The 115,343-nt window shown below is 70.1% G+C and carries 101 protein-coding genes, 1 tRNA gene and 2 pseudogenes (2 of these 104 running past the window's edge); 64 read left to right on the top strand and 40 right to left on the bottom strand.

What is annotated here, in order from left to right:
- The 3 genes from OED52_RS03795 to OED52_RS03805 form a co-directional block, all read right to left on the bottom strand.
- Positions 1–11, bottom strand: partial view of a DUF2771 domain-containing protein gene (locus OED52_RS03795; protein WP_318841924.1) — the beginning only. Its footprint begins 478 nt before the window's first position; the window shows 11 of its 489 coding nt (coding positions 1–11); it begins with the start codon at positions 9–11; its stop codon lies beyond the left edge, outside the window.
- 2 nt (positions 12–13) lie between these two features.
- A complete protein-coding gene (locus OED52_RS03800) occupies positions 14–1,699 on the bottom strand; it encodes an MFS transporter (RefSeq protein WP_264153361.1) in 1,686 nt (561 codons plus the stop codon).
- A 90-nt stretch (positions 1,700–1,789) separates the two neighbouring features.
- Positions 1,790–2,605 carry a glutaminyl-peptide cyclotransferase gene (locus OED52_RS03805; protein WP_413247710.1) on the bottom strand — a complete coding sequence of 272 codons (816 nt, stop codon included), beginning with the start codon at positions 2,603–2,605 and terminating at the stop codon, positions 1,790–1,792.
- A 136-nt stretch (positions 2,606–2,741) separates the two neighbouring features.
- On the opposite strand from OED52_RS03805, the gene OED52_RS03810 reads away from it, so the two are divergent.
- The 3 genes from OED52_RS03810 to OED52_RS03820 are packed head-to-tail and all read left to right on the top strand — an operon-like array spanning position 2,742 to position 7,007.
- Entirely contained in the window at positions 2,742–3,656 is a 915-nt protein-coding gene (locus tag OED52_RS03810) for a DUF3027 domain-containing protein (protein ID WP_264153362.1), read from the top strand.
- 1 nt (position 3,657) lies between these two features.
- On the top strand, positions 3,658–6,471 hold the full coding sequence (locus OED52_RS03815; protein WP_264153363.1) for a sacsin N-terminal ATP-binding-like domain-containing protein: 2,814 nt from the start codon (positions 3,658–3,660) through the stop codon (positions 6,469–6,471).
- Entirely contained in the window at positions 6,468–7,007 is a 540-nt protein-coding gene (locus tag OED52_RS03820) for a phosphatase PAP2 family protein (protein ID WP_264153364.1), read from the top strand. The genes OED52_RS03815 and OED52_RS03820 overlap by 4 nt, the downstream gene beginning before the upstream one ends.
- A 39-nt stretch (positions 7,008–7,046) precedes the next feature.
- On the opposite strand, the gene OED52_RS03825 is transcribed toward OED52_RS03820, so the two are convergent.
- On the bottom strand, positions 7,047–7,298 hold the full coding sequence (locus OED52_RS03825; RefSeq protein WP_264153365.1) for a DUF2530 domain-containing protein: 252 nt from the start codon (positions 7,296–7,298) through the stop codon (positions 7,047–7,049).
- An 80-nt stretch (positions 7,299–7,378) separates the two neighbouring features.
- Between OED52_RS03825 and OED52_RS03830 the strand changes: the two genes are divergently transcribed.
- The 4 genes from OED52_RS03830 (at position 7,379) to OED52_RS03845 (ending at position 10,596) form a co-directional block, all read left to right on the top strand.
- The gene (locus tag OED52_RS03830; protein ID WP_264153366.1) at positions 7,379–8,848 is read left to right on the top strand and encodes an NCS2 family permease; all 1,470 of its coding nucleotides are present in this window, start codon (positions 7,379–7,381) and stop codon (positions 8,846–8,848) included.
- Between the two features lie 76 nt (positions 8,849–8,924).
- The gene (locus OED52_RS03835) at positions 8,925–9,356 is read left to right on the top strand and encodes an Rv0880 family HTH-type transcriptional regulator (protein WP_264153367.1); all 432 of its coding nucleotides are present in this window, start codon (positions 8,925–8,927) and stop codon (positions 9,354–9,356) included.
- A 164-nt stretch (positions 9,357–9,520) separates the two neighbouring features.
- Positions 9,521–10,327, top strand: a complete 807-nt coding sequence (locus OED52_RS03840; RefSeq protein WP_264153368.1) for a TrmH family RNA methyltransferase — start codon at positions 9,521–9,523, stop codon at positions 10,325–10,327.
- Positions 10,324–10,596 (top strand): DUF2537 domain-containing protein, encoded by a 273-nt coding sequence (locus tag OED52_RS03845; protein ID WP_264153369.1) that lies wholly within the window; start codon positions 10,324–10,326, stop codon positions 10,594–10,596. Before OED52_RS03840 ends, OED52_RS03845 begins: the two co-directional genes overlap by 4 nt.
- 5 nt (positions 10,597–10,601) lie before the next feature.
- Here the strand turns inward: OED52_RS03845 and OED52_RS03850 are convergent, their stop codons facing one another.
- The 4 genes from OED52_RS03850 to OED52_RS03865 form a co-directional block, all read right to left on the bottom strand.
- Positions 10,602–11,384, bottom strand: a complete 783-nt coding sequence (locus OED52_RS03850; protein ID WP_264153370.1) for a DUF6928 family protein — start codon at positions 11,382–11,384, stop codon at positions 10,602–10,604.
- Positions 11,385–11,396: 12 nt separating this feature from the next.
- A complete protein-coding gene (gene sepH, locus OED52_RS03855; protein ID WP_264154571.1) occupies positions 11,397–12,275 on the bottom strand; it encodes a septation protein SepH in 879 nt (292 codons plus the stop codon).
- A 226-nt stretch (positions 12,276–12,501) separates the two neighbouring features.
- Positions 12,502–13,623: a phosphoserine transaminase gene (gene serC / locus OED52_RS03860; protein ID WP_264153371.1), complete on the bottom strand. Its 1,122-nt coding sequence runs from the start codon at positions 13,621–13,623 to the stop codon at positions 12,502–12,504.
- A 78-nt stretch (positions 13,624–13,701) separates the two neighbouring features.
- Positions 13,702–14,829, bottom strand: a complete 1,128-nt coding sequence (locus OED52_RS03865; RefSeq protein WP_264153372.1) for a citrate synthase 2 — start codon at positions 14,827–14,829, stop codon at positions 13,702–13,704.
- Between the two features lie 233 nt (positions 14,830–15,062).
- On the opposite strand from OED52_RS03865, the gene pdxH reads away from it, so the two are divergent.
- The 7 genes and pseudogenes from pdxH (at position 15,063) to OED52_RS03905 (ending at position 22,222) form a co-directional block, all read left to right on the top strand.
- Entirely contained in the window at positions 15,063–15,749 is a 687-nt protein-coding gene (gene pdxH / locus OED52_RS03870) for a pyridoxamine 5'-phosphate oxidase (protein WP_264154572.1), read from the top strand.
- Positions 15,746–17,014 (top strand): MFS transporter, encoded by a 1,269-nt coding sequence (locus tag OED52_RS03875; RefSeq protein WP_264153373.1) that lies wholly within the window; start codon positions 15,746–15,748, stop codon positions 17,012–17,014. Before pdxH ends, OED52_RS03875 begins: the two co-directional genes overlap by 4 nt.
- Before the next feature lie 389 nt (positions 17,015–17,403).
- Positions 17,404–17,838, top strand: a complete 435-nt coding sequence (locus OED52_RS03885; protein ID WP_264153374.1) for a serine hydrolase — start codon at positions 17,404–17,406, stop codon at positions 17,836–17,838.
- 388 nt (positions 17,839–18,226) lie between these two features.
- Positions 18,227–19,525, top strand: a complete 1,299-nt coding sequence (locus OED52_RS03890) for a citrate synthase (RefSeq protein WP_264153375.1) — start codon at positions 18,227–18,229, stop codon at positions 19,523–19,525.
- A 53-nt stretch (positions 19,526–19,578) separates the two neighbouring features.
- A pseudogene (locus OED52_RS03895) lies at positions 19,579–19,926 on the top strand (FKBP-type peptidyl-prolyl cis-trans isomerase); the annotation flags it as partial.
- 9 nt (positions 19,927–19,935) lie between these two features.
- The gene (locus OED52_RS03900) at positions 19,936–20,301 is read left to right on the top strand and encodes an FKBP-type peptidyl-prolyl cis-trans isomerase (RefSeq protein ID WP_413247744.1); all 366 of its coding nucleotides are present in this window, start codon (positions 19,936–19,938) and stop codon (positions 20,299–20,301) included.
- 121 nt (positions 20,302–20,422) lie between these two features.
- A complete protein-coding gene (locus tag OED52_RS03905; RefSeq protein ID WP_264153376.1) occupies positions 20,423–22,222 on the top strand; it encodes an acyl-CoA dehydrogenase in 1,800 nt (599 codons plus the stop codon).
- Between the two features lie 34 nt (positions 22,223–22,256).
- Here OED52_RS03905 and OED52_RS03910 read toward each other — a convergent pair whose 3' ends face one another.
- From OED52_RS03910 to OED52_RS03930, 5 genes are read right to left on the bottom strand one after another with little or no spacing between them, the layout of a single operon-like run.
- Entirely contained in the window at positions 22,257–22,769 is a 513-nt protein-coding gene (locus tag OED52_RS03910) for a hypothetical protein (RefSeq protein WP_264153377.1), read from the bottom strand.
- A gap of 43 nt (positions 22,770–22,812) precedes the next feature.
- Entirely contained in the window at positions 22,813–23,391 is a 579-nt protein-coding gene (locus tag OED52_RS03915; protein WP_264153378.1) for a dihydrofolate reductase family protein, read from the bottom strand.
- A gap of 24 nt (positions 23,392–23,415) precedes the next feature.
- Positions 23,416–23,907 (bottom strand): CinA family protein, encoded by a 492-nt coding sequence (locus tag OED52_RS03920; RefSeq protein WP_264153379.1) that lies wholly within the window; start codon positions 23,905–23,907, stop codon positions 23,416–23,418.
- Positions 23,897–24,676, bottom strand: coding sequence for a pyrimidine reductase family protein (locus OED52_RS03925; RefSeq protein ID WP_264153380.1), 780 nt, complete (start codon positions 24,674–24,676; stop codon positions 23,897–23,899). The genes OED52_RS03920 and OED52_RS03925 overlap by 11 nt, the downstream gene beginning before the upstream one ends.
- Before the next feature lie 37 nt (positions 24,677–24,713).
- Complete coding sequence (locus OED52_RS03930) at positions 24,714–25,223, bottom strand: flavin reductase family protein (protein ID WP_264153381.1); 510 nt, start codon at positions 25,221–25,223, stop codon at positions 24,714–24,716.
- A 99-nt stretch (positions 25,224–25,322) separates the two neighbouring features.
- Between OED52_RS03930 and OED52_RS03935 the strand changes: the two genes are divergently transcribed.
- Positions 25,323–26,393, top strand: a complete 1,071-nt coding sequence (locus tag OED52_RS03935; RefSeq protein WP_264153382.1) for a YihY/virulence factor BrkB family protein — start codon at positions 25,323–25,325, stop codon at positions 26,391–26,393.
- Positions 26,394–26,462: 69 nt separating this feature from the next.
- Here OED52_RS03935 and OED52_RS03940 read toward each other — a convergent pair whose 3' ends face one another.
- From OED52_RS03940 to OED52_RS03985, 10 genes are all read right to left on the bottom strand, one after another.
- Positions 26,463–28,355, bottom strand: a complete 1,893-nt coding sequence (locus OED52_RS03940) for a propionyl-CoA synthetase (protein WP_264153383.1) — start codon at positions 28,353–28,355, stop codon at positions 26,463–26,465.
- Positions 28,356–28,497: 142 nt separating this feature from the next.
- Positions 28,498–30,009 (bottom strand): acetyl-CoA carboxylase carboxyltransferase subunit alpha/beta, encoded by a 1,512-nt coding sequence (locus OED52_RS03945; protein WP_264153384.1) that lies wholly within the window; start codon positions 30,007–30,009, stop codon positions 28,498–28,500.
- 169 nt (positions 30,010–30,178) lie between these two features.
- Positions 30,179–31,372 (bottom strand): ABC transporter permease, encoded by a 1,194-nt coding sequence (locus tag OED52_RS03950; protein WP_264153385.1) that lies wholly within the window; start codon positions 31,370–31,372, stop codon positions 30,179–30,181.
- Positions 31,369–32,259: an ABC transporter ATP-binding protein gene (locus OED52_RS03955; RefSeq protein WP_264153386.1), complete on the bottom strand. Its 891-nt coding sequence runs from the start codon at positions 32,257–32,259 to the stop codon at positions 31,369–31,371. Before OED52_RS03955 ends, OED52_RS03950 begins: the two co-directional genes overlap by 4 nt.
- 1 nt (position 32,260) lies before the next feature.
- Positions 32,261–32,791 carry a hypothetical protein gene (locus tag OED52_RS03960; protein WP_264153387.1) on the bottom strand — a complete coding sequence of 177 codons (531 nt, stop codon included), beginning with the start codon at positions 32,789–32,791 and terminating at the stop codon, positions 32,261–32,263.
- 1 nt (position 32,792) lies between these two features.
- Positions 32,793–33,065 carry a helix-turn-helix transcriptional regulator gene (locus OED52_RS03965; protein WP_264153388.1) on the bottom strand — a complete coding sequence of 91 codons (273 nt, stop codon included), beginning with the start codon at positions 33,063–33,065 and terminating at the stop codon, positions 32,793–32,795.
- Positions 33,066–33,134: 69 nt separating this feature from the next.
- The gene (locus OED52_RS03970; RefSeq protein WP_264153389.1) at positions 33,135–33,518 is read right to left on the bottom strand and encodes an RNA-binding S4 domain-containing protein; all 384 of its coding nucleotides are present in this window, start codon (positions 33,516–33,518) and stop codon (positions 33,135–33,137) included.
- The gene (locus tag OED52_RS03975) at positions 33,519–35,156 is read right to left on the bottom strand and encodes an ABC-F family ATP-binding cassette domain-containing protein (RefSeq protein ID WP_264153390.1); all 1,638 of its coding nucleotides are present in this window, start codon (positions 35,154–35,156) and stop codon (positions 33,519–33,521) included. It lies immediately after the preceding gene.
- A 58-nt stretch (positions 35,157–35,214) separates the two neighbouring features.
- Complete coding sequence (locus OED52_RS03980; RefSeq protein ID WP_264153391.1) at positions 35,215–36,291, bottom strand: S1C family serine protease; 1,077 nt, start codon at positions 36,289–36,291, stop codon at positions 35,215–35,217.
- Positions 36,288–37,415, bottom strand: a complete 1,128-nt coding sequence (locus OED52_RS03985; protein ID WP_264153392.1) for an NAD(P)/FAD-dependent oxidoreductase — start codon at positions 37,413–37,415, stop codon at positions 36,288–36,290. Before OED52_RS03985 ends, OED52_RS03980 begins: the two co-directional genes overlap by 4 nt.
- A gap of 97 nt (positions 37,416–37,512) precedes the next feature.
- On the opposite strand from OED52_RS03985, the gene OED52_RS03990 reads away from it, so the two are divergent.
- The 10 genes from OED52_RS03990 to OED52_RS04035 all read left to right on the top strand — a co-directional run bounded on the left by OED52_RS03990 (position 37,513) and on the right by OED52_RS04035 (position 48,496).
- Positions 37,513–38,403, top strand: coding sequence for an SPFH domain-containing protein (locus tag OED52_RS03990; protein ID WP_264153393.1), 891 nt, complete (start codon positions 37,513–37,515; stop codon positions 38,401–38,403).
- Positions 38,404–38,418: 15 nt separating this feature from the next.
- Positions 38,419–38,628: a type II toxin-antitoxin system antitoxin gene (locus OED52_RS03995; protein ID WP_264153394.1), complete on the top strand. Its 210-nt coding sequence runs from the start codon at positions 38,419–38,421 to the stop codon at positions 38,626–38,628.
- 177 nt (positions 38,629–38,805) lie between these two features.
- Positions 38,806–39,537: an enoyl-CoA hydratase gene (locus OED52_RS04000; protein ID WP_264153395.1), complete on the top strand. Its 732-nt coding sequence runs from the start codon at positions 38,806–38,808 to the stop codon at positions 39,535–39,537.
- Positions 39,534–40,652, top strand: a complete 1,119-nt coding sequence (locus tag OED52_RS04005; protein WP_264153396.1) for an MBL fold metallo-hydrolase — start codon at positions 39,534–39,536, stop codon at positions 40,650–40,652. Before OED52_RS04000 ends, OED52_RS04005 begins: the two co-directional genes overlap by 4 nt.
- Positions 40,653–40,704: 52 nt before the next feature.
- Complete coding sequence (locus OED52_RS04010) at positions 40,705–43,182, top strand: cation-translocating P-type ATPase (RefSeq protein ID WP_264153397.1); 2,478 nt, start codon at positions 40,705–40,707, stop codon at positions 43,180–43,182.
- Between the two features lie 35 nt (positions 43,183–43,217).
- Positions 43,218–43,421, top strand: a complete 204-nt coding sequence (locus OED52_RS04015) for an antitoxin (protein WP_264153398.1) — start codon at positions 43,218–43,220, stop codon at positions 43,419–43,421.
- A gap of 15 nt (positions 43,422–43,436) precedes the next feature.
- A complete protein-coding gene (locus OED52_RS04020; RefSeq protein WP_264153399.1) occupies positions 43,437–45,083 on the top strand; it encodes a Na+/H+ antiporter in 1,647 nt (548 codons plus the stop codon).
- An 11-nt stretch (positions 45,084–45,094) separates the two neighbouring features.
- Entirely contained in the window at positions 45,095–46,609 is a 1,515-nt protein-coding gene (locus OED52_RS04025; RefSeq protein WP_264153400.1) for a SulP family inorganic anion transporter, read from the top strand.
- A 49-nt stretch (positions 46,610–46,658) separates the two neighbouring features.
- Positions 46,659–47,570: a glycosyltransferase family 2 protein gene (locus OED52_RS04030; RefSeq protein ID WP_264153401.1), complete on the top strand. Its 912-nt coding sequence runs from the start codon at positions 46,659–46,661 to the stop codon at positions 47,568–47,570.
- Positions 47,570–48,496 (top strand): glycosyltransferase family 2 protein, encoded by a 927-nt coding sequence (locus tag OED52_RS04035; RefSeq protein WP_264153402.1) that lies wholly within the window; start codon positions 47,570–47,572, stop codon positions 48,494–48,496. The genes OED52_RS04030 and OED52_RS04035 overlap by 1 nt, the downstream gene beginning before the upstream one ends.
- Positions 48,497–48,505: 9 nt before the next feature.
- Here OED52_RS04035 and OED52_RS04040 read toward each other — a convergent pair whose 3' ends face one another.
- Positions 48,506–49,384, bottom strand: a complete 879-nt coding sequence (locus OED52_RS04040) for a glycosyltransferase family 2 protein (protein ID WP_264153403.1) — start codon at positions 49,382–49,384, stop codon at positions 48,506–48,508.
- A complete protein-coding gene (locus tag OED52_RS04045) occupies positions 49,381–66,648 on the bottom strand; it encodes a non-ribosomal peptide synthetase (protein ID WP_264153404.1) in 17,268 nt (5,755 codons plus the stop codon). The genes OED52_RS04040 and OED52_RS04045 overlap by 4 nt, the downstream gene beginning before the upstream one ends.
- A gap of 158 nt (positions 66,649–66,806) precedes the next feature.
- On the opposite strand from OED52_RS04045, the gene OED52_RS04050 reads away from it, so the two are divergent.
- From OED52_RS04050 to OED52_RS04060, 3 genes are read left to right on the top strand one after another with little or no spacing between them, the layout of a single operon-like run.
- Complete coding sequence (locus OED52_RS04050) at positions 66,807–67,763, top strand: ATP-binding cassette domain-containing protein (protein WP_264153405.1); 957 nt, start codon at positions 66,807–66,809, stop codon at positions 67,761–67,763.
- A complete protein-coding gene (locus tag OED52_RS04055; RefSeq protein ID WP_264153406.1) occupies positions 67,760–68,551 on the top strand; it encodes an ABC transporter permease in 792 nt (263 codons plus the stop codon). The genes OED52_RS04050 and OED52_RS04055 overlap by 4 nt, the downstream gene beginning before the upstream one ends.
- Positions 68,548–69,366 carry an ABC transporter permease gene (locus tag OED52_RS04060; protein WP_264153407.1) on the top strand — a complete coding sequence of 273 codons (819 nt, stop codon included), beginning with the start codon at positions 68,548–68,550 and terminating at the stop codon, positions 69,364–69,366. The genes OED52_RS04055 and OED52_RS04060 overlap by 4 nt, the downstream gene beginning before the upstream one ends.
- A 28-nt stretch (positions 69,367–69,394) precedes the next feature.
- Here OED52_RS04060 and OED52_RS04065 read toward each other — a convergent pair whose 3' ends face one another.
- Positions 69,395–70,315: a glycosyltransferase family 2 protein gene (locus tag OED52_RS04065; protein WP_264153408.1), complete on the bottom strand. Its 921-nt coding sequence runs from the start codon at positions 70,313–70,315 to the stop codon at positions 69,395–69,397.
- Positions 70,312–72,873, bottom strand: coding sequence for an AMP-binding protein (locus OED52_RS04070; protein ID WP_264153409.1), 2,562 nt, complete (start codon positions 72,871–72,873; stop codon positions 70,312–70,314). Before OED52_RS04070 ends, OED52_RS04065 begins: the two co-directional genes overlap by 4 nt.
- A gap of 257 nt (positions 72,874–73,130) precedes the next feature.
- Here OED52_RS04070 and OED52_RS04075 point away from each other — a divergent pair, with 257 nt between their 5' ends.
- From OED52_RS04075 to OED52_RS04110, 8 genes are all read left to right on the top strand, one after another.
- Positions 73,131–74,351 carry a sensor histidine kinase gene (locus OED52_RS04075; protein WP_264153410.1) on the top strand — a complete coding sequence of 407 codons (1,221 nt, stop codon included), beginning with the start codon at positions 73,131–73,133 and terminating at the stop codon, positions 74,349–74,351.
- A 31-nt stretch (positions 74,352–74,382) separates the two neighbouring features.
- Positions 74,383–75,165 (top strand): LytR/AlgR family response regulator transcription factor, encoded by a 783-nt coding sequence (locus OED52_RS04080; RefSeq protein WP_264153411.1) that lies wholly within the window; start codon positions 74,383–74,385, stop codon positions 75,163–75,165.
- Complete coding sequence (locus tag OED52_RS04085) at positions 75,162–75,533, top strand: hypothetical protein (RefSeq protein WP_264153412.1); 372 nt, start codon at positions 75,162–75,164, stop codon at positions 75,531–75,533. The genes OED52_RS04080 and OED52_RS04085 overlap by 4 nt, the downstream gene beginning before the upstream one ends.
- Positions 75,534–75,538: 5 nt before the next feature.
- Positions 75,539–77,332, top strand: coding sequence for a sodium/solute symporter (locus tag OED52_RS04090; RefSeq protein ID WP_264153413.1), 1,794 nt, complete (start codon positions 75,539–75,541; stop codon positions 77,330–77,332).
- Positions 77,333–77,450: 118 nt separating this feature from the next.
- The gene (locus OED52_RS04095) at positions 77,451–77,813 is read left to right on the top strand and encodes a DUF485 domain-containing protein (RefSeq protein ID WP_264153414.1); all 363 of its coding nucleotides are present in this window, start codon (positions 77,451–77,453) and stop codon (positions 77,811–77,813) included.
- Complete coding sequence (locus tag OED52_RS04100) at positions 77,810–79,444, top strand: solute symporter family protein (protein WP_264153415.1); 1,635 nt, start codon at positions 77,810–77,812, stop codon at positions 79,442–79,444. The genes OED52_RS04095 and OED52_RS04100 overlap by 4 nt, the downstream gene beginning before the upstream one ends.
- Before the next feature lie 92 nt (positions 79,445–79,536).
- Positions 79,537–79,983: a type II toxin-antitoxin system Rv0910 family toxin gene (locus OED52_RS04105; protein ID WP_264153416.1), complete on the top strand. Its 447-nt coding sequence runs from the start codon at positions 79,537–79,539 to the stop codon at positions 79,981–79,983.
- A 159-nt stretch (positions 79,984–80,142) separates the two neighbouring features.
- The gene (locus OED52_RS04110; RefSeq protein ID WP_264153417.1) at positions 80,143–80,643 is read left to right on the top strand and encodes an ANTAR domain-containing protein; all 501 of its coding nucleotides are present in this window, start codon (positions 80,143–80,145) and stop codon (positions 80,641–80,643) included.
- A 33-nt stretch (positions 80,644–80,676) separates the two neighbouring features.
- On the opposite strand, the gene istB is transcribed toward OED52_RS04110, so the two are convergent.
- Positions 80,677–81,465 carry an IS21-like element helper ATPase IstB gene (istB, locus tag OED52_RS04115; RefSeq protein ID WP_024101627.1) on the bottom strand — a complete coding sequence of 263 codons (789 nt, stop codon included), beginning with the start codon at positions 81,463–81,465 and terminating at the stop codon, positions 80,677–80,679.
- Positions 81,462–82,960 (bottom strand): annotated as a pseudogene (gene istA / locus OED52_RS04120) (IS21 family transposase). The gene istB and the pseudogene istA overlap by 4 nt, the downstream one beginning before the upstream one ends.
- Positions 82,961–83,121: 161 nt before the next feature.
- Here istA and OED52_RS04125 point away from each other — a divergent pair.
- Positions 83,122–83,328: a helix-turn-helix domain-containing protein gene (locus OED52_RS04125; RefSeq protein WP_264154574.1), complete on the top strand. Its 207-nt coding sequence runs from the start codon at positions 83,122–83,124 to the stop codon at positions 83,326–83,328.
- Positions 83,329–83,487: 159 nt separating this feature from the next.
- Here the strand turns inward: OED52_RS04125 and OED52_RS04130 are convergent, their stop codons facing one another.
- Together OED52_RS04130 and OED52_RS04135 are read right to left on the bottom strand one after the other, a co-directional pair.
- The gene (locus OED52_RS04130; protein ID WP_264153418.1) at positions 83,488–83,751 is read right to left on the bottom strand and encodes a hypothetical protein; all 264 of its coding nucleotides are present in this window, start codon (positions 83,749–83,751) and stop codon (positions 83,488–83,490) included.
- 8 nt (positions 83,752–83,759) lie between these two features.
- Positions 83,760–84,419 carry a GAF and ANTAR domain-containing protein gene (locus OED52_RS04135; RefSeq protein ID WP_264154575.1) on the bottom strand — a complete coding sequence of 220 codons (660 nt, stop codon included), beginning with the start codon at positions 84,417–84,419 and terminating at the stop codon, positions 83,760–83,762.
- Between the two features lie 215 nt (positions 84,420–84,634).
- Here OED52_RS04135 and OED52_RS04140 point away from each other — a divergent pair, with 215 nt between their 5' ends.
- From OED52_RS04140 to OED52_RS04150, 3 genes are all read left to right on the top strand, one after another.
- Positions 84,635–86,944 carry an ATP-dependent DNA ligase gene (locus tag OED52_RS04140; protein WP_264153419.1) on the top strand — a complete coding sequence of 770 codons (2,310 nt, stop codon included), beginning with the start codon at positions 84,635–84,637 and terminating at the stop codon, positions 86,942–86,944.
- Between the two features lie 56 nt (positions 86,945–87,000).
- Positions 87,001–87,678 (top strand): response regulator transcription factor, encoded by a 678-nt coding sequence (locus tag OED52_RS04145; protein ID WP_264153420.1) that lies wholly within the window; start codon positions 87,001–87,003, stop codon positions 87,676–87,678.
- Between the two features lie 67 nt (positions 87,679–87,745).
- On the top strand, positions 87,746–88,882 hold the full coding sequence (locus OED52_RS04150; RefSeq protein ID WP_264153421.1) for a sensor histidine kinase: 1,137 nt from the start codon (positions 87,746–87,748) through the stop codon (positions 88,880–88,882).
- Positions 88,883–89,411: 529 nt separating this feature from the next.
- Here the strand turns inward: OED52_RS04150 and OED52_RS04155 are convergent.
- Positions 89,412–89,558 carry a hypothetical protein gene (locus OED52_RS04155; protein WP_264153422.1) on the bottom strand — a complete coding sequence of 49 codons (147 nt, stop codon included), beginning with the start codon at positions 89,556–89,558 and terminating at the stop codon, positions 89,412–89,414.
- Here OED52_RS04155 and OED52_RS04160 point away from each other — a divergent pair.
- The 5 genes from OED52_RS04160 to OED52_RS04180 all read left to right on the top strand — a co-directional run bounded on the left by OED52_RS04160 (position 89,541) and on the right by OED52_RS04180 (position 92,948).
- Positions 89,541–89,906, top strand: coding sequence for a hypothetical protein (locus OED52_RS04160; RefSeq protein ID WP_264153423.1), 366 nt, complete (start codon positions 89,541–89,543; stop codon positions 89,904–89,906). The genes OED52_RS04155 and OED52_RS04160 overlap by 18 nt on opposite strands.
- A 183-nt stretch (positions 89,907–90,089) precedes the next feature.
- Entirely contained in the window at positions 90,090–90,347 is a 258-nt protein-coding gene (locus tag OED52_RS04165; RefSeq protein ID WP_264153424.1) for a LuxR C-terminal-related transcriptional regulator, read from the top strand.
- Complete coding sequence (locus OED52_RS04170; RefSeq protein ID WP_264153425.1) at positions 90,344–91,594, top strand: sensor histidine kinase; 1,251 nt, start codon at positions 90,344–90,346, stop codon at positions 91,592–91,594. Before OED52_RS04165 ends, OED52_RS04170 begins: the two co-directional genes overlap by 4 nt.
- Positions 91,591–92,607 (top strand): hypothetical protein, encoded by a 1,017-nt coding sequence (locus tag OED52_RS04175; protein ID WP_264153426.1) that lies wholly within the window; start codon positions 91,591–91,593, stop codon positions 92,605–92,607. The genes OED52_RS04170 and OED52_RS04175 overlap by 4 nt, the downstream gene beginning before the upstream one ends.
- Positions 92,608–92,618: 11 nt before the next feature.
- A complete protein-coding gene (locus OED52_RS04180; protein WP_264153427.1) occupies positions 92,619–92,948 on the top strand; it encodes a YnfA family protein in 330 nt (109 codons plus the stop codon).
- Positions 92,949–93,000: 52 nt separating this feature from the next.
- Here the strand turns inward: OED52_RS04180 and OED52_RS04185 are convergent, their stop codons facing one another.
- Positions 93,001–93,459 carry a hypothetical protein gene (locus OED52_RS04185; protein WP_264153428.1) on the bottom strand — a complete coding sequence of 153 codons (459 nt, stop codon included), beginning with the start codon at positions 93,457–93,459 and terminating at the stop codon, positions 93,001–93,003.
- Between the two features lie 95 nt (positions 93,460–93,554).
- Positions 93,555–94,328, bottom strand: a complete 774-nt coding sequence (locus tag OED52_RS04190) for an amidohydrolase family protein (protein ID WP_264153429.1) — start codon at positions 94,326–94,328, stop codon at positions 93,555–93,557.
- Positions 94,329–94,420: 92 nt separating this feature from the next.
- On the opposite strand from OED52_RS04190, the gene OED52_RS04195 reads away from it, so the two are divergent.
- From OED52_RS04195 to OED52_RS04260, 14 genes are all read left to right on the top strand, one after another.
- On the top strand, positions 94,421–94,927 hold the full coding sequence (locus OED52_RS04195) for a VOC family protein (RefSeq protein WP_264153430.1): 507 nt from the start codon (positions 94,421–94,423) through the stop codon (positions 94,925–94,927).
- Between the two features lie 122 nt (positions 94,928–95,049).
- Positions 95,050–96,204, top strand: coding sequence for a tyrosine-type recombinase/integrase (locus OED52_RS04200; protein ID WP_264153431.1), 1,155 nt, complete (start codon positions 95,050–95,052; stop codon positions 96,202–96,204).
- Between the two features lie 264 nt (positions 96,205–96,468).
- Complete coding sequence (locus tag OED52_RS04205) at positions 96,469–96,678, top strand: helix-turn-helix domain-containing protein (protein WP_413247711.1); 210 nt, start codon at positions 96,469–96,471, stop codon at positions 96,676–96,678.
- 534 nt (positions 96,679–97,212) lie between these two features.
- A complete protein-coding gene (locus tag OED52_RS04210; RefSeq protein ID WP_264153432.1) occupies positions 97,213–98,301 on the top strand; it encodes an AAA family ATPase in 1,089 nt (362 codons plus the stop codon).
- A gap of 253 nt (positions 98,302–98,554) precedes the next feature.
- Positions 98,555–98,887: a WhiB family transcriptional regulator gene (locus OED52_RS04215; protein ID WP_264153433.1), complete on the top strand. Its 333-nt coding sequence runs from the start codon at positions 98,555–98,557 to the stop codon at positions 98,885–98,887.
- Positions 98,884–99,042 carry a hypothetical protein gene (locus tag OED52_RS04220; protein WP_264153434.1) on the top strand — a complete coding sequence of 53 codons (159 nt, stop codon included), beginning with the start codon at positions 98,884–98,886 and terminating at the stop codon, positions 99,040–99,042. Before OED52_RS04215 ends, OED52_RS04220 begins: the two co-directional genes overlap by 4 nt.
- Positions 99,039–99,434, top strand: a complete 396-nt coding sequence (locus OED52_RS04225) for a hypothetical protein (protein WP_264153435.1) — start codon at positions 99,039–99,041, stop codon at positions 99,432–99,434. The genes OED52_RS04220 and OED52_RS04225 overlap by 4 nt, the downstream gene beginning before the upstream one ends.
- The gene (locus OED52_RS04230; RefSeq protein WP_264153436.1) at positions 99,431–99,559 is read left to right on the top strand and encodes a hypothetical protein; all 129 of its coding nucleotides are present in this window, start codon (positions 99,431–99,433) and stop codon (positions 99,557–99,559) included. Before OED52_RS04225 ends, OED52_RS04230 begins: the two co-directional genes overlap by 4 nt.
- Positions 99,556–100,179, top strand: coding sequence for a hypothetical protein (locus OED52_RS04235; protein ID WP_264153437.1), 624 nt, complete (start codon positions 99,556–99,558; stop codon positions 100,177–100,179). Before OED52_RS04230 ends, OED52_RS04235 begins: the two co-directional genes overlap by 4 nt.
- 3 nt (positions 100,180–100,182) lie before the next feature.
- Positions 100,183–100,332 (top strand): hypothetical protein, encoded by a 150-nt coding sequence (locus tag OED52_RS04240; protein ID WP_264153438.1) that lies wholly within the window; start codon positions 100,183–100,185, stop codon positions 100,330–100,332.
- 1 nt (position 100,333) lies between these two features.
- The gene (locus OED52_RS04245) at positions 100,334–100,537 is read left to right on the top strand and encodes a hypothetical protein (RefSeq protein WP_264153439.1); all 204 of its coding nucleotides are present in this window, start codon (positions 100,334–100,336) and stop codon (positions 100,535–100,537) included.
- A gap of 350 nt (positions 100,538–100,887) precedes the next feature.
- Entirely contained in the window at positions 100,888–102,516 is a 1,629-nt protein-coding gene (locus OED52_RS04250) for an IS1634 family transposase (protein ID WP_264153440.1), read from the top strand.
- A gap of 4 nt (positions 102,517–102,520) precedes the next feature.
- A complete protein-coding gene (locus OED52_RS04255) occupies positions 102,521–102,817 on the top strand; it encodes a hypothetical protein (RefSeq protein WP_264153441.1) in 297 nt (98 codons plus the stop codon).
- Between the two features lie 572 nt (positions 102,818–103,389).
- A complete protein-coding gene (locus OED52_RS04260; RefSeq protein WP_264153442.1) occupies positions 103,390–103,800 on the top strand; it encodes a hypothetical protein in 411 nt (136 codons plus the stop codon).
- A gap of 665 nt (positions 103,801–104,465) precedes the next feature.
- Here the strand turns inward: OED52_RS04260 and OED52_RS04265 are convergent.
- The 3 genes from OED52_RS04265 to OED52_RS04275 all read right to left on the bottom strand — a co-directional run bounded on the left by OED52_RS04265 (position 104,466) and on the right by OED52_RS04275 (position 105,852).
- Complete coding sequence (locus tag OED52_RS04265; protein WP_264153443.1) at positions 104,466–104,960, bottom strand: M41 family metallopeptidase; 495 nt, start codon at positions 104,958–104,960, stop codon at positions 104,466–104,468.
- Between the two features lie 8 nt (positions 104,961–104,968).
- Complete coding sequence (locus OED52_RS04270; RefSeq protein ID WP_264153444.1) at positions 104,969–105,625, bottom strand: hypothetical protein; 657 nt, start codon at positions 105,623–105,625, stop codon at positions 104,969–104,971.
- A gap of 154 nt (positions 105,626–105,779) precedes the next feature.
- Positions 105,780–105,852: transfer RNA gene (locus OED52_RS04275), tRNA-Arg, on the bottom strand.
- A 257-nt stretch (positions 105,853–106,109) separates the two neighbouring features.
- Here OED52_RS04275 and OED52_RS04280 point away from each other — a divergent pair.
- A complete protein-coding gene (locus OED52_RS04280) occupies positions 106,110–106,934 on the top strand; it encodes a M23 family metallopeptidase (RefSeq protein WP_264153445.1) in 825 nt (274 codons plus the stop codon).
- A 79-nt stretch (positions 106,935–107,013) separates the two neighbouring features.
- A complete protein-coding gene (locus OED52_RS04285) occupies positions 107,014–108,522 on the top strand; it encodes a glutamate-cysteine ligase family protein (protein ID WP_264153446.1) in 1,509 nt (502 codons plus the stop codon).
- Positions 108,523–108,526: 4 nt separating this feature from the next.
- On the opposite strand, the gene OED52_RS04290 is transcribed toward OED52_RS04285, so the two are convergent.
- From OED52_RS04290 to OED52_RS04300, 3 genes are all read right to left on the bottom strand, one after another.
- The gene (locus tag OED52_RS04290; protein WP_264153447.1) at positions 108,527–110,815 is read right to left on the bottom strand and encodes a M28 family peptidase; all 2,289 of its coding nucleotides are present in this window, start codon (positions 110,813–110,815) and stop codon (positions 108,527–108,529) included.
- Between the two features lie 68 nt (positions 110,816–110,883).
- Complete coding sequence (locus tag OED52_RS04295) at positions 110,884–112,110, bottom strand: globin domain-containing protein (protein ID WP_264153448.1); 1,227 nt, start codon at positions 112,108–112,110, stop codon at positions 110,884–110,886.
- Positions 112,111–112,163: 53 nt separating this feature from the next.
- Positions 112,164–112,607, bottom strand: a complete 444-nt coding sequence (locus OED52_RS04300; protein ID WP_264153449.1) for an RrF2 family transcriptional regulator — start codon at positions 112,605–112,607, stop codon at positions 112,164–112,166.
- Positions 112,608–112,834: 227 nt separating this feature from the next.
- On the opposite strand from OED52_RS04300, the gene OED52_RS04305 reads away from it, so the two are divergent.
- The 3 genes from OED52_RS04305 to OED52_RS04315 all read left to right on the top strand — a co-directional run.
- Positions 112,835–113,743: a universal stress protein gene (locus OED52_RS04305; protein WP_264153450.1), complete on the top strand. Its 909-nt coding sequence runs from the start codon at positions 112,835–112,837 to the stop codon at positions 113,741–113,743.
- Positions 113,744–113,813: 70 nt separating this feature from the next.
- The gene (locus OED52_RS04310; RefSeq protein ID WP_264153451.1) at positions 113,814–114,854 is read left to right on the top strand and encodes an LLM class F420-dependent oxidoreductase; all 1,041 of its coding nucleotides are present in this window, start codon (positions 113,814–113,816) and stop codon (positions 114,852–114,854) included.
- A 25-nt stretch (positions 114,855–114,879) separates the two neighbouring features.
- Positions 114,880–115,343, top strand: the 5' portion of a protein-coding gene (locus tag OED52_RS04315) for a universal stress protein (RefSeq protein WP_264153452.1). The gene runs 451 nt beyond the window's last position; the window shows 464 of its 915 coding nt (coding positions 1–464); its start codon is at positions 114,880–114,882; its stop codon lies off the right edge, out of view.

Raw genomic sequence — 115,343 nt, forward strand, 5'->3', positions numbered from 1 at the left:
CGAGCCTTCACGTTCATCGATTCCCATCTCCGTTGGTGGATCCACCGGCACCCGGACGGCGCCCGGCGGTCGCCTGGGCGGACACGTGCTCGGGACGCCGACCGCCGAATCCCGGCAGCAGTGTCCCCCCACGGTAGGACAGCGCGGTCTGGGCGAATCCCAGGACCAGCACCACGGAGACGACCGTGAACCCGAGCCACAGTTCGGTGGGCAGCAGAACCCCCATCGCCCCACCGAGCACCCAGCTGAGCTGGAGGACGGTCTCCGAACGGCCGAAGCCCGACGCGATCGACTCCTCCGGCAGATCCTGCTGCAGGGACGCGTCGAGCGAGACCTTCGCCAGCGCACTCGCGCAGGCCGCGACGAACGCGGCCAGCGCGGCGGCCAGGACGTTGCCGGTCGCGGCGACCACCGCGGCGACGATCACCACCGCGGCGGTGCAGCGCACGATGATCAGGGCGGGACGGCCCAGCGCGAGCCGCGCACCGGTGGCGTTGCCGGCGAAGTTGCCGACCGCGGCGGCCGCACCGACACCGCCGAGCATCGCCGCCTGCATCAGCGGATCCTGACCGGTGGCGTTCTTCGCCACGAACGCCATGAACAGGGTCAGGAAGCCGGTGAGCACCCGGATCGTGCCGTTGCCCCACAGGCCGGTGACGACCGCCCGGCCCAGCGGCTGGCGCCGCTTGCCGGACTTGGTGACGATCACCTCGGTCCGCGCATCGAGCACCTCGGTCCTCGCGTCGGCGTGGTACGACAGCGTCGCCGGCACCTCACCCTCGGTGACCTCCACCCAGGCGGGGATCCGCATGCTCAGATAGGCCCCGAAGGCCGTGATCGCCGCGCACAGCCACAACGCACCCGACGACCCGAACGCCCACGCCGAGGCCGCGGCGATCGCACCGGCACCGATGGTGCCGCCGACCAGACCGAAGACCGTCAGCCGGGAATTGACCCGCACGAGATCGATCTCGGGTGGCAGCACCCGGGGGGTGACCGCGGATTTGAGCACCGAGAACGATTTGCTCAGCACCATCATCCCCAGCGCCGCCGGATACAGCAGCCAGCTGTCGAAGTTGAACACCAGCACCACCGCCAGCACCGTGCGCAACGCGAACGAGGTGGCCAGCGCGACGCGGCGGCCGTGCTGCAGCCGGTCGAGCAGCGGGCCGATCAGCGGCGCGATGATCGCGAACGGCGCGATGGTGATGAGCAGGTACAGCGCGACCTTCGTCTTGTCCTCACCGGTCGCCGCCGAGAAGAACAGCGTGTTGGCGAGCGCGACGGCGATCGCCGCGTCGGACGCGAAGTTCGCCATCGTCGCGTAGGTGAGGGCCGTCAGACCCGACTTGTCGGCGCCGTCCGCGGTCGCGGCCCGACGGAAGGTCTGGATGCCCTTCGAGGTGAGCTCGCGGCTGCGCAGCGCCGCCACCCGCGTGACGGTGAGCTTGCGGGGCATGCGCGGGGCGCGCGGCGCGTCTTCGGCGGAGGAGTCGTCGGGCCGCGCCTCGCGATCCGGTCGCGCGGCCGACGCACCGGCGAAGCGACGGGTCTCGTCCACGGGATGCAGAGGCGGCAGGGGAGTGCGCCGTCCCGACACGCGGCGGGGCGGCGGATAGTTGCTGTACCCCGGATGCTGCGAACCCGGGGCACGGCGCTCCCCACCGTCGTGGGTGGGTCGCTCGTCCGGTTCCGTCACATCTTCGATTCTTCACCACGAGGCCGCGCTCGGAGCGCAAGGGCGGGACATGGGCTCGAGCACACCGCCCGTGCACGGCACGGGTGGATCTCAGGGCACGAACCGCACCTCGAAGACCGTCGGCCAGTACTTGCCGGTGACGAGGAAACGATCGGTCCCGGGGACCTGCGCGATGCCGTTGAGCACGTCCACTCCCGCATCGTCGGGCAGCGCCTCGCGTAGCGGCGACGCGTCGATGTGCGCCTCCACGTGACCGGTCTCCGGATCGATGCGCACGATCTCGTCGGTCTGCCACACGTTGGCGTACACCGAGCCGTCCTCGGCGCATTCGAGTTCGTTGAGGTTCGGCACCTTCCGGCCCTCACGATCCACCGTGACCCGGCCGATCTCGTCGAAGCCGACGGGATCACGGAAGGTCAGCTCGGCCGAGCCGTCGCTCATGACCAGGCGGTCGGGCAGTGCGCACAGCCCCCACCCCTGGCCGTCGTAGCCGACGCGGCGGATCTCGGCGAGGGTGTCGCGGTCGCGGACCAGCGCGACCTCGTCCTTCCATGTCAGCTGCCACAGTTCGTCGCCGACGACGGTGATGCCCTCCCCGAACAGGTCGCCCTCGACGGGAACCCGCACCCGCTCGTACTCCGCGAGCGTCACCTGCCCACCGTCGAGGTCGACGGGACGGGCCGCGACCCACGAACGGCCGACGCGCCCGGTGCCCTCGACGAGTTCACCGCCGTCGATCTCGAAGCCCTGCGTGAACGCCTCCGGGTCGTGGGGGTGGGTCGCCACGATCTCCACGCCGAGTTCGCGGGCGGGCGGCCCGGGATCGACGACGACGTCCTCGCCGCATCCGGAGAGGGACAGACAGATCGTCGCGAGGACCGCGGCGGAGGGGAGCAGACGGCGCACGCGCACATCGTGACATCCCCTCCGGGGCCGGTGCGGTACCGCCTTCGCGCGACCCGCGGACGCGGGAGCCGACAGGTCAGGCAGAATAGGCGGCGTGAGTGCTGCGTCTACTTCCGCTTCCCGAGGAACGAACCCCGTGGTCGATCCGGCGGTGCGCTCCGTACTCGCCGACGCGGTGGACATCGCCCGTGCCGCGCTCGACGAACTCGGGGACGGTGGAGTCGGCGCGTATCTGGGGGTGACGAGCGAGGACGACTGCGCGGCCACACACCGGTTCGCCGCCGATCTCCCCGGCTACCGCGGTTGGCAGTGGGCCGTCGTGGTCGCCGCGGCCCCCGACTCCGATCACGTGACGGTGAGCGAACTCGCGTTGCTCCCCGGCCCCGACGCTCTCGTCGCACCCGAGTGGGTGCCCTGGAACCAGCGGATCCGTCCCGGCGATCTCGGCCCCGGCGACCTGCTGGCCCCGATGCCCGACGATCCGCGGCTGGTTCCCGGCTACATGGAGTCCGGCGATCCCGCCGTCGACGAGACCGCGCTCGAGATCGGTCTCGGCCGCAAGCAGGTCATGAGCCTCGAAGGCCGCCTCGACGCCGCGCAGCGGTGGTTCGAGGGCGATCACGGCCCGAACTCGGAGATGGCGAAGGCCGCTCCGTCCTCCTGCTATCTGTGCGGCTTCTACCTGCCGCTGGCCGGTTCGCTGCGGGCCGCGTTCGGGGTGTGCGGAAACGAGTTCGCCGCCGACGGGCACGTGGTGCACGCCGAGTACGGGTGCGGAGCCCACTCCGACACGACCCTGCCGACCGGCGCCGGTTCGCCGATCTACGACGCCTACGACGACTCCGCGATCGAGATCGTCGACCTGCCCCCGGCCGGGAACACGACCGCCGCGACCGCACCGGAGACGGCCGCGCCCGCCCCCGCGGAGCAGGGCGAGGCGATTCCTGCGGAGCAGGACGAGGCTACGGCGGAGCCGACCGAGGTGATCGCGGACGAGTCGTCTGCCGAGACGGCCGCGGATGCGACCTCCGGACCGGAACAGACCGACTGACGTGCCCCACCGGGACCTCGCGGATCCGTTCGGAACCGCGGCGTTGCGTGAAGGCATCCTGTCGGCGTGGGCGTCCTCGCCCACCCGGCTGCGTGAGGATGCCGCCACCGAATCCGATTACGTCCGCGCCGGATACCGCGACCGTGTCCTGACCGAACTCGCGCAGAACGCCGCCGACGCCGCGGCTCGCGCCGAACTGCCCGGTGTGCTGCGGGTGTGGTGCGACGGCACCGGCCTCCACGTCGCCAACATCGGTGAACCGCTCGACGAACCCGGCGTCCACGCCCTCACCGCCCTGCGGTCCTCCGGCAAGACCGGCGGCGTCGGCCGGTTCGGGGTGGGTTTCACCGCGGTGCTGGCGGTCTCCGAGGAGATCGAGGTGCGCTCGCGCACCGGCTCGATCCTGTTTTCGGCCGACCGGACCCGCGCCGTGCTCGACGACCACGGCCTGACCGCCCCCGCGGCCGGGGTGCCGACGCTGCGGCTCGCCTGGCCCTCCACCACCCCGCCGGTGGAGGGCAGCGACACCGAGGTCGTGCTGCGCCTGCGCCCCGACGTCGACGCCGGCGCGCTGCTCGCCGCTTTCCGCGACGAGGCGTACGACATCCTGCTCGAACTCCCCGCGCTGCGCACCGTCGAGATCGACGGCGACGCCCTCGAACGCACCGAACACGACCTCGACAACGGGCTGCGCGAGATCGGGATCGGCGACCGCACCTGGTGGGAACACACCGGACCGTCGGCGCGCTGGCTCGTCCCCGTCGTCGACGACCGCGTCCGGCCGGTCCGCCGGGACGTCCTGCGCGCCCCCACCCGCTCCGACGAGGAACTGTCCCTGCCGGCGCTGCTCGTCGCCGATGTCGCGATGCAACCCGACCGCCGGCGGATACTCCCCGGCACCCCTCTCGACCGGGTCGCCGCCGGTTACGCTCGGCTCGTCGCGGCGCTGCCTGCCGACCAGCGGCTCGACCTCGTCCCCGAACCCGGCTTCGCCCGCAGCGAGGTCGACGGCCGCATCCGCGAGGCCGTCCTCGAGGAACTGCGCACCCACCCGTGGCTGCCCGCCGCGGACGGCGGCGCCGATCTGCTGCCCGACCGGGCGAACGCACTGCCCGGCCTCACCGACGAGCTCGCCGCGACGCTCGGTGGGGTGGTCCCGGGCCTGATCGCCCCCGAACTGTGCCGCCCGCGGCACGCACCCGCCCTCGCCGCCGTCGACGTGCACCGGCTCGGCCTCGCGCGGCTCGCCGAGATGCTCGCGGGCCACGACCGCGAACCGCAGTGGTGGAACCGCCTGTACGAGGCGTTGACGCCGCTCGTCACCGATGCCGTCGCCGCCGAGGAACTCGCGTCGCTGCCCGTCCCGCTGTCGGACGGCCGCACCGTCACCGGTCCGCGCACCACCGTGCTCTCGACGGGACTGCAGGAGATCGGGCCGCTGCGGATGCCGTGGGTCCGCCTGGTCCACCCCGACGCCGCACACCCGCTGCTCGCCCGGCTCGGCGCCGGCACCGTCACCGCCGAGGACCTGCTCGCCGACCCCGCGCTCGTCACCGCCGTCGAGGAACTCGACCCCGACGACCCGGGCTTCGGTGACCCCGGCCTCGGCGACGCGCTGTCTGCCGAAGCCCTCGCCGACGTCGTCCTGCGGCTGGTCCCGCTCGTACCGCCCTCGGCCGTGCCCCGCGAACTCGGGGCGTTGCTGCTGCCCGACACCCACGGCGACCTCGTGCCCGCCGACGAACTGCTGCTGCCCGGCGCGCCGCTCGCAGAGGTTCTCGTCGACGACGCCCCCTTCGGCACCCTCGGCCCCGCCGTCGCCGACCGCTACGGCCCCGATGCGCTCCGCGCCGTCGGTGTGGGCTGGGGCTTCACCGTCCTGCGCGCCGACCTGCCCACCGGACCCGACCACGACCTGCCCGACGAGGACCTGTGGTGGGACGGCCTCGACGACGACCCCGAGACGCTCGTCGCCGTGCGCGACCTCGATCTCGTCGACGACGGGCACTGGGCGCGGGCCCTGACATTGCTGGCCGCCGACCCGGCGACCGCCGAGACCCTCACCGATCCCGCCGGCTACACCGCCTGGTACCTGCGCACCCACGCGGTGCTCGACGGCCGTCCCCTCGGGCACTACCGCTTCGCCGACGACACCACCTTCGAGGGTCTGCTCGACCCCTGCACCCATCCCGACGCGGGCGCGTTCCGCGCCGCCCTCGCCGGCACGAGCATCGACGACCTCGACCTCGCGCAGACCCTGCTCGACCGGCTCGCCGACCCGGAGGCCTCACCCGGACCGGCCGCGATCGTCGCCGCCCACACCGCGCTGGCCGCGGCGTTCTCCTCCGGCGGGCTCGACCCGGAGTCCGTCACCCTGCCAGACGGGGTGCGCAGCTTGGCCGGCAGCGTCGTCGACGCCACCGACGCACTCGTGGCCGACCGGCCGTGGTTCGCGGGCCTGATCCCGCACGACCGGCTCGTCGTCGGAGGGCCGGGCACCGCCACGGCACTGTCGGAGGTCCTCGACATCGCGGTGGCGTCCGCGGTGATCGAGGCCGAACCGGCCGAACCGGGCCGCCGCACCGGATGGGATCGCGAACCCGCCGCGATTCTCGCCTCCACCGTCACCGGGGTGCCGCTGCCGCGCGGGAGGCTCGCGCTGCACGACCGGCTCGTCGTGCGCTGCACCGGCGCGCTCACCGGCGAGCACGAGGTCGACTGGTGGGTCGACGCCGCCGGCACCGTCCACAGCACCCCGTCGGGGCTGGCCGCGGCACTCGTGGCCCTGCGGGAAACCGGGCCGTCGGCACCGTGACCGTCGACACCGCGGTGCTCGAATGGGCGGTGTCCGTTCGCGAGCCCTGGCTGACCACCGCGATCACCGTGCTCACCCACACCGGTGGGGGAGTGGCCACCACCCTGTTCGCCGCCGCGGCGACGCTCCTGCTCGTCCGCGCCGACCGGCCGAGCGACGCACTGATCGTCGCAGGGGCCGTACTCACCGGCTGGCCGGTGATGTCGCTGCTCAAGAATCTCTTCGGGCGGGCCCGGCCACCCGAACCCGAACGGCTGCTCGTCCTGCACACCGAGTCGTTCCCCTCCGGGCACGCCATGACCAGCGCGATCCTCGCCACCGCCCTGGCCGCGGTGGTCGTGCGGACGTGGCCGCGCGGGGACCGGTGCCGGACGGTCACGCTGGCGGGACTCGCCGGTTACACCGTCGCTATCGGGCTCTCGCGGGTGTACCTGGCGGCGCACTGGCTCACCGACGTCGTCGCCGGGTGGATCTTCGGGATCGTGTGGGCACTTCTGTGGGTGTGGTTGATCACTCGGGTGCGGATCCGTCTCTGACCGCCCACGGCCGCCGTGTGGGGCGTGCGGACGGGCCGCTCAGTCCAGCCCGACCTGGGCGCCGCGGCTGCCGCGGCGCGCGGCGCGACGCTGAGTGAGGAAGAGCGCAGATCCCAGCAGCCCCACCACGATTCCCGCGATGCAGACCGGCAGCAGATCGTCGCGAACGTCGCCTCCGGTCAGCAGGACGACGAGGGTGGCGACGGTCCACACCCCGATCCCGACGGCGAGAGCGGGACGCGGGTCGGCGAGGCGCCGGATGCGGGCTGCGACGTTCTGGGCGGGTTCCACGGATTGCAGGTTAGTTCGTTTCCGCTGCAATAATCGTTCCCCGTTGCGACGCCCCGTACCCGACGAGCGGAATTCTGGACATGGCCGTAGGCACCGACTCCAACCGAACGTCCTTCCTGGACACCTATTTCAAGATCACCGAGCGCGGCTCGTCCGTGTCCCGGGAGGTGCGTGGCGGCATCGTCACGTTCTTCGCGATGTCGTACATCGTGGTGCTCAACCCGCTGATCCTCGGTAGCTTCTCTGCCGACGACGCCTCGGCCAAGGTCGACGTGCTGGGCAACATCCTGCCCGTCAACCAGGTCGCCGCGGTCACCGCTCTCGTCGCCGGCTTCATGAGCATCGTCTTCGGTGTGGTGGCCAACTATCCCTTCGCCATCGCCGCCGGCCTCGGCATCAACAGTCTGCTCGCGGTGACCATCGCGCCGCAGGTCACCTGGCCCGAGGCGATGGGCCTGGTGGTCATCGACGGCATCGTCATCGTCGTGCTGGCTCTCACCGGCTTCCGCACCGCAGTGTTCAACGCGATCCCGTCCGCGCTCAAGGCGGCCATCGCCGCCGGTATCGGTGCCTTCATCGCGATGATCGGCTTCGTCGACGCCGGCTTCGTGCGCCGCATCCCCGACGCGGCCGGCACCACCGTGCCGGTGAGCCTGGGCATCGACGGGTCGATCGCCTCCTGGCCGACCTTCGTGTTCGTCGTCGGTCTACTGCTCATGGGCGTGCTGGTCGCGCGGAAGGTGCGCGGCGGCCTGCTGATCGGCATCGTCGTCACCACGCTCCTGTCCATGCTCATCGAGGCGATCGCCGACGTCGGACCGTCGCTCGGCACCAACCCCAAGGGCTGGAACCTCACCACCCCCGAGACCCCCGACTCCTTCTTCGGCATCCCCGACCTGAGCCTCGTCGGCGACGTGAACCTCTTCGGTGCCTTCACCCGCATCGGCGTCATCGCCGCCACCCTGCTGGTGTTCACCCTCGTGCTCGCCAACTTCTTCGACGCCATGGGCACCATGACCGGCCTGGGCAAGGAAGCCGGTCTCGCCGACAAGAACGGCACCCTGCCGGGCATCGGCAAGGCCCTGGTCGTCGAGGGCACCGGCGCCATCGTCGGTGGCGCGGCGTCGTCCTCGTCGAACACGGTCTTCGTCGAATCGGCCTCCGGCATCGCCGAGGGTGCCCGCACCGGCCTGGCGAACGTCGTCACCGGCGCGCTGTTCCTCGTCGCGATGTTCCTGACCCCGCTCTACGAGGTGGTGCCCATCGAGGCGGCCTCCCCGGCGCTGGTCGTCGTCGGCGCCCTGATGATCGGGCAGGTCCGCGACATCGACTTCACGAAGTTCGAGATCGCCCTTCCGGCCTTCCTGACCATCATGGTCATGCCGTTCACCTACTCGATCGCCAACGGCATCGGCGTCGGCTTCATCACCTGGGTGGTGCTCCACGCGGCGAGCGGCAAGATCCGCTCGGTGCACCCGCTGATGTGGATCGTCGCCGTGCTGTTCGCCGCCTACTTCGCCGTCGACCCGATCACCGACCTGCTCACCTGACGCGCGGCCGTCCGCTGCGGCGACGGGATGTGGACCGTCGCCGCACAATACGGACATCTGACGTATTGTGCTCGCCATGATCTCGGATACACGCGCACTTGCCGGCGACCTCGCGCTCGCCGTCGTGCGTCTGACGCGTCATTTGAGGGGGAGACGCACCGATTCCCGAGTTTCCCTGACTCAGATCTCGGCGATGGCCACCCTGGCCCAGGAGGGGGCGATGACCCCGGGTGCGCTCGCCGCGCGCGAGCGGGTGCAACCACCGTCGATGACCAGGGTCATCGCGTCTCTCCACGAACTCGGACTCGTCGAGCGCACGCCGCATCCCACCGACGGCAGGCAGATCATCGTCTCGCTGTCGCAGGCGGGACACGACCTGCTCGCCGACGAAGCCCAGGCTCGCGAGGTGTGGCTGAGCGAAAGGCTCGAGAAACTCGACGACACGTCGCTGGCCACGCTGCGCGAGGCCGTCGGCATCCTCACCGCGCTGGTCGCGGAAGACGACTGACCGCGGGGTGGTCGGACGACGACTGACCGCGGGGCGGTCGGACGACGACTGACCGCGGGGCGGTCGGACGAGGACTGACCGCGGGGTGGTCGGACGACGACTGACCGCATCACCCCTCACGGACCCGGTGCGGGGGCACCGGAATGCGCTGGGAGAATGGTCCGGTGGTTCACGTCATCGACATCGACGATCCGTCCGACCCCCGGGTCGACGACTTCCGGGATCTCAACTCCTCGGACCGTCGCCCCGACCTGCCCGGAGGCAAGGGACTGGTGATCGCCGAGGGCGTGTTCGTCGTCCAGCGCATGCTCGACTCCCGGTTCTCGCCGACGGCCCTGCTCGGTGTCGGCCGTCGTCTGGAGGAACTCGCCGAGGACCTGCGCGACGTGGACGTGCCGTTCTACCGCATCGATGCCGACACCATGGCGAAGGTGGTGGGTTTCCACCTCAACCGCGGGGTGCTCGCGGCCGCGCACCGGCCGGAGCCCCTCGAACCCGGGGAGATCCTTGACAAGGCGACCACCGTCGCGGTGCTCGAGGGCGTCAACGACCACGAGAACATCGGGTCGATGTTCCGGAACGCGGCCGGTCTCGGGGTCGACGGCATCCTGTTCGGGAAGGGCTGCGCCGACCCGCTCTACCGGCGGGCCGTGCGGGTGTCCATGGGGCACGTGCTGCGGGTGCCGTTCGCGCACCTCGACCACTGGCCGCAGGATCTGGACATCCTGCGGAGCCGGGGTTTCCAGCTGATCTCGCTGACCCCGAATCCGTCCGCGATCCCGCTGGCGGAGGCCATGACGGGGGAGAAGGTCGCGTTGCTGCTCGGCGCCGAGGGACCGGGTCTCACCGAGGCCACGATGCAGGCCACCGATGTGCGGGCCCGCATCCCCATGGCGCCGGGCACCGATTCGCTGAACGTCGCCACCGCGGCGGCGATGGCGTTCTACGAGCGGGTGCGGCTGCCTCGATGAGACCCGCGTCCGATTCCGCTCCCACACCGTGGGCGACGGGGCTGACGCTGACAGCGTTCTCGCTCGCCGCCACCGTCGTGGCGGTCGTCGCGTTCGGTCAGGTGCTCGCCCGCATCCACCCGATCCTGGCGATCGCCGTCAACCTCGTGGCCGCCGCCGGCAGCGTCCCCACCCTGTGGGCGTGGATCCGGGTCCCGGTCCTGCGCTGGTTCGCGGCCGGGGTCGCCGCGGGGATCCCGATCGGCTGGCTCGTTCTGCTCGTGTCCTGACAGCGCTATCGGCGCACCAGGCGCCGCCACCAGGACGCGCGCGGCTCCGGCGCGGTGCCGGCTTCGGGCACGGACGTTACTTCGGACACGGTCTCCGGCTCGGTAACGGATACGGGCCGGGGCTCGACCGGGGGAGCGGGCAGCGGCGCGTCGTGGGCGCGCAATGCGAAGCGCCACACCCGGAACTCCGCCGGGTCCGGCTCGTCGTCGCGGCGTCCGACGTACCGGAAGCCCAGCCACGCCGCGTGGGCTTCCTCGACGAGCTTGCGGGGATGGAAGGGCAGCGACGCCGGTGGCGGGGTGACGTTCGGCGGCCACCGAAGCGGATGCTCACCACCCCAGTACGGGCCCTCCCAGACGAACGGCAGCCCCCGGTCCTCGAAGAACTCCACCGTGTTCGCCCCGAAGGCGCGGCGCAGGCGCCCGCGCTCCCACATCGCGAACGCCCCCCACGCCCCGGGCGGATCCGAGACCAGCAGGAGGGTCCGGTCCGCTGCGGGGGTGTGCAGCCACATCTCCGGCAGGGCGGACGGCTGCTTCAGCGCGAAACGGGGACTCGACACGACCGTCACCCCGGGATAGCTCCCGACGCAGATCCGTTCCTCGTCACCGTCGAGCGTACCGGCGGCCTCGGTGAGCGGTACGCAGTCCAGTGGATCGGCGCGGCGATCCGGGAACAGGCGCGTCAGCAGCGCCCGGGCGGCGTCACGGTCGGGTTCGAACTCGCGCAGGGTCGCGGCGGGCACGGGAGAGTCGACGTACCACAGCGTCGACACGGCCGCGGCCATCGCCGGTGGTTCTCAGGCGCGTCCGTTGCTGCGAACGCCGAGCAGGACGTCGTCCCAGGACGGCAGGGCCGGCTTGCCGCGCTTGTCCTTCGTCGGCGACTGCGTGGCGCGCGAGGCGTCGTCGTCGTGGTCGTCGGACAGGGTGGCGCCCACCGGGGTGTCCTCGACGACGGGAGCCGGTTCCGCGGCGGGTTCCTCGACGACCGGCGGCTCCAGCTGGATCGGCGCACTGCGGTCGGTGCCGTCCAGTTCGGTGGAGTCGTCCACGTCGCGGGCCGAGTAGACCGGCGTCAGATAGCGCAGGGGCCGACCGCAGTCCGGATCGATCAGGTCGGCCGCGATGTCGTCGAGCGCGGTGATGGTGCCGCCGTGGGCGTCCGGCTGGTACCGCCAGTGTGCCCGGTTGGTGGAACGGCCCGCGTTCCAGCGCAGCTGCGCGACCCAGTAACCCTCGTCGTCGCGCCAGGCGTCCCAGACGGCGTCGTCGAGGCTGTGCCCGCGGGCGCGGAAGGCCTGCGAGACGATCTCCATGAGGGTCTCGACGGTGGGGCCGTCGGGGCGGACCGGGTGCCCGTTCTTCGCCATCTCGGCGGCGCGGGAGCGTTCGAGCAGCACCGGATAGGCGAACCGCTCGACCTTCGCGACGGGGATCCCGGCGTCCTCGGCGACCTGCTCGACGGAGGCGCCGCCGCGGATGCGGGCCTGGATCTCGCGGGGGCGGAGCTGGCTGGTGGTCTCGATCTCGATCTGGCCCAGACGTGCGAGGTCGCCGCGGGCGGCGGCGCGCAGGGTGTCGTCCACGGGGATGCGGAACTTGTCCCCCGTGGTGGGATCGGCGAGCACCACATGCTTAGCATCGGGCTCGAGACCGACCACTCGAAGCTCTCGCACCATGACCTCCTCGCGCCGATCGCGATTGACCCGCCCGACTGTAACCGACTTGATCACCTTTTCGGGCCAGGACACGCCGCGCCGTCCAGCACGGAGCCGCCGGAATCCGTTTCGGCGCGCTATCGTCCAGGGTTCTCCCGAAAAGTCTCGATGTCGGGTCGAGAGTTGGGAACGGGGCCGGGTCCGTGCAGGACCCGGCCCCGTCGGGCCTCGGTGAGGCGAGCGATCAGAGCTGGGAGACGACCCAGTCGATGCACTTGGTCAGCTGCGTGACGTCCTCGGGATCGATCGCCGGGAACATGCCGATGCGCAGCTGGTTGCGGCCGAGCTTGCGGTAGGGCTCGGTGTCGACGATGCCATTGGCACGCAGGATCTTCGCGACGGCGGCCGCATCGACCGAGTCGGCGAAGTCGATGGTGCCCACGACCTGCGAACGCAGGGACGGATCGGCGACGAAGGGGGTCGCGTACTCGGAGGCCTCGGCCCACTCGTACAGGCGCGACGACGAATCCTTGGTGCGCGCGACGGCCCAGTCGAGACCACCGTTGGCGTTCAGCCACTCGATCTGGTTGGCGAACAGCAGGAGGGTGGCCAGAGCCGGGGTGTTGTAGGTCTGGTCCTTGCTGCTGTTGTCGACCGCGATGGGCAGCGACAGGAACTCGGGCGTGAAGCGGCCCGACTCCTTGATCTCGGCGACGCGCTCGAGGGCAGCCGGGCTCATCAGCGCGACCCACAGACCGCCGTCGGCGGCGAAGCACTTCTGCGGCGCGAAGTAGTAGACATCGGCGTCGGAGATGTTCACCGGCAGACCACCGGCGCCCGAGGTGGCGTCGATGGCGATCAGGGCGTTCTCCGAACCCGCCGGACGCTGCACGGGAACCGCGACACCCGTCGAGGTCTCGTTGTGCGCCCAGCCGATGAGGTCGGCGTTCGCGTCGGCGACGATCTCGGGAGCCGAACCCGGCTCCGAGCCCACGACGATCGGGTCGCCGATGAAGGGGTTCTTCTTGGCGACGGTCGCGAACTTGGAGGAGAACTCACCGTAGGTGAAGTGCTGCGACCGCTCGCGGATCAGGCCGAAGGCGGCAGCGTCCCAGAACGCCGTGGTGCCGCCGTTGCCGAGCACGACCTCGTAACCCTCGGGGAGGGAGAAGAGGTCGCGCAGGCCCGAACGGACCCGGGCGACGACATCCTTGACCGGCTTCTGACGGTGGCTGGTGCCGAACACCGAAGCGCCGACATCGACCAGCGACTGGAGCTGCTCGGGGCGAACCTTGGACGGGCCGCAGCCGAAACGGCCGTCTGCGGGCTTGAGGTCGGCAGGAATGATCGGTGAAGCGTCAGCCATCGGATGCGTGTCCTAAGAGTCGAGGGACATGGTGCACAGGTAGTCTAGACGGCCCGCTCATCCCTGCCGCCGGGTGCGTCAGCGGTGGGTGATCGAATCCCAGCCGGTGACCGAGGACGCGGGCCGCGGATCGGGGCCGGTGTAGATGGCGGCGGGACGCACCAGCCGGCCCAGTCGCTTCTGTTCGAGGATGTGCGCGCACCAGCCGGCGGTGCGTCCGCAGGTGAACATCGCGGGCATCATCGCGGCGGGGACCTCGGCGAAGTCGAGGACGACCGCGGCCCAGAACTCGACGTTGGTTTCGATGGCGCGGTCGGGGCGGCGTTCGCGCAGCTCCGTCAGGGCGGCCTGTTCGAGAGCGGCGGCGGCTTCGAAGCGCGGGGCGCCGAGGCGTTTGGCGGTGGCGCGCAGCACCCGGGCGCGGGGGTCCTCGGCGCGGTAGACGCGGTGCCCGAAGCCCATGAGCTTGTCCTTGCGGTCGAGGATGCCCTTGACCAGCGCGGCCGGATCGCCGGTGCGTTCGGTTTCCTCGATCATCGGCAGGACGCGGGCGGGGGCGCCGCCGTGCAGGGGGCCGGACATCGCGCCGACCGCGCCGGAGAGGGCGGCGGCGGCGTCGGCGCCGGTGGAGGCGATGACGCGGGCGGTGAAGGTCGAGGCGTTCATGCCGTGTTCGGCCGCGGAGACCCAGTAGGCGTCGATGGCTTCGACGTGGCGGGGGTCGGGTTCGCCCTTCCAGCGGACCATGAAGCGTTCGGTGACCGTGCGCGCTTCGTCGATGCGTTTCTGGGGGACGGCGGGCTGGTAGATGCCGCGGGCGGATTGGGCGACGTAGGACAGGGCCATGACGGCGGCGCGGGCGAGGTTGTCGCGGGCGGTGGTGTCGTCGATGTCGAGCAGGGGTTGGAAGCCCCAGATGGGGGCGAGCATGGCGAGGCCGGCTTGGACGTCGACGCGGACGTCGCCGGTGTGGATGGGCAGGGGGAACGGTTCGGCGGGGTGCAGGCCGCGGCCGAATTCGCCGTCGACGAGCAGGGCCCAGACGTCGCCGAAGGTCACGCCCTTGTCGACGAGTTCTTCGATGTCGACGCCGCGGTAGCGCAGGGCGCCGCCGTCCTTGTCGGGTTCGGCGATGTCGCTGGTGAATGCGACGACCCCTTCGAGACCAGGGGTGAAATCTTCCGGAACTGACGCGCTCGCTGCCATGACGGTGGGGCTCTCCTCGCTAGGGTGCCGCCCGGTCCGGGCCGCACTGCCGGTGGATACGGGGACGCCGTCGGGTGTGACCGGCGTCCCAATCGGGTCGTCGGAGAAAACTGTAGTCCCCCGACTACCGCGTGGACCGGCCGGTCGCCCGAGTACCGTCGTCGTCCGTGCCGTCCGATATCCTGATGCCGAACCACGAGGGCATCCCGATGCCGAATCACGAGGGCATCCCGATGCCGAATCCCGAAGGCGACGACCTCGCGCGCATGCGCGTCGACTACGGGCTCACCGGGTCGTCGGACGAGTCCCGGGACGATCTCGACCTCGATCCCGCTGCACTCGCCGACGGCTGGCTGTCGTTGCTGCGCCGGTGGTTCGCCGCCGCCGTGGCGACCGGCGTCACCGAGCCCAACGCGATGGTGCTCGCCACCGTCGACGAGCAGGGCCGGCCCGCCAGCCGCACGGTGCTGTGCAAGGGGATCGACGACGACGGTCTGACCTTCTTCACCAACTACGAGTCGGACAAGGGCCGCCACCTCGCGGCGAACCCCTACGCGTCGGCGACCTTCCTCTGGCTGCAGGCCCACCGTCAGGTGACCGTGCGCGGACCGGTCGTCCGCGTCCCCGCCGAGGAAACCGAGGCCTACTGGCGCACGCGTCCGCGCGGCTCGCGTCTCGGTGCCTGGGCGTCGCGGCAGTCGCGACCGGTGGCGGAGCGCGCCGATCTCGAACGCGCCCTCGTCGAGGCCGCCGAACGCTACGAGGTCGACGACGACATCCCCGTGCCCCCGTTCTGGGGCGGTTTCCGGATCCGGCCCGAATCGGTCGAGTTCTGGCAAGGCCGACCCAACCGGCTGCACGACCGGCTCCGCACCCGGCTGGTGGACGGCCGCTGGATCACCGAGCGTCTGCAGCCGTGAGGCGGATGCTCGCGGACACCACACCTCTCCGCAACAAGGACTACGCCCGGCTGTGGTGGGCCGGGATCGTCACCGTCATCGGCGCGCAGATGGCCGTCGTCGCCGTGCCCCAGCAGATCTACGAGATCACCCGCAACTCCGCCTATGTGGGGCTGACCGGTGTGTTCGGTCTGGTGCCGCTCGTGGTGTTCGGGCTGTGGGGCGGTGCGCTCGCCGACGCGATGGACCGCCGCAGGCTGCTGCTGATCACCTCGATCGGTCTCGGTGTCACCTCCCTTCTGCTGTGGGTGCAGGCCCTGAGCGGACTGGACAACGTGTGGGTGCTGCTCGGCCTGTTCTCGGTGCAGCAGGCGTTCTTCGCGGTCAATCAGCCCACGCGGGCCGCGATCATCCCGCGGCTGCTGCCGGTCGGGCAGATCGCCGCGGCCACCTCGCTCAACATGACGGTGGTGCAGTTCGGGGCCATCGCCGGACCGTTGTTCGCCGGTGCCCTCATCCCCGTCGTCGGCCTGCCCACCCTCTACCTGCTCGACGCGCTCTTCCTGCTCGCCACCCTGTGGGCGGTCTTCCGGCTGCCGGCCATCCCGCCGCTCGGGGAGGTCACCAGGGCCGGGTTGCGGGCCGTCTTCGACGGCTTCCGCTATCTGTCCACGCAGAAGATCCTGCTGGCCTCCTTCGTCGTCGACATCGTCGCGATGATCTTCGGGATGCCGCGCGCGCTGTTCCCGCAGATCGCCCACGAATCCTTCGGCGACCCGGTCCAGGGCGGTTTCGCGCTCGGTCTGCTCTTCGCCGCCATGTCGGTGGGCGCGGTGCTCGGCGGTGTGTTCTCGGGCTGGTTGCCGCGCGTGCAGCGGCAGGGTCTCGCGGTGATCGTGTGCATCGGCCTGTGGGGCGCCGCCATGATCGGCTTCGGCGCCGCCGTGTGGTGGGCCGAGCCCGGCGGCAGCGGCCTGCTGCTGTGGGTGGCGCTGTTCTTCCTCGCCTTCGGCGGGGCCGTCGACATGGTGTCGGCGGCCTTCCGTTCCACGATGCTGCAGACCGTCGCGACCGACGAGATGCGCGGCCGTCTGCAGGGGGTGTTCATCGTCGTGGTGGCGGGCGGCCCGCGCATCGGCGACGTGCTGCACGGCGCGGCCGCGGCTGCGGCGGGCACGGCGGTCGCCGCAGCCGGTGGTGGCGCGCTGGTGATCGTCGGCATCGTCGTGTGCGTGTTCGCCTTCCCGGCGTTCGTGCGGTACCGGGTCGTGCACAGCCTCGCCTGAGGCAGGGTCGCGGGCCGTCCCGTTCATCGGACCCGTTCCCGGATCCGAAGTCCTTGTGACAGCAGGGGTTGCGTCGTGTCGAGCATGGCGGCCGTGCGACCGGAACGGCGTTCGTCCGCGACGGTGACGAAGAACCGTAGATGGCGGATCGGATCCATACGGCGATTCGAACAGTGCCGGTCCCTCCACCGCTCCCATCGCACGATCCGCTCGGGATGTTCCGCCCCTTCCGGGGGTTCCACCAGCGGCGATAGCGTTTGCGACCCGTACACCGGACAGGTCGCTGTCGGCGCACGCCACGATCGCGGTGATCTGCTGGCGGCATGACCAGGACATTTGGAAGCGCACGAGTTCCGTTGCCACGCAGTCGCTTTCTTTCGAATCTGGTCGTGCGGCCGTCGGAGACCGGCCGCGTGTACCTGCATCGGGCCGACGAACGGTTCGCGATGGGTTCGACCATCAAGGTCTACGCCGCCACGCTTCTCCGTCTCGAGGCCGAAGGTGCGCTGCGGCTCGACGAGACCCGTCCGGACCGCTGGGAACCCGACCTCGACGAGGCCGCACGGGGCGACGAGCGCGACACCCCCACCGCTGCCGCACCGGCCCGTGACTTCGAGGAGGTCCTGCTCGGTGCGGGCCTGCCGGCCGCGCAGCAGCGCACGCTCACCGGCTGGATGCGGACGACGACGACCTCCGGCACCCGCATCCGGGCCGGGCCGCCGCCCGGCCGGACGTCGGCGGACAAGACCGGCGGGGCATGTTCGGGACGGTGGACGACGCCGGAGTGGTGTGGTCACCGGACGGTCGTCCACTGGTGCTCGTGATCCTGTCGGACCCGGCGGCCGGCGACCCGACGCACCTCTCGAGGGGGCTCCCGTCGCGGAGGCCACCGCAGCTGTCGTCGAGGTACTCACCGCGGTGCCGTGACCGTGCGGCCCCTGGGTACAGTGGCCCCCGTGGGACACCGGTACGCACCGATCCCCGCGTCACGACCTCGTCGAGACTCGGTTAGTATTGCCGCAGGTTATCGGCGTGTGCCGGCCTGGCGGCACAGTCGCGGAGGGCGCGGTCGAGCGTTCGGAACCCACATGGACGACATACCGATCGGGGACTTTCGACGGACCCTGCCTCAGCGCAGACGCCGCGCTACGGCTAGGTTCTACCTGAATGTTCGGAAGTTTCTCGTAGGTCTGAGCTTGAGAGGGATCCTTCGTGCCCGCTGAGAATGACACCCAACCCACCCTCAGCTACCCCGGTGGCGAGCACACGATGTCTATCGCCAAGGCGACGGAAGGCAATGACGGTATCGAGCTGGGCAAGCTCCTTGCGGCGACCGGGTACACCACCCTGGACCCGGGTTTCGTCAACACCGCCTCCACGAAGTCGGCGATCACGTACATCGACGGCGAGAAGGGCATCCTGCGGTATCGCGGGTACCCGATCGAGCAGCTCGCCGAGAAGTCGACGTTCATCGAGGTCAGCTACCTGCTGATCTACGGTGAGCTGCCGACTGCGGAGCAGCTCGAGACGTTCACCGACAAGATCCGCCGCCACACCCTGCTGCACGAGGATCTCAAGCGGTTCTTCGACGGCTTCCCCCGCAACGCGCACCCGATGCCGGTCGTCTCCTCGGCCGTCAACGCGCTGTCGGCGTACTACCAGGACGCTCTCGACCCCGACGATCCGGAGCAGGTCGAGCTGTCCACCATCCGCCTCATGGCGAAGCTGCCCACCATCGCGGCCTACGCCTACAAGAAGTCCGTCGGCCAGCCGTTCCTGTACCCGGACAACTCGCTGTCGCTCGTCGAGAACTTCCTGCGGATGACCTTCGGGTTCCCCGCCGAGCCGTACGAGATCGATCCCGAGATCGCTCAGGCGCTCGACATGCTGCTGATCCTGCACGCGGACCACGAGCAGAACTGCTCGACGTCGACGGTGCGCCTCGTCGGTTCCTCCGACGCCAACCTCTTCACCTCGATCTCCGGCGGCATCAACGCCCTGTGGGGCCCGCTGCACGGTGGCGCCAACCAGGCCGTGCTCGAGATGCTCGACGGCATCCAGAAGTCCGGCGGCGACGTCAAGGAGTTCGTCCGCAAGGTCAAGAACAAGGAAGACGGCGTGAAGCTCATGGGCTTCGGGCACCGCGTCTACCGCAACTACGACCCGCGCGCCGCGATCGTCAAGAAGACCGCCGACCGCATCCTGAAGAAGCTCGGTGCGGGCGACGAGCTGCTCGAGATCGCCATGAAGCTCGAGGAAGCCGCCCTCACGGACGAGTACTTCATCGAGCGCAAGCTGTACCCGAACGTCGATTTCTACACGGGCCTGATCTACCGTGCGATGGGCTTCCCGGACCGCATGTTCACCGTGCTGTTCGCGCTCGGCCGCCTGCCCGGCTGGATCGCGCACTGGCGTGAGATGCACTCCGACCCGACGCTGAAGATCGGCCGCCCGCGCCAGATCTACACCGGCTACACCGAGCGCGCGTACCAGCCCGTCGAGGAGCGCTGAACCGGTCGGACCGACCCACGCATCTCGACCGAACCCCGACGAGGAGACAACGCATGACAAAGCCGGAAATCGAATTCCAGGAGGGTCCGGCCCCCACCCAGCTGGTCATCAAGGACCTGGTGGTCGGTGAGGGCGCCGAGGCCGAGCCCGGCTCCAAGGTCGAGGTCCACTACGTCGGGGTCGAGTTCGACAGCGGTGAAGAGTTCGATTCGTCGTGGAGCCGCGGCGAGTCGATCACCTTCCCGCTGTCCGGGCTGATCGCCGGTTGGCAGGAGGGCATCCCCGGCATGAAGGTCGGCGGCCGTCGCCAGCTGACCATCCCGCCGGAGCTCGCCTACGGACCGGCCGGCTCGGGTCACCGCCTGTCGGGCAAGACGCTCGTCTTCGTCATCGACCTGCTCGACGTGCAGGTGCCGCCGGAGGCTCCCACCGTGGAGCCCGCCACCGGCCCCGCACCCACCGAGCTCGTGGTCGAGGACATCACCGTCGGTGACGGTGAGGAGGCCCAGCCCGGCGGTGTCGTCGACGTGCACTACCACGGTGTCGAGTACGAGACCAACGAGGTGTTCGACTCCTCGTTCGTCCGCGGCGACTCGGTGCGCTTCCCGCTCGGCCGGCTCATCCCCGGCTGGCAGGAGGGCATCCCCGGCATGCGTGTCGGTGGCCGCCGCAAGCTCACGGTTCCGCCGCAGCTGGCCTACGGGCCGGCCGGTTCCGGGCACCCGCTCGGCGGCAAGACCCTGGTCTTCGTGATCGACCTGCTCGGCGTCGGCTAGGCCGGACGCACAGCATTTCCGAGGCTCGCACCACCGGTGTCACCCACCGGTGTTGCGAGCCTCGTGCTCTTTCTGTGAGCGTGGGGTGCAGTGCCCGCGTGCCTCCCGAAAGGATCTGTCGATGCCCGCTCCCGTGCTGTCCCGCCGCGACCTGGACTTCCTGCTCTACGACTGGCTCGACATCGAGTCCCTCACCGATCGTGCCCGTTTCGCCGAGCACTCCCGCGAGACCTTCGACGCGGTCCTCGACCTGAGCGCCGACCTCGCCACCCGGTACTTCGCGACCCACAACAAGAAGGCCGACGCGCAGGAACCCCGCATCGGTGAGGACGGCCGCGTGGAGATCATCCCCGAGGTCAAGGAGGCGCTGGACCTGTTCTCCAAGGCCGGACTCATCGCGGGCGGTTTCGACGAGCGGCACGGCGGCATGCAGCTGCCGGTGACCGTGCTGCGCGCCTCCATGGCGTGGTTCCAGGCAGCCAATGCGGGCACCTCGGCCTATCCCTTTCTCACCGCCGCCAACGCCAACCTGCTCGTCACCCACGGCAGCGACGAGCAGATCGCGACCTTCGTCCCGCCCATGCTCGAGGGCCGCTTCTTCGGCACCATGTGCCTGTCCGAACCACAGGCCGGATCCTCGCTCGCCGACATCACCACGAAGGCCGTGCCCGCCGGCGACGGCACCTACCGGCTGACCGGCACGAAGATGTGGATCTCCGGCGGCGACCACGAACTCACCGAGAACATCGTCCACCTCGTCCTCGCGAAGATCCCGGGCAGCCCGGCGGGGGTGAAGGGCATCTCGCTGTTCGTCGTCCCCAAGTACCTCGTCGAGCCCGACGGCACGCTCGGCGACCGCAACGACGTCGCCCTCGTGGGCCTGAACCACAAGATGGGCAACCGCGGCACCACCAACACCCTGCTCAACTTCGGGGAGGGCGCGCACACCCCGGGCGGGCGGGCCGGCGCGGTCGGTTACCTGCTCGGGGAGCCGGACAAGGGCCTGTCGTACATGTTCCACATGATGAACGAGGCACGCATCGGTGTCGGGTTCCTCGCGACCTCCCTCGGCTACGCCGGCTACCTGCAGTCGCTCGACTACGCCCGCACCCGCACGCAGGGCCGCCCGCTCGGCGCCAAGGACCCGGCCTCACCGCAGGTGCCGCTCGTCGAGCACGCCGACGTGCGGCGGATGCTGCTGGCCCAGAAGTCCTACGTCGAGGGCGCACTGGCACTGGGCCTGTACTGCTCGAAGCTCGTCGACGAACAGCAGACCACCGACAGCGACGAGGCGCGGACCCGCGCCGGGCTGTTGCTGGACCTGCTCACCCCGATCGCCAAGTCGTGGCCGTCGCAGTGGTGCCTCGAGGCGAACAGCCTCGCGATCCAGGTGCTCGGCGGTTACGGCTACACCCGCGAGTTCGACGTCGAGCAGTTCTACCGCGACAACCGGCTCAACGCCATCCACGAGGGCACCCACGGCATCCAGGGACTCGACCTGCTCGGCCGCAAGGTGATCATGCAGGGCGGCGCTGCCTTGAAGCTGCTGGGCGAGACGATCGGGGAGACCATCGCCCGCGCGACCGTAGCCGGGGGCGACGCCGCGGTGTACGCGCAGCAGCTCGGGGCCGCGGTCGGCCGCGTCGCCGAGACCACCGCGACGTTGTGGTCCACCGGCGATCCCGCTGTGGCGCTGGCAAATTCGTCGATCTACCTCGAGGCCGTCGGGCACGTCGTGGTGGCGTGGATCTGGCTCGAACAGCTGCTCGCCGTCGGCGACCGCGAGGGCGACTTCTTCGACGGCAAGCGCGCCGCGGCCCGCTACTTCTACCGCTTCGAGCTGCCGCGGACGGGACCGCAGTTCGACCTGCTGTCGAGCCTCGACCGCACCACCCTGGACGTGTCACCGTCGGCTCTGTGACTTCGGGTCACCTCGTCGGCACTGTGACCTCGGGTCACCTCCGGTTCCGTGAGGGCACCTTCCAGTCCACCGTCAGCGAGCCGTCGACCGGGAGCGCGTGCCACCGGTCGGCGTGCTCGTCGAGGCGATCCACGATCCGCTCGACCAGCGGGGTGACGTCCCGGGGCGACACGTAGCCGGGCAGGCCGGGCGCCTTTCCCCGGCGGACCTCCCAGACCGGCACGGCGATCCGCGCGAGTTCCTCCGAGCGGACCATGTCGGCTTCCGCTCGCGGTGGCAGGTGGCGTTTCCCGGCCCGGCGCTGCCGGCCGGCCCGGGCGCGTTCGGCCGGGTCGGCCGGCCAGAACAGGCCGTTGTCGCCGGCGGCCAGCTGCCCGAACACGCCGAGTTCGATGCCGGCCTCCAGCTCGACCAGCAGATGGACCAGGTCGTGGGGGAGATAGGGGTGGCCGCCGGGGCCGTTGCGGGGTGCGAGCGCCGGACCGGTCTCGCGCTGCACCGCGACCTCGTACCCGATGCCGGGACCCTTCGTGAACGTCACTCGCATGCCGCCAGGGTAGGCCCCGCGACCGGCGACGCGCACCCGGTTTTCAGGCGGCCGCACCCCGCGGCACCAGCCGGTTCACCGTGACACCCCCGAAGACCCGGCTCTCGGTGAGGTCGAACCGGATCGGATCGAATCCGCTGCGGAACAACGGGATGCCGTCGCCGATCACCACGGGGGAGATCTTCAGGACGAGTTCGTCGATCTCCGGCAGTAGCGTGCCGGCGAGAGATCCACCGCCACACAACCAGATTCCCGCACCGTCCTGCTTCTTCAGGTCGCGCACGTAGGCGAGCGGGTCGCTGTCGACGAGGGTGACGGTGTCGTCGGGCGTCTCGGTCATGGTGGTGGAGAAGACGTACTGATCCAGGTGCTTGTACGCGCTCGTCACCCCGGCGTCGAGCGACGGTTCCCAGGTGCGACGCCCCATCACCACGGAATCGAATTTCTTGTTCGGAGAATCGATTCCGAGATGATCACGCACATGTGTGGGGACGGTCTCCGGGTACTCCTGCACCAGTGCGGCCGTGAGCTCGTCGGGGATCGGGAAGAAGTCGTACTCCCCGTTCGGTCCCGCGATGAAGCCGTCCATCGTGACGGCGACGTAGTAGGTCAGAGTGCGCACACGACCCCCCTGTGAGGTGCGATCTCAGGCGGATGCCCGGTCGCGGAGCAACGTTAGTGCGTGCCTCACGGTCTGGGCGAGCACTTTTTCCGGATCGCCGTCGAAGTGCTGCTCCTCGCTGCGGGTTCCGTCCGGACCGGTCGTCGCGAAGCACACCGTGCCCGGCGGGCGGCCGTCCTGCGGGTCGGGGCCACCGGCGCCGCTCACCGCGACGACGAGCTGCGCGCCAAGCAATCGGGCCGTGCTCTCGGCCATCGTGCGCGCCGCGCTCTCGCACACCACCGGTCCCTCGGGAACCTCGAGCAGCCCGTACTTGACCTCGCGCGAGTACGCGACGATGCCGCCGCGGAACCAGTCGGAGCTGCCCTTCGCGGCGCCGAGCCGGGCGGCGATGGTGCCCGCGGTCAGCGACTCCGCGCACCCGAGCGTCAGTTTCCGGTCGCAGGCGAGCTGCGCGAGCTCGTCGATCAGCTCGTCGGAGGTGTCCGTCCCCTCCACCACGTCGTCATCGGCCATCGCCATCTCCTTCCAGAGCGGTCGGGCGCACCCAGCGGGTGAGCAGGGTGCCGTCGTCGTCACACAGCAGGTGTGCGCGGCGCATGGGGGTCAGGGCGGATCCGGGGGAGCGGGCGATGCGCCCGGCGTTCCCGGCGGCGAGCACCGGCGCCCAGGTCAGGCACAGCTCGTCGACGACACCGTCCTCGACGAGACGGCCGAACAGGTTGGGGCCGCCCTCGCACAGCACCCGCCGCCAGCCCGCCTCCGCGACCGCCGTGAGCAGGGAAGGGCCGTCGATCTCCTCCTGCGCGACGACCCGCACGTCGGCGCCCGCGGCCTCCACGGCCCGCCGGGCGGCCTCGGGTGCCCGCGCCGAGGTGAACACCACGGGCGGGATCGTCGTGTCGGTGAACAGCCGCAGATCGGGATGCAGGTCGCAGGAGGCGGTGACCACCACGACCGGTGGGATCGGCGACAGACCGGCCGCCTCGCGGCGCGACCGCAGGGCCTCGCTCGTGCGGGCGCCCCCGTAGTTCTCGGCCCGCACCGTGCCGGCGCCCACGAGGATCACGTCGGCGAGTTCGCGCAGCAACCCGAAGACCTTCTTGTCGGCGGGAGAACCCAGCGCTCCGGACCGTCCCTCGACCGCTGCGGCGCCGTCGAGGGACGACACGAAGTTGATCCGCAGCCAGGGGCGGGTGAGGTTGTCCGGATAGGCGTAGAGGTTGCGCAGGGCCGCATCGTCCAGCGGGTGCGCCGCGGTGGGGTCGCCGTCGAGTCGTCGCATGTCGCCGATCAGATCATTCCTGTCTTCCGGATGCACGTCACGCGCCGTGACCCGCCTCCAGATCGCTCACCTTCGCGAAGGTGAGCAGCCCGTCCAGGTCGCCGCGCACATCCCCTCGCTCGGGGTCGAGGAGGAAGCCGCCGTGGTCGCCGATCTCGGAGTGCCCGAGAATCCGCCCGACGAACCATGCCGGTGCGTCGTCGAGGATCGGCAGCCCGTACGGGCCTTCCCGCCACGCGCACCGGCCGAACTTGTCGATGTCGTCGCCGGAGTGCTCCCCGAACAGCGATGCGAGGTCGCGGTTGGCCTCGGTGAGCACGTGCACGGCGAGGTGCTCGGAGGCGTGTGCGATGCGGTAGGTGCGGTTCTTGTTCGACAACGCCACAAAGAACCGCGCCGGGTCGATCGCGCTCTGGGTGGCGAACCCGATGAGGCAGCCGCTGCGTTCCTCGCCGTCGAAGGCGGTGAGGACGAACATGGGGTAGTCGAGGTGCGACGCGATCCTCGCGAAACCGTCGGGTGTGCCCTCGAGCGGGGTGTCGGTCATGAGCGGATCGTACGGCCGTGGCGCGCTCGCGGAGGCGGGTTCGGGGCCGTCCTCCGCGGTGGGTTTGGTGGAGGCGCGAGGGCGGGTATCCGCCGCGGTATGGATGCCGAGCACAGAGGTGACGCCTCGTCCGGGGCCACCGTGGCCCCGGACGATCCCCGTAAGCCCGATTCGCCCACGGACCTGACGAAATTGTCGTGGAAGTACGTGCTGCGACGCACGATTCGCGAGTTCGGGCACGACCAGTGCACGGATCTCGCCGCCGCGCTCACCTACTACGCGGTGCTGTCGCTGTTCCCGGCGCTGCTCGTCGTGGTCTCCCTGCTCGGGGTGTTCGGGCAGGGGCAGGCCACCGTCGACACCGTGCTCGGCATGGTCGAGGATCTCGGTCCGTCGTCGGCGGTGGACACCCTGCGCGGTCCGATCGAACAGCTGGTGGCGGCACCCACCGCCGGACTCGCCCTGCTCATCGGTGTCGTCGGTGCCCTGTGGTCGGCGTCCGGCTACGTCGGGGCGTTCGGACGGGCCATGAACCGGATCTACGAGATCGAGGAGGGCCGGCCCGTCTGGAAGCTGCGGCCGCTGATGCTGCTCGTGACGGCACTGGCGCTCGTCGCCGCGGGTGCCACCGCGCTGATGCTGGTGGTGAGCGGCCCGCTCGCCCGCACCATCGGCGACGTCATCGGACTCGGCGACACCGCCGTGACCACGTGGAACATCGTCAAATGGCCGGTCATGCTGCTGCTCGTCATCGTGATCGTCGCGGTGCTGTACTACGCGACGCCCAATGTCGCGCAGCCGAAGTTCCGGTGGGTGAGCCTCGGTTCGCTCATCGCGATCGTCGTGTGGATCCTCGCGTCGGTCGGATTCGCCTTCTACGTCTCGAACTTCGGCAGCTACAACAAGACCTACGGTTCCCTCGCCGGTGCCGTGATCTTCCTGTTGTGGCTGTGGATCACGAACCTGGCGCTGCTGTTCGGCGCCGAATTCGACGCCGAGATGGAACGCGGCCGCCAGCTGCAGGCCGGGATGTCGGCGGAGGAGACCCTGCAACTGCCCGAACGGGATTCACGGGTGATCGAGAAGAACGCCGCCAAGTACGAGGAACTCGTCGAACACGGCCGTCGCCTGCGCGAGGCGCACAGTACCGGCACCGAAGACGGCCGCTGACAACAGAAGTGGACGGTCGCACAGGCCGGATACCTGTGCGGCCGTCCACTCCGTGTGCGAAGGGGCGGATCAGCCCTGCAGCTGCTCGCGCAGCGCCTCGAGGACGGCCGGGTCCTCGATGGTCGACGGCACGGTGAACTGCTCGTGGTCGGCGATCTGCCGCATCGTCTTGCGGAGGATCTTGCCCGACCGGGTCTTCGGGAGCGCCTGCACGACCGTCACATCGCGGAAGGTCGCGACCGCGCCGATCTGCTCGCGGACCATCGCGACGAGCTCCCGACGCAGTGTCTCGTGGTCGATCTCCACACCCGACTTGAGCACCACGTATCCCGACGGGCGCTGACCCTTCAGCTCGTCGCGGATACCCACCACGGCGCACTCGGCGACGGCCGGATGCGAGGCGACCACGGCCTCCATGCTGCCGGTGGAGAGCCGGTGCCCGGCCACGTTGATGACGTCGTCGGAGCGGCCCAGGACGAAGACGTAACCGTCCTCGTCGACGAAGCCGGAGTCACCGGTGAGGTAGTACCCGGGGAAGGTGTCGAGATAGGAGCGGCGGAAGCGCTCTTCGTCCCGCCACAGACCGGCGAGCGTGCCGGGCGGAAGCGGGAGACCGATGACGATGTTGCCTTCGGTGTTCGGCTCGACCGGCTTGCCCTCGCCGTCGACGATCTCCACCCGGTAGCCCGGCACGGGGACGGTGGGGGAGCCGGCCTTGAGCGGCATCGGGTCCAGGCCGCGCAGGTTCGCAGCGATCGCCCAGCCGGTCTCGGTCTGCCACCAGTGGTCGACGACCGGGCGCTCGAGCACCTTCGTCGCCCACTCGTAGGTGTCGGGGTCGAGGCGCTCACCCGCAGCGAAGAGGGTCTCCAGCGTGTCGATCGAGTACTTCTTCAGCTCGTCGGCGTTCGGATCGGCCTTGCGCACGGCGCGGATCGCGGTGGGCGCGGTGAACAGCGCCTTGACGCCGTTCTCCGAGATGATCCGCCAGAACGCACCGGCGTCCGGGGTGCCGACGGGCTTGCCCTCGTACATCACGGTGGTCGCACCCACGAGCAGCGGGGCGTAGACGATGTAGGAGTGGCCGACGACCCAGCCGACGTCCGAGGCCGTCCACCACACGTCGCCGGGCCCGATGTCGTAGATGGCGCTCATCGACCAGGTCAGCGCCACGGCGTGACCGCCGTTGTCGCGCACGACGCCCTTCGGCTTCCCGGTGGTGCCGGAGGTGTAGAGGATGTAGAGCGGGTCGGTGGCCGCGACCGTCACCGGCTCGGCCGGAGTGGTGTCGGCAGCCAGCTCGTCCCAGTCGAACCACGCCGCGGAGGACGTCTTGTAGTCCGCTGCCGAACCGGGGATCTGCTCGCGGTTCTTGACGATCACGGTGTGCGGCGGAGTCTGCGACAACCCGATCGCCTGCTCGACCATCGGCAGGTACTCGATGATGCGGCCGGGCTCCATGCCGCCGGAGGCGGTGACGAGGACCACGGGGGTCGCGTCGTCGATGCGGGTGGCGAGCTCCTTGGCGGCGAACCCACCGAACACCACCGAGTGCACGGCGCCGATACGGGCGCACGCGAGCATCGCGATGGCGGCCTCGGGGATCATCGGCATGTAGACGACCACGCGGTCGCCGGCGGTGACGCCCTGGTCGCGCAGGACACCGGCGAAGGTCGCGACCTCGTCGAGCAGCTCCGCGTAGGTGTAGGTGCGCTTGGCCGGGACCATCGCCGAATCCCAGATCAGGGCCGGGCGGTCGCCGTGGCCGGCGCGCACGTGCCGGTCGAGGGCGTTGACGCTCGTGTTGAGGGTGCCGTCGGGGAACCAGCGGTAAGCCGGTGCCGCCGAGTCGTCGAGAGCCCGGGTCGGGGCGTTCTCCCACTCGACCGCCTGGGCGGCCTCGAGCCAGAACCCTTCCGGGTCCTCCACGCTCCGGCGGAACGCCTCCTCGTACGAGCTCATCGCTTTCCTGTCCTTCCTCGCCTACAACTGTGGCCGCGAACACCCTATGTGACCGATCACCAGGACGAGTGCGATCTGCGCCGGACGGACGGAAATACGCGACGAATGGTGGATCGTCGGGTGCCGCGGCCGTTCCTGCCGCTCATTCCCGTAGGTCCGGAACCCCGAGCCGGCGGTACCGCTCGAGGCGCCTGCGGTACCGCAGGTCGTCGGGTTCGTCGGCCAGTGCGACGAGTTCCCGCGCCACCGCCGCGCCGACCCGCTTGACGAACCCCACCGGCTCCGCTGCGGCGTCGGGCAGCTCCGGGACCACCGCGTCGACGATGCCGTCGCGCAGCAGGTCGCGGGAGCGGATGCCCTGGTCCTCGGCCATGCGCGGGGCGTGGGTGGTGTCGCGGTGCACGATTGCGCTGGCGCCCTCGGGCGGCAGGGGCGCAAGCCAGCCGTGCTGTGCGCACAGCACCCGGTCGGCGGGCAGCAGCGCCAGCGCCCCACCGCCGGTACCCTGCCCGAGCAGCACCGACACCGTCGGGGTCGGCAGGGTCACGAGGTCGGCGAGGCACCGGGCGATCTCCGGGGCGAGACCGCGTTCCTCGGCCTCCTTCGACAGGGCCGCGCCGAGGGTGTCGATGACGAGCACGAGCGGCAGCCGCAGTTCGTCGGCCAGGCGCATGGCGCGACGGGCCTCGCGCAGCGCGCCGGGCCCCATCGTCTGCTCGGGCGACTGGCCGGACCGGTCCTGCCCGAACATCACACACGACACCCCGCGGAAGCGGGCGAGGGACAGCATCACGGTGCGGTCCGACTCTCCCTGCCCCGTTCCCGACAGCGGCACCTGCGCCGACGCCGCGTGCCGCAGCAGCTGCCGGATACCCGGCCGTTCACGGCGGCGGCTGAGCATCACCGACTGCCAGGCGGGGATGTCGGGCACGTCCGCGGGATCGGTGACCGCGGGGCTCGTGCTGATGTCGGGGCGGTTCGGTTCGACGAGCACCCGCAGCAGCCGGTGCACCACCTGCCGCACGCCCTCGAGGGGGATGATCCCGTCGATCACACCGTTGCGGTAGAGGTTCTCGGCGGTCTGGACGCCCTCGGGGAACGGCTCGTTGTACAGGGCCCGGTAGACGCGCGGGCCGAGGAACCCGACGAGCGCGCCGGGTTCGGCGGCGGTGACGTGCCCGAGCGAACCCCACGACGCGAACACCCCGCCCGTCGTCGGGTTGCGCAGGTACACGAGATAACCGAGGTGTGCGGCCTTGTGGGCGGCGACCGCCGCGGCGATCTTGACCATCTGCACGAAGGCGAGCGTGCCCTCCTGCATGCGGGTGCCCCCGGAGGTGGGGGAGGCGAGCAGCGGCAGTCCCTCGGCGGTCGCGCGTTCGACGGCGGTGACGATCCGTTCGGCGGCGGCCACCCCGATCGACCCTGCGAGGAAGGAGAATTCGCACACGATCAGGGCGATGCGCCGGCCGTGCACGGTGCCGACGCCGGTGAGGACGGACTCGTCGACCCCGGACTTCTCGGCGGCCCGCTGCAGGTCGGCGCGATAGCTCTCCCCGGCGCCGACGTCGATGGGCGGGACGTCCCAGGAGACGAAGCTGCCCGGGTCGAGCACGTTGTCGATGAACTCCTGCGCCGAAATCTTCCCGGCCACGTTGCCTCCACCTGTTCTCGTCGTTCGAGGTCAACCTATACCGGCACGAAGAAGGGGGAGGATGTGTGTGCTCCGCGGCGGCAGGAGCGCACACATCCTCCCCCTCGATCGGGCCGCTCAGCGGCCGAGTTGCCGGGGGCCGCTCAGCGGCCGAGCTGCCGGGGGCCGCTCAGCGGCCGAGCGCTTCCTTCCAGGTGACCGTGCGGCCGATTCGCAGGATCGACCGCTGGTAGATGCGCGCGGCGACCACGCTGAGCACTGCGATCGCGACGAGCATGAGCACGATGGTCACGAGGATCTGCATCGGGGTCGCGACCCCGGCAGCGATGCGCAGCGGCATGAGGATCGCCGAGAACGGCGGGATCCAGCTGAGCGTCGTGCTCCAGCCCGACTCGGGATCGTCGATCGACGAGAACGCCGCGAAGAACATCACGAGGATGACCATCATGAGCGGGCCGGAGGTGGAGTTGACGTCCTCCTGGCGCGAAACCATCGATCCCGCAGCGGCGTAGAGCACCGCGAAGAACGTGAAGCCCAGGATGAACCAGCCGAGGGTGCCGGCGAGGACCCCGAGGGCGGTGCCGGTGATCGTCAGGGTGCCGGTGGCCAGCGACGCCCCGACCCCGACGACGCCGTAGGCGGCGAGCTGCACCAGGCCGACGGCACCGATGCCGAGGATCTTGCCCCACAGCAGCTGCAGTGGACGCAGGGTGGACAGCAGCAGTTCGACCACCCGCGAGGACTTCTCCTCGACGACACCCATCGCCACGTAGGTGCCGAAGAGCAGGATCTGCATGTACAGCAGGGCCACCGCGGCGATCGACAGCACCATGCGCTGACCCTGCTCCGGGTCGGGCGGGTCGACGGCTTCGACCACGACCGTGGCGGAGGAGACCTCGCCGGCGATCTCGGCCGGATCGATCCCGCGCGCGGTCAGCGCCTCGGTCTGGGCCTGCTGCACCACCGCGGCGTCGAGGAGCGCTTTCACGTCGGTGTCGATGTCGGACTCGGTGACGGCGGTGACGGTGTTCCCGGAGCCGGGGACCAGCGCGACGTCGAGTTCGCCCGCGGCGACGCGGTCGCGGCCGGTGTCGGCGTCGGGCAGTTCGGAGATCTCGAGCGGTGTGTCGACGGCCTCCCCGAGGGATTCGAGGGTGGCGCTCAGTGCCGGGGCGCCGACCACACCGATGGTGGGCCGCTCCTCGTCGCCGCCGGAGAGCACGGACGCGACCACGATACCGACGACGATCGCGATCAGCACGATCGCGTTGCTGATCAGGAAGCTCTTCTTCTGGACCTGCGTGACGAATTCGCGGCGGGCGACGAGCGCGATCGCGCGGGTATCGCTCATCGGGGCGCTCATGCGGCCACCACCTCTCGGAACAGTTCGGTCAGGGACGGTTGCCGCAGCGAGAACTCGTGCACCGGGCCGGTTTCCAGCGCGGCCTTCAGGATCTGCTGGTCGTCGGTGCCGGGAGCGAGGGTGAGCACGGTACGGTCGCCGTCGTACTCGACGTGGGTGACCCCGGGCAGACCGTGCGCCCACCCGGCGGGTGCCTGCGGGGCGTGGACGACGAGGGTCGCGTCGCCCCCGGAGCGCAGTTCGTCGACGGTGCCCACCGCCCGCATGCGGCCGGCGGAGATGATGCCGACCCGGTCGCAGAGACGTTGCACGAGATCGAGCTGGTGGCTCGAGAAGATAACCGGCACACCGTCGTTCGCCTTCTGGAGCAGAACCTCGCTCATGACGTCGACGGCGACGGGGTCGAGGCCGGAGAACGGTTCGTCGAGGACGAGGACCTTCGGGTCGTGCACGAGCGCCGCGGCCAGCTGGACGCGCTGCTGGTTGCCGAGCGAGAGGGAGTCGACGGTGTCACCGACCCGTTCGGCGATACCCAGGCGCTCCGTCCACCGTTCCACCGCGTCGTGGGCCTCGGACTTCGAAAGTCCGTGCAGTCGAGCAAGGTAGGTCAGCTGCTTGCCGACCTTCATCTTCGGGTAGAGACCGCGTTCCTCGGGCATGTACCCGATCGTGCGGCGCACGTCGAGATCGACGGGGCGACCGTCGATCCGCACCTCACCGGCATCGGCGGCGAGCACCCCGAGCACGATGCGCATCGTGGTGGTCTTCCCGGCACCGTTGCTGCCGACGAAACCGAACAGTTCGCCGGGACGGACCTCGAAGTTCACCCCGTCGAGGGCGGTCTTGTCGCCGTAGCGTTTGGACAGATTGTCGATGGTGAGGGTCAAGTCACTCCTCGGGGTCGTCGTCGGGTCGGGTCCAGGCGAGCAGAACGGCGGGCAGGCAGCCGCTGAACAGCAGTGCGGCGAGTGCGAATCCGCCCATCGAGTACGCGAGCGCGCGATGGTCGAGGGAGTCGAGCGTGGCGCCGAAGATCAGGGCGAAGACGGGGATCAGCAGCAGCGTCTGGGCCACCGACATCCCGATCGAGCGTGCGCTGTTCCGTTCGGCGATCTCGCGTTCGTCGAGGGCGTGGCGCGGGGCGTCGGACTGGCGGCCGGTGACGATCTGCAGGCACGTCCAGGTGGGCAGGAAGATCAGCGTGACCGGAAGCCAGGCGATCACCGCCCATTTCGTGAAGTACGACGCGATCGCCACGACGAACATCGCGGCGAGGAGGGTGATCACGCTGCCGGCGAGGATGCGGCGACGATGCTGTGTGCGCCAGCCGGGCAGCCAGCGGGAGGAGAGCTTCTCGTTCTCGAGGAACCGGCGGGTGCGGTAGGCCTCGTAGCGGTCGATCAACGAGGAGGTGGACACGTCAGGCCTCCTTCCGGGGTCTGTAGAGCTCGGTCGACAGCGGCGTGAACTCGGTGCGCGAGAAGACGGCCTCGACCGGCAGCCCGAACACGTCGCAGATGCGGAACGCGAGGTCCAGGCTGGGGTAGTGGTCGCCGCGTTCCAGTGCACCGACGGTCTGCGGGTTCACCCCGATGAGCTCGGCCAGCTGTGCGCGACTCATGCCGCGTTCCGTGCGGAGGACGCGGATGCGGTTGTAGATGGGAAGGGTTTCCCCACGGCGAACCGGACTCATGAACAAATTGTTGTAAAAACCCAACGATTTGTCAATGGAAGGGAACGGAGAGCCGGTTGCCGGGAACGGTCAGCTCGGATCGAAACCGCGCAGCCGATCCATCTCCCGCCGTTCCTTCTTCGTCGGACGACCCGCACCGCGGTCGCGGCGCGGCACCGCCGCGAGAACCTCCTTCGGCGGCGGGGGCGGGCTGTGGTCGACGTAGGCGGTCGCCGCGATCGGCGCACCGACCCGCTTGTTCACGAGCTGGGTGACCTCGACGATCTTCTCGATGCCGTGGGGACCGTGCGCCCGGATCCGCACCTCGGCGCCGATGGTCACCGGCGTCGACGGCTTCGCGGTCACTCCGTCGACGCGCACGTGCCCGGCGCGGCACGCACTCGCCGCCGCCGAACGGGTCTTGAACAACCGCACCGACCACGTCCAGCTGTCCACACGGACGCTTCCACCCATCTACAGCAACTCCTCACTCAGTCGCCCGTTCTCGACCGTCCACCGACGCGTACTGCGTGTGGTCTCCAGCATGCGACGGTCGTGCGTGATGAGCAGCAGCGTGCCGTCGAAGCTGTCGACGGCACGCTCGAGCTGCTCGATCGCCGGCAGATCCAGATGGTTGGTCGGCTCGTCCAGCACCAGCAGGTTCACTCCGCGCGCCTGCAGCAACGCCAGCCCGGCGCGGGTGCGCTCACCCGGGGACAGGGACGACGCCGGCCGCAGCACGTGATGACCCTTGAGCGCGAACTTCGCCAGCAGGGTCCGCACGTCCGCGTCCGGCCAGTCGGGCACGTTCCGCCCGAACGCCTCCACCAAAGGTTCGTCGCCCTCGAAGAGACCCCGGGCCTGGTCGATCTCCCCGACGAGCACCCCGGAACCCAGCGACGCCCGTCCCGAGTCCGGTGCGATCCGGCCGAGCAGCACCCGCAGCAGCGTCGTCTTCCCGGCGCCGTTCGGTCCGGTCACGACGATGCGGTCGCCCCACTCCACCTGCGTGGTGACCGGCCCGAGCGTGAATTTCCCCCGGCGCACGACCGCCTCGTCGAGCGTCGCGACGACGGTGCCGCTGCGCGGTGCGGCCGCGATCGACATCCGCAGCTCCCACTCCTTGCGGGGCTCCTCGACGACATCGAGACGTTCGATGCGCCGCTGCATCTGACGGATCTTCGCCGCCTGCTTCTCGGTGGCCTCGGCGCGGTGCTTACGCCCGATCTTGTCGTTGTCCTTGGACTTGCGCCGCGCGTTGCGGACACCGTGCTCGAGCCAGTTGCGTTGCGTGCGAGCACGTTCCTCGAGATCCGCCTTGATGTCGGCGAACTCCTCGTAGCGTTCGCGGGCGTGCCGGCGCGCCACCTCCCGCTCGACCAGATACGCCTCGTACCCGCCGTCGTACACCGAGATCTGCTGCTGCACCGGATCGAGTTCGACGATGCCGGTGACGGTGCGGGCCAGGAATTCGCGGTCGTGGCTGACGATCACCAGCGGCGTCCGCGTCTCCTCGACGAACCGCTCGAGACGTTCGAGCCCGGCGAGGTCGAGGTCGTTGGTGGGCTCGTCGAGCAGCAGCACGTCGTAGCGGGACAGCAGCAGTGCGGCGAGTCCGGCGCGGGCGGCCTGCCCACCCGACAGGGCGGTCGTCTCCGCGTCCAGTCCGGTGTCGAGGCCGAGTTCCTCGACCACCTTCTCGGCGCGCTCGGCGAGGTCGGCGCCGCCGAGCGCGAGCCACCGCTCGAGGGCAGGGGTGTAGTCGTCGACCTCCGACTCGCCGAGCCGCTCGGCGGCGGCGTTCATGGTCTGCTCGGCCTCGGCGACGCCCGTGCGCCGCGCGAGGAAACCGAGGATCGTCTCGCCGGGCACGCGCTCCGGTTCCTGGGCGAGATAGCCGATCGTCGCGTCCGGCGGGCTGAGCGTCACCGACCCGGTGACGTCGGCGTCACCGACTCCTGCCAGCGTCGTGAGCAACGTCGACTTGCCGGCTCCGTTCGCCCCCACCAGGCCGATCACGTCCCCGGCGGCGACGGTCAGGTCCAGCCCGTCGAACAGGACGCGTTCGCCCCGGGAGGCGGACAGATGGTCGATACGAAGTGTTGCGCTCACGGATCCGAGTATCCCGGTCGTGGCGGACCGGCCGTCCGCCACGGGTCGGTATCGACGCTCAGCGGGCCGGGCCGTCGTCGAGAACGACCGAGGTGGAATGCTTCTCGCCCGCCTCCGTGACCCACTCGATCGCCACGGCGTCTCCCGGCCGGTGGCGCATCAGCAGCTCCTCCAGGTCCGCGATCGAGGTGACCGGTTGCCCGTCGAAGGTCACCACCACGTCGCCGATGTCGAGTCCGGCGCGGTAGGCGGGACTGCCGTAGGACACCCACAGGATCTCTGCGCCCGGGTCGCGGCCGTTCCCGCGCGAGGTCACCACGCTCGCACCGAGCCGCGGGGTGGGGCCGACGTGTACCGACCCGCCGCTCACCCCGGACCGCACCTGCTCGACCACGGCCATCGCCTCGGTGATCGGCACCGCGTACGACTCGGGGGTGCTGTCGACCGGGGTGGCGTCCTCACGGTGGACGGCACCGGCGGTGTTGATCCCGACGACGACGCCGTACTCGTCGACCAGCGGTCCACCCGAGTCGCCCGGCCGGATCGGGGCGTCCGTCTGCACCATCCCCGTGAGACGGTGGCGGGAGCCGTCCGTGGCGTCGCGCACCACGACGTTGCGGTCGAAGGCGACGATGCTGCCCGGGGTCGCGACGACCACCCCACCGCCCTGCGAGTTGCCGAACGCGGTGACCCGCGTGCCCACCGGGGGCAGTTCGTCGGCGATCGGCGCGACCGGCAGATCGTTCGCCGCGCCGAGATGCAGAACGGCGAGGTCGCGGGTGCTGTCGTAGCCGAGGACCTCGACGTCGTGGATCAGCCCGGTCGCGACGCTGACCGCGGTGATCTCGGTGGCGCCGCTGACCACGTGATGGTTGGTCAGGACCGTGCCGTCGGAGGTGAGCACGATCCCGGTGCCGGTGACCCCGGTCCAGCCGGAGGACGCGTCGATCGTCACCACGACGGGCAGGGTGTGCGCGGCGAGTTCCTCCGCAGTCAACGGTGGGGGTGGGGGAGGTGCCTCCGGAGCGGGCGGAGGTGGGGGCAGTGCGACGTCGACCGTGGCCGGGGCGGACACGAGCAGACCGGCGGCCGCGGTCACCACGACCAGCAGAACCGATCCGGCACGTCGCCTCACCGCGTCGCACCCTCCTCGCGCAGATGGTCGAGAAGTTCGCGCGCGGCGGCACGGCCGGCACGGTTGGCGCCGATGGTGGACGACGACGGCCCGTAACCGACGAGGTGGATCCGCGGATCCTTCCCGACCTGTGTGGCGAGACGGCCGGTCATCGTGATGCCGCCCCCGGGATTACGCAGGTTCAGCGGAGCGAGATGGTCGAGGGAACTGCGAAAACCGGTGCACCACAGGATGACGTCGACATCGAGGGTGGTGCCGTCGGCCCACCGCACGCCGGTCTCGGTGATCTCCGAGAACATCGGGTGCCGGTCGAGGACGCCGCGTTCCCGGGCGGCGCGCAGGGCCGGGGTCAGGGGAAGCCCGGTGACGGACACGACCGAGCCCGGCGGCAGTCCGCGCCGCACCCGGTCCTCGACGCGGGCGACGGCGGAGTGACCCAGCTCCGCAGTGAAAGGCTCGTTGCTCCAACGTGGTTCGGACCTCGTCACCCAGGTGGTCTCGGTGACGCGGGAGATCTCGTCGAGCAGCTGCACCGCCGAGATGCCACCGCCGACGACGAGGACGTGCTGCCCGGCGAACTCGTCGGCCGTGCGGTAGTCCTTGGTGTGCAACTGCCGTCCGGTGAACCGCGCGACGCCCGGATACCACGGCACGAAGGGGCGTTCCCAGGTTCCGGTGGCGTTGATGATCCCGCGCGCGGCGTAGACCGCCGTGTCGGTCTCCACCCGCAGGTGGTCGCCGCGGTCGCACACCACCCGGACGGTCGCCGGGCGGTGCACGGGCAGCTCGAACCGTTTCTCGTAGGCGGCGTAGTACTCGGGTACCGCGGAGGCGGCGGGCACCTGCCCGGCGGAGGTGTCCACCACCTCGGCGAAGGCGAGGCCCGGCAGGTCGTGCACGCCGTTGACGGTGCTCAGCGTCAGGGAGGGCCAGCGGTGCTGCCAGGCGCCGCCGGGCCCGAACGACCGGTCGAGGACGACGAATCCGGTCTCGCGGGCGACTCCGAAGCGGGTGAGGAAATAGGCGGCGGACAGTCCGGCCTGCCCCCCGCCGATGACGACGACGTCCACGGGTGTTCCGTCGATCCGTGACACGAGCCTCCCTCTCGCTCCGATGCCTCTCATGATGCCGTGAGCCGGGTGGATGTGCCGCGGAAACGTGGTCGCGGGCCGTAAAATGTGATATCACTTTAATATCGCTTTGATTGCTGGAGGGAAGAACATGGATGCCGTGAAGTCCCCTGTCACCTCGGAACGCCCCGGGCCGTCGGCGAACGGCTGGGCCGTCCTCGTCGCCGGTCTCCTCGTCGAAGCAGCCGGGATCGGGCTGATCGCCTGGGGCGCACTGTCCGTGAACGTCCCGCTGATCGTCGCGGGGGCCGTCGCCGTCGTCCTCGCCGGCGTCGCGCTCATCGGCCTCGTGCTGGTCGAACCCAACGAGGCCCGCGTGCTGCAGCTGCTCGGCAGCTCCTACACCGGCACGCTGCGCGAACCCGGCCTGCGCTGGATGAACCCCCTCAACACCCGCCGCAAGGTCTCCACGCGCATCCGCAACCACGAGACCGGCAAGGCCAAGGTCAACGACGCCGACGGCAACCCCATCGAGATCTCCGCGGTGATCGTGTGGCAGGTCGAGGACACCGCCCGCGCGGTCTTCGACGTCGACGACTTCGAGGAGTTCGTGGAGGTCCAGGCCGAGGCCGCGGTCCGTCACATCGCCGGCGCATACCCCTACGACGGTGCCCCGGAGGTGATGTCGCTGCGGCAGAACGCCGACGAGATCACCACCAAGCTCACCGCCGAGGTCCAGGACCGCGTGCAGTCCGCCGGCATCCGTGTCATCGAGACCCGCATCAACCAGCTCGCCTACGCCCCCGAGATCGCCCAGGCGATGCTGCGCCGCCAGCAGGCCGGCGCCGTCATCGCCGCCCGCGAACAGATCGTCCAGGGCGCCGTCTCGATGGTCGGCACCGCGCTCGAACGCCTCGAGGCCGAGCACACCATCGAACTCGACGAGGAACGCAAGGCCGCGATGGTCTCCAACCTGCTCGTCGTACTCTGCGGGGACCAGAGTGCCCAGCCGGTCCTCAACACGGGATCGCTCTACCAGTAGCAGGGATCATGCGGCATGCCCGAACGTAAGAAGGTGCTGCTGCGCCTCGACCCGGCGGTCCACGATGCGCTCGCGCGGTGGGCCGCCGACGAGTTGCGCAGCACCAACGCGCAGATCGAGTTCCTGCTCCGGCGCGCCCTCACCGACGCCGGCAGGATGCCCCGCGACGCCGCGCGCATGCGGAAGCCGGGCCGGCCACCCAAGGACGCCGGCGGCGAGGAGTGAACTTCACCGTCGTGGCTCCACCGAAATCGGAACCTCGGTGTTCTCGACCCCGGATACCGAAGTCGAGAACACCGAACTTCGGAGATGGGGTCGTGCCCTTCTCCGAGCCGGTCCGCAGTGTGCACCCCCGGCCTGATGGAATGATGCGGGGGGCGGCACGAAAGGATGGGACGACACATGATCGGGTACAGCCGCGACGGACACGTGGTGACCGTGGAGCTGCAGCGCGAGGAACGCAGGAACGCGCTGAGCACACAGATGTGCGTGGGGATCCGCGAGTCCGTCGAGCAGGCCGTGGAGGACGGCGCCCGCGCCGTGGTGCTCACCGGGCGCGGCACGAGTTTCTGCGCCGGCGCGGACCTGAGCGGCGACGTCTACGCCGAAGGGTTCACCGACAGCCTCGCCGAGATGCTGCGGACCATCGAGAACGCCCCGATCCCCGTGATCGCCGCGGTCAACGGCCCCGCGATCGGCGCCGGCACCCAGCTCGCCCTCGCCTCGGACCTGCGTGTCGTCGCGCCCGGCGCCCGCTTCGGGGTTCCCGCTGCCCGCCTGGGCATCTCGGTGGACCGGTGGACGGTGCGACGGCTCGCCTCGCTCGTCGGCGGTGGCCCCGCCCGCGCGGTCTTCCTGGCCGCCGAACCGATCCACGCCGAGGAGGCGTTCGCCCGCGGGCTGGCCAACCGGATCGGTGAACTCGCCGACGCGCAGGCCTGGGCCCACGAGATCGCGCAGCTGGCACCGCTGAGTCTGCGTGCGATGAAAATGTTCCTCAACGACGACGGCACCCGCGACGAGAGCACCCCGGAACAGACCGCCGCGCTCGCCGCCGCCTGGCTCAGCGAGGACGCCCAGGAGGCCCGGCGCGCCCGCGCCGAACGCCGCGACCCGGTCTTCCAGGGACGATGAACCTCCGGTCCGCGGTGTCGACCGCGCTCGCCGGAGCGGGCGCGGTGTGGTTCGCGCGGGCCGTCCAGGGGCTACCAGGCTCCCTCGGGGCCTCGGTGTCCGACATCCGGCCCTACGCCGCCGGCTCCCCGCGCTACCGCGACGGCCGCTTCCACAACACCGATCCGGTGTCGGTGCTCGGCCCCGAGGCGGCCGGTGGCTTCGCCAAGGACCTGCTCACCCGCGGGGGTCGCGGCAGGCCGCGCACCGAGGTGCCGCTCGCGCCCTGTCTCGCGCCGGTCGAGGCGGGCACCCTCGCCGTGACGTGGTTCGGGCACTCCAGTGCCCTCGTCGAGGTCGACGGCCACCGGGTGCTGTGCGACCCGGTGTGGAGCGAGCGGGTCTCGCCGTCGCCCACGATCGGGCCGGCGCGGCTGTATCCCGTGCCGGTCGAACTGCAGGCGCTGCCCGCACTCGACGCCGTGGTGATCTCCCACGACCATTACGACCACCTCGACCGCTTCACCGTCGAGACCCTCGCGATCCTGCAGCCCACGGCCCGGTTCGTGGTGCCGCTCGGGGTGGGCGCGCACCTGCGGCGCTGGAAACTCCCCGAGGACCGGATCGTCGAACTCGACTGGGATCAGCACGTCGAGGTGAGCGGGCTGCGCATCACCTGCACCGAGGCCCGGCACTTCTCCGGCCGCGGCCTGCAGCGCAACATCACGCTGTGGTCGTCGTGGGTGCTCGCCGGACCCACGCACCGGGTGTTCTTCGGCGGCGACAGCGGCTACACCCCGCGCTTCGCCGACCTCGGCGAGAAGTACGGCCCGTTCGACCTGACGCTGCTGCCGGTCGGCGCCTACGACGCGCGGTGGCCCGACGTGCACATGAACCCCGAGGAGGCGGTGCGCACGCATCTGGACCTCGGTGGCGTCGACCGGCGCGACGCCCTGCTCGTCCCCGTGCACTGGGGCACCTTCGACCTGGCATTCCACGGCTGGTCGGAACCGATCGCCCGGCTGCTGCCCGCCGCCCAGGAATCGGAGGTCCCCACCACCGTCCCGAAGCCGGGGCAGCGGATCGACGCGTCGCGGCCCGTGACGGTCGAACCGTGGTGGCTCTCGTCGAGCTGAGGGACGTGCCGCATCGACCCCATTCCCGTTCGGTGCCCTAACCTGGTTGTTCATGGCAGCAGATGAGCCCGCAGCGTTGGCGGGGACGGGCGAGACGGATCTCGCCGAACCCGACCGCCCCACCTCCGGCCTGACCACCGAACAGGTCGCCGAGCGTGTGGCCCGGGGTCGGACCAACGACGTCCCCGATCGGGCGTCCCGTTCGGTCAAGGACATCGTCCGGGCGAACGTCTTCACCCGCATCAACGCGATCCTCGGTGTGCTGCTGATCATCGTGCTGGCCACCGGCTCGATCATCGACGGCATGTTCGGCCTGCTGATCATCGCGAACAGCGGAATCGGCATCATCCAGGAGATCCGCGCCAAGCGCACCCTGGACAAACTCGCCATCGTCAGCCAGACCAGACCGGTCGTGCGACGCGACGGGGTCGCCGCACCCGTCGCCCCCCGCGAGGTGGTGCTCGACGACATCATCGAACTCGGCCCCGGCGACCAGCTCGTCGTCGACGGGGAGGTCGTGGAGTCGCAGGGCCTCGAACTCGACGAGTCGCTGCTCACCGGTGAGTCCGACGCCATCCACAAGGATCCCGGTTCGCACGTGATGTCGGGCAGCTTCGTCGCCTCCGGCAGCGGCGCCTACCGCGCCACCAAGGTCGGTCGCGACGCCTACGCGGCGCGGCTCGCGGAGGAAGCCAGCAAGTTCACGCTCGTGAAGTCCGAGCTGAACTCCGGCATCAACCAGATCCTCCGGTTCATCACCTACCTGATGATCCCGGCGGGTCTGCTCATCATCTTCAACCAGCTCTTCTCCAGCGGCGAGTCGCTCGGCCCCGCCCTGAGCGGCATGGTCGCGGCGCTCGTGCCGATGGTGCCCGAGGGCCTGGTGCTCATGACCTCGATCGCCTTCGCGGTCGGTGTCATCCGGCTGGGCCGCCGCCAGTGCCTCGTGCAGGAACTGCCCGCCATCGAGGGTCTGGCCCGCGTCGACGTGGTGTGCGCCGACAAGACCGGCACCCTCACCGAGAACGGCATGCGCCTGTCGGACCTCGAGGCGATCGACGGTGCCGATACCGACGAGGCCCGCGCCGCCCTGGCCTCCCTCGCCTCCGACGACCCGCGGCCCAACGCGAGTGTGCTCGCGATCGCCGAGGCGTTCCCGACCGCACCCGGCTGGGGTGAGCCGACGGCGGTGGCGCCGTTCTCGTCGGCGAAGAAGTGGAGCGGCCTGTCCTACGGGTCGCACGGCAACTGGCTGCTCGGCGCCCCCGACGTGCTGCTCGACCCCGCCTCGGAAGCGGCGCGGCGCGCCGAGGAGCTCGGCTCGAGCGGCCTGCGGGTGCTGCTGCTGGCCCGCAGCGACCGGCCCGTCGACGACGCGAACGCCCCCGGTACCGTCACGCCGGTCGCGCTCGTCGTCCTCGAACAGCGGGTGCGTCCCGATGCCAAGCCGACTCTCGAGTACTTCGCCGGCCAGAAGGTCGACGTCAAGGTCATCTCCGGGGACAACGCGGTCGCGGTCGGCGCGGTCGCGTCGTCCCTCGACCTGCCCGGCAGCGACAACCCCGTCGACGCGCGGACACTGCCCGAGGAGCAGGAGGCGCTCGCCGACATCGTCGAGTCGTCGACGACCTTCGGCCGGGTGCGTCCCGACCAGAAGCGCGCGATGGTCGGCGCACTGCAGTCGCGCGGGCACACCGTGGCGATGACCGGCGACGGCGTCAACGACGTGCTCGCCCTCAAGGACTCCGATATCGGCGTCGCGATGGGGTCGGGCAGTCCCGCCACCCGCGCGGTGGCGCAGATCGTGCTGTTGGACAACAAGTTCGCGACCCTGCCGTACGTGGTGGCCGAGGGCCGCCGGGTGATCGGCAACATCGAACGCGTCTCGAACCTGTTCCTCACCAAGACGGTCTACTCGGTGCTGCTCGCCTTCCTGGTGGGCATGTCGGGTGTGCTGTCGGAGGTCTTCGACTTCGAACCGCTTCCGTATCCGTTCCTACCGCGGCACGTGACGATCGCCGCGTGGTTCACCATCGGCATCCCGGCGTTCCTGCTGTCGCTGGCCCCGAACAACGAGCGGGCCCGCAGCGGCTTCGTCTCCCGTGTGATGCGCCTGGCGATCCCGTCCGGAATCATCGTCGGTGTGGCGACCTTCGTCTGCTACGTGCTCGTCTACGGCGGCCCGGAGCAGACCGAGCAGCAGAAGATCCAGGCCGGCACCTCGGCGCTCATCACGCTGCTCATCATCGCGGTGTGGGTGCTCGCGGTGGTGGCACGTCCGTACCAGTGGTGGAAGGTGCTGCTGATCGCCGGATCGGTGCTCGGCTACGTGATCCTGTTCTCGGTGCCGTTCACCCGCGAGTTCTTCGCGCTCGACCCCTCGAACATCGCCTACACGACCATCGCGGTCACCTGCGCCGCGGTCGGTGTGTTCCTCGTCGAGGCCGGATGGTGGATCTCCGGGCGCATCCACGGTGAGCCACGCCGCTTGTTCGCCATGCCGGACGACCTGCTCCCCGGCGTACACTGACCGCCGAAATCGGTTGCGGAAGGACAGGAAAGAACATGGGCTTCATGGATTCGGTGAAGGGTCTCGTCGACAAGGGCAAGGAGTTCGCCGAGCAGAACCCCGACAAGGTCGAGCAGATCATCGAGAAGGCCGGCGACGCGGTCGACGAGAAGACCGGCGGCAAGTACGCCGATCAGGTCGACAAGGTGCAGGACGCCGCCCGTAAGCATCTCGGCGCCGACGGCAACACCGGCGCCTGATCCCGGAGGCCCGCGATGAACGGCGCAGGGATCCTGTTGGTCGTCATCGCGGGCATCGCCGTGACCGCAGTCGCGTCACGGCGCGACCTGCAGGCCCCGCTGGTGCTCGTCACCGTCGGGGCCGCGGTGTCCTTCGTGCCGGGACTGCCGCGTCTGGAACTGCACCCGGAGATCATCCTCGGCGTGGTGCTCCCGCCGCTGCTGTACTCGTCGGCGCTGCGCTTCCCGGTGCCCACCTTCAAGCGGTACCTTCCCTCGATCCTGCGGCTCGGCATCTTCACCGTGCTCGTCACCGCCTTCGCCGTGGCGTGGACGGCCTCCGCCCTGGTGCCCGCGGTGGTCTTCGGCGCGGCGCTCGCGCTCGGTGCCGTCGTCGCCCCCACCGACGCGGTCAGCGCCGTGGCCGTGGGGCAACGCCTCGGCCTGCCGAAACGGGTGATCGCGGTGCTGACCGGGGAGGGCCTGGTCAACGACGCCACCGCCCTGACCCTGTTCACCGTCGCGGTCTCGGCCGTCACCGGCGCGCACATCCTCGCCGACTCACCGGTCCTGTTCTTCCTGTACGAGGTCGCCGGGGGTCTCGCGGTCGGTCTGGTCCTCGCCTATCTCGTGCACCTGATCCGGGTCCGGATGTACGACTCGCCCCTCGAGACGGTGCTGGGGTTGGTGCTGCCCTTCACGGCCTATCTCGCCGCCGAGGAACTGCACGCCTCGGGTGTGCTCGCGGTCGTCGCCGCCGGGCTGTTCCTCGGGCACCGCGCCACCGACGTCTCGGTGGGCACCCGACTACAGGAACGGGCGGTGTGGAAGAGCATCGACGTGGCGCTCGAGACCTTCGTCTTCGCCTACATGGGCCTGCAGTTCCGGTTCGTGCTCGACGACGTCCGCGAAGCCGGCATCGACCTGCGTCGCGCACTGCTCGGCGCGCTGGTGGTGCTGCTCGTCGTCATGCTCGTCCGTCCGCTCTGGGGCCTGCTGCACTGGGGGCGGCGCGCCCTCGTCCGCCGCGCCGGACACGAACGGCTCGGCCGCGACCCGATGAGTTTCCGGGAGCACGTGGTGGTGGCCTGGGCGGGGATGCGCGGAGTCGTCACGCTCGCCGCCGCGGGAGGGGTGCCCTTCACCGTCGCGTCGGGTGACCCGTTCCCGGGCCGCGAGATGATCCAGATCTGCGCTCTGATCGTCGCCGTCGGCACCCTGCTCATCCAGGGCGCGACCATGCCCTGGCTCATCCGCCGCCTGGATGTCACCGATCCCTACGAACGCCTGCGCACGGAGGAACAGTTGGCGATCGCGCGCAGGATCTCCGCGGAGTCCAGCGAGAAGGTGCTCACCGAACTCGCCTCCGACCCACCCGGCGACGTCGACCGCGAGGTGTACGACAAGCTCCTCGCCAAGGCGCATCGGGTGTTCCGGTCACGGCAGGAGGCACAGAACGTCGAGGACGCTGCGGAGGACGCCGGCACCCGGCTGGCCGCGCTGTTCGACGACATCCGGCTCGCGGCCCTGCGCGGCCGGCGCGAAGCCCTCGTCGCGGCACGCGACCGCGGGGAACTCGACGACGAGATCCTGCGGGACGTGCTCGAAGGCCTCGACCTCGAGGAGGCGGCGGTGGAGGAGCGCATCGCCCGCCGTAACGGGGAGGACATGCCCCCTCGGTAGACTGCTCCGAAGTGAACACACCCCATGTTCGGGACTCGGCGCTGCACGATCCCGACGCGGACGTCTCCGTCACGTCCGCTCTCCGCTCGCCCCGCAAGCTGAAAACCGAGATCCTCGCCGGTCTCGTGGTCGCACTCGCACTTGTCCCCGAGGCGATCTCGTTCTCCATCATCGCCGGGGTCGACCCGCGCGTCGGCCTGTTCGCCTCCGTGACGATGGCGATCACCATCGCGTTCACCGGTGGGCGACCCGCGATGATCTCCGCGGCGACCGCCGCGGTCGCGCTGGTGGTCGCGCCGGTGGCGAAGCAGCACGGCATGGACTATCTCGTCGCCACCGTGATCCTCGCGGGTGTCTTCCAGATCCTGCTCAGCGTCCTCGGCGTCGCCAAGCTCATGCGGTTCGTGCCGCGCAGCGTCATGGTGGGCTTCGTCAACTCCCTCGCGATCCTGATCTTCGTCGCGCAGTTGCCGCACCTGATCGACGTGCCCTGGCTGGTCTACCCGATGGTCGCGATCGGTCTGCTCGTGCTCGTCTTCCTGCCGCGGTTCACCCAGGTCGTGCCCGCGCCGCTGGTGGCGATCGTGCTGCTCACCGTCGTGACGGTGGTGTTCTCGCTCGACGTGCCGAACGTGGGGGATCAGGGCGAGCTGCCCGACAGCCTGCCGTCCCTGTTCTTCCCGGACGTGCCGTTCACCGTCGACACGCTGCGGATCATCGCCCCCTACGCGCTGGCGATGGCGCTGGTCGGGCTCATGGAATCGCTCATGACCGCCAAGCTCGTCGACGACATCACCGACACCCACTCCGACAAGACCCGCGAGGGCTGGGGCCAGGGCATCGCCAACATCGTCACCGGCTTCTTCGGCGGCATGGGCGGCTGCGCCATGATCGGCCAGACCATGATCAACGTGAAGGTGTCGGGGGCGCGCACCCGCATCTCCACCTTCGCCGCCGGCGTGTTCCTGCTGATCCTCATGGTGGTGCTCGGCGACATCGTGGGTCTGATCCCGATGGCCGCGCTCGTCGCAGTGATGATCATGGTGTCGGTCGGGACCGTCGACTGGCACAGCATCGACCCGCGGACCCTGCGGCTGATGCCGCTCAGCGAGACCCTCGTCATGGTGGTCACGGTCGCAGCCACGGTGATCACCCACAACCTCGCGGTCGGTGTGGTGCTCGGCGTGCTCACCGCGATGGTCGCCTTCTCCCGCCGGGTCGCGCACATGACCACCGTCGACAAGAGCGTCGACGGGGACGGCACCTGCACCTACCGGGTGCGCGGACAGCTGTTCTGGGCGTCGAGCAACGACCTCGTCCACCAGTTCGACTACGCCGAGGACCCCGACCGTATCGTCGTCGACCTCACCGACGCCGATATCTGGGACGCCTCCACGGTGGCGACCCTCGACGCGATCCAGCACAAGTACGCCTCGAAGGGCAAGGGCGTGTCGGTCGTCGGCCTCGACGGCGCGAGCCTGGGCAGATTGCGACGTCTGTCCGGAAAGCTCGGCGCAGGGCACTGATCACCTAGAGTGTGACCGTCCGGATCGGCTCCACGAACCAGGTTTCCTCATGCCACCCAGCACAGCCACGTCCCGTCGCGCACCGTCCCTCGTGTCGGTCGTCGTCCCGGCCCGCAATGCACGCCCGGAGATCGACGAACAGCTCGAGGCCCTCGCGGTGCAGGACTACGAAGGGTCGTGGGAGGTCGTGGTCAGCGACAACGGTTCGACCGACGGACTGCGGGAGCATCTGGAGCGGCATCCGCTGAGGGAGAAGCTGTCGTTGAGGGTCGTCGACAGCGCCGATGTCCCGGGCGTCGCCCACGCCCGGAACATCGGCGTGCGCGAGGCGCACGGGGAACTCGTCGCGATCGCCGACGCGGACGATCGGGTGCATCCCGGTTGGCTGCGGGCACTGGTCACGGTGGCCGCCGCCCACGATGCCGTCGGTGGTGTGCTGGAGGTCGAGTCGATCAATCCGGCCGAGGTCGCGGACTCCCGGCCCGCACGGGACACCACACAGCAGCCGAGGATGCCCGGATTCCTGGCGATCGCGCCGGGCGGCAACATGGCGGTCTGGAAGGACGTCGTGGACACACTCGGCGGCTGGGACGAGAGCTACACCACCGGTGGGGGCGAGGACTGGGCCTTCGCCCTGCGGCTCCAGCTCGAGGGCTACACGCTCGGGTACGCGCCCGATGCGCTGATCGCGTATCGCCTGCGGGGCAGCCGCCGTGCCATGTGGCGGCAGGCCGTCGGATACGGGCGCGCAGAGGTGCGCCTGTACAAGGACTTCCGTGGGCACGGGATGCCGAGACGTTCGCTGATCGCGCTCGTGGACACGATCGCGTACATCGTCCTCCGCAATCCGCTGGTGCCGCGCGTCATCCGGCGCAACTCGACGAGCCGATGGCTCTTCCTCACAGCGAACTTCGTCGGTCGTGTGCGCGGCAGCATCGAGAACCGGGTCTTCTACGTCTGATGACACCGCACAGCCTGACACCGCACAGCCGATCGGCGGGTCGCCGAGCACCGTCCCTCGTGTCGGTCGTCGTCCCGGCCCGCAATGCGCGCCCGGAGATCGACGAACAGCTCGAGGCCCTCGCGGTGCAGGACTACGCGGGGCCGTGGGAGGTCGTGGTCAGCGACAACGGTTCGACCGACGGACTGCGGGAGCATCTGGAGCGGCATCCGCTGAGGGAGAAGCTGTCGCTGCGGGTCGTCGACAGCGCCGACGTCCCCGGGGCCGCCCACGCCCGGAACGTCGGGGCGCGCCACGCGAGAGGCGATCTCGTCGCGGTGGTGGACGCGGACGACCGCGTGCACTCCGAATGGCTGCGGGAACTGGTCGCCGTGGCGGCCGACCACGACTCCGTGGGCGGGGCACGCGAGGTCGAGTCGATCAACTCACCGGAGGTCGCGCAGTGGCGGCCGATGCCGGACCCGAGTGAACAGCCCACCCTGTTCCGGTTCCTTCCGGTCGCGGTCAGCTGCAACTTCGCGGTCTGGAAGGACGTCCTCGACGAGCTCGGCGGCTGGGACGAGAGTTACGACGTCGGCGGCGAGGATCTCGAATTCTGCCTGCGGCTCCAGCTCGCCGGGTTCACCCTGGGATACGCGCCCGATGCGGTGATCGCCTACCGCCTGCGTGACACCCTTCGTGGCCTGTGGCGTCAGTGCATCGCCTACGGGCGGGCGGACGCCCGGTTGTACAGGGACTTCCGTGAGCACGGCATGCCACGGCGGTCGTCGATCGCGCTCGCGGACACCCTCGCGTACATCGTTCTTCGTAATCCCTTGGTGCCCCGTATGATCCGGCGCAACTCGACCGGAATGTGGGTGTTCCACCTCGCGAGTCTGGTCGGCCGGATCCGAGGGAGTGTCGAGAACCGGGTCTTCTACGTCTGAGAACACCGGTCACGGATAGGGATAGCGGTGACGGATGCTGCCGCGGATCCGGCCCACCAGGTTCCCGGTCACCCAGCACCACTCACCCCGCCGAGCCCGACTCCACGCCCACGGCCACACCGGAGCCAGCCCGATGCTGACACCGAGGTGGAGGAAGAACCAGTACCACTGCCGGCCCGGTGCCCGGAACCGCTTCGCGACCCCCGCTTCCTCGATCGCGTAATCGCAGGCCTGGTCCCATGTCTCACGCAGACCGGTGCGGTACCGATAGGCGACCATCGCGTCCGGAGCGAAACCGAGCGAGTACCCGAGCGTCTGCGCCCGCCAGCAGAACTCGACATCGCTCCCGGCGTTGAGATAGCTCTCGTCCCACCCGCCCACGGCCTCGAAGGCGTCCCGCCAGATCGCGAGATTGCAGCCGAAGGTGATCGGCAGGAAGCGGGCGAGCACCGGAAGCGAATCCGGTTCGGGCAGCGCACGGAACCGGGCGACCACCGGATCGTTGAGGGTGTCGCGTTCGAGCGGTCCGCCGACCAGATCGTGCTCGGCGGCCGCCTCGGCGAGGGCGGTGAGCCAGCCGGGATGCACCCGGTCGTCCTGGTCGCAGTAGGCGACGAGCGGATGGATCGCAGCCCGCGTGCCGGCATTGCGGGCGTGCGGTGTGCCGGCGGTGCCCGACGAGTCGATCCACCGCACCGGTATCCGATCGGCGAGGGGATGGGAGGCGACGAACTCGCGCACCCTCTCGTCACCGCGATTGTCGCTCACCACGACCTCCACCGGGCCGTCGTAGTCCTGCTCGGCGAGACCGTCGAGCTGGACCCCCAGCACGGGGAGCGGGTCGTAGGCGGCGATGACCACCGAGATGCCGGGCCGTTGCGGTCTCACTGCGTCCCCTCCACCTGTCGATCCCGCCCGGCGCTCACGTCCTCGAGCACGCTCCGGAAGTTCTCCACCAGCTCCACGATCGTCGTCCGTTCGAACAGTGCCGTCGGATAGATGAGCGTGCCCGTCAACCCTTCGGGGACGCCGTTCTCGTCGACGTACTCGTTGAGCGCGATCTCCAGTTCGTGCTTGGCGATCCTGTTGTCGAACGGTTCCGGACGCGCCGACAGGCCGGGTAGCTCGACGTTCCGGGAGACCTCCGCGCGCTGGAGGATCAGTGTCGCCGGGAACAGCGGATTGCCGTCGACCGTCGGTTCGACACCGAGAGCCTCGAGCAGCACCGGGGCGGAGATGTCGGGATGCGCCATGGCCTCGTGCAACCGCCGGCGGACCTGCGCGACGACCTCCGAGAAGGGCGTGTCCGCCCCGATCCGCAGCCGCAGCACGAGGTCGTCGGCGAAGTTGCCCACCACATCGTCGAGGAGCGGATCGTCGCGGCCGGCGTTCGCGGTGGCGACCGTGACGTCGTCGGACTCCGCCCGTTCGCGCAACTGCACCGCGAAGGCGGCCTGCAGCACCATGAACAGGCTGGCTCCCAACCGCTGAGCGGCCTCCAGCAGACCTGCGTGGACGTCGGCACCGAGTTCGAACGAGACGGTGTCGCCCAGCGAGTTCCATCGCTCCGGCCGGGGACGGTCGGTCCGCAGTGCCGGACGCGGTCCGCTGCGGTCGAGCGTGGTCGTCCAGTACCCGAGTTGGCGGGCGTACTCGCTGTCCGGATCGTCCTTTTCGCCGAGCACCTCGTGCTTCCACACCGCGTAGTCGCCGTACTGCACACCCTGCGGCGGCCACTGTGGTTCCTGTCCCGCAGCGCGGAAGAGGTAGGCCGCGAGCACATCACGCGACAACGGCAGCATCGCCCGGCCGTCGGCGGCGATGTGGTGCACCACGAGCGCGAGCACGTGCTCGTCCGCGGACAACCGGAACAGGCGCATCCGCAGAGGAATGTCGACGGTGAGATCGTAGGGAGCCCACAGGAACTCGTCGAGTACAGTGGGGAGCTCGTTCTCGGTCACCGGCACCACGGCGGGGACCACGGAGACGTCCTCCACCGGCACCACCCACTGCACGGGACCGGACGAGTCGTCCCGGAACCGGGTGCGCAGCATCTCGTGCCGGGCCACCACATCGGTCGCGGCCGCACACAGGACGTCCGGGTCGATCTCACCGACGAGCCGCAACGCGACGGGAATGTTCCAGTCCCCGTTGGGGTCGGCCCGATTGGCCGCCCAGATCCGCATCTGCGCCGGAGCGAGCGGGAACTCCTGCTCGTGCGGGCGGGGACCGAGCGGAATCCGCGTCGCGGCGCCCGCGGCCGGGATGCGGGCGGCGAGTTCGGCGACGGTCGGTGCCTCGAACACCAGCCGGACGGGGATCTCGCGTCCGAGCTCCTCCCGGAGCCGCGCGGCCACCCGTACAGCCGTGAGCGAATTGCCCCCGAGCGCGAAGAAGTCGTCGGTGACACCGAGATCGGCGATACCGAGAACACCGCCGATCACCGAGGCGACGGTGGCCTCGAGATCGGTACGCGGCGCGACCCTGGCGCTCTCCGGGCGCGGTGGCTCCGGCAGACGCGCCCGATCCAGCTTGCCGTTCGCGTTGCGCGGCAACGACTCCACGACCACCACCTGTGAGGGGGTCATGTAACCGGGCAACACGGAGCGGGCGTGTGCGGTCACCGCGGCCGGATCGACCGCGGTGCCCTCGACGAAAGCGACCAGGCGGGCGGTGGCGCGCTCGGGATCGGCGACGGTGACGGCCGCGAGGTCCACCCCCGGTGCACGTCCGAGCACCGCCTCGATCTCCCCGATCTCGATGCGGTGACCGCGGAGCTTGAGCTGCAGGTCGCCGCGGCCGAGATATTCCAGCACGCCGTTGCGGCTCCGCACGAGATCGCCGGTGCGGTAGAGGCGTTCACCCGGTTCGAACGGGCTCGCGACGAACCGCGAGGCGGTCAGGTCCGGACGGGCGGTGTAGCCGCGCGCGAGCTGGATACCGGACAGATACAGCTCACCGGTCACCCCGTCCGGGACGGGATGCAGACGCTCGTCGAGGACATATGTCCCGACCCCCGTCTGGGCACGGCCGATCGGGACGCGGCGATCGGGCCGGCCGGTGACGGGATGCCGGGTGACACTGACGGCGGCCTCGGTGGGCCCGTACAGATTGTCGATGCCGGCGTCGGTGACCGCGAGAGCACGTTCGGCCAGTGCGGGCGCGAGTTCCTCGCCGATGCACAGGATCCGGCGCAGCGAACCGGGGAACACCGGCTGGTCGACGAGACCTTCGAGCATGGACGGCACCGTGGTCAGCGTGGTGACCCGCTCCCGGCCGATCAGCTCGGCGAGGGCCGCCGGGTCGGCCGGGACGTGCGCGGGTGCGAGCACGATCCGCGCACCCGTCCGCAGCGCCCACCAGTACTCCCACACCGACAGGTCGAAACCGGCGGAGGCCTTCACCAGCACCGCGTCGTCGCCGGTGAGCGCGTAGGTGCGCTGCATCCACTCGAGTTCGTGGATCACCGCGCGATGCGGTACCGCGACCCCCTTGGGGACCCCGGTGGAGCCGGACGTGAAGATGACGTACGCGGCATTGTCGTCGCGCACCGGGCCCCGCCGCTCGGCGTCGGTGAGCGGCGCGGCCGCACCGGCAGGATCCGCGGTACCCACCGGGACGACCCGGGCAGCACCGGCCACCGACCCCGGCAGCGTCCGGCCGGGATCGATCAGGACCACCGGCGGTCGCGCGGTGGCCAGGATGTGGCCGATTCGCTCGTCCGGCAGGGACGGATCGACGGGGACGTACGCACCGCCGGCCTCGACGACCGCGTACATCGCCACGACCTGCTCGATCGAGCGGCCCATCACCACCGCGACGGGCACGTCCGGTCCCACCCCGTCCGCCACGAGGGTGCGCGCGAGCGCGGTGACCCGGCCGAGCAGTTCGGTGTAGGTCAGGGTGCGGGCACCGTCCGGCCCGGGTTCGACCACCGCGACCGCGTCCGGGCACTGCCGGGCGCGCTCGACGAAGCCGGCGGTCAGCACGGTGTGCGCCAGCGGCAGGGGAACGCTCGGCGGTGCGGTGAGGGCGGGAAGGTCGGCGGCGTCGGTCAGCGGCAGGTCGCCGACCGCGACACCGGGATCGTCGACGAGCCCGCGCAGGATCCGCGTGTATCCGGCCGCGATACCGGCGACCGTGTCCTCGTCGAACAGGTCGGTGGCGTAGACGATCTGCGCCGGGAGTGGGCCCCCGCTGCCGTCGTCCACCAGCGTCAGGTGCAGGTCGAACTCGGCGAGATGCAGATCCGGATCGACCACCTCGACGTCGAGGCCGGGCAGAGCGAAGGACATCGGCCCGAGATTCTGGAACGAGAGCGCCACCTGGAACAACGGGTGGTGGGCCTGTGAGCGTGGCGGATTCAGGATCTCCACGAGCCGTTCGAAGGGCAGGTCCGCGTGACCGAACGCCGCGAGATCGCCGTCGCGCACCGCGGCGACGACACTGCGGCCGTCTGCCCCGGGTGCGATCTCGGTGCGCAGCACCAGGGTGCCGACGAACATGCCGACCACGTCGTCGAGTCGGCGGTCGCCGCGCCCCGCGATGGGGGTACCGACGACGATGTCGCGGGTGCCCGACAGGCGGGCGAGCAGGATCGCCAGCGCGGCGTGCGCCACCATGAACGGCGTCGCCCCCAGTTCGGCGGCGCGTCGGCGCATCGCCTCGTGCAGGTCGGCGTCCAGCGTGAAGTCGTGCCGCCGGCCCCGATGCGACTGCACCGCCGGGCGCGGCCGGTCGGAGGGGAGATCCAGCACGTCCGGGAGGCCGGCCAGCCGCTCGCTCCAGTAGGTGCGCTGGCGTCCGGCGATCGACTCCGGATCGGTGTCGTCGCCCAGCACGTCGCGCTGCCAGAGCGCGAAGTCGGCGTACTGCAGACCGAGCGGCGACCAGGCGGGTGGCTCACCGGTGCACCGTGCCGCGTAGGCGGTCATGGTGTCGCGGGCGAGCACCCCCATGGACACCCCGTCGGCGCAGATGTGATGCGAGACGAGGGCCAGGACGTGTTCGTCCGCGCGGTCGGAGACGCGCAGCAGCACGAGCCGGATCGGGGGTGCCGCGGTGACGTCGAAACCGGCGAGCGCGGCCTCCATCACCCGTGCCGACACCTGATCCTCGGGGACGGTGTCGACGACGAGTTCGGGCGTGGAGTCGTCCACCGGGGCGATCAGCTGGTGCGGTCCGTCCGGGGAATCGGGATAGGACATCCGCAGGATCTCGTGCCGGGCGGTGAGGTCCCCGACGGCCGCGCGCAGGGCCTGCACGTCGAGGGGGCCGCGCAGCCACAGGACGACGGGGATGTTCTCCACCGCCGAGCCCGCGTCGAAGCGGTTGAGGAACCACATGCGCTGCTGGGCGAGCGACAGCGGGATCCGGTCGGGGCGTTCGGCCACGGTGAGCGCGGCCCGGGCCGGCCCGCGGATCTCGGCACGTACGGCCAGCAACGCCGCCGTGGGGGCTTCGAACAGGTCGCGGACCTCGAGGCCGGCACCGAGCGCGTCGTTGATGCGGGCCACCGCGCGAGTCGCGGTGAGCGAGTTGCCACCGCGGTCGAAGAACGCGTCGTGCACGCCCACCCGGTCGGCGCCGAGGATCTCCGCGAACACCTCCGTGACGACCTGCTCGGTGGCCGAGCGGGGCGCGGTGTACTCGGCGGGCGCGAACTGCGGCTCCGGCAGGGCGTCGCGGTCGAGCTTGCCCGCCGGGGTGAGCGGTATCCGGTCCAGTTCGGTGATCGCCGCCGGAACCATGTGACCGGGCAGCTGCGCGCGGGCGTGGGCGAGCAGGACGTCCTGCGGCACGGTGCGTCCGTCCACGGTGCCGACGTAGGCGACGAGGACGGTGCTGTCGGGCGAACCGGGATCGACCCGGTGTCCCAGCGCGAGCGCGAACTCGACGTCCGGGTGGGCGCGCAGGGCGCGTTCCACCTCGCCGAGTTCGATGCGGAAGCCGCGCACCTTCACCTGGTTGTCGCGTCGCCCGGCGTACGACAGGGCCGAACCGTCGCGGTCCCACCGCACCAGGTCGCCGGTGCGGTAGCGGCGGCTGCCGGGCGGGCCGTCGGGGTCGGCGACGAAGGTCGTGGCGGTCAGCCCCGGACGGCCGTGATAGCCGCGGGCCAGACCCGGTCCGGCCAGGTACAATTCGCCGATGCTGCCCGGGGGGACGGCGCCGAAGGCGTCGTCGAGCACCTGCACCCGGGTGCCGGTGACGGGGACACCGATCGGCACGGCCTCGCCGTCGGGGGACAGCGGTCCGGCGACGGTCGCCATGATCGTCGACTCGGTCGGCCCGTAGGCGTTGAACATGCGGCGGCCCGGCGCCCACTCCCGCACCAGCGAGGGTGGGCATTCGTCGCCGCCCACGATCACGGTGTGTACCTCGGGCAGATCGTCCGGGTCGAGGGTGCGCAGCGCACCCGGGGTGAGGAACAGGTGCGTGACGTGTTCGTCCCGGAGCACGTCACCGAGAGTGGTGCCGCCGTAGACCCCGGTCGGGACGACGACGGTGCTCGCCCCGGCCGCGAACGCGAGGAGCAATTCCAGGATCGAGGCGTCGAAGCTCGGCGACGCGAACAGCGCCGACCGGCAGGTGCGATCCACCCGGTAGCGCCCGGTCTGCTCGGCGGCGAAGGCCGCGAGACCGCGGTGGGTCACCACCACGGCCTTCGGCAGACCGGTGGATCCGGACGTGTAGATCATGTAGGCGGGATCGTCGAGCGACAGCGCACGGGACCGCTCGGCGTCGGTCACCGGACCGCCCTCGCAGGACGCGAGTTCCGTGCGGGCTCCGGCGTCGTCGAGGGTGAGCCAGGGTCCTTCGGGGCGGATCGCCGCGAGTGCGGTGAGCCGGTCGGTCGTGGTGAGGCAGAGCCGCGCGCCGGAATCGCCGAGCATGTGGGCGATGCGTCCCGCGGGGTAGTCGGGATCGACGGGGACGAAGGTCGCGCCCGCGAGCGCGGTGGCCCACACCGCCACGACCTGGTCGACACTGCGGGGCAGGCAGATCGCGACGACGTCACCCGGATCGAGTCCGCGCCCGATCAGCAGGCGCGCCAGCCGGTTCGCGCGGTCTCCGAGCTGTCCGTAGGTGAGTTCGACGCGCACCGGTCCGGGTGCGACGAGTGCGGTGTCCTCCGCCCGGCCCGCCCCGGTGAGCAGGTCGGCGAGGCTGCGCTCGGGCACCGGTGGGCGGGTGTGCAGTCGTTCGAGGGCGGCGTTCTCCGCGGGGGTGCTCAGGTCGATGCTCCGGACGGGGAGTGTGGGATCCTCTGCGGCACTGCGCAGTACCGTCGCGAACCGGGCCAGCAGGGTGTCCGCCGTGGCGGCGTCGAACAGGTCGGTCGCGTAGATCAGGTCGATGCCGGCCGACCCGTCGGGCCGCGGGGTGAGCGTGAACTCGAGATCGAAGCGGGTCACCCCGGCGTCGAACGGCACTTCGTGCACGGTGAAACCTGCTGCTTCGACGCCCTTCTCGTCGATCGGTGCGGGATCGGCGACGGTGAGGGTGATCTGGAACAGTGGATGGTGTGCCGTCGACCGCGGCGGAGCCAGCGTCTCGACGACGGTTTCGAAGGGCACCGTGTCGTGGTCGAAGGCGGCGAGATCGCTCGCGCGGACCGACCCGAGCAACCGGTCGAAGCTCCGGCGGGTGTCGACCGGGGTGCGCAGGACCACCGTCTGCACGAACATGCCCACGAGCGGGGCCAACGCGGGATGGTGGCGTCCGGCCACCGGGGCGCCGATCACGATGTCCGGCCCGGCGCCGAGACGCGAGAGCAGCACCGCGAGGGCGGTGTGGGCCACCATGAACAGGGTCGCGCCGTGTTCCCGCGCGAGGGCGTCCAGCGCACGGTGGGTGTCGGCGTCGAGCACGGTTGCCGCGCGGGCGCCCCGCCCCGTCGCGGTCGCGGGCCGGGGGCGGTCCGTCGGGAGGTCCGGCAGGGCCGGCGCGCCGGTGAGGGTGGTGCGCCAGAACGCCAGTTCCCGGGAGAGTCGCGAGCCGGGATCGCCGGGGTTCCCGAGGACCGCCTGCTGCCACAGCGTGTAGTCCGCGTACTGGACCGGGAGGGGATCCCAGTCCGGTCGGTGCCCGGCGGCACGTGCGGCGTAGGCGGCGAGCAGGTCGGCCGCGAGCACCCGCAGCGACCAGCCGTCGGCGGCGATGTGGTGCACCGCGACGACCAGCAGTGCACTGTCGGGACCGAGAGGACGGAGACCGATCCGCAGCGGCGGCCGCTCCGCGAGGTCGAATCCGGTGCGCAGGACCGCGAAGACCTCCGCCGGATCGTCCGGCCCCGACTCGTCGACCTCGAGGTCGGCCACGGCCGTCCCGGTGGGAAGGACCACCTGGTGCGGCTGCCCGTCGGTCACGGCGTAGACGGTGCGCAGAATCTCGTGCCGGTCGCTCACGTCGGCGAGCGCGGCGCGCATCAGGCCGGTGTCGAGCGGCCCGTCGATCCGCAGGGCCGCGGCGATGGTGTACGCCGAGGATGCGGGATCGAGGTTCTGCAGCAACCACATCCGCTGCTGTGCGGCCGACAGCGGCACCCGTTCGGGACGCGGCATCGGCGCGAGCGGCAGCGCGTCGGTGAGCGCTGTGGAATCGATCCGGGCGGCGAGCGCTGCCACGCTCGGGGATTCGAAGATCTCCCGCAGACGCAGGCCGGTGGGGAAGACCGCGTCGATCGCCGCGACCAGGCGGGTCGCGACCAGCGAGTTGCCACCCAGGTCGAGGAAGCTGCGGTCCGGGTCGACCCGGTCGAGCCCGAGTTCGCGGGCGAAGATCTCGGCGATCCGGCGCTCCGTGACGGTCGCGGGTTCGCGTCCCGCCGAACCGGTCTCGGGGCGCGCCTCGGGCAGGGCTGCGCGGTCGAGTTTCCCGTTGGGGCCCACCGGCAGTGCATCGAGGATCGCGACGGCCGAGGGCACCAGGTGCGCCGGCAGCGCCGCGGCGAGGTCGACGCGCAGCGCGTCGCCGTCGAGTGCGGCGGAGCCGGCAGGCACCGCGTAGGCCACGAGATGGTCGCCGGTCACCGGATGGTGTCGCAGCACGCACACCGCCGCCGCGACGTCGGGACGGGTCAGCAGGACCGCCTCGATCTCGCCGAGCTCGATGCGTTGTCCGCGCAGCTTGATCTGGAAGTCGCTGCGCCCCAGGAAATCCAATCGGGGATCGGTGCCGTCGGGACCGGACCGCCAGCGGACGACATCGCCCGTGCGGTACATCCGGCTCCCGGGCGGGCCGTCGGGGTCGGCGACGAACCGGTCGGCCGTGAGATCGGGCCGTCCGAGATAGCCGCGGGCGAGCTGGATGCCGGTGAGGTACAACTCGCCGCGCACTCCCTCGGGTACCGGCCGGAGACGGGCGTCGAGCACCCGTGTCCCGGTGTTCCACACCGGCAGGCCGATCGGCACGATCGTGCCCGGCACGGTGGAACCCGGCACGACAGCGCGGTGGGTGACGTCCACCGCGGCCTCGGTCGGGCCGTAGAGATTGTGCAGTTCCGTGCCGCACGCCGCGAGCAGCGCCGTCGCGGTCTCCGCCCGCAGTCCCTCACCGCTGGTGAAGACGGTTCGCAGGCTCGGGTGCGCGGCTCCGTCTCCGGGTCTGCCGGCGACGAAGGCGTCGAGCATCGACGGGACGAAGTGCGCGACCGTGACGTCCTCGCGGTCCACGAGGTCCCCGAGATAGCGGGGATCGCGGTGACCGTCGGGGGCGGCGACGAGCAACCGGGCACCGACCTGCAACGGCCAGAACAACTCCCACACCGACACGTCGAAGGTCGCCGGGGTCTTGTGCAGCACCGTGTCGGATACCGACAGCGGATAGGTGTGCTGCATCCACCGCAGCCGGTTGACGATCGCCCGGTGGGTGACGGTCACGCCCTTCGGCCGGCCGGTGGACCCGGAGGTGAAGATGACGTAGGCGGGGTGATCCGGATGCAGAGGGGACGGGCGGTCCGCATCGGTGGGCAGGGCGACATCGCCGGTGATCGCGTCCGCGGGATCGACGACGCGGATCCCGGCGTCCGCGGCCTCGGCGACGACCGTCGTCTGCTCCGGGGTGGTCAGCACCGCGACGGGAGTGGCGGCGGTGAACAGTTCGCGGATACGCGCCGCGGGGTAGGCCGGGTCGACCGGCAGGTATGCGCCTCCCGCGGCCACGACAGCGTGCACCGCGACCACGAAGTCGGCGCTGCGGGGAAGCGCCACCGCCACGATGCGCTCCGGGCCGGCACCGGCAGCGAGCAGGTGGTGGGCGAGCCGGGCCACGCGCTCTCCGAATTCGCCGTAGGACAGGGTCGTTCCGTCGTCCTCGGTGAGAGCGGGTGCCGCGGGCTCGGCAGCGATCCGGGCGGCGAGCAGATCGGGCAGCGACCGGGCGTCCAGCGGCACGGTCTCCCCGGTGCCCCACGCCGCGAGGCGGTCGAGTTCCCCGGTCTCTCCGGCGTCGACCGCACCGATGGGGGTCTCCGGAGTCTCCACCAGGTGGCGCAGGATCGCGGTGAACCGCCGGGACAGCGTCGCGACGGTGGCGGCGTCGAACAGATCGGCCGACCCGCTCAGGTGGGCCTCGACCGGCTGGTCGGCGGCCCCGACCGTCAGGGTCAGGTGCAGATCGAACCGTGCGACCGGTAGGTCGAGATCGACGGCGGACACGCGCAGGCCGGGCAGTTCCGCGGACGTGGCGACCGCGTCCTGGAACGCGAGCATCACCTGGAAGAACGGATGCCGGTCGGCCGAGCGCGGCGGATCGAGTTCGGTGACGAGATGCTCGAACGGCACCTCCGCGTGGTCGAAGGCCGCGAGATCACGCTGCCGTACCTCGCCGAGCAGCTCGGCGAAGGTCGACGACGGATCGACCGGGGTCCGCAGCACCAGGGTGTCGGCGAACATGCCGACGACCTCGTCGAGCACGGCGCTGCCACGACCGGCCACCGGTGTACCGACGGCGACGTCGGAGGCCGACCCCCAGTGGGCGAGTGCAACGGCGAACGCCGCGTGCACCACCATGAACAGGGTCGCACCGTGCCGTTGTGCGAGTTCTCGTGCAGCCGAGTGCAGTCCGGCGTCGATGGTGAACCGGGTCGCGACACCCCGGCCGCTCGGTGCGACCGGCCGGGGGTGGTCGGTGGGCAGCTCGAGGAGCGGGGGGAGACCGTGCAGGGTCTCCCGCCAGAAGGCGGTCTCGGCGTCGAGGCGCGTGCTGTCCGCGAGGAGGCGCTGTTGCCACACCGCGTGATCGGCGACCTGCACGGCAAGCGGCTCCCAGTGCGGCGCGTCGCCGGTGCTCCGGGCGGCGTAGGCGAGGGCGATGTCCCGGGCCAGCGGGGCCAGCGACGAGCCGTCCGCGGCGATGTGGTGGGCCACGACGACCAGCACGTGGCTGTCGGGCGCGACGCGCAGCAGGCGTGTGCGGACGGGGATCCCGGCGGTCACGTCGAAGCCGGCCGCTGCGGCCGCGAGGATCTCCGCCTGCAGATCGGTGGTGTCGATGTCGACGGGTGTGAAGGACGGCGCCGGGAGGTCCTCCGGAGCGACGACCACCTGTTCGGGGACCCCGGCGGAGTCGGGATAACGGGTGCGCAGCGACTCGTGACGGGTCTGCACGTCCCGCCAGGCCGCGGCCAGGGCGTCGAGGTCGAGCCCGCCGTCGAGCCGCAGTGCCACCGGGAGGTTGTAGGCGGGCGAGGACGGATCGAGCTGGTTGAGCAGCCACATCCGGTACTGGGCGGCGTTGAGCGGCACCCGTTCGGGCCGCGGCCCGGCCGTCAACGCGGGACGCCGCGCCGACCGCCCGCGCACACCGTCGATCCACGCGGCCAGGGCCCGGACGGTCGGGGCCTCGAACAACGCCCGGACCGGGACGTCGACGTCGAGTTCCTCGGACAGCCGCGCGGTCACGCGGGTCGCGCTGAGTGAGTTCCCGCCCACGGCGAAGAAGTCGTCGTCCGTGCCCAGGCCGTGCTCGTCGATCCCGAGAACCGCCGCGATCGCACCGACCACGGCCTGCTCGAGTTCGGTCTCGGGCACCCGGTAGGTGCGGAGACGCAGGGTCGGCTCGGGCAGCGCAGCGCGATCGATCTTGCCGTTGACGTTCATCGGCAGGGCCGGCAGCACGTCGAGGGTGGCCGGCACCATGTAGCCGGGCAGGCGCCGGGACAGATCCGCGAGGACGTCGTCGACGGGGAGCGCTCCCGGCAGGTCGGCGGGGACGACATAGGCCACCAGCGTGTCGCGGTGCACCGCGGCGACCGCCTGGGCGATGCGGTCGTCGAGGGTCAGCGCGGCCTCCACCTCGCCGAGTTCGATCCGCTGGCCGCGCAGTTTGACCTGGAAGTCGTTCCGGCCCACGTACTCGAGCGTTCCGTCCTTCCCGAACCGCACGAGATCGCCGGTGCGGTACATCCGGTCACCCACCGGCGGGGCGGTGCCGTCGAGAGTGCGGGCGACGCTGGGCCGGGCGACGAAGCGCTCGGCGGTCAGATCGGGGCGGCCTTCGTACCACGAGGCCAGCTGGGGGCCCGCGAGATACAGTTCGCCCACCACACCCACCGGGACGGGATGCAGTCGGGCGTCGAGGACGAGCAGATCGGTGTCCCACACCGGCAGCCCGATGGGCACGGTGGTCGCCTCGCGTTCGGAGCACCGGTAGGAGGTCACGGAGACGGCGGCCTCGGTGGGGCCGTACAGATTGAACATCTCGGCGTCCGTGCTGCTGCGGACCCGTTCGACCGTGCCGGGGGTGAGTGCCTCACCGATGCACAGGATCCGTTGCAGGGAGGTCTCGTCCAGAGCGCCAGGCACGGTGAGCAGGGCATCGAGCAGTGACGGGACGAAATGGGCGGTGGTGACGCCGTACCGGCGCAGCGCCCGTGCGACCCGCGCCGGGTCGCGGTGATCGTCGGGGTGCGCGACGGCGAGCCGTGCCCCGCTGATCAACGGCCAGAACAACTCCCACACCGACAGATCGAATCCGACAGGGGTCTTGAGCATCACGGTGTCGCCGACGGAGATCGGGAACTCCGCCTTCTTCCACCGCAACTGAGCGGCGACCGCCGCATGGGAGACCGCGACACCCTTGGGGACGCCGGTGGATCCGGAGGTGTAGAGCACGTAGGCCGTGTTGCCGGGTCGCAGTCCGGTCTCCGGAATCACGGGCGCCGGAACGGCTTCGGCGACACCCTCGGTGTCGACGTCGACCACGGGAAGGTCGCCGGGCAGCGATGCCGCGACGTCCGAGGTCGTCACGACGCAGGCCGGGCGGGCCGACCGCAGGATGTGCGCGGTGCGTTCACCGGGGGCATCGGGATCGATCGGGACGTACGCGCCCCCGGCGACGAGCACCGCGCACAGGGCGACCGGCAGGTCGAGCCCGCGGCGCAGGGCGACCGCGACACGGGTCTCCGGCCGAACCCCGGTCTCGATCAGGCGTTGTGCGAGAGCGACCACGCGCGAAGCGAATCCGGCGTAGTCGAGGCTGTGGTCGTCGAAGACGAGTGCCGGCGCGTGCGGCGAGCGGGACCACTGGTCGGCGAGGAGCTCGGGCAGTGTCACCGAGGGGAGGTCCGTCCGGTCGCCGTCGAGCCGGGCGGCGATCCGGGAGCCGGCTGCGGTGCGCAGGTCGATGTCGCCGACGACCGTGTCCGGGTGCGCGAGCACCTCCCGCAGCACGATCTCGAAGCGTTCGGCCGTCATGCGGACGGTGTCGGCGTCGAACAGATCCAGCGCGTGATCCCACTGCAGCCGCAGGTGGGTCCGCGTGGAGTCCAGGACGTCCTCCACCGCGGTGAGATGCAGGTCGAACTTGGCCACGCCCAGCGGGAGGTCGAGTACCTCGGCGTCGAGGCCGGCGAGTTTCAGGTCGGTGGACGGCAGGTTCTGGTACGAGAAACCGACCTGCACGAGGGGATGATGGGCCGCCGACCGTGTCGGGGCGAGCGCGTCGACGAGACGCTCGAACGGCAGGTCGGCGTGTGCGAAGTCCTCGGTGTCGTCCCGGCGGACCCGCTCGAGGAGATCGCGGAAACGCTCGCCCGGACGAACCTCGGTGCGCAGCACCAGGGTTCCGACGAACATGCCGATGAGGTCGTCGAGTGCGGGATCGACCCGTCCGGCGACCGGGGTGCCCACGGCGATGTCGGTGCGGGTGCTCAGACGTGCGAGCAGCACGGCGAACACCGCCTGCACGACCATGAAGGGGGTGGTGCCGGTGTCCGCCGCGAGACGGCGCACCGCGGCGAAGGTCTCCACGTCGATACCGGAGTCGACCGTACCGCCCCGCATCGACGCCACCGTCGGCCGCGGCCGGTCGGTGGGCAGGTCGAGCCGGGGAGGCAGGCCCGCGAGGCGGTTCCGCCAGTACTCGAGTTGCCGGGCCGCCACCGATCGGGGATCCGATTCGTCGCCGAGCAGGAGGTCTTGCCACACCGTGACGTCCGCGAACTGGATCGGCAGGGGCACGAACTCCGGTGTGCGACCGCCGGATCGCGCGGCATAGGCGATCGCCGTGTCGCGTGCGAAGGGCGCGAGCGAGGCGCCGTCGGCGCTGATGTGATGGAGGGTGACGGCCACGACGTGGTCCTCCGGGGCGAGCCGGAGGATCTCGGCCCGCACCGGCACCTCGCTCGTCACGTCGAATCGGGTCGCGGCGATCTCCCGCAGCCGGTCCGGCAGGGCGTCCTCGGCGATGTCGGCCAGGACGGGCGCGAAGACCGGTTCGGGGTGGACGAGCTGGATCGGGCCGTCCGGGCTGTCCGGATAACTCGTGCGCAGGATCTCGTGCCGGCGGGACACATCGTCGAAGGCCGCGGCGAGGGCGCCGGTGTCGAGCTGGCCCCGGATCCGGAGCGCGATCGGGATGTTGTAGGCCGGGGAGGCGCCGTCGAAACGATTGAGGAACCACATCCGGTGCTGGGCGGGCGAGACCGGGACGGGTGTGTCGCGGGGGACCGGGACCAGTGGCGGTCGTGCGGGATCGTCCTGCGTCTCGTCGAGACGCCGGGCGAGGGCGGACACCGTCGCTGCCTCGAAGACGGTGCGCACGGCCACCGTGGTTCCGAGCGCTGCACCCAGTTCGGCGGCCACGCGGGTCGCCGACAGCGAGTTCCCTCCGAGGGAGAAGAAGTTGTCGTGCGCCCCGACGGTGTCCGCTCCGAGGACGCTCCGGAACACGTCCGCGACGAGGGTCTCGGTTTCCGATGTCGGGGCGATGAATTCCTCGTGGGGCCAATCGGGTTCGGGAAGTGCGCGCCGGTCGACCTTACCCGCCGTGGTGAGGGGGAGCTCGTCGAGGACCGTGACGGCGGCGGGAACCATGTGGTGCGGAAGGCTGCGGGCGGCGTGTTCCCGCAGGGCCGCCGCGAGATCCGCGGGCGCGGTGGAAGAGTCCCGTGCCGGAAGCACATACGACACGAGGGCCAGGGTGTCGTTGCGGTCCGTCCGGCGCCGGGTGACGGTGACCGCGAAGTCGACCGCCGGATGGGTGCCGAGCACTGCGTCGATCTCACCCGGTTCGATGCGGAAGCCTCGCAGCTTGACCTGGAAATCGGTGCGGCCCAGATAGTGCAGGCGGTGTGCGTCGTCCCAGCGGACCCGGTCCCCGGTGCGATACATGCGGCTGCCGGGCGGTCCGTACGGGTCGGCGACGAAGGCCGCGGCGCTCTGGGCCGGCCGCCGGTGATAGCCCCGCGATACCGCGGGCCCCGCGATGTACAACTCACCCGGTGCCCCGACCGGCACCGGACGCAACCGCGAATCCAGGACGACGACGCGGATCCCGGTGCCCGGATCGCCGATCGTGACCGGTTCGTCCGCCGACATCGGCCCGACTCCGGTGGCCATGACGGTGCACTCGGTCGGCCCGTAGGCGTTGAACATCCGTCGGCCGGGCGCCCAGCGCCGGACGAGTTCCGCCTCGCAGGCGTCACCCCCGACGATCACCGTGCGCAGGTCCGGAACCGCCGTCTCGTCCACCGTGGCGAGCGCGGCCGGAGTGAGGAATGCGTGGGTGATCCGTTCGGCACGAAGGAAATTCGTGAGTGCATCCCCGCCGTAGACGTCCTGCGGGACGGTCACCGCGCAGGCCCCGGCACCGACGGCGAGGAGGAGTTCGAGCACCGACGCGTCGAAGCTCGCGGACGCGAACTGCAGCGTCCGGGCCTCGGGCGGCAGCTGGTAACGGCGCCGCTGCTCGGCGGCGAAGGCCGCCAGACCGGCATGCGGGACCACCACACCCTTGGGGACACCGGTCGAACCGGAGGTGTAGATCATGTACGCGGCGGCATCGGTACGCGGACGTCCGCGCAGCTCCGTCCGGGTGAGCGGGGCGGGTGACGACGCCAGGTACTCGTCCCGGAGCGTCTCGGCGCCCAGGGCCAGCCACGACACGGACGCGGGGAGCGATGCGACGTGGTCGGTGTCGGTGAGGCCGATGCCGGCCGAGCAGTCCTCGAGGATGGTCCGGATGCGGTCGGACGGCAGTGCCGGATCGACGGGGACGAAGGCACCACCCGCCTTGGCGATCGCGAGGGTGGCCACGACGGCCCGGACACCGCGGGGCAGTGACACCGCCACGAACACCTCTGGCCCGACCCCTCGGGCGATCAGCATGCGGGCGAGGCGGTTCGCGCGTTCGTCGAGTTCCCGGTACGAGACATCGTCCCCGTTCTGCCGCAGGGCGGGGCGCAGATCGTGCCGGGCGACCGTCGCCGCGAAGATCTCGGCGAGGGTCGCTCGGTCGGGGGCTTCGGGTCCGTGTGCGGGGACGAGCGCGGCGTGTTCCTCCGGGCGGACCATCCGCAGGGCGCGGGCCGGGCGGTCGGCCGGCCCGGCCAGATCGGAGAGCAACGCGAACAGCCGGTCGAGCCGGCCGTCCAGCTCGGCTTCGGTGTGCAGCGCGGGATTCGCCTCGAGGTCGATGCGGGACTCGCTGCCGCCGATGCTGGGATAGACGTTGACCGCGAGATCGTCCACCGGGCCCGTGGACAGCACGTGGAAGCGGCCGGTGGCGGCGCCGAGCGCTACCTCCGGGTGGAACATCATGAGGTTGACCGCCGGGCCGAAGAAACCGCGGCTGCCGGGATCGGTGAACGCGGGCGCGTCGGGGCTGTCCCGGTGCATGTCCTCGGCGCGGTACCGCTGGTGGCGCAGGGCCCCGGTCAGCTCCACGGTGGTGGCGGCGAGCAGTTCCCCCACGGTGGTGTCGGGGCCGATGTGCAGCCGGAGAGGGACGACGTTCGAGACCATGCCGCCGGAGCGGCGCAGCAGGGCGTTCGTCCGAGCCGAGACGGGCAGACTCAGCGTCACGTCCTCGGTGTCGCACACGACCGACAGGTACAGGGCGGTCGCGGCGACCACGAGCGCCGCGAGTGTGGTGCGCTGCGCGGCCGCCGTCTCGTCGAGGGCCGCAGCGAGATCCGGGGGCAGGGCCCGGCCGACCGTCAGCGGGCAGGCCGCGGGCGGGGCGACACGATCGGAGACGCGGACGGGCACGGGCAGGTCGCGGACCCGGCTGCGCCAGTGCTCCCTGTCGCGGGTGAACCGGGACGACGCGCGATAGGCGTGTTCGTCGGCGACGATCGCCTCCAGGGCCCCGGCCCGGGAAACGGGTGCCGGCAGGCCTTCCCATTCGGCGTTGTACAGCTCGATCGCGCGGGTCATCTGCGCCATCGCGCCGTAACCGTCGAGAGCGACGTGGTGCATGCGGCAGTACCAGAACCAGCGGTCATCGGCGATCTGCAGCATCGTCGCCTCGATCAGACGGTCCTCGAACAGGTCGAGAGGGGCCGCCGTGTCCGCGCGCATCCAGGCGTGCGCGGTGGCCTCGGGATCGGCTTCGCCGCGCAGATCGCGGAAACGCATCTCGTCGAGCAACCCGTGGTCGACGACCTGCAGGGGATCCGGGTCGCCGGGCACGAGCCGCAGCAGCGCCGTGCCGAACTCGTGCGCCGCCCGGGTGCCGACCCTGCGGAGAAGTTCGAAGTCGAGGTCGCCCCTCAGGTCGACGTACTGGGCGATCGACAGGGGGACGGAACCGAGGAGATGCTGGGCGAACAGGATGCTCCGCTGGGCCGCGGAGAGCACGAACGGCTCGGAGCCGACGTCGTGCGTGTCACCGCGCGGCTCGTCGCGCTGTGGGTCGTGCGTCATTCGGGTGCGTTCGCCTTGCCTGATTAGGGACTTTCGGCACTTGGCCGGCTCCGGGATCGGGTACGACTTAGGCTAACTTAAGCTGAGGTGACCTCGGTGGACGGAGGTCGCTCGCAGGTCCGCATCGGGACCACGTGCCGAACTGATTGTGGAGTGTGATGACACGAACCGACGCGGTCGTGGTGGACTGCGTGTCGAAATCGTTCGGTGACGTCCACGCCCTGCGCGACATCTCGTTCCGCGCCGAGGCGGGCACCGTGCTGGGAATTCTCGGCCCGAACGGCGCAGGCAAGACCACGACCGTCGACATCCTGTCGACGTTGCTCGTCGCCGACTCCGGCCGGGCCACCGTCGCCGGCTACGACGTTGCCGACGATCCCGATGCCGTGCGGCGTGTCATCGCCACCACGGGCCAGTACTCGGCGATCGACTACAGCCTCACCGGACGCGAGAACCTGCAGTTCTTCGGTCGGTTGATGGGTCTGAGCCGACGTACCGCGCGGCTGCGAGCCGACGAGCTGCTCGAACGATTCGATCTCGCCGCTGCCGCGGACCGGCAGGCCCGCACCTACTCGGGAGGAATGGTCCGGCGGCTGGACATCGCATGCAGCCTGGTCGTCGAACCGTCCGTGGTCTTCCTCGACGAGCCCACCACCGGTCTCGACCCGCGCAGCCGTAAGTACGTGTGGTCCCTCGTCGAGCAACTCGGCTCCCTCGGGATCACGACCCTGCTCACCACCCAGTACCTGGAGGAGGCCGACGTCCTCAGCGACCGCATCGTCGTGATCGACCACGGCAGTGTCGTCGCGGAGGGGACCGCGCACGAACTGAAGGCCACGGTGGGGGAGCGGCGGTGCGAGATCGTGCCGCGCGACACCTGCGATCTCGCGCGTCTGGCCGACGAGTTCGCCGACCTCGATGCGACGGTGCCGGCTCACGACGCGAACGCCCTGACCGTGGTCGCGGCGGACGGTGTCGACACCGTCGGCACGGTCATCGACCGGGCGCGTCGCGCGGGGATCGAACTCGAGGACGTGTCGCTGCGGCGCCCCTCCCTCGACGACGTCTTCCTCGCCCTCACCGGTAGCCGGGGCGGGGAGGGCGAGGAGCAGTGACCGCTGTCCGGGTCCCCGCTCGCCACCGGGGTGCGGCGCTGTTCCTCGGGCAGTGGTTCACGCTCACCGAGCGGATCGTGCGGTCGATGGCCGTCGAACGGGAGTTCCTCCCTGCGATCGTCGTTCCCGGTGTCTTCGCGCTGGGCTTCTACCTGCCGCTGCGGGGGATCGTCGCCGACTACGGTGTGGACTACGCCCAGTTCCTCATGCCGATCATCGTGCTGCAGGCCATGGCGTTCACCGCGACCGCGGCAGCACAGCGCTCCGCTCTCGAATCGGTGCGGGGCATGACGAAGCGTCTCCGGACGATGCCGATCGTGCGGGGCGCGCCACTTGCGGCACGCCTGACCGCCGGTGCCCTTCGGGCCACACTGTCCGTCCTCGCGTCCGTCGCTTTCGGAACGCTCCTGGGATTCCGGTTCCACGGGGGGATCGGTCAGGCCCTCGCCTTCTACGCTCTCGCGATGGCGTTCGTTCTCGTCCTGTCGCTCGGCGCCGACGCCATCGGTTCGCTGACGAGGAATCCGGAGGCCACCGCCCAGGCGATGTTCCTGCCCCAGCTCGTCCTCGGCTTGTTCTCCACCGGGTTCGTGCCTGAGGAGGCGTTCCCGTCGTGGGCTCAGGGTTTCGCGCGGAACCAGCCGATCTCGCACTTCGCGACCGCGATGCGGGCCATCGCCGACGGCACCGCCACCTGGTCGGTCGTCGCTCCTGCACTCTGGTGGACCGTGGCGATCGCCGTCGTCGTCGTTCCGCTCGCCGTCCGTGCGGAGAGGAGACGCTCGTGACCGCACTCGGATTCCGTGCCCGGGACCGCGAGTACGCGGCGGCGTCGTGGCGGTCGATGATCACCTACGGCGGGTCCCAGTGCTACCGGATCGTCCTGAAGTGGACCCGCGATCCTGCCACGCTCGCGCAGGCACTGATCTATCCCGCGGTGCTCGTGGCGATGTTCCGGATCGTGCTCGGCGACTCGGTGAGCGCGCACTCCGGGCAGGACAGCATCTACGCCCTGGTGCCGATGGTCGCTCTCGTCGGGGCCATGTCCGGTGCCTCGGCGTCCACCCTCGGTCTCCGCCGGGAACGGGAGAGCGGACTGCTCCGCCGATTCTGGGTGATGCCGGTCCATCGCAGCGCCGTGATCGTCGGCCGGCTCGCGGCCGAAGCGATACGCGCGCTCGTCACGGCGTGCCTGGTGTTCCTCGTCGGTGCGGCCTTCGGATTCCGCATCGAGGGCGGGCCCCTCGCGCTGGTGGCGATGCTCGCCCTCGCGATGTTCTACGGTGCGGCCTTCTCCACCGTGGTCACCTCCGCAGCCCTGCTCAGCGAGCGCACGACCTTGGTCGAGTGGATCGCGATCGGCACCAATCTCCTCATGCTGTTCAACTCCGGGTTCGCGCCGGTTTCGGTGTACCCCACCTGGCTGCAGCCGATCGTGCGGAACCAGCCGCTGAGCTGCGGGGTGGACGCCCTCCGCTCGCTGGCCCTGGGAACCCCCGACACCGGGGCGATAGTCGCGCTGCTCGGCTGGTCGATCGGACTGTTCGTCCTGTTCTGGCGTCCGCTCGTGCGGGGCTACCGGAAGGCGGCGCTGCCGGGCTGAACCGGGGCCGTGCGGTGACGGGCGATCGTCACGACCGACCCGCGGCGAGCCGGGCGAGACGGTCGGGGATGCGTCCGGACTCGTCGCGCAGACCCGCGCGGAAACCGGCCACGGTCAGCCTGAGACGCACGAGCCGCCGGGAACCGATCGCGATGGCCCGGCCCCGGGCCAGCCCGTCCTTGACCAGTGATACCGCGCACCACAACGGTTCGGTGCGCCAGTACCGCCGGTACATGATCGTCCGGTTGCGCGCGATGTAGTAGTGCCGGAACGGCGCGTCCTCGATGAAGTCGAAGCCGTTGCGCAGGGGACCGGCCAGGCGGCGCAGCAGCCGTGGCGGGATCCACCGGGTGCTGCGCCCGAACTGGTGGGAGATGCGCGCGCCCGGTGTCACGAGCGAAGGGATCCCGGCGGCGCGGGCCCGCAGATAGAACTCGGTGTCGACGCAGTCGATGAACAGGCCTTCCTCGAACCCGCCGATCCGGTCGAAGACCTCCCGCGGGATCAGCAACCCCGACTGGATCGGCTCGAACGCCATGGTCAGACCCTCGGTCGCGTACCAGAAGGGTGCGATCCCGCCGTTGATGCTGCTCGGCCCGAGCAGAGCGGCGTCGATGCCGAGCGACCGCGCCAGGCCCAGATGCGCATGCATCCGCTGCACGTAACCGGGTTCGAGGACCGTGTCCTGGTCGAGGGTGAGCACCGCGTCGGCGCCCGAGGCGAGCGCCTCGTCCACCCCACGGTTCAGTGCGGCGGCGATACCGGTGTTCGCACCCTGTTCCAGCACGGTCCATCCCTCGGACCGGCACGTGTCGAGCAGGGCGGAGACGTCCCGGCGCGAACCGTCGTCGACGACGATCACGCTGTCGACCTGCGACGCGACGGCCCGGCAGGTGTCCAGCAGGTCGTCGCCCGGGTCGTAGCTGGTGATCACGGCGGCGGTGGTCATGGAGTTCCTCCTGTGCCCGGATTCGTGCCCGGCTCCGGGATGAGGCCGTCGAGTTCGGCGAGGTACGAGGTCATCACCGCTGCAGTTTCCGCCACGTGCGATTGGCGGACCATGGACCAGTGGTCACCGGACACCGTGTGCTGCCGTAGGTCGCCGGGGGCGAGCCGCTGCCACGCCTCCTCCGGGTCGGTATTGTCCCGGGCCCGGATCAGCACGGCCGTGCCGGACCAGGGCGTCGGCCGGTGGTGCCGGACGAACCGGCTTCCCAGTTCGAAGAACACGGTCCACTGGACGGATGGTGGGAGGCGGACGAGTCCCGCGGTGAGCATGAGCGCCTGCAGGACCACCGCGCCCTGGATCCATTCGAACAGGGGCTTGGTCAGTTCGGGTGCTTCGGCTCTGGTGCGGGCGGGCAGCACGACACCGCGGGCCCGGCGCCCGGCCGGCCGGTCTCCGGTCAGGCGGGCGACCAGTTCCGGCACCAGCAGCGTGTCGAGGGCGAAGACCACGTCGACCCGTTCGCCGTCGCGCTCGAGCAGCGCCGCCATCTCCAGGGCGATCAGGCCGCCGAGCGAATGTCCTCCCAGCCGGTACGGACCATGGGGCCGGACCGACCGCACCAGCCGCACGAATCGGCGGGCGTTGGCCCGCACGGATCGGTCGGCGAGACCCCGGTTCTCGAGACCGTGTGCCTGCAGCCCGTACACCGGGACGTCGTCCGGCAGGTTGTGAACGAGGTGCAGAAGGCTCGCGGCCGGGGCACCACCACCGGCGACGAGGAACATCGGCGTCCGCGCCCCTTCCCTCCGGAGAGGCACCAGGGAACCGGTGGCGGCTCGGGGCCGTCGTGCCACCGCGTCGTCGACGATCGCCGCGAGCTGCGCGATGGTCGGGGCTTCCGCGAGCTGCGCCGAGGTGAGCTCGATCAGGAACTCGTCACCCACCTCGCGGAGCATCGTCACGGCCGCGAGCGAGTCGCCGCCCAGCTCGGTGAAGTCCTCGTTGCTCCCGACCTCGGGCAACGACAGGATCCGGCACCAGAGTTCGCCGATCTTGGCCTCCGTCGCACCGCGCAGTCGCTCACGTGGGGGCCGGGGCGGGGGAGCCGGCAGGTTCCGGCGATCCACCTTCCCCCGTTCGGTGCGGGGCAGCTCGGCCAGGACGACGATGTCGCGCGGGATCATCCACGCCGGCAGTGTCGCCCTCAGCGCATGCCGGACCTCGGACGTGGACGGGCTCCACCCCGACGGGTCGACGCCCGCATAACCGACGAGACGAGGCTCGGTGCCGCTGCGGTCGGCGAGCACCGCCGCGTCCACCACCCATTCGAGCGAGCGCAGAGCGGCTTCGACCTCGGCGGGTTCGACGAGATAGCCGCGGATCTTGACGCTGTCGTCGCGGCGGCCCAGCAGGTGCAGGGAACCGTCCTCGTCGAATCGGCCGAGGTCGCCCATCCGGTAGCTCCGGGCGCCACCCGGCGCGGCCACGAATCTCGCCAGGGTGCCGGGCACGTCACCGAGATAGCCGGTCGCGATGAACCGCGACGTGACCACCACTTCACCGTCCTCACCCGGTGCGACGGGCGATCCGTCGGCAGCGACCACGGTCACCGACTTGTTCGCCGCAGGACACCCCACCGGCACGACCCCGGCGGGGAGCGGACGCTCCGGGGGATAGGGATTGAAGGCCAGATGCCCGGTCTCGGACGACCCCGACCAACTGGAGAACACCGCGTCGGACGACAGATGAGGGCGCAGGGCGCGGACGTCGTTCCCGTGGATCGGCTCACCGCAGGTGGTGACGAGGCGCAGGCCTGCCAGGGCCGGCCCGTCCGTGCCCGCCCTGTCGAGATGCGCCCTGTCGAGATGCGCGACGAAGGACCGGAGGAACGAGGGGGTGCAGTGCGCGGTGGTGACGTCGTGGCGGGACAGCCACGCCGCGAGCCCGTCCAGTCCGGCGGTACGCGGGTCCCAGTAGTACAGCCCGGCGCCGTTGAGCAACGCCATCACCACGACGTCCAGACCGGCCCCGAAGCTGGCGGGCAGCAGCATCCCGACCCGGTCGGCGGGCGACAGCCCGAAGGCGAGCCGGGCCTCCTCCGCCTGGTTGATCCAGTTCAGGTGGGTGTGCACGACCCCCTTCGGGGCGCCGGTCGAACCGGAGGTGAAGACGAGGATCGCCGGGTCGCGCGGCTTTGGGCGGGGGAGTTCCGGAGCCGGGGTCCCGGCGGTCGGTGCGGACGGCAGGATCTCCGCCCCGGACAGCGACAGGATGCGCTCGCGCCGGTCCTCGGGAAGCGCCGGGTCGAGCACCACCAGCGGGCGACCCGACAGGAGCACCCCGACGATCGCCGCGAACGACTCGGCGCCGGCATCGACGAGCACGGCGGCGGGACACGACGATGCCGGCCTCGGGCGGGTCAGCTCCGCCACCCACCGGCGGGCGGCGGCGTCGAGTTCGGCGAAGGTCAGTGTCGTGTCGGGGGTCGCCAGTGCCACGGCGTCCCGTCGCTCCTCGACCACCCGGATCCAGCGTTCGGGGACGGTTCGGTCGGTCATGGGTTCTCCTCGGCTCCGAACCCGGTGGTGGAGGCGGCCCACGACGCGTGCGGAGCGAGCCCACCGGCGGTGCTGCCGGAACGGGAACGAATGAATGGCATCGAAAGGGAAGGGTAGCCTGACCACCGTGAAACGGCCCGGGCGGTCCTCGTCCCCGAGATCCGCGTCCTCCGGCGTGGTCCGTCGTAGCGTGGTCGCATGATCGCCGTGTCCCTACCCGCCAGGGTCGTGTCCCCGCCCGTTCGGGCCGCTCTCCGGTGACCGGCACACTCGTCGCCGTCGTCGCGGTCGTGGCGGTGCTCCTCGCCACCGCCATCGCCGCGGTGTGGTTGCGCACCCGCCAGGTGGTGACGACCCCGGCGGAGCGGGCCGTGCACGACACGCTGCGTACCGCCTCGCTCGCCGCCCGCCCGCTGCGCCGCGGCCTCGACGCGACCTCCGCGCAGGAGGCGGCCCCGCACCTGCAGACCCTCACCGGGGCGCAGGCCGTGGCGATCTTCGACGCCGAGGGCGAGCGGCTCGCCTGGCACGGTCTGTTCCCCGGCCTGTCCGAGCAGATGCGGGCCGCTGCGGTCCGGGCGATCGAGGGGGAGCGGCGGGTGCTCGTCGGGCACGCGAGTCTGCAGCGCGGACCGGAGGAGGTCGCCGCCCGCGCCCTCGTCGCGCAGCCGCTCATCGTCGACGGTGCGGGGGTGGTCGGGGTGCTCGGGGTGGTCACCACCTTCGATCCGGGACCGGCGATGCTCGGTGTCCTCACCGAGGTCGTCGGGTACGCGTGCAGCCAGATCGAACTGGCCGAACTCGACGCCTCCCGCGCCCGCCTCGACCGCGCCGAACTCCGCGCGCTGCGCGCCCAGATCAGCCCGCACTTCATCTACAACGCGCTCAACACGGTGGCGTCGTTCGTGCGCACCGACCCGGACCGGGCCCGCGAACTGCTCCTGGACTTCGCCGACTTCACCCGGTACTCGTTCCGCACCGCGGGGGAGTACACCCTGCTCGCCGAGGAACTGCGCAACATCGACCGCTATCTGACCCTCGAACGCGCCCGGTTCGGCAACGCCCTCGAGGTGCGCCTGCAGATCGCCCCCGAGGTCCTCAACGTCACCCTGCCGTTCCTGGCGTTGCAGCCGCTGGTGGAGAACGCGGTCCGGCACGGCATCGCCGGCAAGGACATCCGGGCGGGCAGCATCACCATCACCGCCGCCGACGAGGGCACCGACTGCGTGATCAGCGTGGAGGACGACGGCATCGGCATGGACCCGGAACTGCTGCGCTCGGGCATGCTCGATGCCGTCGCCGACAGCGAGCACGGCAGCGGGGTGCGGGAGTCCGCGCACGTCGGCCTCGCCAACGTCGACGACCGGTTGCGGGCCGCCTTCGGCAACGACTACGGGCTGGTGGTGGAGACCGCGCCGGGCGCCGGGACCAAGGTCAGCATGCGGGTTCCGAAGTTCCGGCCGGGTATCCGGCCTTGAGGGACACCCCTCGTGACACGATAGGTTCGCCGTGAACGACACCACAGAACAACTCACCGTACTGGCCGTCGACGACGAACCGCCCGCCCTCGACGAGCTGGCCTACCTCCTGCGTGCCCGGGAGGAGATCGCGGTCGTGCACACCGCGGGCGATGCGACCACCGCGCTGCGGCTGCTGCGCGACGGCGGTGTCGACGCGGTGTTCCTCGACATCAACATGCCCGGCCTCGACGGGCTCGAGCTCGCCGGCATCCTGCGCAACTTCGCGACCCCGCCCGCCGTGGTGTTCGTGACCGCGCACGACGACCGTGCCGTGTCGGCCTTCGACCTCGGCGCCGTCGACTACGTCCTCAAGCCGCTGCGCGAGGAAAGGCTCGCCGAAGCGGTCCGGCGCATCGCCGAGCGCCGCCGGCCCGGCACCCCGCCGCCCACCGACAACGCCACCGGCGACGACGTCATCCCCGTCGAACTCGGCGGGGTGACCACGCTCGTGCCGCGCTCGTCGGTGCACTGGGTGGAGGCGGAGGGCGACTACGCCCGGCTGCACACGGCCACCGGCTCGCATCTGGTGCGCATCCCCATCTCCACCCTGGAGAGCCGCTGGGCCGACGCCGGGTTCCTGCGCGTGCACCGCTCCTATCTCGTGGCGCTGCCGCTGGTCACCGGTATCCGCAGCGTCGGATCGGGTCTCGTCGTGTGTCTGAAGGGCGAGGGCACCGCCCCGGCCGTCGAACTGCCCGTCAGCCGGCGGCACACCCGGGAGCTCAAGGACCGGCTCATCCGCGGGCCCATGCAGTCGTGGACGTCCCGATGAGCGCGGGGAGTCCTCCTCCGCCGCGCGAGAGGGTCGTGCTCGCCGAACGCCGCGGCGCCCGCATGGTCCGCACCCGCGTCGAGGTGCAGCAGCAGACCGAGGTCGGTGACGCCATGGTGCGTGGCCTCGTGCGCGCCCAGCTCGGGCTCGCCCTGCGGGTCGCGCTGACCACCGTGTGCCTGCTCGGCGCGATCCCGCTGCTCTTCCACGCCGTCCCGGGCCTGGCGGACGTGACCGTCCTCGGCATCCGGCTGCCGTGGCTGCTGCTCGGCGTCGTCGGTTACCCGCTGCTGCTCGGCATCGCGTGGGTGTACGTGCGGCTCGCCGAACGCAACGAGCAGGACTTCACCGACCTCACCGACGACTGACGCCGATGAGCGGATCGATCCCCGTCGTCACCGTCGTCGGTCTCGTCGCCGCGGCGATCGCCACCGTCGCCATCGGCATCTACGGCGTGCGCATGGCCCGCACCACCTCCGATTTCCTCGTCGCCTCCCGCAGCGTCGGCCCGCGCTGGAACGCCGCCGCGATCTCCGGCGAGTACCTGTCGGCGGCGTCCTTCCTCGGGGTGGCCGGTCTCGTCGCCAAGTTCGGCGCCGACGCGCTGTGGTATCCGGTCGGGTTCACCGCCGGCTATCTCGGTCTGCTGCTGTTCGTCGCCGCCCCGCTCCGGCGCTCGGGGGCCTACACCGTCCCGGACTTCGCCGAGTTCCGGCTGGGGGAGAAGTGGCTGCGCACCCTGGCGATGATGGTCGTGGCGATCATCTGCATCCTCTACCTGGTGCCGCAGTTCCAGGGGGCGGGCCTGACCCTCAACATCCTGCTGGGCGTGCCCGACTGGGTGGGAGTCGCGGTCGTCGGGGTGATCGTGGTGGCCAACGTCGTCGGCGGCGGCATGCGCTCGATCACCTTCGTGCAGGCCTTCCAGTACTGGCTCAAACTCACCGCGGTCGCCCTGCCGGCCCTCGTGCTCGTGCTGCACTTCGTCGGCGACGACCGGAAGGTCGACGCTCCGGTACCGCCCACCGTCACCGAGACCACCAGCGTCGACGTCACCATCGACGTCGTGGTGCAGGTCGCCGAACCGCTACCGGTGATCGTCTCCGGGGAGGTGGATGGGCAGCCCGTCACCGGCGACTTCGAACTGACCCCCGGTGAACACGTCCTCGGCGCGGGCACCGAACTCGTCCTCGAGGCCGGCTCGCCGGTGCCGGTCGTGGCCGGCGCGCCGTCGGACAACGACGCCTGGGCGTCGCCCGGTGCGGGCCTCGGCGCCAGCAGCCGGCATCCGCTGTTCCAGGTGTACTCGCTGATGCTCGCGACCTTCCTCGGCACGATGGGCCTGCCGCACGTGCTCGTGCGCTTCTACACCAACCCCGACGGGCGCGCGGCGCGGATGACCTCCTTCGCCGTCATCGGCCTGCTGGGCCTGTTCTATCTGTTCCCGACCCTGCTCGGGGTGTTCGCGCGTCTGTACGTGCCGCAACTGCTCATCACCGGACGTTCCGACGCGGCGGTGCTGCTGCTGCCCGGCTCGGTGCTCTCGGGCTGGGGTGGGCAGTTGCTCGCGGCGCTCGTCGCCTCGGGGGCGATCGCCGCGTTCCTGTCCACCTCGTCGGGGCTGCTGGTGAGTGTCGCCGGGGTGTTGTCCACCGACGTGCTGCGCGGGCGTGTGCGCGACTTCCGGGTCGCGGCGGTCCTCGCCGGGATCGTGCCGCTCGTGCTGGCCCTGTCGGTGACCTCGCTCGACCTGTCCCGCTCGGTGGGGCAGGTGTTCGCGATCGCCGCGTCCACCCTGTGCCCGCTGCTGGTGTTGGGCATCTGGTGGCGCGGGCTCACCGCGGTGGGTGCGGCGGTGGGGATGGTCGTCGGCGGGCTGGTCGCCGGCGCCGCGGCCCTCTCGACGGTGCTCCTCCCGATCGACCCGACGGTCGGCGGGGGCTGGCCGACGGTGCTGTCGGCCTATCCCGCGGCGATCAGCGTGCCGCTGGCGTTCCTGACGATGATCGTGGTGAGCCTCGCGACGCGACGCCGCGTGCCCGCCGATGTGGGCCGGGCCTTCTCGCGTATGCACGTACCCGAACGGCTCGGAATGGGACGCGACCGCGAGCTCGGGGCGTTCGGGGAACGCGGCCGCGGCACCGGTGGGCGCCGTTCGTCGCGGTGACACGACCGTTCGTCGCACGACACCGCTTCTCGTCGTCCGTTTCGCCCGCAGGCCTGTGCGTGTGACCACCGTCTCACTAGCGTTGTGATCACCTTCACTCGACACTCGAGGAGTAGCAGTGACCACAGCACCACTCAGTGAGAGCGACGTACCCCCGCGGCGGACTCCGACACCGCAGGAGTTCGTCGTGATGCAGGAGAGCCCGGAGTTCCAGGAATTGCGAAGCCGACTGCGACGCTTCGTGTTTCCGGTGACCGCCTTCTTCCTCGCCTGGTACGGCCTGTACGTCCTGCTGGCCACCTACGCCGACGAGTTCATGGCGACGAAGGTTCTCGGCAACATCAACGTCGGCCTGATCCTCGGGCTCGCCCAGTTCGTCACGACCTTCGTGATCACCGGCGTCTACGTGAAGTTCGCCGGCCGTGAACTGGATCCGCGCTCCGCCGCGATCCGTGAGGAACTGGAAGGACCGCAGCAGTGACCGTTCTCGCTCAGGGTGCGACCGACGTCGGCAACCCGATCCTCAACATCGCGATCTTCGTCGCGTTCGTCGTCGTGACGATGGGGCTGGTCATCAAGGCCAGCCGCACCACGAAGAAGGCGTCGGACTTCTACACCGGCGGTGGCCAGTTCTCCGGTCCCCAGAACGGGTTCGCGATCGCCGGCGACTACCTGTCGGCCGCTTCCTTCCTCGGTATCGCCGGGGCCATCGCCGTCTACGGCTACGACGGCTTCCTGTACTCCATCGGGTTCCTCGTCGCGTGGCTGGTCGCGCTGCTGCTGGTCGCCGAACTGCTCCGCAACACGGGGCGTTTCACGATGGCTGACGTGCTCAGCTTCCGGCTGCGGCAGCGGCCGGTGCGGATGGCCGCGGCGCTGTCGACCCTCGCGGTGTCGCTGTTCTACCTGCTCGCACAGATGGCCGGTGCCGGTGGTCTGGTCGCGCTGCTGCTCGACATCCAGGACAAGACCGGTCAGGCCATCGTCGTCGCCGTGGTCGGTGTGCTGATGATCGTGTACGTGCTCATCGGCGGCATGAAGGGCACCACCTACGTGCAGATGGTCAAGGCCGTGCTGCTCGTCGCCGGTGCCGGCCTGATGTTCGTGCTCGTGCTGTTCGCGGTGCGCGGCAACTTCTCCCAGCTGCTCGCCGACGCCCAGGCGATGGTGTCGAACTCGACCAACGAGGCCGTCGCGGGTCGTGACGTGCTCGCCCCCGGTGCCAAGTACGGCATCAGCGACATGACGCGCCTCGACTTCATCTCGCTCGGCATCGCCCTGGTGCTCGGCACCGCCGGCCTGCCGCACGTGCTCATGCGCTTCTACACGGTGCCCACCGCCAAGGAGGCCCGCCGCTCGGTGACCTGGGCGATCGCCCTCATCGGCGCCTTCTACCTGTTCACCCTGGTGCTCGGCTACGGTGCCGCGAAGATGGTCGGCCCCGATGTGATCCTCGGTGCGCCCGGCAAGGAGAACGCCGCCGCCCCGCTGCTGGCCTTCGAGCTCGGCGGCACCCTGTTCCTCGCGATCATCTCGGCCGTCGCCTTCGCCACCATCCTCGCGGTGGTCGCGGGCCTGGCCATCACCGCCTCGGCGTCCTTCGCGCACGACATCTATGCCAGTGTCATCAAGCGCGGCAACGCCACCGAGGACGAGCAGGTGCGGGTCTCGCGCATCACCGTCGTCGTCATCGGCCTGATGTCGATCGTCCTGGGCATCCTCGCCATGGGCCAGAACATCGCCTTCCTCGTGGCCCTGGCCTTCGCGGTCGCCGCCTCGGCGAACCTGCCGACGCTGCTGTACTCGCTGTTCTGGCGCAAGTTCAACACCACCGGCGCGCTGTTCAGCATCTACGGCGGCCTCGTCAGCTGCCTCGTGCTGATCGTGTTCTCCCCGGCGGTGTCGGGCTCGCCCTCGTCGATGTTCCCCGAGGCCGACTTCTCCTGGTTCCCGCTGTCGAACCCGGGCATCGTGTCCATCCCGCTCGCCTTCGTCCTCGGCATCGTCGGTACCTACGTCGGCCGCCGCAAGGAGGAGGACCGGTTCAAGCAGGCGGAGATGGAGGTCCGCTCGCTCACCGGTGTCGGTGTCGAGAAGGCCGTTTCGCACTGACCTTCCGCACCCGGCGGCCCACTCCTCGAGGGGGAGTGGGCCGCCGTCGTGTCGCGGCCCGTCACCGGAATCGACCGTCTACTGTGCGGACCATGGCGAAACTCGAAGTGTCCACCGACCTTCCGCTCGACCCGCACGCGGCATGGGAGCACGCCTCCCGGCTGGAGTCGTTCGGGGAATGGCTGAGCATCCACGACGGGTGGCGCAGCGACCTCCCGGACACCCTCACCGAGGGCACCACGCTGGAATCGGTGGTGTCGGTCAAGGGTATGCGGAACCGGGTCGCGTGGACCATCGTCGAACTGGACGCGCCGCACCACGTGGTGCTGAAGGGGACGGGCAAGGGTGGCACGAAGTTCTCGATGCGACTCGCCGTCGCGGCCCGCGGGGACGGCTCGACACTGACGATGAAGATCGAACTCGGCGGCGCACCGCTGTTCGGCCCGATCGGATCGGGAGTGGCGCGGGCCCTGCACGGCGACCTGCAGTCGTCGCTCGACACCTTCGCACGCCGCTACGGTGAGGAGGGGGCATCCTGAGCCTCCGGCTCCCGACGATGGGGGAGTGAGAGCCTGCGGTGACGATTCCACCGCTTTCCGAAGGGCTTTCGTGACCGCGAGCGTGATCCCCGGTTCCGGAACGGACGACCGTCTCGTCCCGCGCTGGTGCGGACGGCGCCGGGATGGTGTCATCGTCCCGTGGACCGGTGGACCGACGAACGGGCAGCGGAGGAACGCACCTCTGCCATCACTCCGCATCCGGAGCAGGTGTGGGCGTCGCGTGCGGTGATCGAGCGCGCGACCGGTGTGCTGATGGAACGCCACCGACTCGATGCCGACCGTGCGAAGGAATTGCTGCTCGAGGCGTCGCGTCGAACGAGCCGGACGATGCGGCAGCTGGCCGAGGACGTCCTCGCGTCCGGCTCCGTCGGCGAGCCCCCGGTGATCCGGCAGATCCTGGAGGCCGCATCGACCTCCCCGGCGTTGCTGCGGGCGGCCGCTTTCATCGAATCCGCCGCCGGCCGGCCGATCCGCCTGTCGGAGGTCGCGGAGGCGGCGGGCATCGGGGAACGTGCCCTGCAGTACGGCTTCGTGCGGTACTACGGCACCACCCCGATGGGGTATCTGCGTGCGGTGCGGCTCGAGCGTGCCCACCGGGTGTCAACGGCCATCATGATGTCCCCGCTCTTGGCCAGGTGAAAGTCCCCGCCTCGTGGGTGTTCGGGGTTGGGGTCAGGGGCGTTCACCTCGTTCGTGTCGGGCTTGGCGCATCCGGTAGGACTCACCGTCGGTGAGCACGACGGTGGCGTGGTGCAAGAGCCGGTCGAGGATGCCGGCGGCGGTGGTGTGTTCGGGCAGGAACCGGCCCCACTGCTCGAACGGCCAGTGCGAGGCGACCGCCAGGGATCGGCGTTCGTAGGCGCCGGCGACGAGCCGGAACAGCAACTGGGTGCCGGTGTCGTCGAGCGGCGCGAACCCGACCTCGTCGACGATGATCAGATCCGCCCGCAACAGCGTGTCGATGGTCTTGCCGACAGTGTTGTCGGCCAGGCCGCGGTAGAGGGCTTCGACGAGGTCGGCGGCGGTGAAATAGCGGACCTTGTGCCCGGCGTGCACGGCCGCGATCCCCAACCCGATCAGGGTGTGGGATTTTCCGGTCCCCGGCGGGCCGACCAACGCCAGATTGGCGTGGGAACGAACCCATTCCAAACCGATCAGGTAGTCGAATGTGGCTTGTGGGATGGAGGACTCGGCGACGATAAAACTGTCGAGGGTCTTGGCGACGGGGAACGCGGCCGCTTTGAGTCGGGCGGCGATGTTGGAGGCGTCGCGGGCGGCCAACTCCGCTTCGATCAGGGTGCGCAGCACCTCCTCCGGGGTCCAGCGTTGGGTCTTGGCGGTCTGCAGGACCTCGGCGGCGGTGCGGCGGACGGTGGCGAGTTTGAGTCGGCGCAGACCGGCGTCGAGGTCGGCGGGCAACGCCGCGACCGCCGGCGGAACGGCGGTGCTCGAACTGCTCATCGTGCGGTCTCCTCTCGGGTGACGGCGTAGGCGTCGAGAGAGCGGGTCGGGGCGGTCGGCAGGTCCAGCACCAGCGCATCACCGCCGGGACGGGGTTGGGGAACCCCGGCGCCGGCGTCGAGGATGGAACGGACGTCGTCGGCGCGGAATCGCCGGAACGCCACCGCCCGGGTCAGGGCGGCGAGCAGGGCGTCGGTGCCGTGCGCGGCCTGCAGGTCCAGCAGCACCGCGAGTTCGGCGGGCAGGCGGGTGTTGGCGGCCGCGGCGGCGCCGACGAGGAACTGTTCGGCGACCGTCCCGAGTGCGCAGAATCGTTTCTCGACTTCGGTTTTCGGTCGCGGCGCCCGACTGGGAGCCTGTCGTGGGGTCGGGTAGTGCTCGTCGAGGATCGACGCGGTGCCCGGGGCGGTGAGCGCGTGCTCGGCAGCGACCTCCCCTGTGGCGGGGTCGGCGATCAGCAGTCGCCCCTCGCCGGCGGCGACGGTGACGGTGGCCCCGATCAGGCGGGTCGGCACCGAATAGCGGGCCGAGCCGAAGCGGATGCAGGAGAGCCTGTCGACCTTGCGGGTCACCGGCGGCGGCCCGATCTGCAGTCGCAGCGACGGCAGCGGCCCGAGCACGGCCTGTTCCTCGCGCAGACGCTGGGCGGGGACCGCGTCGATCTCGGTGTGGACTCGGGTGTTGACCTCGATGCACCACGCCTGGGCTGCGGCGTTCGCGGTGGTCAGGTCCACCGGGCGGCCGGACAGGTCGGCGTCGGTGAGCAGCGGGACGACCAGGTCGCGTTGGGCGTAGCCGACGAGGTGTTCGACGATGCCCTTCGATTCGGGGTCGGCGGCGTGGCAGAAGTCGGGGCGGAACCCGTAGTGGGTGGCCATTCGCACGTAGTCCGGGGTCGGGACCACCACGTTCGCCACGACTGCGCCTTTGAGGCAGGCCATCCGGTCGGCCAGGACCTTGGTGGGCACCCCGCCGATCGCGGCGAGGCCTCGGCGATCAACGTCAAAGTGGTGGCGGCGCGTTCGTCGGTGGCGAAGGCGACGAACCGCCACCGTGAATACGCCAGCACCGCGCAGAACAGGTGCAGGCCGGCGCCGAGGGTGGCCCAGTCGATGACCAGGTATTCACCCGGTGTCCACACGGCGGGGCGGCGCCCGCGGTGATTGTTCTTGCGCCACTTGGTTTTCTCGTCGGCGACGAGGCGGCGGAAGTTACGGTCCGAGCCGGTGTATCCGGCGGCCGCGGCGATGGGGAGCAGGCGTTTGGCGGAGATTCTGCCGCGGGACGAGGCGATGCGTTCTGCGACGATCTCGGTGACGGTGTCGTAGTTGCGGGGACGGGGATGTCGTGGGGATGGGGTGTCGCCGGCTTCGAATCGTTCGATGACACGGCGGACGGTTTTGTGGGTGGTGCCGCACATCTCGGCGGCGCCTCGGTAGGTGCCGACCTCGCGGTAGGCGGAAATGATGTCCATGCGGTCCTTCGCAGACTTCAATGGAACTCCCTGGGCGGTGACAGGTGACTGGGTGGCACCTTCACCTTCACCGCTCAGGCCTGGTGTTCCGGTGGGAATCACGACGAACACGAGGCGGGGACTTTCATCTGGCCACCGGTGGGGACCGTTACTCGGCCACCAGTGGGGACTTTCTCATGGCCATGGACAACCGGGAGCTCCTCGCCGCCGAGCCGGGGGACGGTGTCACGGTCGCCGAAGTCGCTGCCCGCTGGGGGTTTTCCTCGTCCGGTCGTTTCGCGGCGCAGTACCGGGCCGTCTACGGAAGAACGCCTCATCGAACGTTGAACGAGCATCGACCCCGCCGGCCTGACGGAGGTCGGGCTGACGGAAGTACGGAAAACGAATAGGATGTGCGCGAAGCGAAGGGCGCTGCTGTCTGCCCGTCCGGCTTCCGGGGAGGAGGACGCCGGGTCACCTTCCGGCGCAGGGGGCCGCGAAGGCGGCCCGGCGGGACCCTCCCCGGGCCCGATGCCCCCGCCGCGGCGGAAACCTCGTTCGGCAGCTCCTCACTCGAGGGGAGGCAGTTCCGAGGCGTACGGAGCCCGCGGGGGAGCGAGTTCGTCGAGCCGCTCGTTGATCGCGTGGGCGAGCAGGTCGTGCTGCAGCGAGGGCAGCGGGAGGAGCCCGTTGAGATACGCCTCGATCTCGACCCTGCCCACCTCGCCGCCGAGCGCGAAGTAGCGGAGCCACAACTCCTCCATGTCGAGTCGTGTGGCGCGGAGAGCAGCGTGGAACCGCTGGCGGTATTCGCCGTCGGGAAGATAGGGCATGCGGGGCCTCACACCGACTCGATGTGGATCGAGGCGACCACCTCCGCTGCCACCTCCCGTACGGTGATGCGACGCTGTGCGGACATCTCCAGCAGCCGACGCATGGCTGCGTCCGCATCGAGGTTCTCGCGCAGCATCACGATTCCCTTACCGGTGGCGATCAGGTCCCGGTCACGCAGGGCCTGCAGCAGTTTCTCGTTGAGTTCCTCGGCGGCGGCCAGAGTATGCATGTTCGCCAGAAGAATCGAGGCCTGGGCAGCGAACCGCTCCAGGATCTCCTCGCTCTGGTCGGTGTAGCCGTGCGTACGCGGCGAGTACACCTTGACGGCGCCGAAGGAACGGCCCGCATGGACGATCGGAACGCTCAGAACCGAGCTCGTCCCGTCCTGCGCTGCCGCTGCGGACCATCGCGGCCATCGTCGTTCGCCGGACAGGTCGTCGACCCGCACCGGGACCGCCTCGTGTGTCGCGGTCAGGCAGGGTCCCTCCCCGAGTTCGTACTGGAGGGCGTCGAGGCGCTCGACGATCGGATCGGTCGCAGCCGCGGTGCGGTGGCTGCCGTCCTCGTCCACCAGGGTGACCCCGGCGCCGACCGAACCCGGCAGGGTGTCCTTGGCCAGCGAGGTGATCAGTTCGAGCACCGTGCTCACGGTCTGCTCGGACAACACCCCTCCGGACATGTGGGCGAAAACGGCAGCCCACGTCTCGGGCGTCGGATCCTGCGACGCCGCCATCCCGCACCTCCCACAACCCTCCGGCGGCACGTCGTGCCCCTTCCCTCGAAAGTACACTCGCCTCCCCTCGGGACACGGCCCGGCGGCAGCCCCCGACCGTCTCGTCCGACAACCCTCCGGTTCGGCCGGCCGTTGGCAGAATCCGGAGTATGCCGAGCCGCACGATCGACGGTCACCCCATCACCCTGACCAACCTCGACAAGGTCCTGTATCCGGCCACCGGCACCACCAAGGGCGAGCTGGTGGAGTACTACGAGGCCGTGGCCGAGGTGATGCTGCCGCACGTCGCCGGCCGGCCCGGCACCCGCAAACGCTGGCCCGACGGGATCGGCGGGGAGTCCTTCTTCGAGAAGAATCTGCCCGACCACGCCCCGGCCTGGCTCGACCGCCGCACGGTCCGACACAGGGAACGCTCGGTGACCTACCCACTGTTCGACTCCGTCGGCGGGCTCGTGTGGCTCGGGCAGCAGGCCGCCCTCGAACTGCACGTGCCGCAGTGGCGGTTCGACGGCGACGAGCCCGGCCCGGCGACCCGGATCGTCTTCGACCTCGACCCGGGACCGGGGGTGGGACTCGCCGAGTGCGCCGAGGTCGCCCGGTACGTACGCGACACCGTCGCGGAACTCGGATGGACGGCGTATCCGGTCACCAGCGGCAGCAAGGGCCTGCATCTGTACGTGCCGCTCGACCGGATGCTGAGCACGTCCGGGGCGTCGAAGGTGGCCAGGCAGGTCGCGCGGAATCTCGAGACCACCCACCCCGATCTCGTCACCGCGACCATGGCGAAGGCCGAACGCGGCGGCAGGGTCTTCGTCGACTGGAGCCAGAACAACGGCTCGAAGACGACCGTCGCCCCCTATTCGCTGCGCGGCCGCGACCGACCCTGGGTCGCGGCGCCGCGCGACTGGGACGAACTCGACGATCCCGGTCTCGCCCAGCTCGATTTCCGGGAGGTCCTCGACCGCATCGAGGAGTTCGGTGACCTGCTGGCCGGGCTCGATCCGCCGCTCGGCAGCCGGAACGCGGACGCTCTCGCCGAGTACCGGGGCAAACGCAGCGCGTCGCGGACCCCCGAACCCGTGCCGGACCGGGTGGCGCCGGAGGGGCCGGGGAACCGGTTCGTCATCCAGGAGCACCACGCGCGGCGCCTGCACTACGACCTGCGCCTCGAACGCGACGGGGTCCTCGCGTCGTGGGCGGTGCCGAAGAACCTCCCCGATTCGACGGGACGCAACAATCTCGCCGTCCGCACCGAGGACCATCCCATCGAGTACCTCACCTTCCACGGCACGATCCCCAAGGGGGAGTACGGCGCGGGGAGCATGACCATCTGGGACACCGGAACCTACGACACCGAGAAGTGGCGCGACGACGAGGTGATCGTCTTCTTCCACGGCGAGCGCGTCGAAGGGCGCTATGCGCTGATCCGCACCGGGAAGGATCAGTGGCTCGCCCACCGCATGAAGGACCAGACGGCACCGGAGACCTCGGTCGACGACGGGCACCGCCGCCGGGGTCGTTTCCCGCACGATCTCGCACCCATGCTCGCCACCCCCGGCGACGTCTCCGATCTCGACGCCGAACACTGGGCCTTCGAGGGCAAGTGGGACGGCTACCGCGCTATCGCCGAGATCCACGACGGCACCCTCGCGCTGCACAGCCGGTCGGGACGCGATGTCACCGCCGAATACCCGAAGCTGCGTCCGCTCACGACCGCCCTGGCCGGTCACGAGGCGGTGCTCGACGGGGAGATCGTCGCCGTCGACCGCTCGGGGATCACCAGCTTCTCCATGCTGCAGCGCCGGGGGGAGGGGAACATCGACTACGAGTACCGCGTGTTCGACGTGCTCTTCCTCGACGGGGTCTCCCTGCTGCGCAAGACCTACGACGACCGCCGTCGCGTCCTCGAAGCACTCCACACCGCGACCGACGGGCTGCTCGTCCCCGACCTGCTGCCGGGCGACGGACCCGAGGCGCTCGACCGCAGCCGGCGCAACGGCTGGGAAGGGGTGGTCGCCAAGCGGCGCGACTCGGTGTACCTGCCGGGCAAACGCGGCTCCGGCTGGATCAAGGCCAAGAACTGGCTCACCCAGACCGTGGTGATCGGGGGATACCGGCGCGGGCAGGGCAACCGCGCGTCGACCTTCGGGTCGCTGCTGCTCGGCGTGCACGACGACCACGGCGATCTCGTGTACGTCGGCAAGGTCGGCACGGGTTTCGACGACGAGACCCTCACCGGCATCACCCGGGCGATGCGGGGGTTGAAGCGTCGCACCAGTCCGTTCGCGAACGAGGTCCCCGCCGCGGAACGCCGCGACGCGGTGTGGCTGCGGCCGGAACTCGTCGCGGAGGTGCGGTTCGGCGGCTGGACGGAAGCGGACCGGGTGCGGCACGCGAGCTGGCGCGGTTTCCGCGACGACGTGGATGCTGCGTCCGTCACGAAAGAGGAAGATCCATAGCTCTCCCTGTTAAGTTTCCTCCCGGGGAGATTTTCCGGGCATATCGGGAGGCAGGCGTGGCCGACGTTTCGGAGGGGGCCGTCCGTCGGATCGGACTGGTCGAGGACCACGAGTCCGTCGCACTCGGTTTCGCAGCGATGCTCGCCGACCAGCCGGATCTCGAGCTCGCCTGCACGGCCACCACCGTGGCGGACCTGCTCGCCCAGCAGGTAGACCTGGATCTCGCCGTCCTCGACCTGCGGCTGTCGGACGGCTCCTCACCGAAGAGCAACGTCGAGCAGCTGCGGGCCGCCGGCCTCGAGACGCTCGTGTTCACCGGCGCCGAGAACCCCTATCTGCTGCGCTCGGCGGCGCGGGCGGGGGTACTCGGCGTGGTGCGCAAGTCCGAACCGGCCGCCGTGGTGGTCGAGGCGATCCGCGTGGCCGCGGCCGGCGGGCAGGTGGCCAGCACCGAATGGGCGGCGGCCATCGACGGAGACCCCGAACTCGGTGACGTGGGCCTGAGCCCGCGGCAGCTCGAGGTGCTCGAGCTGTACGCGTCGGGGGAGAAGCTCGACCGGGTCGCGCGCCTGACCGGCCTCGCGCCCCAGACCGTCAACGACTACCTGCAGCGCATCCGCCAGAAGTACGCGGAGGTGGGCCGCCCCGCCCCCACCAAGACGGACCTGTACAAACGGGCGGTCGAGGACGGATGGCTGCCGATACCCGAACGGTCGGATGTCCGTCGCCGGTGAGGGAGAGGGAGCGGGCAGGAGACGCTCCCGTGATCGCAGCACCGCCGCCGCCGATCGTCTCCTCCGGATGTTCGTGCGGTTCGTGTCGATCGGATACCTCTGCTATCTCGTCCTGCTCGTTCCCGCGATCGTCGCCCAGGCACAGCTGACGGCGCCTTGGTGGACGCCGGTCGCGGTGTTCGCGATCTTCGGTTCGGGTGCTGCGCTGGGCCTGGAGTCGTTCCGCAGCGTCACACGGATCAAGCGGGTCGCCGCGGTGAACGCCCTGGCCTATCCCGTCGTCGTGGCCCTGTGGTTCGTGGCGTGGAACGGTGCGCCGGCCTCGCCGGACGACTCCCTGTGGTTCACACTGTTCCCGGGGGTCGCGTCGTTCGCCGCGGTCGCTGCGTGGCGGCCCCGGTGGGCCGTCGTACACATGCTGGTCGCGGTGCTGCTCGCCCAGTCCGCGAACCACGTCGTCCGGGAGGCACCGTTCTCCTCCTTCCTGGCCCCCGACCTCGCGTTCGCCCTCACCTTCTGCAGCCTCTTCCTCGCCGCCGCGGTGGTGGCGCTCGGCACCGGCCGGACCCTGGACGACACCATCGCCACCACCCACGCCACGGCGGCGGCGGCGGCCGCCGCCGAGGCGCGGAACGCCGAACGTGAGCGGTTCGACGCGCTGGTCCACGACCGGGTGATGTCCACCCTGCTCGCCGCGGCCCGGCGGGCGCCGCAGGACTCCCTGGTCCAGCAGGCCCGCCGCGCCGTCGACGAGATCGACGAACTGCGCGCCGGCACCGACATCCGGACGCGGATCGACGCCGGTACCGTCCTCGCCCGGCTGCGGTCGGCGGCCACCGAGGTCGACGAGGACATCGCGTTCACGGTCCGCGTCGATCCGGACTGCGACGGGACACCGTTCCCGCCCGAGCCGGTCTCGGTCACCGCTGCCGCCGTCGCCGAGGCGGTCCGCAACAGCCTGCGGCACGCCGGCTCGAACGCCACCCGCACCGTCGACGTGGACATCGCGCCGCGGCGCATCGCGGTGCAGGTGGTCGACGACGGGAAGGGATTCGATCCGGACGCGGTGGATCCGCACCGGCTCGGTCTCGAGGTCAGCATCCGCGGCCGTATGCGCCAGCTGGACGGGGGCCGCGCCGTCGTGGAGTCCACGCCGGGAGCGGGGACCCGCGTGATGCTGTCGTGGCAGGAGCCCGCTGCGTGAACTCGGCGAACTCCACCGTCTCCGACCTGCTGCGGATGCACAGCGGCCCGGCGCGCGCCCTCGCCGGCCTGTACGCGGTGACCTGTGCGGTGCTCGCCGCGTTCTGTGCCCCCTACGCCGAGCACCCGTGGCCGCTCGCGATCCCGGTGGTCGTGTGCGTCGTGGCGGCGTTCGCGCTCGTGGAGGTCCAGGGCGACCCGCTGCCCGCGGCTCCCGCCCTCGCCCTGGCGTTCACCGGCGTGCTCGCGACGGTTCCGGTGCTGTCCGTGGTGCCCGCGGACCCGGCGCCGCATCCCATCGAACTGTGGCCCTTCGGGATGTCCACGACGATCCTCGTGTTCGTGTGCGTGCGGGGGCGCACCTCGTTCGCCTGGCTGGGACTGGTCCTGATGTGGATCACGGCGGGGACGTGGTCGTACCTGACGGGCCCGGGTTTCGGGTACGGCGTCGCCCTCAATCTGGGCAACGCCGGCCCGGTCCTCATGGGCACCGTCCTGGCCTACATGCTGCGTCCGCTGGCCCGGTCCATCTACCTGCTGCGCGCCCAGTCCATCCGGCGGATCGCCGCTCGGCCGCGGCGGCGATCGAGGAACGCGACGCGCAACTGCGCCGCCTCGACGTCCAGGCCCGCCCGCTGCTCGAACGCATCGCGTCGGGGGTGCCGCTCACGGACCACGAGCGGATCGAGTGCGAACTGCTCGAAGCCCGTCTGCGCGACTCGCTGCGTGCCCCCGTGCTCGGCGCGCCCGAGGTGGCGGAGGCGGCCGCCGCGGCGCGCCGGCGCGGGGTGGAGGTCGTCCTGCTCGACGACCACGCCATGGACCCGGTGCCCGACGAGATCCGGCGGGAGGTCTACCGGGAGGTCGTGGACACGCTGGACTCGGTGTGGTCGGGGTCGGTGACGGTCCGGGTGCTGCCCCCCGGCCGCGGGGCGATGGTGACGATGCTGCTGCGCGGTGCCGGGGTGCAGCGCATCGAGTTGGGGCACGACGGTGCCCCGATCTGCGCCGGAGGGCCGTCCTGATCTGCGAGGGAGGGAGTCCCGGCCCGAGATCGTTAGCCGAGCTATCGGTGCCCCCTGTTTCTTGGGCAGGGAAAGATCGGGCTGTGCCCCGCTCGTAAGAGTGGTTACCTTCATGGGTGTCGAGACGGGGTTCGTCGGGGATCCGGCTCGGTCGTACGCACACATCTCGATTAGGGACACGCCATGACCTCGATGCTCGAACGCACCCCGGCACAGAAGCCCGCACTCTCCGCCCGTGAGATCGAGATCCTGCGTGCCTGGCTTCTCTCCGAATCCAAGTCGGAGGCAGCCGCCCGCCTGTACGTCACCGCGGCGACGGTGAGCACCCACATCGCCCGCATCCGCTCCAAGTACGCGCGCGTGGGACGGAACGCCACCACGAAGACCGCCCTGCTCGCCCGAGCCCTGCAGGACGGTGTGATCTCCATCGACGAGCTGTGACCCCCCGCCCGCTCCCCGGATCCGATCCGCCCGCCACCAGCGACATTCGCGCGGCCGACCGCATCCGGAGGATGTTCGGGCGATTCGTCGCGGCCGGCTACGCCGCCTACCTGTTCTTCATCTCGCCGATCGCACTGGCCGAGGCGCACCTGACCGCCTCGTGGTGGATGCCCACCGCGATGACCGCCGTGTTCGGCACCGGCCTCGCGCTCGGCGCGGTGACCTTCCTGCCGGATGTCCGGTGGGTCTCGCGTCTGGCCGCCGCCAACGCGATCGCCTTCCTCGTCGCCGCGCTGCTGTGGTGGCCGGCCTGGACGGGCGAGTCGTCGCCGACCACGTCCTGGCAGTCCATGATCCCCGGCATCGCCGGGTTGGCCGCGGTGGCGGCCTGGCGGCCGCGGCCCGTACTCGGCTACCTCGCGGTCTCCGTCCTGGTCGTGCAGACCACCAATCTCGTGCTCGTGCGCGACACGACCGGCTACCACTTCGTGCCCGAGCTGGCTTTCTCGCTCATGTTCTGCGGTGTGTTCGCCGTCGCCGCGATCGTCGCCCTGCGCACCGGGAACCTCCTCGACTCGACCATCGCCACCGCCCAGGAATCCGTCGTGGCCGCCGCCGCGGCCCGCGCGAAGACCGTCGAACGCGAGCGGTTCGACGCGCTCGTCCACGACCAGGTGATGTCCACCCTGCTCGCCGCAGGGCGGGACGGCGCCGACGAGATGCTCGCGGCCCAGGCCTGGCGTGCCCTCGCCACCTTCGACGCGCTCCGGCGCGGCGACGAACCCGAGGAACGCTTCGACGTCGAGCAGGTCCTGGCCCGGTTGCGGTCGGCGGCATCGGACGTCGACGAGGACACCGACTTCACCGTCGAGACCGGTGATGCCGCCGGTGGCTATCCGCCCGAACCCGTCCGGGTGATCGCGGAGGCACTCTCCGAGGCCGTACGCAACAGCGTCCGCCACGCCGGACCAGGAGCCCGCCGCGCCCTGCACGTGGACCTCGGACCGGACTCGATCCGCGTCGTCGTCCGCGACGACGGGCGCGGCTTCGACCCCCGTGCCGTCGACCCGCACCGCATGGGCATCCGGGCCAGCATCCGCGGGCGCCTGAACCGTCTCCCCGGCGGCTGGGCGGACATCGCCTCCACACCCGACGTGGGCACGACCGTCACCCTCACCTGGACCGACACCGGCACGACCGCCGACGATTTGCGGGGTGTCCTTCCTGCCGCGCGCCTGGTGCCGTGACCGAGTACTCCGCCGGCGACGTCCGGGACCTCGTCGGGATGCGGACCACGGCCGCCCGCGTGATCGTCGGGCTGTACGCAGTGGTGTGCGTGATCGTGGCGGTGTTCGGAGCCCGCGAGGCCGCGACGCTGTGGCCGTTCGTCCCGGCCGTGCTGGTGTGCTGTCTCGCCGCCTACGCGCTCATCGTCGTCCCCGGTGATCCGCTCCCGTGGTCCGCGACGATCCCCCTCATCGCCGTCGGTGCCATGAGTTGCGCGCTCGTCTTCGCGGCCCTGCCCGTACCCCCACCGGAAGGGGTCGCGCTGTGGTGGCCGATGGGGATGTCGACGATGATCTTCACCTTCATGTGCGTGCGGGGACGTACCCTCGCGGCCTGGATCGGGGTGCTCGCCCTCATCGCGACGTCGATCGGCTGGGCGCAGATCACGGGACAGGGCGCCGGCCACGGACTCGCGATCTCCATCACCAACGCCGCGCCCGTCCTCATGTCGACCTTCTTCGCATGGACGCTTAGACCCCTGGCCCGGTCGATCTACCTCCTGCGCGAGACCTCCCTGCAACGGAGCGCCGAGGAGGCCGCTGCGGCCGCCGCGCTCGCCGAACGCGACGCGCAACTCGCACGGCTGGACGCCCTCGCCCGGCCGCTGCTCGAACGCATCGCCTCGGGGGAGGGTCTCGGCCCCGAGGAACGACGCGCGGGGGTCCTGCTCGAAGCGCACCTGCGGGACGGCCTGCGTGCCCCGGTCCTGCAGACCGCACCCGTGGTGGAGGCGGTGGCCGACGCGCGAGGCCGCGGCGTGGACGTGGTGATGCTCGACGACCACGGCATGGACACGGTGCCCGAACCCGAGCGCGACCGGATCCGGCAGGAGATCGTGAGCGAACTGCGTTCCGTCGCTTCGGGATCGGTCACGGTGCGGGTGCTGCCACCGGGGCGGCGGGCGCTGGTGACCATCCTGGTGCGCGACGACTCCGTGCGCCGGATCGAACTCGGCCACCGGGCCACGGGCTAGAGTTCCGGTCCGTGTCCGTTCTGAAGTCGTTGCTGCTGTTCGCCGTTGCTGCGCTGTTCGAGATCGGTGGTGCCTGGCTCGTGTGGCAGGGCGTGCGTGAACACCGCGGCTGGATCTGGATGGGCTTGGGAGTGATCGCGCTCGGCGCCTACGGCTTCGTCGCGACCCTGCAGCCGGACGCGAACTTCGGACGGATCCTCGCCGCGTACGGCGGTGTGTTCGTCGCCGGCTCGCTGGCCTGGGCGATGATCGTGGACGGCTTCCGACCCGATCGCTGGGATGTCATCGGTGCTCTCGTGTGCCTGGTCGGCGTGGCCGTCATCATGTATCCGCCGCGGTGACACGGCCATCCGGCGCACGCCCCGCCGTGCGCCGGATGGCGGCCGGGGGCGGTCAGCCCACGGCGATGCCACCCGCAGCCGGGGTGGAGTTGCAGACCGGCCCGCTACCGAGATTCACCGAGCCGAACACCGTCGCCAGGACTTCGCCGGGACCGGTGTCGACCAGGGCGGCGTAGTTCGGGTATGCGCCGGTCAGATCGACGATTCCGGTACGCCCGTTGCTGCGGTTGAGCCAGGCGACGGTCACCTGGCCGGCGGCCGGAATCGGCCACGCCGCTTCACGGGTCGAGAACAGCACGTGCCCGGACGGGATGTTGGGTTCGCTGCTCGGTCCGGGCTGTGCGGTGACCGCGGTGGCCGAGGCGAGGCTGCCCTGGTTCAGGCATCCGACGGTGATCGCGGTGCCCATCGACTGTGGTGGGCCGGCCGTCGCGACGCCGGTGAACATGATCGCAGCGGCCAGAGGTGCTAACAGCGCGAGGGTTCGACGGGGAATACGCAGTGCAGGCATGATGCCGCTCCTCGAATGGGGTGTGTCATGTCCGGGTGCCGACCGCAGAGAGGGGTACCTGCGGCGCGTCCCGCGCACCGATGACGATTGTGAGTCTATCGATTCGTCCAGGTCACAGAAGCGGTTTCGGTCTCGATCCGGTAGAGGTCCGTGGCATTGCGCCACAGCACCCCCTCCGCGAGATCGGGGCCGAGGGCTTCCGTGACCAGAGTGACGTCGGTGTCGGCGAACGGGCGCGGCGCCCGCGTGGACGGCAGGTCCGTACCGAACACCAGCGCGCCCGGGTCCGCGTCGGCGATCGCCCGCAGTGCGTCGGCCACGGGGAAGTCGACCCGCCCGAAACCCGTGGCCTTCACCCGCACACCGCATTCGACGAGCCGCAGCAGCGCAGGCAGGCCGGCCGCGGACAGGCCGAGGTGGTCGATCGACACCGCAGGCAGCCGCGCGAGCCGCTCGTGCAGCGGTTCGAGATCCCGTGAGTCCACGTACAGCTCGGTGTGCCAGCCCGCGACCTCGTGGACCCGGCGGGCGAGCGTGTCGAGAGCGGCCAGGGGCGCCGACCCGCCGCGGCGGAGGTTGAAACGCACCGCCCGCACCCCGGCTGCGTCGAGCCGGAGGATCTCGTCGTCGGAGGCGGTGGGGGACAACTGCACGACACCGACGAAACCCGGGCCGAGCCGGCGCAGCGCGTCGACCAGACAGGCGGTGTCGAAGCCCTGGAACGAACCCGACACGACCGCACCGCCCGTCACGCCCAGATGGCGGACCCGGGCCAGATAGTCGTCGACGGTGAACGGTTCGGGCAGGTAGCCACGGTTCTCGATCAGCGGGAAACGCGGATCGACGATGTGGAGGTGGGCGTCGAACACGCCTCCACCCTAGGGGGATTGTCGGTGGTCGGTGCCAGGGTGGAGGAGTCCCGTCCGGATTCTCGTGGGAGACCACCGTGGAGGAGAGAGCGATGGCCGCATCGGCCCCGAAATCGACCCCGAATCTGTTCCTGGTCTACGTGACCGACGTGGACCGTGCGACCCGCTTCTACAGCGACCTGTTCGGCATGTCGCCGGAGATGGTGACGCCCCGCTACGTGTCCTTCGAGGTGGCGCCGGGGATGCTGTTCGCCCTGTGGTCGGGGCGGGCGGAGACGGTGACCCCGGACGCGCCGCGCTTCTCAGAGGTCGGGCTCATGCTCCCCGGCTCGGCCGACGCCGTCGACGCGCTGTTCGAGCAGTGGGAACACAAGGGCGTGACGGTGGTGGAGAAGCCGCACGACGAGGTCTTCGGGCGGACGTTCGTGGTGGCCGATCCCGACGGCAATCTCATCCGCGTCTCGCCGCTGGACCGAGGGTGGGATCCGGATGAACTCTCGGTGTTCCCGACTGCGGCCGGCCGCAGTCGGGAACACCCAGAGTTCGAGAGTGTGCCCCCGGCAGGATTCGAACCTGTCGTGAAAGCCGATCTTCTGTGATCGTTAACCAGCGGATTTATACCAATCTTGCTGGTCGTACGTGAATCTACATGCGGACAGAAGTGGGCGCAACGTGTCATAGGATTACTTCTGTTCTGCACGTATTTTGCACGAGGGGTGATATGGCGCGTCGGAAGAAGCGATCGTTCGGGGGTCTCCGCAAGCTGCCCTCCGGCCGCTGGCAGGCGAAGTACACCGCCCCGGACGGACTGATCTACAAGGCCCCGCGAACGTTTGCCGCCGAGGACGATGCAATTGCCTGGTTGAACGCAGAACGTCGCCTGATCGACCTCGACGCCTGGACTCCACCCACCGAGCGTGACCGTGCCGACGAGCAGGCCGCACTGAAGCTCACCCTGGGGGAGTACGCGGACCGCTGGATCACTCACCGCCATTTGAAGGAGTCCACCAGGCACCTGTACCGGCGCATGTTCGAGCAGCACATCGAACCAGAACTCGGAGCGCTGCCCCTCGACGAGGTGACCTCCGAGCGGATCCTCGTATGGTTCGCTGACCTCCGGGACAAGCCGGGACCGAACAAAGCATCGACGGGTAAGACTCGAAACGCCCGCGTCTACGCGCTGCTGCGCACCATCTTCGCTACCGCGGTAGACGACGGACTCATCTCGAGCAATCCGTGCCGCATCCCCCGCGCCGGCAGAACCGAGCGGGCTCACGAAATCCGCCTGCTGTCGATCTCCGAGCTCGACTCCCTCGCCTTTGCGATGCCCGAGCGTCTACGTCTGCTCGTCAAGCTCGCTGCCTGGTGCGGTTTGCGCCGCGGTGAGCTGCTCGAGCTGCGCCGCGGTGACGTGGCCGAGGACGGCAGTGTTGTTCGGATCCGCAGAGCTGTCGTGTTCGTCGATCGCAAGCCCGTCGTTGGGCCCCCGAAATCGGACGCTGGCGTGCGAGACGTGACAGTGCCACCCCATATCCGTACCGCGGTCGTCGATCATCTCAGCGAACACGTTGGTCGAGGGAAGAACGCGCTGCTGTTCACCTCAAAGGACGGGGACCGTCTGGGGGAGTGGACTCTCCGCTATCACTTCGAGCAGGCAACCACGAGGATCGATCGCTCAGACCTACGTCTACACGATCTGAGGCACCAGGGGGCTGTCCTCGCTGCACAGGCTGGCGCGACGACCAAGGAGCTCATGGCTCGGCTTGGACACTCAACTCCGAACATGGCGATGCGCTACCAACATGCTGCGGCCGGGCGGGATGCTCAGATCGCGGAAAGGCTTTCGCAGCTAGCGGATGGTCATGGTTGGCCGTGAGCGGACGGCCGGAACAAGGTGTGTTCTAATGGAAATAACCACCACTTGAGTGGCCAGAAGTCGACAACCAAACACCGACAGCTAGTCGAGGATGAATGACCAGCCGGAAATGCGGCTGAGCCGAAAGGGCGCGTCAGGAGGTCTCGATTAACGGCGAGTCCAGTTCGCTCTGATGAGCGAGAGCCCCGCAACGGGAGCCGAGCACAGATAGACCAAAGAGGTCTATCTGTAGCTCGGTGTTCTTCTTTCAGGAGGAGAATTCCCGTGTCAGGCAAGAGTGGATCCCGCCGCCTCGTCTCGGTTCCTCAGGCTGCGGAGGAATTCGGAGTTTCTAGCAGGACGGTCCGCCGCTACATCTCAGCTGGGCGAATCACCGGGTATCGATTCGGTCCGCGGATGATCCGCGTCGATCTCAATGAGATCGAGGCGATGATGCGGCCGATGGCTACTGCTCAGGCTGGGGGTGTGAAATGACGCACTCTCATTCGGCAGGTGGTTTTCGCGAGCCTGATCCCCGTCAGGCCGAGTTCAACCGGTATCTCTCATCCGATCCTGGGGTCGCGCTCCAGGTGCAGAGAGACCTCTATGCGGATCTACTCATCCGACTCGACGCTGACCTCGCGGTCATGGCCGCCGAACTCGGAGGCGGTGCCGAGTGAGCGCATACGAAAGCCGCCCCGCGGGCCTCGGGGCGGCTCCCGAACCTGCTGACTACAGCTCGCTCACTGACTCCCACGGTAACAGCGTCAAAGCCCAACTCGGACGACGTCATTCAGCAGCCCGGCGACTTCCGCCCCTCGAGTGTGGCTGTGTGGATCCGTGGCGGCACCGCTGTAGCGAACCGGGCATTACCGAGCGTCGAGCCGACGCTCTCGCCGCGGCCGCAGCACATCTCCTCAGTGCTGGTCTGACACCGATCATGCCGGTGGACGCGCTGCGAGCCCTGTGGCGGCGGGGCGGCGCTGATCGCCGCCGCGCAGCCACCATCGCTGGGAGGGTGATGCAGCAGTGATCGGCCGCGACTATCCCGAGGCCGCGTGGCTCGACCAGGACGGCCTCCTCCCGAACCGTCTTCCCTCGGAGGGTGTCCCGTACGTCGATGTTCCGCCGCCGGAGTCCGTCGAGGACAGTGGTGGTCCGGCGCGCCGGCCTCTTCGTGACCAGGTGCTCCGCCGGTCCGCTCTCGCAGCGATGCCCGACCCCGAACCGCTGATCGACGGTGTGCTCGACCGTGGCACCACCGCGCTGCTGTACGGGAAGTGGGGTTCCGGAAAGTCGTTCATCGCGCTGGACTGGGCCGCGTCCGTCGCCTCCGGCCGTCGCTGGCAGGGACTCGCGACAACCCGCCAACGGGTGCTGTACGTCGCCGCCGAAGGCGCCTTCGGGCTCAAAGGCCGCGTCCTGGCGTGGGAACGCGGATGGAAGGTCGATCTCGAGGACGGAGACCTCGACGTTCTCCCGGTCCCGGTGAACCTCACCCGGTGGCCGGCGGTGCACGAACTCGCCGGACTGATCCGTGAACACCAGTACGGCATGGTCGTGATCGACACGCTCGCCCGGTGCATGGTCGGCGCCGACGAGAACTCCGCGAAGGACGTCGGGATCGCCGTCGACAACCTGAACACGCTTCGTCAGGCGACGCCGGACGGTCGCGGAGTGATCCTCGCGGTCCACCACGCCGGAAAAGACGGCCGGACCGCCCGCGGATCCTCCGCGCTCGAGGCCGGCGTCGACACGGTCTATCAGACCGTGGTGGACGGCGCCACGATCGACCTCACGCGGGAAAAACGCAAGGACGGCCCCGTGGAGGACCGTCACCGCCTCCGCCTCTCTGCGGTGGACGACACCGGATCGGCGATCGTCGTTGTCCACCGCGGGGTGGACAACAGCGATCGCGCGGACCGGATCTTGTCCATCATGTCCACCCACTTCCGGACAACAGGGGCATCCCGCACCGAACTCCAGAAGGTCGCCGAGGAAGCCGGAATCTCCTACGGTTCGTTCACTCGCGGCCTCAATGACCTGCTCGAATCCGGCGAACTCGTCGACGAGGGCACCAGGTCACGCCGGTTCTACCGACTCCGGAGTCAGCGGTGAAAGTCCACCTTGTCCACCGCTTGTCCACGTCCGCCTCGTTGTCCAGTCCACCCCCCACCCCTTTAGGGGTGGACGGGGTGGATCTGGACAACGAACAACGTCACTTCTTCCGCGGAAGGGAAACGATGCGTCGACGCCGCGAATGCACGTGCGCTGGGACCGCGCCGGGCTGGCCCCAGCACGAGGCCTACTGCGCCACCGTCTCCATCACGGACTCCGATGCCGAGTGGTGGGACAACGAGGAGGCCCCGGAATGGGTGCTGTGACCGCCCAGCGCGGCCCGCGGGGTCCGCGTCCCCGTGTCCCGGCGGTCTTCGCCGAGATGATCGACGGTCGCCTCGCCGGGGCGGCCTGCGTCGGCCGACACGAGTTGTTCGACGCCGAACTCGACGGCGTCCACGAAACCCCCGCAGAACGCACGGCTCGGCACGCCGCGGCCGTGGCGATCTGCACGAGCTGTCCCGTGCTCACCGCCTGCCGCGTCGTCGCGGACGAGGCCGGCCGCCACGCCCACGGGGTGTGGGCCGCAACCGTACGCAACACTTCCCGGCCCACAGGCCGGAGCCCGAAGGAGCTCTCCGCGTGAAAACCACCATCGACCTCGCCGCGCTCCCGACGTCGCTGCTGCGCCGCAACAACGTCCACCAGCTCGTCGAACGGCTCTCCCGAACCGGCGGATGCCTGCTGCTGGCCGACCTCGAGGCCGAACGCGCCCGCCGCGGCCTCCGGAGGCGCCCGTGAACACCCGGACCGCGGGACAGGTCCCCGCACAGCAGGTTCCGCCGGTTCAGCACCTCGAGGACGCTCTCGTGCTGACCGGCGACGCGATCGGCACCGTCCGGTGGGCGCTGAGCGTGGCGATCGGCGCCCGCCGACGCCGCGGCATGCCCATACCGCGGGAGGTCGGCCTTCTCGCAGGACTGCTGTCCGCGCCCGGACAGCACCCGACGACGACACCAGGATTCGGTGAACCTCGAGGTGACGTCATCGGCACCGGCGAACTCGCCCGACTGCTCGGGTGCAGCCGCCGGAACGCGCAACGGATCGCCACCGAACTCGGGCGACTCGAAGCCGGCCGATGGGTCATCGACCGCACCGTCGCCGAGCAGTACGCGAGGAGCCGACACCAGTGAACCCCCCGACTCTCGAACAGGTCGCCGAGTGGCTGGCTCTGGCCACCGACGACGAGATCCACCACGTGCTCGAACTGGCCTGGCCCGATCAACCCGACCACGACACGAAGGACACCCACGCATGAGATACACCGGCCACAACGGCAACGACCGCTACAACCCCGCCGGACGGCCTCCACTCGAGGCCCTGCCCGCCGACCTCGCCAAGCTCCTCGCCGAATACGACGCCGCCCAGGCACGGGTCCGCGACGCCGAACGCGAACGCGACCGCCTCGCCCAGCCCGAGCGCGACGACGAGGCACGCCAGGCCGACGCCGCAGCCGCGGCGGCCGCGGCACGAGCCGGGAAGAAGATCCCACCCGCCACCGCCGCCGCGAAGCTCGCCGCCGACCGCGACGAGTCCGTCCGCGCCGCCGACGCCCACCGCGCCGCCGTGAAAGCGATCCGCGACGACCTCGACGAAGCCCGCGACGCCGCGCTGCTGTCCATCACCGGCCCCAACGACAAGGATCGGGACCGCGTCGCCAAGGCCGCCGCCGACTTCGTTGCGGTGCTCGAACAGGCGATCGCCGACCGTGCTGTCTACGACTGGCTCCGCGGCCGCACGTACTTCGCCAACGCTCAGACCTGGGCGGTCGACGTCGTTCCCGCGCTCCGCCACCATGCGATGGGCCGGGACAACTCGACGCTCGTCCACGCTCGCGCGGTCGTCACCAACCTCGTCGACGCACTCATGGAGGACTGACCCATGCCGATCGATCACCACTTCGACTACACCAGCGGCGAGCCCTGGGAGATCCGCCGCCGCGCCGTGGAGAACCTACGCCACCAGCGCCGCGAGTACGCCCTCCGGCGCGCCGCCGAGGAAGCGGAGAAACAGAGCCAGCAACGCCGCTGACATGTGGTTGTACATGGTCGGCAGCCCCTACCCGCAGCGGCTCGGGATTGTCGGTACCGACGAACATCCGATCACCGTGGTCCACCTGCCCCGCAAGGACCAGTTCCACCTGCGGTGTCGATGCGGGTGGACCGCGATCGGGGTCACCCTCAACCACGCCCGGATGCTCACCGGCCGGCACGCGCCGGACCAGCAGCCCGACTGACGACAGGCCGGTGGTCTCACCAGAGGCCACCGGCCCCAAGGGGTGGGGGAGGGACCCCCACCCCCACCGGACGGCCCACCAGCGGCATAGGGCCGATCCCTCCCCGTCTCCCCAAACTATCGACCCTTCGGAGGACCGAATGACCCCCAAACCACCCCCAGGGACGCGTACCGCTGGGCGCCGGTTGTGGTCGGCGATCGTCGCCGAGTACGAACTCACCGAACACGAGCTTCAGACCCGAGTTGGCTCATGTTTTCGGGATGATCGACAGCTCACGTCTGTGACCTGCTGGTTTTCGTCGGGATCGGCCTGATTTCACGCACTAACGGCGCTGGTTCTAGGCTCGGCAAGTGGTGTTTGTCAGGAAGGTGCGCACCAAGTCCGGGGCCACGGCCGTGCAGATCGCCCGCTATGTGGGCGGTCGGCAGGAGATCGTCAAGCACATCGGTTCCGCGCATACCGACGTCGAACTCGGCATGCTGCTCGAGCGCGCCCGGGCCTGGCTCGAACCCGACCAGCAAGTCCTCGACCTCGGCGTCACCCGGCAGGTCCCGGTCGAAAAGCCCCTGGCCGGCGGGCAGAGCACCCTGTTCGAGCCCACACCCGGACCCGTGCAGGTGGATACGCCGGGACGGACGGAATCGACCGGGTCGGTGCTGCTGCGCCAGGTCTTGGTCGACGTCTACGACCAGCTTGGGTTCGGCATCCTCGGCGACACGGTGTTCCGGGACCTGGTGATCGCCCGGATCGTCGAACCCGGCTCGAAACTCGACGCCGGTCGGGTCCTACAGGACCTCGGGACGGATCCACCGAGCTACGCGACGATCAAACGCCACCTGAAGCAGATCGTCGACCGTGAGTATCGAGGCAAGATCGCCGAGCAATGCTTCGCCCATGCCGCCGAATCCGGCGGTCTGAGCCTGTTGTTGTACGACGTGACGACCTTGTACTTCGAGGCCGAAAAGGAAGATGACCTGCGCAAAGTCGGGTACTCGAAGGAACGCCGGGTCGACCCGCAGATCGTCGTCGGGCTGCTGGTGGACCGCACCGGTTTCCCGCTCGAGATCGGCTGCTACGAAGGCAACTCCGCCGAAACCCGCACCATCGTCCCGATCGTGCGGCAGTTCCAGGCCCGCCATGACCTCGACGGGGTCGAGATGGTCGTCGCCGCGGACGCCGGAATGCTGTCCGCGTCCAATCTCGCAGCGCTGGACGAGGCGGGGCTGAAGTTCATCGTCGGCTCCCGCGCCACGAAAGCGCCTGGTGATCTCGCCTCCCACTTTCATTGGAACGGCAATGTTTTCACCGATGGGCAGATCATCGACACGATCACGCCACGGCACGGCCGCTCCGTGGTCAACAACCGCCGGCGACGAGCCGAGCCCGTCTGGAACGAGACGGACCATCCGAATGCGTGGCGGGCGATCTGGCAGTACTCCCGCAGCCGCGCCGCCCGGGACGAGAAAACACTCAACGCACAAGAAGCCCGCGCCCGGGCCGTGGTCGACGGGGACACCGCACCGAAGTCGACGCGATTCGTGAAGACGACTGCGAAAGGCCGGCGGCTGGACACTGCCTCGCTCGAACGCGCCAGGATGCTCGTCGGCCTGAAAGGCTATGTCACCAACCTTCCTGTCTCCCTGATGGATCCGAGCGAAATCATCGGTAAATATCACGAGTTGTGGCATGTCGAGCAGTCGTTCCGGATGTCGAAGACCGATCTGCGGGCCCGGCCGATCTTCCACCGCACCCGCGATGCGATCGAGGCGCACCTGACGGTGGTGTTCGCGGCATTGGCGGTCTCCCGGGTGGTGCAGGAACGCAGCGATCTCGCGATCGGCAAGGTCGTCAAGCTGTTGCGGCCGCTGCGGTCGGCGACCATCGCGATCAACGGCACCCGACACACGTTCCCGCCGCAGGTCGAGGCCGATATGCAGGTGCTGCTCGATCGGATTTCAGGTACCGAAATCACGCACTAACGAAATGAGCCAACTCGGGTGGTCGGCGATCGTCGCCGAGTACGAACTCACCGAACACGAGCTTCAGATCCTTCGAGAAGCGGTACGGACGGTGGATCTGCTCGACACGCTGCACAAGGTCGCCGGCGAGGAGGGCCCGCTCGCGGACTCCTCCCAGGGAAGAAGGGTGCATCCGGCGATCGTGGAGCTCCGCCAGCAGCGGATCACGCTCGCCCGGCTCCTCGCCACCCTGAACATCCCCACCGAGGACACCACGGTGCGGGCCCCGCGGGGCGTGTACGGGATCCGAGGGACTGCGTGAGACGCCGCACCCACGAGCCTGGCTCGGCGATCCCCGGAAAGCTTCGGGTGTTCACGCCTAGTGATTGGCCCGGAGATACGGACCGCGCTCGACTGGATGCCTGGTTCACCGCTCGCTATGCGTACGCCGAGGTGAACAGCTGGCCTGGCGGAGCGCTGACCCTGATTCGGGAGCACCATGCAATGCGACGAAAGATATACCTAGCCTCGGGCTTTCGTGCTGATCGAGCGGACACCCGTGTCGAATACGAAGAATGGTGCCCTGAGCTGGGATAATTCGACTTGCGAAGGTTGAATCAGTCCCAGTTCGAGGAGCACCATTCCGGTGAGCAAGTCTACGTCCCCCTACCCACGCGTGTCCGCATCGGCCACCGGAACCGGCCTCGTGTCGCATGCCGGAGCCGTCCTGCTGCTGCGCTAAATCGACAGCTCGGACTCGGGTAACCCATCTGTTGCTCATCCCCGGATCTGCCGGAGACGCCCGGCCCAGTCCGTGATGTGATGCCTTACGTGAATGGTTGGGCAGCTGGGCTCATCGTCGGCGGTGCATTTCTTCAATGCGGCGGATTGGCGGTGACTTTTCATCAGGTGCGGGCTGTCATCAGCATTCGGGATGATGTGCGCCGGCAACTCGGCGGCATACTCCGCAGACTACGCAGAACCGAATTTGTGCACACCGAACACGTCACGGTCCCGATCTCGTTGGAGTTGGCAGGCGCCGGTACCGTCACCTTCCGCATGCCCGATGAGTCCGAAACCGATCGGATGTCTCGCGAGCTTGAAGATCAGAAGCGAGCTGTCGCGGAGTTGCGGCGGACAATTGTAGAGCTCGAGCGTCGAACACAGCGGGATCTCGACGGCAGGCTTGCCGCTCTGGCCGATGAACTCGACCGGAAAGGCACCCGCGATGCTCGACTCACCTGGAAAGGGGCTGCGCTGATCGGCGCCGGCATCGTGGCGCAGACGGTCGGATCACTGATGTGACCTCACGAGTTCCCCAGCGCGTTCGCGAGGGTTTCGAGAAGATTCGCGAGGCTCTCGCGCCGCGCTACGAGATCCGCCTCGGCGAGTGCCCGCAGTCACCGACCAGTCGCGATGTCTCACAGGAATTGGCGCAGTGGAAGTAAACATCCTGTCGCACAGGACCGCTCACCCCAGACGCCTCTTCATCCCTGATCTCGTAGCCCACAGGGCCGTTGCAGTACTTGCAGCGGAGCTTGTCCGTGTTTCCCGTTGCACCCATGTCGTGCAGGGTATCCCGCAGCAACGGCACCAGCGCGAGCTGGTCCATCGGCTCACGCTGGGAGGGAGTGGAGGGGACCGCCTACCGGCGGACTCTCCTCCACCGAGCGGAGCACCCAAGGGTGCCGGTGTCGTTGACCCCGCCCCGGAAATTTCCCACGGACCCATCCCATGACCGCGTCTGGCCAACACGTGTAGCCACGTCACCGAATGTGAGCGTGGCTGTGCTGAACCCTCACCTCGTCTGGCCAGACACCGATGTGAGAGCGCCCTCGCCGGTTCGAGGGATCAAGAACACCGGGCACCGCTGGTTTACGTCGGGCGGTGCGAGAGAGAACGACGTGCAGAGGCCGCGGACCGCGGCGTGCAAAGCACGGGCCGGTACGAGACCGGCCCGGCTCAACACGTCACGAGCCCCACAGAAGCGATTCGACGACGTCGTGGGTGACAAGCTCCCCATCGAGGAGAAGTCGCGCCACCTCGAGGATCACAGGCCATACCTGCTCGAGTTCGCGATCCCAGATTTCCGATAGGGCCGTCTTCTGCTCGGCCGGGATGCCCGCCATGTCTTGCAGGGCCAGGTGTTCCTTTTCGGTCTGCTGGACGATGGCGGCGTCAGACGGTTGCGTGAGGGAGACGTCGAAGACGTAGTCGTCGAAGGTGAGCATGTCTTCGTCTGTGTCGTCGAGGGGGCGATCTCCCCACAGGGCGCGTGCTTCCGCCCAGATTCCGGCGTAGGCGATGAACCCGAGATCGAGTGGCTTGCTGTTGTGGAGGGTCAGGCCTAGGTGATCGTCTCCGGGTGTGATCGTGACCGACCGGAGGGTCCCTCCGCCGCGCATGAGCGTTGCGACGGCGTGCCCTGCCTCGTGGATTGCGGTGATTCTCAGTTGCTCATCCATGCGCTGAATCATCGGACGCCGCCGATCGTGTCCTTCCGACCGGCGGGAGCACTGTGATCGCGATACAGGCGGGAGAGCGCATCGATCAACGCCGGGATCTCCCGAAGATGGAGCGTCGGGAAGTCGTCGCACCCGTCGGGTGTGCCGAACGCGAGCTCGTAGTCGGTCCCGTCCTCAGTCGTGATCGCGTCGAGGGTGACACGGAGGCGGGGAGCGACGTCGACGGCGGTCACGGTCGTCACCGTGACTTCGTCGCCGAGGGGCTCCTCGCCGCGGTTCTCGAGTTCGGCGAGTTCGGCGCGTTCCGCCAAGATCCCGCGGCGGATCCGCTCGACGTCGCTCTCGGTCCACAAGGGCACCGTGCGCCACTGCTCACGGCCGCGACCGGACGCGATTGCGGCCCGTTCGAGTTCGTCGATCATCAGGCCGCAGTGGTCGCGGAACTCCGACTCGGTGATCTGCTCCGGAGCGAGCTGGTCGAGGACGTCGAAGGCGGTGAGACGGCCACGGCCGGGGAGGAACGCCACGGCGGCCGCTGCTGCGACGTACCAGCCGTGCTCGATAGCGAAGCGAAGGCCGAGCATGGGCAGCCCGTAGGCAAGGGCGAAGCCGAGAAGGGGAACGAGCGCGTACGGTGCGCGCTCTACGATGGTCTGACGGTTCATCGGAAGCATCTCCGTTGGGCCGAGGCCCTGGAATCGGGAGGCAAGCCCGATCCGGGGCCGTTCTGCATCGGCTCCACGTCAGACGATTCTGCACGGATTGTGCACGTGCTCTACGGTCAGAGCCGGAAACCGGCTCTGACCAGCGGAGATGTTGTGCCCCCGGCAGGATTCGAACCTGCGACACCCGCTTTAGGAGAGCGGTGCTCTATCCCCTGAGCTACGAGGGCGTGCGCGACCCGGCGAACCGCATCGTGACGCGCTGTGAGTGTAGCCGCCGCGGATCGTCGGGGCTCGAGTGCGTCGCCGTGACGAGGGATGGTCTCGGTGAGGTCCACGAAGTGGAACGGGAACCTGGAGTTTCCCACACTCCGGGATCAAGGAAGGGTAACACTGGTCATCTTCTATATCGTTTTGTTACCTTGGGTCGCCAGGAGCGGCCGGGTCGAGTACCCGGCCGAAGTCGGGACGAAACAAGGGACACACTGTGGGACGGCACTACCGCACGCGCGAAGATGCAGCATTCGACGTCGACACGATCCGTGTGCCTTCGTCGGGTAAGGGCCGCCACCGCGTGGAACCCACCGGCACCTCCGCTCCGGTCAAGGCCGCCACCGTCGCGGCCGCCACGGGCGCCTTCTTCGCCGTCGGCGCGCAGATCAGCGCCGGCACCGCCGCTGCCCATCCCGGCCACGAGGTCCAGGGCGAGGCCGCCCCCACCGGTACCCTTCCGTTCGAGCTTCCCGCGGGCCTGCTCCCCGAGGGCGTCGAGATCCCGGCCATCCCGGGTATCACCGCCCCGATCGAGGAGGGCGCGCCCGCACTCCCCGCCGAGGTCGAGGCGCTCGTCGAGCAGTTCTCCGGCGCCACCGGCTGGCTCGGCCGGATCAACCCGGCCCGTCCCACCGCCGTCCAGCCCGTCTCCGGCACCCTGACCTCCGACTGGGGCCCGCGCTGGGGCTCGCACCACGGCGGCATCGACATCGCCGCTCCGCTCGGCACCCCGATCCTGTCCGCGGCCGACGGCACGGTCCTCGAGGCCGGTGCGGCCTCCGGCTTCGGTCAGTGGGTCCGCGTCCTCAACGACGACGGCACCACCTCCGTCTACGGTCACGTGAGCACCTACCAGGTCTCCGCCGGCCAGCGGGTGTCCGCGGGTGAGCAGATCGCCACCGTCGGCAACGAGGGCTGGTCCACCGGCCCGCACCTGCACTTCGAGGTCTGGGACACCGCCGGCACCAAGATCAATCCCAACGCCTGGCTGAAGGATCGCGGCGTCGTGCCCACCTGGGGCGGTTACAGCGCCGTCTGACGGTTTCCGTCGCACCCCCGCAACAGTCGCTGCGCGCTAGGCTGAACTCCACAGCCTGCGGCCGACCCCGGGGGGTTCATTGGGTACCGAGATCTCTGCTCGTTCGTTCACCCGGGAAGACCGGCGGGTGTTCCGGAGCAAGGTTCGCGACTGCATGAAGGCGCTCGAGCGGATGCTCCGCGAGGACGTCTTCGTCGATGTGCACTCCTCACCCGATCCGCATCTCGGTATGGAGATCGAGTTCAACCTCGTCCGGGACGACATGGCCCCGGCGATGTCCAATCTCGAGGTGCTCCAGGCGATCGACGACCACGCCGTGTTCCAGACCGAACTCGGCCAGTTCAACGTCGAGATGAACGTCGAGCCTCGTCGCCTCACCGGCGACGAACCCCTCGAACTCGAGGAGTCGCTGCGGTCGTCCCTGCGGCGCGCCGACGAACGGATGCACCGGCACGACGCGCAGCTGGTGATGGTGGGGATGCTGCCCACCCTCGAACTCGGCGACCTCGAGCTCACCCGCATCACCGCGAATCCCCGCTACGAGGCCCTCAACGAACAGATCTTCGCCGCCCGCGGCGAGGACATCGAACTCGACCTCGACGGTGTGCCGTTGCCAGGCACCGATGTGGTGGAAACCCTTCGCGCGGACATGAATTCGGTGGTGCCGGAGGCTGCGTGCACGTCGCTGCAGCTGCACCTGCGGATCGCCCCGGAGGACTTCGCCAAGCACTGGAACGCCGCGCAGTGCATCTCCGGGGTGCAGGTCGCCCTCGCCGCCAACTCGCCCTTCCTCGCGGGCAAGGCGCTGTGGCACGAGAGCCGCATCCCGTTGTTCGCGCAGGCCACCGACACGCGACCGCTCGAGCTGAAGAACCAGGGGGTGCGGCCCCGGGTGTGGTTCGGGGAACGCTGGATCGACTCACCCCTCGACCTGTTCGAGGAGAACTCCCGCTACTTCACCGCGCTCCTGCCGGAGGTCTCCGCCGCCGATCCGATGGCCGAGCTCGACGCCGGCCGGATCCCCGAACTCCGCGAACTGCAGATGCACAACGGCACCATCTATCGGTGGAACCGTCCCGTCTACGACATCAGCGACGGCAGCGCGCATCTGCGGATCGAGAACCGGGTGCTCCCGGCCGGACCGACCGTCCTCGACATCATGGCCAACGCGGCCTTCTACTACGGGACGCTGCGGGCCCTCGTCGATGCCGACGAACCGCTCTGGCGCGACCTGAGTTTCGACGCCGCGGAGAAGAACCTCGTCCTCGGCGCGAAGTTCGGGCTGGACGCGAAACTGTACTGGCCGCGCGTCGGCTGGGTCGGCGCCGACGAACTCGTGCTGCGGTGCCTGCTGCCGCTCGCGCACCGGGGTCTCGAGACCTACGGCCTGTCGTCGACCGTCCGCGAACGCTATCTCGGCATCATCGAGGGACGTGCCCTGAACCGGCAGACCGGCGCGGCCTGGCAACGTGCGCAGGTGGCGCGTCGCGAGGCGGCGGGGGAGGACCGCCGCACGGCCCTCGTCGGGATGCTGCGCGACTACGTGCGGAACATGACCTCCGGCGCGCCCGTCCACGAGTGGGAGTAGCGAGCTACAGCCGCAGCGATCGCGTCACCGCCACCGTCGGCTGGAGCACCACCCGATCGGTGGGCGGTTCGTAGCCGGGGACCACGCTCGGGTCGTCGCTCAGATCGGCGACGCGCAGTTCGAGTTCGCGGTCGCGCATGCCCAGCGTGAGATCCACCTCGACCCCCTCCGGTCCCGGCGCCCAGAACAGGAAGCCGAACCGTTCGGACGGCTCGGCGCGGACGCCCTCGACGGTCGCGCCGTGCACGCGGGCGGTGTCGCCGTTCACCCACAGGCCGATCAGCTGGGAGTCCCCGGCTGGGATCAGACGCAGCCGCAACGCACGGGTGCTGCCGCCGGTCTCGTCCGACAGCACCTCGACGCGTGGGGCCTCGAGATCGGCGACGGGTGCCGGTCCATGGTGCATCGCAGTGTCGGGGCGCCACGGGAACCCGTCGGGCAGTGGTGTCGGGCCGTCGGGGAGCAGGGCGCGGCTCCACTCCGAGCGCGGACCGTCGGGGGAGGCCCACGTCGCGACGCCGCTGTCGGCGTCGAGGGAGTACCACAGGTACTCCTGCCGGGGGTCGGTGGCGCCGTCGCGGTTGAGATGACCGGCGACCAGCGTGCACACCAGCACCACCACCAGAGCCGCGACGGCGGACACGCGGGCTCCGTGCCGGCCCGGCCGCAGCGGCTCGCACAGGGGCAGCACGGCGACGAGGACGAGTCCGGTGAACAGACCCGCCAGCGGCGCCCCGTACAGCAGCCCGGCATCGAACGTGACGAACACCGCGGGCACGGCGAAGACCGCGGACACCAGGGCGCCGAGCGTCGTCGCGAGGAGACGTCCCGGCCCGTCCCCGCGCAGCAGCAGCCCGGCGAGCACCCCGAGCACCGTCGGCAGGACGGTGACGAGGATCGTCGCCGCGACCCCGGTGAACGGAACGCCCGCCAGGGCGAGGAGGGCGACGAGGACGAACGCCCCGCAGGTGAACGATCCGGGCCGTCGCCCCCGGACCCACCACGCCCGCACCGTGACGAGCACCCCCACGGCGGCGGCCACGGCGGCGAGCCGGAACAGGCTCGGGTGGTACGGCTCGTCGACGACGGGCGCGGCCGTACCGGGCGCGAGGGTCTGCACGATCCACCAGGGCAGCCACGCGGCGGCCGCGGCCCCCAGCGCGGCCAGGAGCGACACGCCGACGGCGACACCGATGCCGGCCGGGGACGCCTCACCCCGGCGTATCCGCAGCACACACGTGCCCGCGACCATCGCGGCGAGCAGGACCGCCCCGGCGATCTCGACCCAGCGGGGAGCGTGGAGCAGGCCCCACGGCGCGGTGGTGACGACCTCGTTCCCCGCGTCGTCGAGTGTGGTGAGGTCCGCACCGGCGAGATCGCGTGCGGTCACGAGGGTGGTTTCCCCCATGTGCTGCAACGACTTCCGATCGAGCCGATCGGGAGTGTCGAGGGGGCTGTGATAGTACGCGGCGCCGGAGGAGATCGCGGTGTCGTAGGCGTGGAAACCGGCTTCGTCGAATCGCCGGAAGTCGGTGTCGTTGGGCAGCAGTTCGAAGACCGACTCGGTCAGCGAATCGGCGTTCGCGCCCGGCGACCGCGCGAGCGTGTCGACGAGTGCGCCGTCGGGGGAGGTCGTGCGGAAGGTGGTGGGGACACCGGAATTGCCGCGCGCCTCGTGGTTGAGCACGACGACGGGGCCGTCCCGCGGACGATCGGACGCGGCGAACAGCTGGGCGCCGAGCAGTCCGCTCTCCTCGCCGTCGGTGAGCAGGACGAGCACGTCGTTGCGGGGTGGGGGACCAGCGTCGATGGCCCGCGCGACCTCGAGGACCACACCCACCCCGAGACCGTCGTCGGCGGCGCCGGGGGAGCCGCGCACGGTGTCGTAGTGGGCGGCGAGGACGACGGTGCCGGTGGGGTCGGTGCCGGGCCGGACGGCGACGACGTTGTGGACCCGTCCGCCGCGCTGGGTGGGTTCCTGCGGCCACGCCGCCCAGCCGACACCGGATTCGATCCCGGTGTCCCAGCCGAGTGCGTCGAGGGCGGAGATCAGCCGGTCGCGGGCGGCGGTGTGGGCGGGTGAGCCCGGTACGCGGGGAGAGCCCGCGATCGTGTCGATGTGCTCGGCTGCGCGGCCGGCGCTGAACAGCTCGGGCGGCGCGTCGACGTCGAGCGGGTCGGGGGAGGCCGGGAGCAACGCAACGACGAGTCCCGCCACCAGAACCCCGAGCAGGGCGAGGAGGTTTCCGTACCGGGACCGTGCCGGGGTGCGGTCGTCCACGGCGGTGTCCATGGCTGCAGCCTAACCGCCGAACGGGTGGTACCCCCGCGGACCCGCGGGAGCACCACCCGGTGCGGGGATCAGGAGGCGGCGGGAGCCCAGCTGTCCGGGCCGAACACCTCGTAGTGGATGTTCTCGGCCGGGACGTTGCGCTCGATCAGGGCCTCGCGCAGCGACAGCATGAACGGCAGCGGGCCGCACAGGTAGGCCTGCGTGTTCGGGTCCAGCGGGAGATCGGAGATGTCGGCGCGGCCGACACGCACGGTCTCGAGCGGCTCACGTGCACCGAGATCCTCGTACCAGCGGAAGACCTGGGCCTGCGGGAGCTTCTCGACGAGGGTCTCGAGTTCCCGGCGGTGGGCGTGGTCGGCGACGGAGCGGTCCGCGTGGACGACGGAGACCGGACGGTCGTCGCCGGCGCCCGCGAGATGATCGAGGATACCGATCATCGGGGTGCAGCCGATCCCGGCCGAGGCCAGCAGGATCGGAGCCTCGCCGTCGGTGAGGACGAGATCGCCGAAGGGCGTGGTGACCTGCAGTTCGTCGCCCTCGAAGAGGTTGGCGTACAGGAAGTTCGAGACCTCACCGGCCGGGATGACGGTGCCGTCGGGGCCGGTGGTCTCGCGGACGCGCTTGACGGTGATGCGCCAGTCGCCCTTCGTGGGGGCGCTCGACAGGCTGTACTGGCGGATCTGGCGGGCGCCGTCGGGAAGCTTCACGCCCACCGACAGGTACTGGCCGGGACGGAAGGTGGGCAGCGGGCTGCCGTCGAGCGAGGTCAGGACGAACGAGACGGTGTCGGCGGACTGGTGGGTGCGCTCGGCGACGCGGACGGTGCGCCACACGTCGCCCGGCTCGACACCGGCCGCCTTGTACAGATCGGACTCCATCGAGATGAGGGTGTTCGCCATGAGCCAGTACAGCTCGTCCCATGCCTTGGAAACCTCGGGAGTGACTGCTTCACCGAGGATTTCGACGATCGCCTCGAAAAGGTGCTTGTGGACGATCCAGTACTCGTCGGCCTTGACACCCAGCGAGGCGTGCTTGTGGGCGACGCGGGAGAGGATGGTCTCGACGCGGGCCGGGTCGGGATCGAGCTGGAGCGTCGCGAAGGCGGCGATGGATCCGGCGAGGGCTTTCTGCTGCTCGCCCTGTTTCTGGTTGCCGCGGTTGAACAGGTCGCGCTCGAGCTCCGGGTGGGCGCCGAACATCTTCCGGTAGAAGAGGGTGGTGATGTCGCCGATGGCTGCTCCGACCGCCGGCAGGGTCGCGGCGATGACTTCCTTGGATTCGGGTGAGAGCGGCATGGTGTTTCCTCGTGGGTCGAAGTGGGCTGGTTCACCGTCGGTCCGCAGGTGGATCAGCGGCTCGGCGGTGGTTCGAGGTTCAGCAGGACGGGGCTGGTGTCCTGCCGGGTCAGATCGGCGACGGTGATGTCGTCGAGGGCGGCGTAGAACGCGTTCTGCGCCGTGCGCAACGCCGAGCGGAGGTTGCAGGCGCGACGCATCGGGCACGGTTTGGACCCTTCGCAGTCGACGACCTCGTCCTCGCCCTCGAGCGCGCGCGTGAGCCACCCCAGGGTGGCCGTGCGGCCGAGTTCGGTGATGCAGAGCCCCCCGCCCCGTCCGCGGCGGGTGGTGACCACGCCGAGTTCTCCGAGGCGGGCGACGACCTTGGCCGTATGTGCGTACGACAGGCCGAGTCGCTCCGCGACCGTTCTGGTGCTGGGTATACCTTCCGGCGGGTTGCCGGCCAGGTACATGACAACCCGCAGTCCGAGATCGGTGAACTGCGTGAGTTGCATGGCTTCGACAATAGATAACTTGCATTCAGGATGACAATTTATGTGACGCGGATCTCTCCGGTGAAAGATGTTGCCCGGAAACGTAACTCGACGTTCCCTGCGGGCCTGCGCCGGGAACTTCGGCTCCGGTGTGGTGTGGGTCCGACGGCCGACGGCGGGTGGGACGAAGGTCGGGAACCGGAAACGAATCCCCGATCCGGCGCCGGGATTGCACTAGTCTGACGGGCGTGAAGCCCCTCGGTGAAGCACCCCGCGACCACAACCACCTGACGGTCGGCGTCGACGGTTCACCCGCCTCCGAGCGCGCCGTGCGTTGGGCAGCGGCCACCGCCGCCGGCCGGGGACTGGATCTGCACCTCGTACACGCGGTGGACTTCGCCCCGTCCGGATGGACGAAGCTCCCCTTCTTCCGGCCCTCCCAGGTCTTCGAATGGAGTGAGGACGAGGCCACGGCGCTGCTCACTGCGGCGGCCGAGACCGCCCTCGCCGTCGCTCCCGACGTCGAGATCACTCGCGAACTCGCCCTCACCGGCAGCGCCAAGTGGCTCGTCGAACTCTCGCGCCGCGCCCGGATGCTCGTCCTCGGCGCCACCGGCTCCAGCAAACTGGGGGAGGCGCTGCTCGGCTCCACCCCCGTCTCGGTGGCCGGCCACGCGGAGTGTCCCGTCGTCGTCGTGCGCGGCCCGGAAAGCCCTGTCCCCGACGACCGGCCCGTGGTGGTCGGCATCGACGGCAGCCCCGGCAGCCGCAAGGCCGTCGAGGCCGCCTTCGAGGAGGCCGCCTGGCGGGGCGTCGACCTCGTCGCCGTGCACGTCTGGAGCGACCTGAGGATCGGTGCGTTCGAGGACTCACCGCTCGACTTCGACCCGCAGGCCTTCGAGGAACACGAGCACGCCCTCGTCGCCGAGTGCCTCGCCGGCTACGGCGAACGCTTCCCCGACGTGACCGTGCACCGCAAGGTCTACCTCGACGGGCCCCGTGCCCGCCTGCACAAGTGGAGTGAGAAAGCGCAGCTCGTGGTGCTCGGCACCCGCGGTCGCGGGGGCTTCACCGGTCTGGTCCTCGGCTCCACCTCCAACGCCTTGCTGCGCGATGCACGCTGCCCGGTGATGGTGGTGCGACCCGACGCCGCCTGACGGCGGTAGTGTTCGGGCCACGTGGACGAGCGCGCCCCCGATGGGGGTGCACCAGGAACGAAGGTGGCGCATGCGCATCGGAATGGGACTGAACTACAGCGGGGGCTTCGCCGAGACCGTCGCGGAGGTGGCCGACCTCGAACGGGCGGGCCTCGACATCGTGTTCGTGCCGGAGGCCTACTCCTTCGACGCGGTCAGCCAGCTGGGCTATCTCGCTGCGAAGACGACCCGCGTCGAACTCGCCTCGGGCATCCTCCAGATGTTCACCCGCACGCCCACGCTGACGGCCATGACCGCCGCCGGCCTGGACTACGTCTCCGAGGGCCGCTTCGTGCTGGGCATCGGTGCGTCCGGCCCGCAGGTCATCGAGGGCTTCCACGGTGTGCCCTACAACGCCCCGCTCGCGCGCACCCGCGAGATCGTCGACATCTGCCGGAAGGTGTGGCGGCGCGAGAAGATCGACCACCAGGGCAAGTACTACCAGATCCCGCTGCCCGCCGATAAGGGCACGGGCCTGGGCAAGCCGCTGAAGATCATCAACCGGCCGGTGCGCGAACGCATCCCGATCGTCATCGCCTCCCTCGGCCCGAAGAACGTCGAGATGACCGCCGAGATCGCCGAGGGCTGGCAGCCGCTGTTCTACTACCCGGAGAAGGCCGCCGACGTGTGGGGCGAGTCCCTCGCCAAGGGCAAGGCCAAGCGCGATCCCGTCCTCGGCGACCTGCAGATCTACGCCCAGGCCGCGCTCGCCATCGGCGACGACGTCGACCACATGCTCGACTGGGTGCGCCCGATGGTCGCCCTCTACGTCGGCGGTATGGGCGCCAAGGGCAAGAACTTCTACAACGACCTCGCCATCCGGTACGGCTACGCCAAGGAGGCCGAGACCATCCAGGAACTGTACCTGGCGGGGAAGAAGGAGGAGGCGGCCGCGGCGGTGCCCGACGAACTGCTCCGTTCCGTGTCGCTGATCGGCTCCGAGGGGTTCGTGCGCGAACGCGTCGCTGCCTTCGCCGAGTCCGGCGTCACCACGCTCAACGTCACCCCGCTCGCGGCCGACACCGCGGGCCGTGTGCGACTGATCGAGCAGCTGCGGCGGATCTGCGGCTGACCCACCGAGAAAGGTTGCGTCTGCGATGAGTGAACCCACCCCGGTCGTCGTGGCCGTCGACGGGTCCGAAGCGTCCACCACAGCGGTGATCTGGGCGGCCCGCGCCGCCGCACTGCGTGGCCGGCCGCTGCACATCGTCACCGTCGTCCACATCCCCGCCTTCTACTACTCCGAGCCCTACCTCGCGCAGAGCTTCCACGAGGAGATGAAGGCGACCGCCCGCGATCGGCTCGCCGGCGCCGCCGAACTCGCCCGGCAGGCCGTCGACGAGCAGAACGGGCACGGACCCGTCGAGATCGTCACCGAACAGCTCGAGGGCAAGGTCGCGCAGACCCTCGTCGCCCGCGCCGAGCACGCCGACCGCCTGGTGGTGGGCTCGCGGGGTCTCGGCGAGGTCAAGGGCCTGTTGGCCGGATCGGTCTCCACCGCCGTCGCGTCCCACTCCGCCGCACCCGTCGTCGTGGTGCGGGGACGGACCCTCGACGGTGC

Source organism: Rhodococcus sp. Z13, from assembly GCF_025837095.1.
GTDB lineage: Bacteria > Actinomycetota > Actinomycetes > Mycobacteriales > Mycobacteriaceae > Rhodococcus > Rhodococcus sacchari.

Excerpts from the sequence above, each read along its gene's own strand:
- OED52_RS03845 (WP_264153369.1), top strand. The coding sequence starts at position 10,324 with ATGAGACCCGCGTCCGATTCCGCTCCCACACCGTGGGCGACGGGGCTG.
- OED52_RS03925 (WP_264153380.1), bottom strand. The coding sequence starts at position 24,676 with ATGCGACGACTCGACGGCGACCCCACCGCGGCGCACCCGCTGGACGAT.
- istB (WP_024101627.1), bottom strand. The coding sequence starts at position 81,465 with ATGAGCAGTTCGAGCACCGCCGTTCCGCCGGCGGTCGCGGCGTTGCCC.
- OED52_RS04295 (WP_264153448.1), bottom strand. The coding sequence starts at position 112,110 with ATGCCGCTCTCACCCGAATCCAAGGAAGTCATCGCCGCGACCCTGCCG.
- OED52_RS04300 (WP_264153449.1), bottom strand. The coding sequence starts at position 112,607 with ATGCAACTCACGCAGTTCACCGATCTCGGACTGCGGGTTGTCATGTAC.
- OED52_RS03830 (WP_264153366.1), top strand. The coding sequence starts at position 7,379 with ATGGCCGTAGGCACCGACTCCAACCGAACGTCCTTCCTGGACACCTAT.
- OED52_RS03950 (WP_264153385.1), bottom strand. The coding sequence starts at position 31,372 with ATGAGCGCCCCGATGAGCGATACCCGCGCGATCGCGCTCGTCGCCCGC.
- OED52_RS03905 (WP_264153376.1), top strand. The coding sequence starts at position 20,423 with ATGCCCGCTCCCGTGCTGTCCCGCCGCGACCTGGACTTCCTGCTCTAC.
- OED52_RS04215 (WP_264153433.1), top strand. The coding sequence starts at position 98,555 with ATGGGTGCTGTGACCGCCCAGCGCGGCCCGCGGGGTCCGCGTCCCCGT.
- OED52_RS04270 (WP_264153444.1), bottom strand. The coding sequence starts at position 105,625 with ATGAACCGTCAGACCATCGTAGAGCGCGCACCGTACGCGCTCGTTCCC.
- OED52_RS04035 (WP_264153402.1), top strand. The coding sequence starts at position 47,570 with ATGACACCGCACAGCCTGACACCGCACAGCCGATCGGCGGGTCGCCGA.
- serC (WP_264153371.1), bottom strand. The coding sequence starts at position 13,623 with ATGGCTGACGCTTCACCGATCATTCCTGCCGACCTCAAGCCCGCAGAC.
- OED52_RS04105 (WP_264153416.1), top strand. The coding sequence starts at position 79,537 with ATGGCGAAACTCGAAGTGTCCACCGACCTTCCGCTCGACCCGCACGCG.
- OED52_RS04030 (WP_264153401.1), top strand. The coding sequence starts at position 46,659 with ATGCCACCCAGCACAGCCACGTCCCGTCGCGCACCGTCCCTCGTGTCG.
- OED52_RS04015 (WP_264153398.1), top strand. The coding sequence starts at position 43,218 with ATGGGCTTCATGGATTCGGTGAAGGGTCTCGTCGACAAGGGCAAGGAG.
- OED52_RS03935 (WP_264153382.1), top strand. The coding sequence starts at position 25,323 with ATGGATGCCGAGCACAGAGGTGACGCCTCGTCCGGGGCCACCGTGGCC.
- OED52_RS03995 (WP_264153394.1), top strand. The coding sequence starts at position 38,419 with ATGCCCGAACGTAAGAAGGTGCTGCTGCGCCTCGACCCGGCGGTCCAC.
- OED52_RS04010 (WP_264153397.1), top strand. The coding sequence starts at position 40,705 with ATGGCAGCAGATGAGCCCGCAGCGTTGGCGGGGACGGGCGAGACGGAT.
- OED52_RS04090 (WP_264153413.1), top strand. The coding sequence starts at position 75,539 with ATGAGCGGATCGATCCCCGTCGTCACCGTCGTCGGTCTCGTCGCCGCG.
- OED52_RS04065 (WP_264153408.1), bottom strand. The coding sequence starts at position 70,315 with ATGACCACCGCCGCCGTGATCACCAGCTACGACCCGGGCGACGACCTG.
- OED52_RS04140 (WP_264153419.1), top strand. The coding sequence starts at position 84,635 with ATGCCGAGCCGCACGATCGACGGTCACCCCATCACCCTGACCAACCTC.
- OED52_RS04185 (WP_264153428.1), bottom strand. The coding sequence starts at position 93,459 with ATGCCTGCACTGCGTATTCCCCGTCGAACCCTCGCGCTGTTAGCACCT.
- pdxH (WP_264154572.1), top strand. The coding sequence starts at position 15,063 with ATGCCGAATCCCGAAGGCGACGACCTCGCGCGCATGCGCGTCGACTAC.
- OED52_RS04245 (WP_264153439.1), top strand. The coding sequence starts at position 100,334 with ATGTGGTTGTACATGGTCGGCAGCCCCTACCCGCAGCGGCTCGGGATT.
- OED52_RS04020 (WP_264153399.1), top strand. The coding sequence starts at position 43,437 with ATGAACGGCGCAGGGATCCTGTTGGTCGTCATCGCGGGCATCGCCGTG.
- OED52_RS03865 (WP_264153372.1), bottom strand. The coding sequence starts at position 14,829 with ATGGCAGCGAGCGCGTCAGTTCCGGAAGATTTCACCCCTGGTCTCGAA.
- OED52_RS03965 (WP_264153388.1), bottom strand. The coding sequence starts at position 33,065 with ATGAGTCCGGTTCGCCGTGGGGAAACCCTTCCCATCTACAACCGCATC.
- OED52_RS04195 (WP_264153430.1), top strand. The coding sequence starts at position 94,421 with ATGGCCGCATCGGCCCCGAAATCGACCCCGAATCTGTTCCTGGTCTAC.
- OED52_RS04125 (WP_264154574.1), top strand. The coding sequence starts at position 83,122 with ATGGACAACCGGGAGCTCCTCGCCGCCGAGCCGGGGGACGGTGTCACG.
- OED52_RS03850 (WP_264153370.1), bottom strand. The coding sequence starts at position 11,384 with ATGGCCGCGGCCGTGTCGACGCTGTGGTACGTCGACTCTCCCGTGCCC.
- OED52_RS04165 (WP_264153424.1), top strand. The coding sequence starts at position 90,090 with ATGACCTCGATGCTCGAACGCACCCCGGCACAGAAGCCCGCACTCTCC.
- OED52_RS04265 (WP_264153443.1), bottom strand. The coding sequence starts at position 104,960 with ATGGATGAGCAACTGAGAATCACCGCAATCCACGAGGCAGGGCACGCC.
- OED52_RS04085 (WP_264153412.1), top strand. The coding sequence starts at position 75,162 with ATGAGCGCGGGGAGTCCTCCTCCGCCGCGCGAGAGGGTCGTGCTCGCC.
- OED52_RS03910 (WP_264153377.1), bottom strand. The coding sequence starts at position 22,769 with ATGCGAGTGACGTTCACGAAGGGTCCCGGCATCGGGTACGAGGTCGCG.
- OED52_RS04070 (WP_264153409.1), bottom strand. The coding sequence starts at position 72,873 with ATGACCGACCGAACCGTCCCCGAACGCTGGATCCGGGTGGTCGAGGAG.
- OED52_RS04310 (WP_264153451.1), top strand. The coding sequence starts at position 113,814 with ATGCGCATCGGAATGGGACTGAACTACAGCGGGGGCTTCGCCGAGACC.
- OED52_RS04150 (WP_264153421.1), top strand. The coding sequence starts at position 87,746 with ATGTTCGTGCGGTTCGTGTCGATCGGATACCTCTGCTATCTCGTCCTG.
- OED52_RS03930 (WP_264153381.1), bottom strand. The coding sequence starts at position 25,223 with ATGACCGACACCCCGCTCGAGGGCACACCCGACGGTTTCGCGAGGATC.
- OED52_RS03985 (WP_264153392.1), bottom strand. The coding sequence starts at position 37,415 with ATGAGAGGCATCGGAGCGAGAGGGAGGCTCGTGTCACGGATCGACGGA.
- OED52_RS04045 (WP_264153404.1), bottom strand. The coding sequence starts at position 66,648 with ATGACGCACGACCCACAGCGCGACGAGCCGCGCGGTGACACGCACGAC.
- OED52_RS04240 (WP_264153438.1), top strand. The coding sequence starts at position 100,183 with ATGCCGATCGATCACCACTTCGACTACACCAGCGGCGAGCCCTGGGAG.
- OED52_RS04200 (WP_264153431.1), top strand. The coding sequence starts at position 95,050 with ATGGCGCGTCGGAAGAAGCGATCGTTCGGGGGTCTCCGCAAGCTGCCC.
- OED52_RS04130 (WP_264153418.1), bottom strand. The coding sequence starts at position 83,751 with ATGCCCTATCTTCCCGACGGCGAATACCGCCAGCGGTTCCACGCTGCT.
- OED52_RS04235 (WP_264153437.1), top strand. The coding sequence starts at position 99,556 with ATGAGATACACCGGCCACAACGGCAACGACCGCTACAACCCCGCCGGA.
- OED52_RS04000 (WP_264153395.1), top strand. The coding sequence starts at position 38,806 with ATGATCGGGTACAGCCGCGACGGACACGTGGTGACCGTGGAGCTGCAG.
- OED52_RS04050 (WP_264153405.1), top strand. The coding sequence starts at position 66,807 with ATGACACGAACCGACGCGGTCGTGGTGGACTGCGTGTCGAAATCGTTC.
- OED52_RS03970 (WP_264153389.1), bottom strand. The coding sequence starts at position 33,518 with ATGGGTGGAAGCGTCCGTGTGGACAGCTGGACGTGGTCGGTGCGGTTG.
- OED52_RS03940 (WP_264153383.1), bottom strand. The coding sequence starts at position 28,355 with ATGAGCTCGTACGAGGAGGCGTTCCGCCGGAGCGTGGAGGACCCGGAA.
- OED52_RS04290 (WP_264153447.1), bottom strand. The coding sequence starts at position 110,815 with ATGGACACCGCCGTGGACGACCGCACCCCGGCACGGTCCCGGTACGGA.
- OED52_RS03835 (WP_264153367.1), top strand. The coding sequence starts at position 8,925 with ATGATCTCGGATACACGCGCACTTGCCGGCGACCTCGCGCTCGCCGTC.
- OED52_RS04255 (WP_264153441.1), top strand. The coding sequence starts at position 102,521 with ATGAGCCAACTCGGGTGGTCGGCGATCGTCGCCGAGTACGAACTCACC.
- OED52_RS03920 (WP_264153379.1), bottom strand. The coding sequence starts at position 23,907 with ATGGCCGATGACGACGTGGTGGAGGGGACGGACACCTCCGACGAGCTG.
- OED52_RS03990 (WP_264153393.1), top strand. The coding sequence starts at position 37,513 with ATGGATGCCGTGAAGTCCCCTGTCACCTCGGAACGCCCCGGGCCGTCG.
- OED52_RS04005 (WP_264153396.1), top strand. The coding sequence starts at position 39,534 with ATGAACCTCCGGTCCGCGGTGTCGACCGCGCTCGCCGGAGCGGGCGCG.